The sequence below is a fragment of the Ensifer sp. D2-11 genome, from assembly GCF_054161295.1.
On the sequence record NZ_CP096433.1, the window covers coordinates 648,821 to 758,933 of the forward strand.

Genomic DNA, 110,113 nt, shown 5'->3' on the forward strand with positions numbered 1-110,113 from the left:
TGTCGACCAGGTGGCGGCAAAGCGCTCCGACGACCGTGCCTCGGCCGGTCAGCACGAGGTGACGGCGGTGCTGATGGAGAGCTTCGCCGGCGCCTCGACGGTGGTGCGCGGCAACTGCACCTTCGGCATGTTCTCCAACCATCCGGAGAATGTCGACGAGGCGCTGCGCCAGCGCGCCGGCGCGCGCTGGCTGGTCGACGGGCCGCAGACGGAGGACGACTATATCGACATCTTCGCGCTGCTCGTCGGCAAGAACCACCAGATCCCGCTCGGCGAGCATGATCTCTATGCCGGTCAGGAGATCAAGCGCGCCGTCTCGCAATCCTATGCCGCGCATGCGCAGCCGCAGGAGGAGGGGCTTGCCGCGGTCTGGGAACGCTATCAGAAGGAGAAGGGCAAGATCGCCACGCTCGCCGATGTCGGCGCCTATCTGCACATGATCAAGGAGGCGGAACCCCGCTTCACCGGGCGCGCGATCAGGAACATCACCGATGCCGTCAAGCTGAGGGCCATGGACGTCGAACTGCCCGACGACTGGTTCAAGGACGCCGGCTCGTTCATGCATAGGCCCTACGACGAGAAGAAGGCGATGATCGAGGAACTGCGAGGCCCGATCACCATCGACATGGTGCTGCAGGAAATCAACCGCTATGCCGATAGCGAGTTCCGCTACACCGACAAATCCGACGATGCGGCCGTCGGCGAGATCATCCGCCGCGAGCGCCAGCGCGAGAGGGCGGTCCGGGAGATCGAGACGATGAAGCGCGAGGGCAGGTGGCAGGGATGACGGTTGTGTTCGCGGCATTTGCCCTCCACCTCGGGGCTGCCCCTCACCCTAGCCCTCTCCCCGCGCGCGGGGAGAGGGCTAGGGTGAGGGGCAAGAGGGCGGACCAAAAGAAATGAGAGGAGCGAACGAACGCAAGACAGAACGCGCGAGAGGTCTGCGGCAAAGCGACAACGATGCAGAAGCGCTCCTTTGGTCGGAGCTGAGAGACCGGCGTCTAAACGGCTTCAAGTTCGTCCGGCAGGTCGCCATCGGTCCTTACTTTGCTGATTTCGCCTGCCGTGATGAGAGGCTGGTCGTCGAGGTCGACGGCAGTCAGCATCAGATCGGCAGCGGCGATGCGAGGCGCGACAAGTTCATGGTCATGAATGGATGGAGTGTGCTCCGCTTCTGGAATACGGACATCTTCAATGACCGCGCCGCGGTACTGGAGACGATCGTGGCGGTGCTCGAGAAGCGGTTGGTGCGGGAAGTGAGGAGTGCGGATTTGACGTTCATTCCGGGGGAGAAGAAGAGATGAGTCGGGTGTTGAACTTGGCGTCTCGGTCTGCCCCTCTCTTCAGCCTATTGCCCCTCACCCTAACCCTCTCCCCGCGCGCGGGGAGAGGGGACGCCGTTGTGTTCGACCGCACCCGACAACGCGCCCATGGGATCTCGTCCCCTCTCCCCGCCTGCGGGGAGAGGGTTAGGGTGAGGGGCAAAAGGTGAGGGGCAGAACGCTGAGGAGCATGGCCGCATGAAGCGCCTTTTGGAAGCGGAGCTCATCTATGGACGGCTGCTTGATATTTCCGAGCCGCATCTCGTCGCGCGCTACAACAAGGCTCTCAAAGGCTTCGGGCTGAAACCGACGGCTCTCCAGCGGTTCAGCATCGACATGACCGGCTTCTCACCCGAAATCGCCGAGGAAATCGGCGACCGCGACTATCTGGATCCGAACCGGGTCAACCGGCGCTTCATCATCCTGACGCCGGCGCAGGCGGAGCTGCCGGTCGTGCACACGAGCTTCTCCAACACTGCGGCACTGATGCACGAATTCTTCAACGCCAATGGCCGCGCGATCAACGCGATCACCATCAAGGATGCGCTCTACGGCGAGATCGAGGATTCGGTCTCGGTCGTCGAGGACATTGACGATCTGCTTTCCATCAACGAAGTCCGCTTCCGGGTGCTTTCGGCCGAGGACATGCTCGGCAAGGCGACCGAACTGCGCGAGCTCGTGGACCGGCTGAAAAAGGTGCCGAACGCCTGGGCGGACGACGCGATGCTCGATCGGATGGTCGAACTCGCCAGGACGACCGGCGACATAAGGCAGAACGTGCTCGTGCCGGACGAACTCGTCTTCCGCCATGAGGCCTTCTGGGCCAATCACTTCGGCGGCGTCTACGTCTTCCTCGACGAGAAGACGACGACTGTCATCTGCGACCCCTCGGTGCCCGGTTTCCGCCGGTCGCGGCCCTGGCAGGTGAGCTACATCGCCATAACCGACCACGCCCGCATCTATGACTTTCTGGCGACGACCAACCGGCTGCAATTGCCGCAGGCATCCTGGGTGCAGGAGTCCGGTCTGTTCCAGCATCGCGCGGACATGGTGATCCGCGGGCTCGTCGACGCCGCCGACCCGAATGCGGACCTGATGAATGTCGACCGGATATGGCTGCAGACCTGGATCCACCGCAATGCGGCGCTCGTGGCGCGCGACGGGATTTACCCCTTCCTTCAGGAAATGGCGCGGGCGATCGCCGCGACGGGCACGGTCAGGATGCAGGACGTCGCCCCGGAGAACCGGTTCCTGCTCGTCCGGGCCGCCCCGCAGCATCCGGATCAATGGCTCGTCAACCGCCTGGTTTCCGAACTCGTCCCGCGCGATTTCGTCTCGCGCTTCGTGTTCGACAAGCAAGGCTTCTACAAAGCCTATGAGGGCTACAGCGAAAAGTTCCGCGAATATGTTGTTGCGACACTGACCGGCACATATCTCAAGGACAAGGCCGCCTTCCGTCACAAGCTTTACGGTCTCAAAGAGGAATAAAACATGTTCGATCCGATCGTTGCGTTCTTCCAGCGTGTATTCACCGCGATCGGCCGTGGCATCGGATTGGCGGTGGCGTGGCTTCTCTGGCCGTTCGTCGCGCTCGGCAACTGGTATCGGGGACGAAGCTGGATCATCAAGGGGCCGATCGGCCTGATCCTCCTCTGCCTCGTGCTCTTCTACGCCTACTTTGTCTGGCAGACGCAAGCCTGGACGAATTTCGACCCGGACTATGTCGACCGATACAAGCTCGCCGACCGCAGGACGCCGGCCGGTTCACCCGTCAGCGGTCCGGGGGCAACAACGGGACAGTCAGGCTCGGCGGCTGACGCAAACCAGGCCGCCGCGGTCGCTCCTTCCGGTGCGGACAGTACGACCGAAGCCCTTGCCGTGGCCCAGCTTCCGGCCGGGACGGTCTGCCAGACTTCGGCCATCGTCGACGTGGCGGCCGACCTCATCGACCTCAATGTCAATCAGAATGCCTGGATATCGTCGATGCTCGGCTACAAGCTCGGCTTTTTCGGGATTGACTGGGACGACACGCCCTGGCTCGACAACAAGGCGTCCTTCCAGCGCGGCGTCAACCAGGCGGTGCGCCGCACGTCGGTGGAACTCGTCGATTCGCTTGGGCGCGTCCGTGGCACGTCGGGGGTCAACAACGAGCTCCAGAACGCGCGCGGAAGCATCCAGTTCGACGAGGAAACCTGGTATTTCGGCCTGAACCCCTTCGGCCCCAAAACCCCGACCCCGAGCTTCTACCGCTCGGCTATGCGCGATCTCAGGAAGTTCAACGTCTCGCTCGGCAAGTGCGAAGCGATCTTCGACGGCCGATCCGACAACATGGTCGAGTTCCTCGACCGGGTCGCGAACGATCTCGGCAATACCTCGGCGATCATCCGCGAACGTTCGGAGTTCCACAATGGCGGCTGGTTCGACACGCGGGCGGACGACCGCTTCTGGTTCGCCTTCGGCCAGCTCTACGGCTATTACGGCATTCTCTCGGCCGCCGGCGCCGATTTCGAGAATGTCGTCACCCAACGTGGCCTGGCGCCGATCTATACCGAAACGATGAAGCAGCTTCGCGCGGCACTCAGGATCCAGCCGCTCATCATCTCGAACGGGCGCGAGGACGGCTGGATCATGCCGACGCACCTGGCGACGATGGGCTTCTACATCCTCCGGGTTCGATCGAACCTCGTGGAGATGCGCGATATTCTTGCCCGTTGACGGGCGGCATGTCAGCGTAAGCGATAGGAAACGGAACTTGCGCATTTTCGCGGAGGAGGCGGGATGCGCGAGGCAAACTGGGGGGAAGCCGTGGGAGAGGTAAAGTCCGACATCGAGATCGCGCGCGCCGCGCGCAAGCAGCCGATCATGGAGGTCGGCGCGAAGCTCGGCATTCCGCCGGAGCATCTGCTTCCCTACGGCCATGACAAGGCCAAGGTCAGCGCCGAATTCATCGCGGCGCAAAACGAGAAAAGGAACGGCCGGCTCATTCTGGTGACGGCGATCAACCCGACGCCGGCGGGCGAGGGCAAGACGACGACGACCGTCGGCCTCGGCGACGGCTTGAACCGCATCGGGAAGAAGGCGATCGTCTGCATCCGCGAGGCGTCGCTCGGTCCCTGCTTCGGTATCAAGGGCGGGGCGGCGGGCGGCGGTTACGCCCAGGTTGTGCCGATGGAGGACATCAATCTCCATTTCACCGGCGATTTCCATGCGATCACGTCGGCGCATAATCTGCTCTCCGCCTTGATCGACAACCATATCTATTGGGGCAACGAGCAGGCGATCGACATTCGCCGCATCGCCTGGCGGCGGGTCATGGACATGAACGACCGGGCGCTTCGCCAGATCGTCGGCTCGCTCGGCGGCGTCGCCAACGGCTATCCACGAGAGACCGGCTTCGACATCACCGTCGCCTCGGAAGTCATGGCGATCCTGTGCCTGGCTATGGACATCAAGGATCTCGAAAAGCGGCTCGGCAACATCATTATCGGGTACCGTCGTGACAAGAGCCCGGTCTTCGCCCGGGACATCAAGGCGGATGGGGCAATGGCGGTACTGCTCAAGGACGCGATGCAGCCGAACCTGGTGCAGACGCTCGAGAACAACCCCGCCTTCGTCCATGGCGGCCCCTTCGCCAATATCGCGCATGGCTGCAATTCGGTCGTGGCCACCACGACGGCGTTGAAGCTTGCCGACTATGTGGTAACCGAGGCGGGCTTCGGTGCCGATCTCGGCGCCGAGAAATTCTTCGACATCAAGTGCCGCAAGGCAGGGCTCACGCCCGATGCCGCCGTAATCGTCGCGACTGTCCGCGCGATCAAGATGAACGGCGGCGTGAAGAGGGAAGACCTCGGGAGAGAGAGCGTCGAGGCGGTCAGGAAGGGGTGCACCAATCTCGGCCGCCACATCCAGAACGTCAAGAAGTTCGGCGTACCGGTGCTCGTCGCGATCAACCATTTCACCTCCGATACCGAGGCCGAGGTCCGGGCGATCAAGGATTATGTCAGAACGCTCGGTTCCGAAGCGGTTCTGTGCAAGCACTGGGCCGAGGGGTCGGCGGGCATCGAGGAGCTCGCTTACAAGGTCGTGGACCTCGCCAATGCCGGCCATTCGCAATTTTCGCCGCTCTACCCCGACGAGATGCCGCTCTTCCAGAAGATAGAGACGATCGCAAAGGACATCTATCACGCAAGCGAGGTGATCGCCGACAAGCTGGTGCGCGAACAGCTCCGGACCTGGGAAGACCAGGGCTATGGCGATCTGCCGATCTGCATGGCGAAGACCCAATATTCCTTCTCCACCGACCCGAACCTGCGCGGAGCACCGACGGGCCACGCCGTGCCGATACGCGAGGTTCGGCTGGCCGCCGGGGCCGGCTTCATCGTCGTGATAACCGGCGAGATCATGACGATGCCCGGCCTGCCGAAGGTGCCTTCTTCGGAGCGGATCCGGCTGAACGAGCAGGGGTATATTGAGGGGTTGTTCTGAGGTGATTAGAGCTGGGCTGCTCCTCTCCCAGGCTGCCCCTCACCCTAGCCCTCTCCCCGCAGGCGGGGAGAGGGGACGAAGGAGGCGCCGCTTGTGTCCTTCTCCCCGTGAAAACGGGGAGAAGGTGGCCGGCAGGCCGGATGAGGGGCGGCCGCACCCCCTCAACGGCAATAGCGGTACCCGTTTTTCCGCTCGATGACATCCAGATGCAAGTGGTCTTCATGCGCCGCATCGCTCCCCGGATCGAGCACGGTCGTGAAATAAAGGCAGGCCGACGCCGTGACCGCCCGCTGGAATGCGCCGGTAAGGGTTCCGTCCTCGTCGCGGGGCTGGATCTCGACGGTCTTGCCGTCGCTGAGAGTGAACGAGGCGATATCGACCGCGTTGCCGCGCGCATGTTCGGAGATCTTGCCGGCGTCTGCATTGTTCCTCAGGCGGCAGACATAGGTCGAGGCCTGGTTCAAGGCGGTAATGCGGATCTCGGGGCCGAAGGCGCTGCTCATGGCCGGGGCCGCCGTCTCCTTGGTCCAGCGGGCCAGCGCCAGCGCGGCTTCGCAGCGCATCACTCCCTCGGGCTTCAGGGTCACGCCCGGCAGGATCGCGCGGACCTCGATCGGCTTGTCGATGCCGCACCCCTTGTCGTCATCGATGCGGTCTACTTCGGAAAAGCTGCTCCCGAGCGATTTGAGTTCGGAGAGACAGGACGCATATTCCTGCGGGTTTTCCTTTTCGATCACCAGGACCGGCACGGCGTCGAGGGCGTCGTCCTTCCAGCCCGGGGGTAGATCCCCGTCGGCGCGAGCATCATTCCCCGCCCGACCATTGGACTTTTCCTCTGCATCGGCACCATTCGCCGGCGGCGTGGCGGGCTTGGGCGTCGGCTGATCATCGCCGCTCGAGGGTCGCGCCAAAGGCATCGGACCCCGTTCGGGCAGCGTTGCTCCCGAAACGAAAAACGTGACGATCAAAATTATCCCGGCGTGGCGCATGCAGGTCCTCTCCATCTCTCTGCGGCCCCAGTCGACGAAACGCACGAAGAAACGATCCTGTTTCAAATTGTGCTGAAACTGAGGACGAGGGCGGTTCGCAGGCTATGGAGATGAAGATCGGACCCCTAGATTTATATTGACAATCACACTCATGTTTTCTTATGTGACGAAAATAAGGCGCAAATAGATCGCCTTGCCCAATTCCGCACTGCCCAGCCAGCCCTTGAGTTCGCCGCTCAACAGCAAGCCCGGCCAACACTTTCAAAGGACTGGTCCATGCTCAACCGGCATCATCGCCTGGCGCTTTTGGCTTGCACGGCATTCGTCACCCTAGCCGGGGCAACACTTACTCATGCGCAATCTACTGAAGGGTCAGAGGGAGCCGCCGAAAAGCAGGGGCGCGTGACGGTATTGAAGAAGCTTTCCGTGAAGGGGGGCGGGAAGGAGGGCGTGGCAGATACACCGCTCGCCTCGCACGTCACCGAAGAACAAATCGATGATAACCAGGTGACGAGCTTCGAAGACCTGGGCAGGACGCTTGAGCCAGGTGTGTACTTCAATCGGGCCAACGGTAGCGTCAACATCCGTGGCCTCGACGGCCCACGCGTATTGACGACCATTGATGGCATCGCAATACCGTTTCTCGATGATGGTGCACGGGATGCAGACGGAGGCATCGACAGCTTCGACTTCAATGAGTTGTCGAGCGTAGACATCGTGCGCGGGGCGGATTCGAGTCGTGCCGGTGGTGGCGCACTCGCCGGCGCAGTGGTTTTGCGCACGCTCGATCCGGAAGATCTGATTGGCGAGGGCAAAAGCTGGGGTGGTATCTTCAAGTTCGCCTATGACGGCGACGACGAGAGCCTTGGTGGCTCCGTCGCCGTGGCTGCGCGCTACGACAACACTGCGATTTTAGTCCAGGGAGGCTACAGAAAAGGACACGAGCTCCAGACCAGCGGCAATAATGGAAGCTATGGATCCGCCCGAACGGAGGCTAACCCGGCAGATTTCGACCAAAAGAATCTGCTTATTAAAGTGAAACAGTACACGGACAGCGGCCATAGCTTTACGCTGACCGGCGAACGTTTCGATCGTGACAAAGACATCGATCTTCGGCGCGCGCAGACCGGGTCGTCCTATCGACCAGGCGAGTGGAACGGCACTGAAGTCAACGAGCGCGATCGCATCTCGCTGAACTACGAGTTCGAGGCCACGGATGATGGCGCGCTGTTCGACTCGGCCAATGCCGTATTCTACTGGCAGGATCTCGTGCGTGAGAACGGAACGTACGGCACGCGGTACTCCAGGCCAATCGGTGATTACCGGCGTCTGAGCGAAGTCGAGGATCGTGGCTTTGGAAGTGCTGGCTATGTCGAAAATGGTTTCGATTCCGGTTACTTCCACCACACGATTACGCTGGGCGGGGACTTTTACATCAATACAGTGACGCAATATTCATCCGGTAAGGACAACTGCGGGCCTGGACCCTTCCCGCCGCGCGATTCGTGCAACTTCCTTCATACCAACCAGTCCGACATGCCCGATGTCGACAGCAAGCGTTTCGGCATTTTCGCTCAGGATGAGATAGCATTCGGAGAAACCGGTTTCTCCCTTACGCCTGGTCTTCGATACGACTGGTATGAGCATTCGCCACAGGAAACCGCCGCCTACACACGCAATCCGAACTACAACGGTTTGCCCGATGGACAGGATGCCGATGCCTTGTCACCCAAGCTGCTCGCCAAGTATCAGGCAGCAGATAACATCGAGCTATTTGCGCAATGGGCGATGGCTTTCCGTGAGCCGGAGGCAACCGAGCTGTACCTCGATTACGGTGCACCGGGTACTTACCTCCGGCTCGGCAATCCGAATCTGAAGCCGGAAACGAGCAGTGGTATCGAGGTCGGTGCGAACATCGGCGACTCCGATTTCGGTGGCCGTATCACCGGATTCTACAATCGCTATCGCAATTTCATCGATTCTGTGGATGCACCGGTTCAGGATCCGATCAACTATCCCTTTGGCGTCACGCAGTATATGAACCGCAATCGCGTGCAGATATCCGGCGTCGAACTCGCCGCTCACAAGGTCTTCGACTTCGGCGTGACTCTCCGGGGCTCTGTGACGTATGGGCGGGGAAAAGACCTGGGTACCAACGAGCGCCTCGGTTCCGTAGCGCCTCTTAAAGGTGTCCTTGCGGTTGGCTATGAGGCCGAAACCTGGGGAACGGAACTCGCTATGATCGCAGCGAAGGAAGTATCGTATAAATCAGACGCCAGTTTCAGAGCCCCTGGTTACGGGATATTTGATCTCACCGGCTGGTGGAAGCCGGAAAAGGTCGAAGGGCTGACGATGCGTGCTGGTATCTACAACCTGTTCGACAAAGAATACTATGATGCGATTTCGGTTCGCGACGTGACACCTCCGGCTGCGGGCAAAGCATTCTATTCCGAACCGGGACGCACGTTCAAAGTCTCGTTGACGCAACGCTTCTGATCATTCAGCAAGTTCCGACGGTCTAAAGGCGGCTCGTGTTAGCCGCCTTTTCTCACTCTCTTCCTCTTTTTTCCCGCTTGCGCGCCATCGCAAGCCGCGCTAACACTTCCGCCCATGGCAAACACGCAGAACATTTCGATCTGGTGGTGGGCTCGCTGAGGCGGCCTTGACCAGTCATGCGTGATTGAGAGATGGAGCCGCCCGGAGATTTCGAGGCGGCTTTTTTCGTATTCGGGCCGCGTGGAAAGACCGGGCTTTTACGGAGCGAGACGAATGGCAGCGGTAATTCTGGAAGACGGCGCGGAGAGTTATACCACGAAGGGTGGCATCGTCGTCACCCGCAGGCGGCGCGAGGCATCCTACAGCGACGCGATCGCCGGTTATGTGGACCGGCTGGACGAACGCCGCGGCGCGGTCTTTTCCTCGAACTACGAATATCCCGGCCGCTATACCCGCTGGGACACTGCGGTGGTCGACCCGCCGCTTGCCATCTCCTCCTTCGGTCGCTCGCTCTGGATCGAAGCCTATAACGAACGCGGCGAAGTACTGCTGGCGCTGATCGCCGAGGATCTGAAGTCCGTTGCCGACATCACGCTCGGCTCGCTTGCCGCCCGCCGCCTCGACCTCACCATCAACGAGCCCGATCGTGTCTTCACCGAGGAAGAGCGGTCGAAGATGCCGACGGTCTTTACGGTTCTTCGCGCGGTGACGAACCTCTTCCACTCGGAGGAGGACTCGAACCTCGGCCTCTATGGCGCTTTCGGCTACGACCTCGCCTTCCAGTTCGATGCGATCGAACTGAAGCTTTCGCGTCCGGACGACCAGCGCGACATGGTTCTCTTTCTGCCGGACGAGATCCTTGTGGTCGATCACTATGCGGCCAAGGCCTGGATCGACCGCTACGATTTCGCCAGGGAGAACCTTTCGACCGAGGGCAAGGCAGCGGACATTGCTCCCGAGCCGTTCCGCAGCGTCGACAGCATCCCGCCGCACGGGGATCACCGCCCGGGCGAATATGCCGAGCTCGTCGTCAAGGCGAAGGAAAGCTTCCGTCGCGGCGATCTGTTCGAAGTGGTGCCGGGGCAGAAATTCTACGAGCGCTGCGAAAGCCGCCCGTCCGAGATTTCCAACCGGCTGAAGGCGATCAATCCGTCGCCCTATTCCTTCTTCATCAATCTCGGCAACCAGGAATATCTCGTCGGTGCTTCGCCGGAGATGTTCGTGCGCGTTTCCGGCCGGCGCATCGAGACCTGCCCGATCTCCGGTACGATCAAGCGCGGCGACGATCCGATCGCCGACAGCGAGCAGATCCTGAAGCTCTTGAACTCGAAAAAGGACGAGTCCGAGCTCACCATGTGCTCGGACGTCGACCGCAACGACAAGAGCCGGGTCTGCGTGCCGGGCTCGGTCAAGGTGATCGGCCGGCGTCAGATCGAGATGTATTCGCGGCTGATCCACACGGTCGATCACATCGAGGGGCGCCTGCGCGACGATATGGACGCCTTCGACGGGTTCCTCAGCCACGCCTGGGCGGTGACCGTTACCGGCGCGCCGAAGCTCTGGGCCATGCGCTTCATCGAGAGCCACGAGAAGAGCCCGCGTGCCTGGTATGGCGGCGCGATCGGCATGGTCGGCTTCAACGGCGACATGAATACCGGGCTGACCTTGCGTACCATCCGCATCAAGGACGGGATCGCCGAGGTGAGGGCGGGTGCGACGCTCCTCTATGATTCCAATCCGGAAGAAGAAGAAGCCGAAACCGAACTGAAGGCCTCTGCCATGATTGCAGCCATCCGCGACGCGAAATCCGCAAACAGCGCCAAATCCGCGCGCGATGTCGCCGCCGTCGGCGCCGGAGTCAGCATCCTGCTCGTCGATCACGAGGACAGCTTCGTCCATACCCTGGCGAACTACTTCCGCCAGACCGGCGCGTCCGTCACCACCGTGCGCACGCCGGTGGCCGAGGAAATCTTCGACCGGGTCAAGCCGGACCTCGTCGTGCTTTCGCCCGGTCCCGGCACCCCGAAGGACTTCGACTGCAAGGCGACGATCAAGAAGGCGCGGGCGCGGGACCTGCCGATCTTCGGCGTCTGCCTGGGGCTGCAGGCGCTCGCGGAGGCCTATGGCGGCGACCTTCGTCAACTGGCGATCCCGATGCATGGGAAGCCCTCGCGCATCCGCGTGCTCGAACCCGGCATCGTCTTCTCCGGCCTCGGCAAGGAGGTGACGGTCGGGCGCTATCATTCGATTTTCGCCGATCCGTCCAATCTGCCGCGCGATTTCGTGATCACGGCCGAAAGCGAAGATGGTACGATCATGGGCATCGAACACAGCAAGGAGCCGGTGGCGGCCGTGCAGTTCCATCCGGAATCGATCATGACGCTCGGCGGCGACGCCGGCATGCGGATGATCGAGAACGTGGTTGCCCATCTCGCCAAGCGGGCGAAGACCAAGGCAGCCTGACCTCCTGCGCGTCGGCTGGACCGGCTCGAGGCATTCGACCGTTTGACAAGCGGCCCGTGATCGCCCATATGGCGCCCATGATCCGCCTGCGCGAAAACCCGCGCGGGCGGTTTTGCATTTGAATGGCCTTGCATCTGCAACTCGTTTGCATCTGCAGGAGGAATGAAGATGACCGGAACCGACAATAGAACCATCCTGCGACTCGCCTTCTGGGGCATCCCCCTGTCGCTGGGCGTGATGGGCCTTAAGATGCTCGCCTGGTGGGTGACGGGCTCGGTGGCGCTCCTGTCCGACGGGCTGGAATCTTCCGTCAACGTGGTCGCCGCGGTGATCGCCTATGCGATGATCGGCTATGCGGCAAAGCCGGCCGATGCCGACCACCCCTTCGGGCATCACAAGGCGGAATACTTCTCCGCAGTCATCGAAGGCGTGCTGATCGTCCTGGCGGCGTTGCTGATCATCTGGGAGGCCATTCCCGAAATGATGGCACCGGTGCTTCTGAATGCACCGACGCTCGGCCTCGCCATCAACTTCGCTGCCGGCGTCGTCAATGCGATCTGGGCCTATGTGCTCATCCGCGCGGGCAGCCGCCATCGCTCGCCGGCACTGAGTGCGGACGGCCAACACATTCTCTCGGATGTCGTGACCTCCGTGGGCGTGCTCGTCGGCCTTCTTCTTGCCATCGCCACGGGCTACGCGATCCTCGATCCGCTGCTCGCCGTAATTGTCGCGGGCAATATCCTGTTCCAGGGCTGGAAAGTGATTTCGCGTTCGGTCGACGGGCTGATGGACAAGGCGGTGCCTGCGGACGAGGAGGAGGCGATCAAGGCGGCGATCGCGGCCAATGCCGGCGGCTCTCTCGGGGTCCACGACCTGAAGACGCGTCAGGCGGGCCCGGCGATCTTCGTGGATTTTCACATGGTCGTGCCGGAGGCGATGGCGGTCGGTGACGCGCACGACATCTGCGACCGGATCGAGGATGCGATTCGCGTCGTACATCCGGGCGCGGGGATCGCCATTCACGTCGAACCGGAAGGCGAAAAGGCGCACGGGGTGCGCGTCAAAGTTAGTGGAGCATCACGGAAATGACCAAGACTGACGTATCGGGACTTTCACAACTGGGGGCAAAGGTCGATCTGCCCCAAAGCCCGGAACAGGCGGTGCTCGAAAGAGTGCCGAGCGGGCATGGCGGCACGGATTTCGTCGTCCGCTTTACGGCGCCCGAGTTCACCTCGCTTTGCCCGATGACCGGGCAGCCCGATTTCGCCCACATCGTCATCGACTATGTGCCTGACGGCTGGCTGGTGGAGTCGAAATCGCTCAAGCTGTTCCTGCATTCGTTCCGCAACCACGGCGCTTTCCACGAGGATTGCACGATCGAGATCGCCAAGCGCCTGGTTTCGCTGCTTTCTCCGAAGTGGCTCCGGATCGGCGCCTACTGGTATCCCCGCGGCGGCATCCCGATCGACGTTTTCTGGCAGACGGGAAACCCGCCGGAGGGCGTCTGGCTGCCGGATCAGGGCGTGCCGACCTATCGCGGACGGGGATGATGGCGTCTGCGCATTTGCAATGGCGGGCTTCATGAGCAGGCGCCACGCCGGTGACGAAATTCTGCTTCCGAAACTGCCCACGGGTCGGGAATGGACGCCGGTTCGTCACGGCGAATCCGATGACCGCGTCTATCGTCGCAGCGACGGCGGCGCCTATGCGAAGATTGCGAGCGGCAAGGCCGCAGCACTGCTCGAGGGGGAGCGCGATCGTGTCGCTTGGCTGGCGCCGTTCCGCCTGGGCTCGCCCTCCGTCTGCGAGTGGATCGCGGCAGAGAATGAAGCATGCCTCGTCATCAGCGCGCTGCCGGGTGTGCCGGCAAGCGAGCTCTCCGCGGTCGACCTCAAGAAAGCCTGGCCGTCGATCCTGCGGCAATTGAAGCTGCTGCATGAATTGCCGACGGAAGCCTGCCCTTTCGGGCGGCGGCTCGCGTCGATGTTCGACCGGGCCGCGGATGTCGTCCGGCGCGATGCCGTCAATCCGGATTTCCTGGCCCCGGAGGATCAGAACACTCCCCCGGGCGAACTGCTCGACGCTCTGCGGGCCGAACTGCCGAGGCACCTGATCGACGAGCCTTCCGATCTCGTAATCTGTCATGGCGACGCATGCCTGCCGAACTTCATGGTCGATCCGGATACACACCGCTGCACGGGCGTGATCGACCTGGGCCGGCTCGGAACGGCGGATCGATACGTCGATTTTTCGCTTCTGCTTGGCAATGCTCGCGAAAGCTGGACCGGAGAAGCCGATGCGGAGACCGCGCGGGACTGCCTCTTCGACATTCACGGGATCTCGGCACCGGACGAAGACCGTCTCGTTTTCTATCTTCGGCTGGATCCGCTGACCTGGGGATGAGCCGCCTGCCGCTTCAGACGGATTGACCTATTGATCAAGCCGAAGTGCTTTTGACAGGCCGATCTTTTCCAGTTCGGTCTGGAGTATCGGGTCGAAAGCGACCTTCCTCCAAAGCACTCGGTAGCCGAGATGCTGGTAGAGCTGAAGCGCCCGCTCGTTCCGGGCCGCCACCTGGATTGCGGCTTGCCCGTATCCACGCTCGGCGATTTGCGCTTCAAGCGCCTTTATGAGGCCCGATCCGGCGCCCCGTCCTTCGAAGGCCGGGGCCACCCAGATATCGCTGATGACGTCGTCATCGTGTTCGCGGGCGCCGAGACCGGCAGGTTCTCCGTCGACTTCAGCGACGAGAATGCGAGGCCCCAGTTCCCGCACGAACGGCAGGAACGGGTTCTTCTGTTCGGTGGCCGCCGCAACATGTGCCGGCACAAGCGGCTTTATGCCCTTGCGCCAGGCTGCAAGGCCGATTTGAGCGAGAACGTCCGCCTCCTGCGGCAGCGCGGCGCGAACCAGCATCATCCGACGATCAAGGTTGCGCCGGCTATGGCCATTATTCCGCCGACAATACGAGTGACGACGCCGCGGTCCGCAAGCCGCGCGAGCCCCATGCCGAGACCGATGCCGGCAATGTGCAGGAGAACGGTCGAGATCACGAAGCCTGCTGCAAACGACCAGGTGCCGGCCATTCCCAATTCTCCGCCGTGGGCATGGCCATGGAAGAGCGCGAAGACAGAGACGACGGCTGCAGCCGTTGTGGCGTCGAGCCGGACGGCCACTGCGACGACCAGACCGAGCGCCACGACGGAGGCGAGGATGGCCGGTTCGACAAAGGGCAGGGGAGCGCCCGCCCGGGCGAGGACGAAGCCGAGCACCATCGTTGCGACAAAGGCAGCCGGCACGCTCCACAGCGCCCTGCCGCCGATCTGGGCCGCCCAAAGGCCGACAGCGATCATCGCAAGGATGTGGTCGGCTCCGAACAGCGGATGGGAAAGGCCCGCCATCAGCGACCCGTGTTCGGCTGGATCGAGATGGGCGAAGGCCGGTGCGGAGGAGCCGGCGAAGAGCGCGGCTGCGAGAAGGACGGATTTCTTCATTCTGGGCCCCCATACAGACATTGATGACCCGCTGATCTTATTGGGCTCCCATCGGCTGTCCATACGTCATTTGGCGGGCCCTGTGCTGGTCGGCCTTCTTCTTGCCACCGCCACGGGTTACGCGATCCTCGATCCCTTGGTTGCGGTGATCGTCGCCGGCAATATTCTCCTTCAGGGCTGGAAGGTCATTTCGCTTTCGGTCGACGGGCCGATGGACAAGGCGGTGCAGGCGGACGAGGAGGAGGCGATCAAAGCGGCGATCGCGGCCAATGCCGGCGGGTCGCTCGGGGTCCACGACCTGAAGACGCGGCAGGCGGGCCCGTCGACCTTCGTGGATTTTCACATGGCCGTGCCGGAGGCGATGGCGGTCGGTGACGCGCACGATATTTGCGACCGGATCGAGGACGCGATCCGCGCGGTCCACCCGGACGCGAGGATCGCCATTTTGTCGCGAGGTAGGAACCTTTTGTGATTGCTTGCTGGGCGTCCGCCCATTTTGCACGCCGGACGGTATCTTTGAAGGAGAGGTTTGCGAGAACGCGGGACGATTTCCGACGGCAGACGAACATGGATGGCCATCCCCGCTGCCGTCGTCGTTATGGTCTCGGCCTGACGGTTCTATCAGAACCGCGAGCGTATGCCCGCCATAACGGTCAGCGGCGCCCCGGGACGCGCGCCGGATGGGGAAAAGCCGGCATTATAGGTTTTGTTGAACAGGTTCTGGGCCACCCCGTACAGTTTCATATTCGGGCTCAGATCGATTTCAGCCGAGAGGTCCACCAGTATGCGGCTATCGACCCGATCCGATTCGGCAATCGGACCGCTTCCGGCCATAGCCCGTGCGACATCCACCCAGTTGATCAGCGTATTCAACCGCGCCCGTTCCATTTCCAAGCCGACGCCCACCGTTATCTGGTTCTGCGGGGTATAGGGCAACTCGTCGCCCGCCGTTACTTCGCCCCATAGATCATAGTCGCTCTCGAAACTCGACCGGAACCTGGCGTTCGTGTAGGTGTAGGCAAGCGTTACCGGAACCTCGAAGCCGTTACTATCGATACTGCCAAATGTGCGGCCAACGGTCAATTCGATGCCTTTGACGCTGACCTCGCCGCCCTCGAACTGATCACCAATGGTGCAATTGCCTCCGGTGGATGCGGTGCAGGTTCCAAGCAGGTTCGAATAGCTGTTGATGAAGCCTATGGCACCGGCGCGCCAGCCGTCGGAATCATACTTCACGCCGGATTCGTAGTTCCATGAAGTCTCGGGATCCACGTCCGATCCCGGAGCGGGGCTGGCAAAGCCGCGATGGACACCGGCCACCAGCAGAACCTCGTCGGTGGCGCTCCAGGTTGCCGACAGGCCGGGGATGAACACATCGACATAGGACTGTTTTGCAGTGGTCGGCCCGTTGCGGCCGGGGTCGGCGCTCCCCCAGTTCGTCTGGTCCAGATTGATCGATTCATAGCGCAGGCCGGGAACGAAGGTGAACGGTCCGGCTTCGATCGTGTCGCGCGCGAAGAAAGCCCATGCCTTGGCTTCATTCAGGCGGTTGGACTGGCTGCCCGGCGCGCCCGCGGAGGTCAGGATCATGCGCCCATTGACCATCTGGTAGCGATCGTCCTGCTGGAAGCGGTCTTCCTCGTCCTGATGATAGCGCGCGGACAATTCGAGTTCGTGGCTGAGTTCGCCGGTATCGAAATTCGTGGTCAGCACGCTTTGAATGCCGGTCGCCTGATAGGCGCGGGCGTTGTTGCGCACACGCAATGCCCCCGCTCGGCCGGTATATCCGTCCGCACCGACGATATCGGCCATCTGCGTCGAATACGTATCGGGGTCCGCCAGGATGTTGCTGAGGGATACCCAGCCAGTATCGGAGTCGTTACGGACATCGTTGAGCTTGTACCAGGCCCGCGTGGTATCGGTACGGTAGACGGTCGTCGTCAGGTTGATGTCGGGTGTGATCTCGTAACTGTGGCTGAATTGATAGATATTATGCGCGGCGTCGATCACGTCCTTCTGACTGGCGTTATAGCGCCTGAAAGGCGTGTCCTTGAAATCGTCCAGGGTCAGGCCGAGATAGGTCTCATTGCTGGTTTCATCGTAGTTTTGATACTTGAACTCGAAATTCTGCGTTCCATCGGCCGTGCGAAAGCCCAGCTTGCCGCCCCAATCGGTGAGATCGAATCCGGTGTCGCCGCCGCGATCGATATCCTTGAAGCCATCCGATTTATCGTAAAGCCCTTCGATAAGTCCGCCGATCTCGAACGCGTCGCCCAGCGGCGCCCAACCTCCGGTCCAGGCGTGGACACGTCGGCCGCCATAGCTGCCACCGAGAATGTCCGCCTTTCCGGTCAGCGTTCCGATATCGGAATCGGGAATAGGGGTCGAGAAAAGATTGATCGCGCCGCCAACGGTCATCGGACCGTATTTTATTGCTGCCGGTCCCTTGGCCACCTCTACGCCCGACATGCGCGCCATCTTGGGAAAATAATAGGCCGCAGGCGCCGCATAGGGGGCCGGCGCGATCAGGATGCCGTCTTCCATGACCGTTATGCGGGCATTGCGGTCTGTACCCGAACCACGGATGCCTATGTTGGGCCTAAGGCCGAACCCCTCTTCCTCTTGAAGATAAACACCCGGAATCTGCCGCAATACCCGATTGGGGTCGCTATAGGAAAAGCGCTCCATATCCGTCAGGTCCAGCCGCTGGACCGAACCGCCGATCGCGAATGCGTCGGATTTGTCCGCGGTGACGACAATAGGAGCGAGCAAAGTTCTGTTTTCTTTGGGAGATTCTTGCGCCTGCACAAGTATAGGCATGCTCCAAAGGCCGGCACCAATTACAATTGCCAGACGACTCGCGCTTGATCTCCATAGAATCATTCTAAATGTCCCCTATGCCCCAGAATTGTCAGTTCAAAACTTCTAATATAGAATTATTCTATACCTAATAAGTCAAGATTTTACGTAGATCGTACGAATTATCGCGTGACAAAACCAAAATGATATGCGTTAGTGATTCGAGAAAAGAGGTTATGGCTATATAAGTTTACCATAGTACTGATAAAATTCTAAATAACTACTGTATAATACTATAAACATTACTAAATATTGGAATATAATTTCAAATATAAATTATAATAATTCCATCTAAAGATGCGAATTCCTGGATTCGGGTTGTTGGAGATCAGGCAAGCCGTTGCAACGTATCGTCACGGCGCGGCGGTGGTTCGCATTGTTTTCGCCGTCGAGTCGCATTATCTGGTTGGAAGACATTTCATGAGGAGTCCGAAGAATGCGGAACGACGACGACCAGGAAGAAAAGAAGACCGAATTGCCCTTGGGCAAGGAGACGGAGGCGAACCTTTTCAAGTCGCGTTCGATTTTCATTTACGGGACCATCACCCAGGAACTCGCGCAGAAGGTCTGCTCGCAGCTCGTAGCGCTTGCCGCGGCCAGCGACGACGATATCCGCCTCTTCGTCAACTCGCCGGGCGGCCATGTCGAATCCGGCGACAGCATCCACGACATGATCAAGTTCGTGAAGCCGAAGGTCTGGACGATCGGTACCGGCTGGGTCGCGTCCGCGGGCGCGCTCATCTATGTCGCAGCGCCGAAGGAGCAGCGCCTGTGCCTGCCGAACACCCGCTTCCTGTTGCACCAACCCTCGGGCGGCACGCGCGGCATGGCTTCCGACATCGAGATCCAGGCGCGCGAGATCATCAAGATGAACGAGCGTCTGAACCGGATCTTCTCCGAAGCGACCGGACAGCCGGTCGACAAGATCGCCAAGGACACGGATCGCGATTACTGGCTCGGTGCGGAAGAGGCGAAGGCCTACGGTCTCGTTTCGCGCATCGTCACCTCCATCGCGGAGATTTAGTCCGGGCGGCAAGGGGCGGCCGCTCATCCGCCTGCCGGCACCTTCTCCCCGCAAGGGGGGCGAAGGGAGCGGCGGCGCCGCCTCAGTCCCCTTTCCCCGCGCGGGGAAAGGGGCTAGTCCTCGGTTCAAACCCGAGGAGAGGGCACTCTTGCTCCGCTTTACCAAGCCGTGTATAGGCTTTTCCATGACTCAGGCTGACGCACACAAGATCGCAGCGATCTCTTCCGGACACGATGCCAATCGTGCTCCTGCGCGCGCCACCGCATCCCTTCTTCTTCTCGGCCTTATCCGCGGTTGCCGGGTTCGCTGAGGAGCGCCCGGCGGCCGAAAAGCCTTGCCGGCACCTGCTCCTCGAAATCCAGAAAAGCTGAACCAAATCGCGCGGCCCCCGCGGCATCGCCATCGCAATGTCCCGAATGATCGGCTATTGCATGCGGCAGGCTACGCTCAAGTGACGAAGAGAAGCTGCACATGATTTTGAAATCGCATTCCATCAAGACCGGCATGCCCGAGGCGGCTGTGAAATATCAGCCCTATCCGCAGATCGCGCTGCCGGATCGCACGTGGCCGTCAAAGGCGATCACCGAGGCGCCTATCTGGTGTTCCGTGGATCTGCGCGACGGCAACCAGGCGCTCGTCGATCCGATGGGTCACGACCGGAAGGCGCGCATGTTCCACCTCCTCCTGGACATGGGCTTCAAGGAGATCGAGATCGGCTTCCCGTCCGCGTCGCAGACGGATTTCGATTTCGCCCGCTGGTGCGTCGAGGAAGGCAACGTTTCCGAAGACGTGTCCCTGCAGGTGCTGGTCCAGTGCCGGCCGGAATTGATCGCGCGGACCTTCGAGGCGCTTGAAGGTGCGCACCGGCCGATCGTACATTTCTACAATTCGACGAGCGAGCTGCAGCGCCGCGTCGTCTTCGGCAAGGACGTGGCCGGCATCAAGCAGATCGCGACTGACGCCGCCAAGATGATCACCGACATGGCCGCGAAAGCGGGCGGCGGTTATCGCTTCGAATACTCGCCGGAAAGCTTCACCGGCACCGAACTCGAAGTGGCATTGGAGATTTGCAACGCCGTGATAGAGATCGTCCGGCCGACGGCGGACAACAAGCTCATCATCAACCTGCCCTCGACCGTGGAGATGGCGACGCCGAACATCTATGCCGACCAGATCGAATGGATGTGCCGCAATCTCGACAATCGCGAGAACCTGATCGTCTCGCTGCATCCGCACAACGATCGCGGCACCGGCATTGCCGCCACCGAGCTGGGGCTGATGGCGGGCGCCGACCGTGTCGAGGGGACGCTCTTCGGCAATGGCGAGCGCACCGGCAACGTCGATGTGGTGACGCTGGCGCTCAACATGTTCACGCAGGGCGTCGATCCCAAGCTCGACTGCTCGGACATCGAGCGGATCAAGGAAGTCTACGAATATTCCAACCAGATGGTCATTCCGGAACGCCACCCCTATGTAGGCGAACTGGTCTACACGGCCTTCTCCGGCTCGCATCAGGATGCCATCAACAAGGGCATGAAGGCGATCAAACAGGCGAACAAGCCGACCTGGGAGGTACCCTATCTGCCGATCGATCCGCGCGATGTCGGACGCAGCTACGAAGCGATCATCCGCATCAACTCGCAATCGGGCAAGGGCGGCATCGCCTATATCCTGCAGGAGGACTACGGTATCAATCTGCCGCGCAATCTGCAGATCGAGTTCCGTGAGGAAGTCCAGCGCATTACCGACGAGGAAGGCAAGGAGCTGCCCTCGAAGCGCATCCATCAGCGCTTCATCGAAAGCTATGTCGAGCAGCCGGGCGCGCGCATCAAGTTCGTCGACCATCACACCTACCCGGTAGGCGAGCATAAGGGCCTGCGTGTCGTTGCCGCCGAAATCACTGATGGCGGCGAGACCAGGCAGATCGAGGGCAAGGGCACGGGCCCGATCGACGGCTTCATCAATGCGCTGTCGATCTATCTCGGCGTCGAACTCTCGGTGGCGGATTACTCCGAGCATTCGCTGCAGCATGGTTCGAACGCCGCTGCGATCGCCTATGTCGAGGTCGAGTATCCGGGCGGCAAGCTCTTCGGCGTCGGTATCAACACCAATATCGTGGCCGCCTCACTGGAGGCGATCGTCTCGGCTGCCAACCGCGTGCTGGACGTGGTGGGGAAGTGACGCACTTGTCCTCGTGATGGCCCCTTGCCCTGACCCTCTCTCCGCGTGCGGGGAGAGGGGGAACGCCCATTGAACTTGATTTCTATAGGTGGGCTATCCGTTTCGGTATATAAGGATATCCGCGAAAGGATATCCTTATGGCTCTCTACATCAAAGATCCCACCGTGGACCGAATGGCGGAAAAACTTCAAGAACGCCTAGGTGTCCGCACCAAGACAGATGCTGTCCGCATTGCTCTGCAACACGAACTGGATCGTGTGGAAGACGAAATTCCGCTGCGCGAAAAGCTGGCCGCCTTGCGGCAACAGGCGCGCGACCGGCTAGGCCCGCCTGTTCACGGGATCGATATGAAAAAGCTTATGGATGAGCTTTGGGAGGAGGGCGAGTGAGCTTCGTCGACGCCTCCGTCATCGTTGCGATATTGAACGAGGAACCCGGCTTTGAGGAATTGGAAAAGCGCCTGAGCGACGCGGACGGGAAGCTCTGCGTTTCGCCGCTCGTGCGTTTCGAGGCGGTCGCCGCACTCACGAGACTGCGCATCATCGCCACGAAGGGCAAAGCAGATCGCAGCGATTTGATTGGCGAAGCCCGTGAGCTGGTCGACAGCTTCATTCAGGCACTCAGTGCGAGCGAGGTCACGATCGATTCCCACACGGGCGTTCGCGCCCTCGATGCGATGGCCCGCTACGGGAAAGTCGCGGGCCACCCGGCGGCCCTAAATCTCGGTGATTGTTTCGCCTATGCGGCCGCGAAGGAGTCTGGGCTGACCCTGATCTACAAGGGGAATGATTTCTCGCAAACCGACCTGGGTTAGAGCACTTGCGCCTTTCTCCGAAAAGCGGAAATGCTTCCAACATTGACTCATATGCGATAGCCCTGCCTCCTATGGGCAGAAGGTCGCGGCGGCTCGGGGCAGTTCCTCGGTGTTGATCAGTCTCAAATATTCGCCGCCACCGTTTCGGCAAGGTCCTGCAGAGCGGGATCGGATGACGGTCCGATCATCACGAATGAGACGCCTTCCCGTTCCCAGGAGACCAAGCCGAGGTCGCCGCGGATGGTCTCGCTGAATTCGTCGGATTGCTGTCCATCGCCTTGCTTGAGAAAGCAGATGGTGAAAACTTCTGCCTCGCGGTCACGATAGACGAGCTGGGCGACCGGTCTTCCGTTGGCGGCGAGGAGCCTCGCGCCTTCGAAGGACAATCCCTTGCGGTCGAGGTTGGGGACAGTGAAGCTCACGCCGACGCTTGCGGCAAGCCAGGTCTCGATCTCTGCCGCCTGCGTTCCCGGCACCTCGACCAGATGCTCCTTCTGGCGCGAAAAGATGCGGTGAGATCCGACGATATCGTCGATCCAGGGGCGGTCATCGGCCTGGTTCATCGGCTCGGCGAAATCCGTGGCGCTGCCGAGAATGAAGCCGGCGGCTCCGCCGAGCAGGAAAAGGGCGGTGGAAGCGGCGAGGATGCGCGGCCAGATGCGGGCGCTTCGCCTTGGAAGACTGGCCGTCGTTACCCGCTCCGACTTCGGGTTGATGCCGGGGCCTTGCTTTATCTGGCGTACCAGCGCCAGCGGCACCGGATCATGGAGGAAGTTTTCGAAAGCCCCGTTGCCGAAGGCGCTGCCCGACTTGAGCTTTTCGAGCAATGCCCTTGCCTCGTCGTCGCGTGCGAGAAGAGCGTCAAGTTCGGATTTTTCGCTTTCTGCGAGTTCGCCGTCGATATAGGCGGACAACCGCACCTCGAGCGCTAGCCCCTTCGTTTGCAGCAACGGTCAGGCCCTCCTTTCCGTATTTTCGGACAACATGGCTGCGAGCCTGAGCCGCGCCGTCGACAGTCTGCTCATGACCGTACCGACCGGGATGCCGAGGATCTCCGCCGTTTCCCGATAGCTGTGGCCTTCGACATTGACGAGGAGGAAGACGCTTGCCAGTCCCTCCGGCATGGACAGGATCATCTTCTGCACCTGATTGGCATAGGCGGCCTTTTCGGCCGTTGCTTCGACGTGCGGTTCGTCCCGCTCGAAAACGTCGACCGCACCGGCGCTGCGCACCTTGCGCTTGCGGATTTCGTCCACCCAGAGATTGCGGGTCATCGCATAGACCCAGCTTTCCAGCCGGCCCTCGCCGTTCCAAAGGTGACTGCGCGCGATTGCCCGCTCGCAAACTTCCTGGACAAGATCGTCGGCGTCATTGGCATTGCGGGCCAGCGTGATCGCGAAGCGGCGCAGTTTGGGCAGCAGGCTGACCAAATCCCGTCTGAAATCCTTCATTTCTGCCGCTGGGCGCATTGCTCTTCCAGTGAAACGTGCCGGATCGCGCGTCCATTCGCCATCCGGACGCACCATCAATGATATGGAACATTTGGTCCTAAGTCTGCAAGGGAAGAGCCGGAACGGAAAGAGGTTTTTGCGCCCCGGCAACGGTTTTCCCCACGGCGCCGCGCGTCCTTGAATCGGCCGGGATCGAAAGGCTTCCGGCGCTTCAGAAATACGTCGTTTCGGCGAGCACCACGCCGGTCGCGTCCGGGTTGATCGCGTAGCGCTCCCGGGTCAACCGCCAGTCTCCGGGCTCGCCGTCGACGGAAAAGAGATTATAGGCGGCGACGGGCTTGCTGCCGCCGGGACCCTGCGAGGCGGATGCGATGCCGACGACCGGCACCGGCCCCGTATGCCCCTTGAGCCAGTGGAGCGTATTGAGATGCGTGTGGCCGTGCAGAACCAGCTCGGCCCCGCCCGCGGAGATGGTGGCAGCGAAACGGCGGATGCCGATCATGCGCTTGTGCATCGAGGTCGCGCCGCGGATCGGCGGGTGATGGATCATGACGATGCGGAACAATCCGGCTTCGCCGGCCTGGCGAAGGAGGTTGACCGTCGCGCGAGCCTGTCGCGGCCCGAAATAGCCGCTGGCGGCGAAAGGGGGAGTGGCCACAGCCGTCGAGCAGCCGATCAGCGCCACCTTGCCGCGCACCCGCATATAGGGAAAGCAGGCATGCTTCTTCATCCAGCCGCTGGGGCCGTCATCGCCGCGCATGAAGGGATACCATGCATGCGTGATCTTCTCGTATGCGCCGGGCACATAGGCGTCGTGGTTGCCCGGCACGACCGAGATTTCATTGGGGTCGCCCGCTTCCGCAAGCCATTCGGTAACCGCCTCGATCTCCAGGGAAGAGGCAAGGTTGACGAGATCTCCGGTAATCGCCAGGTGATCCGGATTGCGCACCTCGATGTCCTTCATCAGGCAGTCGAGCGTCCCGGGAAAGAGGTGGCGCACCCTGTTCCTGTGCCAGTTGACGAATCCGGTGATCCGCTTGGAGGCGAGTTCGCGGAGGGAGAGATCGGGCAACGGCCCCAGATGGACATCGGATATATGCGCAAGTTTGAACATTGATCCCGTCTAGCGCATATTCCCCTGAAGGGGAATCAGTAATGGACTATTCCCGGACACCGCGAATGTGAGGAGAAGGCGTATGGACGAGAGCCGCGGGCCGGAGATGCCCTCCTGGCGGCTCCGCTTTCTGACGCGGTTTGCCCATGTTTATTTCGCCCTGGCGCGCGGCATGACGCTCGGCGTGCGGGCTGCCTGTTTCGACGATGAGGGGCGGGTCTTTCTCGTAAGGCATTCCTATCTGCCGGGCTGGCATCTTCCCGGCGGCGGACTCGACCGCAACGAGACGGCGGTGGAGGGCCTTGCCCGCGAGCTCAGGGAGGAGGGCAACCTCGTGCTGACGACGGCACCGCTGCTCTTTCAGGTCTACTACAACCGGCGCACCAGCAAACGCGATCACGTCATCTTCTTCCGCTGCGATAATGTCCGCCAGGAGCGGCCGAAGCGTGCGGATCTCGAAATCGCCGCGGCGGGCTTCTTTCCGCTCGACGACCTTCCGGCGGACACCACCCCTGCAACCCGGCGCCGGCTGGCGGAGCTTGCGGGAGACGTAGTGCCGGACAGGTTCTGGTAACGGCCGCATATCCCCTGACGAGGAATGTCGCCGGCTTCAGTGCAAGCTTGAGCAGGCGGCGGGTGTGGAAACCGCCGGCTGTTGGAGTGACTTCCGGTTTGTAAATGGATTACCGCAGATGCCATCAGCGTTCGGCGTTTGAAAATTCCGACCGGGCAGTGACGGTGATCTTCTCGTCGTGTGGCAATCTTTCCGGCAGGTCCGCGCGATCGGCCACGACGATCCCGTGATCGGTCAGGAGACTGGCAAAGCGATCGTCCTGGCGCCAGTGATGTCTTCGCCGGCGCGGGCAGTGCGGACATGATGGTGTAGAGGCTCTTCGCCGCTCTCCCGCAAGTCGTCGAATGCGGATCGGATGGCCTCACGGCGGCCCGGCTTCATCGCGTCCTCGATCGCGTGCTTCATCAGGGGACTGGACGGGTCGTTCGTGGTTTCGATCGACGCCTCGATCATGCGCGGCATGGTGATGAGGGAAAAATCGATCGCGTGCCCGTAGTGGCGGCCCAACTCGGAAATAAAAGCCTCTTGAGCACGGTCGTTGCCCTCTCTGAATGGATGCACGTCGTTCGGTTCCGAAAGGACCTTTGCGGCCCGCTCGGCAAATTGCTCCGGCGTTGCCTTGCTAAGGGCCGGCGGATCTGCGATCGGCCTCAGCGCCTCGTTCAGACCCATTTCTATGCGTGAGCCGGGCAGGAAGGATGTGCCGCCCTGGAAGAGTCCGCCGACAGGCTCGACCCTCTGGCCGTCGACAACGGGACTCTCGTTGCGCGTATGCCCGGCCCATTCGTAAACGTCCTGAAAAATGTACCTGTGAATCGCCTTCAGGTGGGCCGTGTCGAAATTGCCGCTCGGTCCACTTCCCTGGTTTATCTCGACCAGCCGGATGTTGGTCAGTGCATACTCGGCCGGTCGAAGTTCGGAATGTGCCGTCAGGTTCAGTTTGTTGCGCAAGACGCCCGTGCGATCTGGATCATCGGTAACGGCAGGGTAGGTGTAAGAGCCCTTCGGCTGTCCGCTTGCCATCGATTCCTCATGAAAAAGCCGCCCGGGAATGCAGGCGGCTTGTACAACTCATCGATCGACGATTAGGCGCGCTTGAAGCGCGTCAGCATCTCTTCGCGAAACTCTTCCGTGGTAATGTCGCCGGCGATAAAGCGGGCGTTGGCCGCCTCGAGCACCGGATCGTGAACATAACCCTGCCGGATATTGGCAGCCCGCGCCTGCTCGGTGGCCTTGCGGCGCTTCTCGATGGCTTCCGGAGAACGGTCCGGACGGCGGGAATGAACGTTCATCGGCAAATCTCCAGTTGCATGCTACCTTAACAGGGAAAATGCTGCAAATCCAGCATTTCGCCCCATTTTCCGATGTTTCGAAGGCGGGTTCGACCGTAACGAAACGGCGATGGAAGGCCGTGTCCGAATTCGGTGGGGAGGACGGACGCGTGCTGACCGCGCCGCCTACAGCCGGTCCCGCCCGTGCGGCGCTTCAAGGTCGAGCGCCGGCCCCACCGGCACGATGCCCGTGGGATTGATCGTCGTATGGCTGCGGTAATAATGCGCCTTGATGTGGTGCATATTCACCGTCTCGGCGACGCCCGGCACCTGGTAGAGCTCGCGCAGATAGCCGTATAGGTTCGGATAGTCCGCAATGCGGCGGATGTTGCATTTGAAATGGCCGACATAGACCGGATCGAAACGGACGAGAGTCGTGAACAGCCGCCAATCGGCTTCGGTCAGGCGGTCTCCCGTGAGATAGCGCTTGGACGCGAGGCGGTTCTCCAGTTCGTCCAGCATGGCGAAGAGGGCGGTGACGCTCTCCTCATACGCCGCCTGGCTGGTTGCGAAGCCGGCCTTGTAGACCCCGTTGTTGACCGCGTCGTAGATGCGCGCGTTGAGCGCGTCGATTTCCGGCCGCAGTTCCTGCGGGCAGAAGTCTTCCGTCGAGCCTGTCAGACGATCGAAGGCCGAGTTGAACATGCGGATGATTTCAGCGGACTCGTTCGAGACGATCGTGTTCTTCCGCTTGTCCCAGAGGACCGGCACCGTCACCCGGCCGGAATAGACCGGGTCGGCGCGCAGATAGACTTCCCAGAGCATGCGCGAGCCGAAGAGGTGATCGGCGGTGCCGCCGTTCTCGCCCCCCCGATCCTCTCCCCCACGTTCTTCGCCCTTGAATTCCCAGCCGTTGGCCAGCATCAGCGGGTCGACGACGGAAAGCGAGATGAGGTCTTCGAGCTTCTTGAGCTTGCGGAAGATCAGCGTGCGGTGTGCCCAGGGGCAGGCAAGGGACACATAGAGATGATAGCGGCCCGCTTCGGCCTCGAAGCCGCCTTCGCCGGAAGGGCCGGGCGATCCATCTGCAGTGATCCAGTTGCGGAACTGCGATTCACTGCGCTTGAAGTGACCGTTCGTTGCACGCGTGTCGTACCAGACATCCTGCCAGACGCCATTCACCAGCCTACCCATGGGCCAACTCCTTTCGATCGTTTGCTGACGCCATAATTAGTGCTGAGAACCGCGGCCGATAGATGTGAAATTCCGAACAGTGCGTTTTACCCTTTGACTGGCGGCGTTTTTCTGCTATCGGCGAAAAGGTAGCTCTTTCATCTGGGAAACGATCACCACCATGATCCTGTCGGGAAGCCTGCGACGACGCTGATGCTGCAAACGCCCATTCGGGGCGAGCCATCCTCCATGTCCGTTCGCATGCCGGTTCTCGACACATGAAAAAGCACGATCTCGTCTATCTGACCGAAGACGCATCCCACGACGCAGCCATCGAAATCATCAATGAAGAGGCCTTCGGGCCGGGTCGCTTCACCCGCGCCGCTGCGCGGATTCGCGAGCAGGGACCCCATGACCGGGCGCTCTCCTTCATCTGCGCCGATAATGGCGAAACGATCGCATCGGTCCGGATGACGCCGGTGACCGCCGGCTCGGTGAAAGGACATCTGCTCGGCCCACTTGCCGTCCGGCCCTCGCACAAGAACCAGGGCATCGGCCGGGAACTCGTCCGCATTGCAGTCGAAGCGGCGCGCCGGAAGGGCTCCGAAGCGGTTATCCTCGTCGGCGATCCGCCCTATTACCAGCCGCTCGGCTTCGAGAAGGTGCGCCATGGCGCGCTCCAATTCCCGGGTCCCGTCGATCCGGCGAGGGTTCTCGTCGTGCCGGTCGCGCCGGACGTTCACGCGCGGCTTGAAGGCATGATCGCCTGGCGGGATGACGGCGCCACCTGCCTCACCGCGCGCGCGGAGGCGCAAGGGGCGGCTGCCTGATACCTCGCCGGCGTTTACCGGCCCTCGCGATACCAGGTAGCCGAGATGAGGAAGAGCAGTGCCGCCAGGCCGAAGAGCCCCGCGAAAAGCGAAAGAGAATCGATGCCTTTCAGCACCGTCTCGTCGGTCATGCGCAGCGACAGGCGTTGATCGTCGGCGACGCGGACGGCGCCGCGAACCGGGAGGATAGACGGGAGGTCGACCGGTCCGTCGGCGCTCGCCAGACGGCGGACCAGGCCCTTCGTCTTCTCCGCCCAGGGTTCGATCTTCTCTTCCGTGGAAATCGCCGCCTTGAATTCGGGCGCATCGACGTTGCCGACATGGACGAGCGTCGTCAGTTCGTCGTTGGCAACTTCGAAGAGGCCGATTTCATTGGTCTCGACCTCAGCCTTGTAGAGCCCCGGCTCGCCTTCCGTGAGCGTGACTTCCTGGGTCCGGCCGGAAGGATAGGTGAGGGTTGCCTGGCCGGGATCTCCTTCGATCGTCTGGCGCGTGATCTCGAGCGTCCGGCCCATCGCGCGGGCGGTAAGCGCCTCCTCTTCGAGCGCCGGTTCCTGCATCAGCCAATGCGCCGTGCGGCGATAGAGCGAGACATGCGGCCCACCCCCTTCGAAGCCGCGCGCCCACAGCCAACCCTGGTCGGAGAGCAGCATGGCGACACGCCCCTTGCCGACGCGGTTGAGGACCAGCAGCGGCTTGCCGTCTGCCGCTTCCATCACCGTCTGGCCGAGCGGCCTGTCCACATCGACGGTACGGAACCAGCGGCCCCAGGCCGGCGGTTCGTCCGCTGCCCCTTCGAGCCCGCGGGTGACCGGATGCTTCTTTCCTTCCTCCGAGAGCCGGGGGAAGAACGCCTTCTCGTTCATGACGCCGGTCGGCGTTGCCGGCAGCACCGCCGCAAGCGGGGTCGCAGCGATCGAATCGTCGCCGGCGTGCTCCGGCCCGGCGGCGATCAGCAACGCTCCACCGTTCTGCACGTATTGAGCGATGTTGTCGTAATAGAGGATCGGCAGCACGCCACGATGCTGGTAGCGATCGAAGATGATGAGGTCGAATTCGCTGATCTTGTCGACGAAAAGCTCCCGCGTCGGGAAGGCGATGAGCGAGAGTTCGTTGATCGGCGTGCCGTCCTGTTTCTCCGGCGGCCGCAGAATGGTGAAATGGACGAGATCGACCGCGGCATCGGATTTCAGGAGGTTGCGCCAGGCGCGCTCGCCCGCATGCGGCTCTCCGGAAACGAGGAGCACGCGAAGATTTTCGCGGATGCCGTCGAGCACATGGACGGCGCGATTGTTCGTCTCCGTCACTTCGCCGGCAACCGGATTGACGGCGAATTCGAGGATGTTGTTGCCGCCGCGCGGTACGGTAAAGGTGAACGGAACGTCCGTGCCGGGCTCCGCCTGCTCCGTGGCGATCTCGTTGCCGTTCAGGCGGATCGTCACCTCGGCGCTGCCGCCGGGAGCCGCGCCGTCGTCCACGACCCGAAAGGTCATTCTCTGCTGTTCGCCGACGATGCCGAAGCGGGGGGCGCTGACGATTTCGATGCGCCGGTCGAACTCGTCCGGCTTGCCGCTGATCAGGGCGTGGACGGGCGCATCGAAGCCGAGCTTCTGGTTGACATCCGGCACGTCGTGGATCTGACCGTCGGTAATGAAGATGGCGCCGCCGACACGGGCGGGCGGCACGTCTGCAAGCGCCGTTGTCAGGGCGCCGAAGAGCCTGGTCGAGGGCGCCTCGGTTTCCTCGCCGTCGGCGGCTTCGACGATGCGCGCCTCGATCTGGGGGAAACGGGAAAGGCGCTCCTTGAGACCTTCGAGCGCCTGGTCGGTCTGCGCGCGGCGGTCACCGTTCTCCTGGCTCTGGCTGCGGTCGACAACGACGGCGACAATGGTGGAGAGGGGTTCGCGCTCCTCCTGGAAGAGGACGGGATTTGCAAGCGCAAGGCAGAATGCAGCAAGCGCCGCCGCCCTGATCCAGGCTCCCCGAACGCCGCGCCAGATGCCGAGTGCCGCCAGAACGACTGCGACAAGCGTCAGTGCCGCGAGATAGGGCCAGGCGAGAAGCGGCGAGAAATCGATTGTCATCGCCGGGTCCTCATTGTCCGAGCCGCTCGAGCAGGGCGGGCACGTGCACCTGGTCGGCCTTGTAGTTGCCGGTCAGCATGTACATCATGATGTTGACACCGGAGCGAAAGGCGTATTCGCGCTGCATTTCGTCCGGCGGCACGGTCGGCAGCAGTGCGACTCCATTCGAATCCACTGCCCATGCACCGGCAAAGTCGTTGCCGGTGATGATGATCGGCGTCACCCCGTCGCCCGGTCGCGCCGGCCGGTTGCTCGGTTCCTCGCGACTATCGAGCTGGGATTCGATCCAGAGGGGGCTGCCGGTATACCGGCCGGGAAAATTCGTCAGCAGATAGAAGGCCTTGGTCAGGACATGGTCGGCCGGAACCGGCTCCAGCGGTGGTATGTCCAGGTTGCCGAGGATCGCCTGGAGACGTTCGGTGTTCGCGCTCGTTCCGTTCGATGAAGAGCCGAGCGAAGAAAACTGATCGCGCGTGTCGAACAGCACCGTGCCGCCCGCCCGCATATAGGCATCGATTCGGCTGACGGCTTGCGGGCTCGGCATGGGCGCGCTGGCGGAAATCGGCCAATAGATGATGGGGTAAAGGCTCAATTCGTCCTTGGAGATGTCGAGGCCGACGGGTGCGCCGGGCTCGAGCGTGGTGCGATAGGTCAGGAAGTCGGTGAGGCCTCTCAGCCCGTCTTCGGAAAGGCGGTCCACTTCTTCCTCGCCGGTGACCACATAGGCGAGGTGCGTGGTGTCCAGCCGCTCGAGGATGCGCTGATCGTCCGGGCGCGCGTCGTCGGCAAAGGCCTGCGGCGGGGCGAGGAAGAAGGTTCCGGCGAGGACCATGATGATTGCCGAAGTGGCCCTTGCCATCCGAGCGCGTGAAAAGACGCCACCCATGAAGAGAACGATCAGGGCGTCCGCGAGCAGCAGCAGGAGGGCGAGCGTCATCAGCGCCGGCTTCAGCGACCAGCTTTCCGCACCGGCCAGCCGCTCGGAGGTATGGGGGCCGGCGGTGGTCATGTCGATCCGCTTGAGCTCGGCGTCGCGCGGTAAGAGATTGAGCGCCGTGAAGCCGTCCTCGGAGCCGTAGAGCCCCGGAGGATTGTCGGCTGTCGCGACCGGTGCCTTGCCGGGCACGATGTCGAGGGGACGGGCATTGCCCGTTTCGGCGACGAGCACGCCATCGGCGTTCAGAAGCCGGTAGGGCGGCAAGGTCTGCGCCTTCACGGCCTTGCCGTCGCTGGCGATACCGCCGCCGCGCGAAAGCTGGACGCTGCGGCGGAGCATCTCGACGAAATGGCCCGAGATCGGCAGGTTCGACCATGTGGCCTCGGCGCTGACGTGAAAGAGCACGATACGGCCCGCCCCGCGTGTCGCAGTCGTGACCAGCGGTGTGCCGTCGGCGAGGTTTGCCCATGTGCGCTCCGCCAGATCGGCTGTCGGTTCGGCCAGAACCTGCCGCTTGACGAGAATGTCAGTGGGGCGGGCCATGCCGGCGAAGGGGCTGTTGCCGGGATAATCGGCGAGCGGCTGCGGTTCGGACCAGGAGAGCGCGCCGCCGAGCGCCCGTTCGCCCTGGCGAAGGGTGACCGGGACGAGCGGATCGTCGGCAGGTGCGGCTGCCAGCCGGGGGCCGGCGAAGCGGATCAGCGTGCCGCCATTGTCGATCCATTTCGCAAGCAGGGGGTAGGTCTCTTCCGGCAGCCGGCCGATGTCGGCCATGATCAGAACCGAGGGACGCTGCTCCAGAAGCTCCGGAATCGCAACGGCAAGATCGCTCTGGCGGGGCTCGACGAGATCGGCATAGGGGGCGAGCGCCCGATTGATATAGTAGAGCGGCGAGAGCAGCGGCTGCGACAGGTCGCGTGCCTCGCCGCTCAACAGAGCCACGCGACGGCGGCGGAAGCCGTCGTCGAGGAGATGCTGGGCGCCGGCAGTGGCGGCTCCTTCGATGCCGATGCGGGCGAAGTCGTTGCGCAGTTCGAACGGGGCCTCGATCATCCCCTTGGCGGTCGCTGCGCCGGGTGCGAAATCGATCGTACCACTGGCGATCGCACGGCCGCGGGTATCGAAGGCAACGATGGGCAAGGAACGGCCGTCGTCGGTCTTCAGCCGGCTCGCCGTCACCGACATGCCGCCGGACTCGTTGCTCGTCGCGGTGAGTGCCACGGCCTCGCTGCCGTCCGCTTCGATCACCTTGAGGCCGGCCGCGCCGATCCCGGCCAGTGCCTCCATCGTCTTGCCGTCGCCCCCTTCGATGCCGTCGGTGAGGAAGGCGACCGTTCCGGGAGGAGCGTCTTCGAAGGCCGCCTGCAAGGCCGCGATTGCGGAACCGCGGTCGGCAGGCAGCGGTTCGGGTCTCGCCGCCGCCAGCCGGTTGCGCGCAGTGCTCGCCGATCCGGGCGTCGCGTCGTGCTGGCGCTCTCCGGTGAAGACGATAGAAACCGCAACATCCTTCGCCTCGGCATCGTCGATCAGCGCCGAGGCGGCTTCGACACGCCGCTCCCAGTCGGGCGCCGTTGCCCAACTGTTGTCGATCAGCAGCGCCAGCGGCCCGGAGGTCGCGAGCGTATTGCTGCGCGGGTTGAAGACGGGGTCGGCGATCGCGAAGATGACGGCGGCGGCCATCAGCATCCTGAGAAGGGTCAGCCACCAGGGGCTTTTCGAGGGTGTCTCCTCGCGCTTCATCACCGAGGCCAGGATGCGCAGCGGCGGGAAGATTTCGGCCGCAGGTCTCGGGGGCGTCATGCGCAGCAGCCACCAGATCACCGGCAGTGCCACGAGTGCTGCCAGAATGGCGGGGTTGGCAAAAATGAAGGAGAGGCCGCCGATCATGAGAGCCCCCCATGGGCGGCTCGGCCCGGCATGCCTGAAAGATGCATATGCACCGCGACCAGAGCTTCCGACGCCGCCCGATCGGTTCTGTGCGGAATGAAGGTCCAGCCGAGATGGCGCAGGCTCGTGCCGAGGCTGTCGCGGCGGGCGCGATAGGCACGCTGGTAATCCTCACGCAGGATCTCGGCGCGCCCCGCGGTCAGCTTCTCGCCGGTTTCGGGGTCGGTGAACTCGGTTCTGCCGGCATAGGGGAAGACTTCCTCCGCCGGATCGGCGATCTCCACGACATGGCCTCGCAGGCCCCGGCGGGCGAGTGGTCCAAGTCGTTCCATCACCCGGTCGGCCGGGTCGAGAAAATCGCCGATCAGAACCAGGTCGCTGGCGCCGCGTATCATCCCGGTATCGGGCAGGCCCTCCGAAAGCGGACTATGCATGATTGCGGTTGCCAGCCGCTCGGCGGCATTGCGTGCCGAAACCGGCTCCATCACGCCGGGGCAGCCGATCCGCTCGCCGGAACGGGCGAGAATTTCGGCAAGCGCCAGCATCAGCACCAGAGCGCGGCTTTCCTTCGAAACGGCGCCGAGCGTCGATTTGTACATCATCGAGGGCGAGAGATCGGCCCAGAGCCAGATCGTGTGCGCTGCCTCCCATTCGCGGTCGCGAACATAGGTGTGGTCGTCCTTGGCGGAGCGGCGCCAGTCGATGCGCGAAAGGCTCTCGCCGTCGCTGTAAGGGCGGAACTGCCAGAAGTTCTCGCCGATGCCGCGCTTGCGCCGGCCGTGCCAGCCGGTGATTACCGTGTTGGCGATCCTGCGCGCTTCGACGAGACAGTCGGGCACGAGCATAGCGCGCTGCTGCGCGCGCGACAGGACCTCACCGGACGGGGTACGCGCGACAATGTGCCCGATCGAGGCCATGCGTCAGCCCTTGGCCCGCTTCACCAGGTCGGCGATGACGTCGCGCACCGACATGCCCTCGGCGCGGGCGGCGAAGGTCAGCGCCATGCGGTGCTGGAGAATCGGCTCGGCGAGCGCAAGGACGTCGTCGATCGAAGGGGCAAGCCGCCCGTCGTAGAGCGCGCGGGCGCGGGCGCAGAGCATGAGCGCCTGTCCGGCGCGCGGACCCGGTCCCCAGGCAACATTCTTGTCGGTGTCGGCATTGCCGTTGCCGGGGCGTGCGGAACGTACCAGCGCCAGAATGGCGTCGACCACCTTCTCGCCGACAGGCATCTGACGGATCAGCCCCTGGACCTGCTGCAGGCGGCCTGCGTCGATCACCGGCCGCGCCTCGGTTTCTGCGAGGCCGGTCGTCTCCAGCAGGATCTGTCTTTCGGCAGCAAGCTCGGGGTAGCCGACATCGACCTGCATCAGGAAACGGTCGAGCTGGGCTTCGGGCAGCGGATAGGTGCCCTCCTGCTCCAGCGGGTTCTGGGTTGCGAGCACGTGGAACGGCTGTGGCAGGTCCTTGCGGTCGCCCGCGATGGTGATGTGATACTCCTGCATCGCCTGCAGCAGGGCCGACTGCGTGCGCGGCGAGGCGCGGTTGATCTCGTCGGCCATCAGGAGCTGCGTGAAGATCGGGCCAGGAATGAAGCGGAAGGAGCGATGACCGGCCGCGTCCTGGTCCATCACCTCCGAACCCAGGATATCGGAAGGCATAAGGTCGGGCGTGAACTGAATGCGGCTGTTGTCGAGCCCGAGAACGGTGCCGAGCGTGGCGACGAGCTTGGTCTTGGCGAGCCCCGGAACGCCGACAAGCAGCGCGTGTCCGCCGGAAAGTACCGCGAGCAGCGTCTGTTCCACGACGCTTTCTTGACCGAAAATGACCTTGCCGATCTCGGCGCGGACCAGCGCGATCTCTCCGAGCGCCGCCTCGGCTGCGGCGACGATCGCCTTTTCGTCGGCCAGTTCGGTCGCGCCTCTCATTACACTCATTGCAAGTCTCCCGGTCGTCCGCTTCTGGATCGATCGCCGATGCCGGCTGTCCAGTTCCTGTTTTTCAATTTAGACCCCGCGGGGCGGCTGACAAGCCGCCGCCGTCGCACTATCTCGTGAGCTTGACACCAAAGCCTGAAGCATTGCGTTCCAGGCGCGAATGCGGACATATGCGCCGAAGCGAGCTTGTGGTGCATACCCGACGCTACAGCGCCGCGTCTTATCAGACGCGCAAGGCTTGCTGTAGCACTTTTAACTGCTGCATGCTTTGTCCTCGATCGGCTGTGATCAAGGGAACATGCAGCAGGCAACGGCGTCATGCTTCGGACGCAAGATCGAGACCAAACGGGACGGAACGATGGCAGAAGCCAAGATTCAGCAAACGGGCGATGCGGCCGGCCTGGCGGCGCTGATCGCACGCGCTGCCGGGCAGACGGGCGGCGAGGCGAGAGGGTTGCCGCCGGTCGACCGCTGGAATCCGCCGTTCTGCGGCGACATCGACATGGAAATCCGGGGCGATGGAACCTGGTTCTACATGGGCACGCCGATCGGCCGCCAGCTGCTGGTGAGGCTGTTCTCGACCGTGCTTCGCAAGGACGACGACGGCAAGACCTACCTCGTCACGCCTGTGGAAAAGGTCGGCATCCGGGTCGCCGACGCGCCGTTCATCGCCGTCGAGATGAGCGTGACCGAGAAGGACGGCGACAGGGTGCTGACCTTCCGCACGAATGTCGGCGACGTGGTGGAGGCGGGGCCGGAGCATCCCTTGCGCTTCGTCATCCACGGCGACAATCGCGAACTCAAACCCTATCTCCATGTGCGCGGGCGGCTGGAAGCGCTCGTCTCGCGACCGGTGATGTACGACATCGTCGAGCTCGGCGAGACCATCGCGGTGGAAGGGGTGGAGATGTTCTGCGTCAGATCGGCCGGAGCGATCTTCCCGATCATGCCCGCGGCCGAGCTGGAAGCTTTGTCCCGATGAGCAGTCATCCATACTCCGCCGACGAATTCCGTCGCCGCGCGCTGCAGCAGGCGGGGGGGCCGATCGAGACTTCCTGGCGCGATCACGGCGACTTCCTGCTGAACCCGGGCATCGTATCCTATCTCGAGTCCCTGCATCTGAAGGACGCCGCAGTCCTCGTCCCCGTCGTCGACGACGGCGAAGACGCCAGCGTCATCTTCACCCAGCGCACCTCGAATTTGCGCAAGCATTCCGGTCAGGTCGCCTTTCCGGGCGGTGCGGTGGATCCGGAAGACCACTCCATCGAAGTCGCCGCACTCCGCGAGGCCGAGGAGGAGATCGGGCTCGATCCGCGTTTCGTCGAGACGGTCGCGCGGCTGCCGCATTACATGGCCATGTCCGGCTTCCGCATCACGCCGGTGCTTGCGGTGGTTCAGCCCGGCTTCGTGCTCGAGCCCAATCCGGAGGAAGTGGAGAGCGTGTTCGAGGTGCCGTTGTCGTTCCTGATGAATCCGCGAAATCATGGACGAGGAAGCAGTCACTGGCAGGGCGCTGAGCGCCATTTCTATCGCATGCCCTATGGCGAAAGGAACATCTGGGGGATCACCGCGGGGATCGTCCGCATGCTCTATGAAAGGCTCTATGCATGACTTCCATTGTCGCCGAGCGCTGGTTTCAGGCTCCTCATCTGCGCCGCATCTTCGACCTGTTGAACGCCGATGGCGCCGAGGTTCGGGTCGTCGGAGGCGCGATCCGCAACAGCCTCATGGGTTTACCGGCCGGTGATGTCGACCTGGCAACCACCTGGCGTCCCGAGGAGGTGACCGAGCGGGCGGGGGGCGCCGGCATCAAGGCGGTGCCGACGGGAATCGACCATGGCACCGTGACGCTCGTCATCGAAGGTGTTCCCTATGAGATAACGACCCTGCGCCGCGACGTCGCGACCGACGGGCGTCGCGCCGAAGTGGCCTTCGGGACCGACTGGAAAGCGGATGCGGAACGCCGCGACTTCACCATCAACGCACTCTATGCCGGTGTGGACGGCGAGATCATCGACCATGTCGGGGGCCTCGGGGACATCGAGACGCGGACGGTGCGTTTCATCGGCAGCGCGGCCGAACGCGTGGCGGAGGATTATCTCCGTATTCTTCGCTTCTTCCGTTTCTTTGCGCATTACGGCAGCGGCCGTCCGGACGCCGAGGGCCTGAGGGCCTGCGCCCAGGCCCGCGCGAAGCTCGCCACGCTTTCCGCCGAACGCGTGTGGACGGAGACGAAGAAGCTGCTTTCGGCCGACGACCCGGGTCGCGCGCTCCTGTGGATGCGGCAGGCGGGTGTCCTGAGCGAGATCCTGCCCGAGACCGAGAAATGGGGCATCGACGCTATCCCGGCGCTGATCGCGGCGGAGAAGAGTTTCTCCTGGAAGGCGGACCCGCTCCTGAGGCTTGCGGCGATCGTCCCGCCGGACGCCGCCCGGCTCGAGGCCATGACCAAACGTCTGCGGCTGTCGAAGGCGGAGAGCGCTTACCTCGACCGGTTCGCCGAAGCGCCGGAAATCGCCGCTACTCTTGCGGATGCGGCGCTCGACCGCCAGCTCTATCGCCATGGCACCGAAGGCATCGTCGTCCGGCTGAGGCTTGCACTTGCCTCGGCGCGCCGCAAGGCCGAAACCGATCCGGCATTCCTTGCCGACAGCGCGTCCTTTCATCGGCTCCTTGCACGGGCGGAGAAATGGCAGCGGCCCGTCTTCCCGTTGAACGGTGCCGATGTCCTCCAACTGGGGATTCCCGCCGGTCCTAAGGTGGGGGAGGTGCTGGCAGAGCTCGAAGCCTTCTGGGTCGAGCGCAACTTCAGCGTCGAGCGGGCGACCCTCGTCGCCCGGCTCGAGTCGATGGTGCGGTCGGGTTGAAACCGGTTCGGGCGGTCAGGCGACCTTGGTTTCGTCGACGATGCGGGCCTTGATGTTGTCGACCATGTTTTCGCGGATGATCGTCTCGCCATGAGTCTCGCGCATGTGCTCGACGACCCGGCGCACGATTTCCGCATCATTGTCAGCGCGGGTGTGCCAAGCGCAACCCGGGACGAGCGAACCGCATTCGAATAGGCGCATGGTGTTCCTCCTTCCTACAATCGGCAAAGCCTCCCCTAGAAAAGCCTAGCATCAACCCGCGCTCTCGCCAAATTGTTCCGGCCCGGACCCGGAGCGAAGAAAATCCTGTAAACGGGCACTTTGTTGGTGCTATGCCTGTGACAATAGAGGATCCAGCAAAGGCCGCATTCACACATGACCGCTGTTCAATCGGAACTGATTTCCGCTATCAGAAGCATTCCGGACTATCCGAAGCCCGGCGTCATGTTCCGCGACATCACGACCCTGCTCGGCAACCCGCGGGCATTCCGCCGGGCGATAGACGAGCTCGTCCATCCCTATGCCGGTACCAAGGTCGACAAGATCGCCGGCATCGAGGCGCGCGGCTTTATCCTGGGCGGCGCGATTGCGCACCAGCTTTCGGCCGGCTTCATACCCATTCGCAAGAAGGGAAAGTTGCCGCACGACACGGTGCGGATCGCCTACAGTCTGGAATACGGCGTGGACGAGATGGAAATGCACAGGGACGCGGTCGCTCCCGGCGACAAGGTGATCCTCGTCGACGACCTGATCGCCACCGGCGGCACCGCCGAAGGCGCCGCCAAGCTCCTGAAGCAGATGGGTGCGGACATCGTCGCAGCCTGCTTCATCATCGATCTGCCTGAGCTCGGCGGACGCAAGAAGCTCGAAGCGCTCGGCGTCAATGTGCGCACGCTCATCGAATTCGAGGGGCATTGAGCCCACCGGTTCATAGGCTAGGACCAAACAGCTGGCCCCGGCCCTTCAAGCGAATTCGATGACCTTGCTCTCGAAGCGGATGACCGGCTCGCCGTGCTGGTTCTCGCCCTCGCAGAGGATCGTGTTGATCCGCCAGCCGGGTCGCGAGGCGACGATCCGGGCCTCCAGTAGAGTGACCGCATAGGTGATCGTGTCGCCGGCATAGACCGGCTTCAACCACCTGAGTTCCTTGAACCCGGGCGAGGGGCCGAGCTTCGGCGCGTGCAATCCCTCGGCTGCAAGGCGGCGGATCTCCTCCTTCCAGAACCGCAGGAAGCACTGCATCCAGCCGGCGCTGGTATGCCAGCCGGAGGCGCAAAGGCCGCCGAAAAGCGACTGTCTCGCCTGCTCCTCATCGACGTGGAAGGGTTGCGGGTCGAAATCGCGGGCGAAGCGGACGATGTCCTCCGCGGTGAATGTCAGGCTGCCGGTGACGACCTTGCGCCCGGCCTGGTAGAGCTCCTCCAGCGTCATCATGCGCGCGCCTCCCCATTGCGGCGCCTGAACATGACAGAGCATTCCGAAACCGCCACGGCTTCGCCGCTCTGGTTCTCGATCTCGTTGCGAAACTTGACGAGGCCGATCGCGGGCTTGGTTTTTGACGGGCGCGCCTCCAGGACCAGGCTGAAGCCTGAAAGGATATCTCCGGCAAGGACCGGCTTCTTCCACTCCATGAAGTCGATGCCCGGTGAACCTTGCGAGGATGAATTGCCGAGAAAAGCCTCGATCATCATCCGCATGCCGACCGCGCTCGTGTGCCAACCGGAAGCGGCGAGGCCGCCGAGAATGCTGCTCTTGCCGACCTCTTCGTCCAGATGCATAGGCTGCGGATCGAACTCACTGGCGAAGGCGATCATGTCGTTGGCCTGCATCAGGACCGGGCTGTAGTCGAAACGCCGGCCCTGAGTGAAATCCTCGAAATACAGCATGCCTCATTCTCTCCTTCACGCCGCCGCGCGTCCTGACATCCTAACAAAGGCCGCCCTTACGTGGCTTCAGCCTGGCCGATTTTCCAGGTTGCGCATGTCGATTGTTCATTGGATCACCTCACTGAAAGTCGTGCGTGGCAACTTTTCCGGCAAGGATCCGCCCGTGACAGATTTGAACAAGGCCCTGGCGGCAGCCGCCGAAAAGGGACTCATATCAGCCGATCGTGTCAATGATCATGATGCTTTTATTTCGGCGCGGGAGTGATTGCCGGATCGGCAAAGGCCGTAGCAAGGCGGCCATGACGAGACACTTTGGGCATGCCGTCCGGCGTTCGCCGCCCATGCAGGTTCTGCAGCTGGATCACGATGATTTTAGGCCGGGCCGACCTGGAATCATGAACGTGATCGGTTCTGACAAGTTGAGACGCGGGACGCGAGAGGAAAACCGCACACAGGTTTTCCTCATCCGCTCTATGTATTGAACCGGAAATGGATGACGTCGCCGTCCTGGACGACGTATTCCTTGCCTTCGTCGCGAGCCTTGCCGGCCTCCTTCGCGCCGTTTTCGCCGCCATAGCCGATATAGTCGTCATAGGCGATCGTGTTGGCGCGGATGAAGCCGCGTTCGAAATCCGAGTGGATGACGCCGGCGGCCTGCGGCGCCTTGGTGCCGCGCGGGATCGTCCAGGCGCGCGTTTCCTTCGGTCCGACCGTGAAATAGGTGATGAGATCGAGGAGCTTGTAGCCGGCGCGGATCAGCCGGTCGAGGCCGGCTTCCTCGAGACCGAGCGCCGCGAGGAATTCCTTCGCTTCTTCTTCCGGCAGCTGCGCCACTTCGGACTCGATCGCCGCCGAAATGACGACGGTTTCGGCGCCCTGCTCCCTGGCCATCTTCTCGACGGCGCGCGTATGCTCGTTGCCGGTCGCGGCGTCGCTTTCGGCGACGTTGCAGACGTAGAGAACCGGGTGCGAGGTGAGCAGGTTGAGGCTCTGGAGAATGCGCAGCTCATCGGCGTCGAGCTTGGAAAGCAGGGTGCGCACGGGCTTGCCTTCCTGCAGCAGCTTCAACGATGCTTCCATGATGGGAAGCTGCGCCATCGACTCCTTGTCTTTGCCGGTCGCACGCTTGCGCGTCTGTTCGGCACGCCGTTCGAGGCTGTCGAGATCCGCGAGCATCAGCTCGGTCTCGATGGTGTCGGCGTCTTCGACCGGATGGATACGGCCTTCGACATGGGTGATGTCGTCATCCTCGAAACAGCGCAACACGTGCACGACGGCATCCACCTCGCGGATGTTGGCGAGGAACTGGTTGCCGAGGCCCTCGCCCTTGGACGCGCCGCGCACCAGCCCGGCGATGTCTACGAAGGAGATGCGCGTCGGGATGATCTCCTTCGACTTGGCGATGTCGGCGAGCTTGCGCATGCGCGGATCGGGCACGGCGACTTCGCCGGTGTTGGGCTCGATCGTGCAGAACGGATAGTTCGCCGCCTGCGCCGCCGCCGTCTTTGTCAGTGCGTTGAAGAGTGTGGACTTGCCGACATTCGGCAGCCCGACGATACCGCATTTGAAGCCCATGGCTGAAACCCGTCGTTCCTGATTGCTTGGCCGTGGCTATGGGATAAAGGAGAGGGACGGTCAAGCTTTTCGCGCATTTCCGATTGCCTCCGGAGGCGAGTTTCACTTGAATGCGCGGGATCGGAGGGCGATATTGGCAATACTCGACGCGGAAAACGCAGCGCGGTTTGCCACCCCGCAGCCGGCGCGGCCGCCAACGCTTTTCTCATGTCATCGACGGCGGATTATCGATGAGCGACAATGATGTAGCCGCAAAGCGCCTGACCAAGCCGAAGCTCGAGCGGCCGAAGCTCTACAAGGTCCTGCTCGTCAATGACGACTTCACGCCGCGGGAATTCGTGGTCATGGTGCTCAAGGCCGTTTTCCGCATGAGCGAGGAGGCGGGCTACCGCGTGATGATGACGGCCCACAAGATGGGCACTTCGGTCGTGGTGGTGTGCGCGAAGGATGTCGCGGAGACCAAGGCCAAGGAGGCAACCGACCTCGGCAAGGAGGCGGGCTTTCCGCTGTTGTTCACGGCAGAGCCGGAGGAGTGAGGCAGCGGCCTGCGCGGTTGGAGCGGGTGCGGGCGGAAAACCGCTCCCACTTTTCCTAATCCCCTTTCGGCCCGAACATCTTCTTCAGCATGTCGGCCATAGGGCCCGTCACCGGCAGCTTTTTCGGCTGGGCCGTGGTACGTGCCTGATGGATATGGGATTGCGCCGCCTGCTTCTTCACAGCGACGGGCTTTTCCGTCTCGGGCTTGCCTCCCGTTGCCAGTGCGATCTTGTTCATGAGCTGCGAATCCTCGCCCTTCACCAGCATCGCGGCATTGTCGGCGATGGCCTCGAGCAGGAGCGAAAGCCAGGCCTGGTCGGCCTTGGCGAAATCGCCGAGCACATGCGCGTGGACCAGATCCTTGACCCCCGGATGGCCGATGCCGAGCCGCAAACGGCGGTATTCCTTGCCGCAATGGGCGTCGATGGACTTGATGCCGTTGTGCCCGCCGTGGCCGCCGCCGGTCTTGATCCGGGCCTTGCCGGCGGGAAGGTCCAGTTCGTCATAGATGACGACAATGTCCCTCGGCGCGAGCTTGTAGAAGCGCATCGCGTCGCCGAGGGCTTCGCCGGAGAGGTTCATGAAGGTCTGCGGCTTCATCAGCAGGACGCGTTCGCCGTCGATCTCTCCTTCGGAGATCTCCGACTTGAATTTCCTCGACCAGGCGGAAAAGCCTTGGCGCCGCTGAATGGCGTCGACGGCCATGAAGCCGATATTGTGGCGGTTGCCGGCATATTTCGGGCCGGGATTGCCAAGTCCCGCGATGATCAGCATGCGGCCAAACTCCTGATGCTCCGCCTCTGGGCAGTGGCGATGCAGAGCGGTTGCGGGCACGCCTGCCCCTCATCCCGCTGCCGCGACCTTCTCCCCGTTCTGACGGGGAGAAGGGGTATGCCGCGCCCTCTCAGGTCCCCTCTCCCCGCAGGCGGGGAGAGGGTTAGGGTGAGGGGCGAACCTTGCCCCGTCAAGTCATGCAGCCACCCCAAATCACCGACATCGAGGCGAGTCAATGCCAATCTCGCCGCCAGCTGAGGGTGCACCGTTTCAAAAGAAAACCCGCCCCACGAAAATGGGACGGGTTTCTTTCACTCGGGGGGCGGCACGGCCCGGATCGGGCGACCGCTTGAAGCAGAGATCAAGCCTCTTCTTCGCCGCCCTCGGCTTCTTCAGTCGGTTCGGCTTCCTGCGTGCGGCCGGTGATCGTGGCGACCGTGAAGTCGCGATCGGCGATGACCGGGGTCGCGCCTGCGGGGAGCTTGACGTTCGAAATGTGGACGGTGTCGCCGATCTTAAGGCCGGTGAGGTCGACCGTCAGGGATTCCGGAATGTTGTCCGCGGAAACGTTCAGCTCGACTTCGTGACGAACGATATTCAGTGCGCCGCCCTGCTTGAGGCCCGGGGACTTCTCTTCGTTTTCGAAGTGAACCGGAACCTGAACGGAGACCTGGCTGCCCTTCGAAACGCGAAGGAAATCGACGTGCATGGTGAAGTCGCGAACCGGATCGAGCTGATAGTCCTTCGGCAGGACGCGGATCTTCTCGCCGTTGACGTCGATCGTCGCAACGGTGGTCATGAAACCGCCGGCATGGATCTTCATCGTCACGTCCTTGGTGGACAGTGCGATGGAAAGCGGGGGCTGCTTGTCACCATAGATGACAGCCGGAATAAGACCGTTGCGGCGAAGTTCACGGGAGGACCCCTTACCAACCCGATCGCGCGTCTCGGCCTTGAGCTCGTAAGTTTCGCTCATAGGTAGACCTTTCTGTGTTATTTGGAGAGTTCGTCCGTCAAAGGCGGAAAAACCTGAAGCCGCCGGGCGGCTTCATCCGCGTTGCCTCCAAGGGTGTCTGCGCGGACGCGGGGTCCATAGCCGAGAACGGGCTTAAATGCAAGGCGCGGCGTTAGGCCGAGCACGCATCACCCCTTACCCTTGGCGAAGCGCGCCAGAGCCAACATCAGGCCGCCCGCGACAAGGCCCCAAAAAGCCCCGGACACGCCGGCGAAGCCCACGCCCGAGGCAGTGACGAGAAAAGTGATGGCGGCCGCCTCTCGCGTTTCGGCATTCGTGAAGGCGGCAACTGCGGAGCTCGAGAAGGCGCCGATCAGCGCGAGGCCGGCAACCGCCTCGATCAGCACCGATGGCGCGAGGCTGACGAAGGTCGTGACGGCTCCGGCCAGGAGGCCGAAGACGACGTAGGCGATGCCGGCATTGATCGCCGACCAGTAGCGGCGGGCGCGGTCGGGATGGGAATCGGAGCCGGCGCACATCGCCGCGGTGATCGCCGCAAGATTGACCGCATGTCCGCCGAAAGGTGCGCTCAGCAGCGTGAAGAGCCCGGTCGTGGCGAAGAGGGGACCCGGATCGGGGTGGTAGTCATTCACCTTCAGGACCGCGATGCCGGGAATGTTCTGCGAGGCCATCGTGACGATGAAAAGCGGAAGAGCGATGCTGATCAGGGCGGAGGTGCTGAAGGAAGGCGAAACGAACTCGGCCTGCGGAACGAGCGCGGCGGAGAGCCCGGCCAAGGCGCCCTCCGGCATGTCTATCCCAAGCGCGACGACAAGAACGAAGGCGATGAGCGCGGCCGGAACGGCATAGAGCCTGCTGACGCTGCCGACGACCGCCCAGGCAAGAACGATCGGCAGGCCGAAGAGGGGATTGAAGGCGATCGCCTTCACCGGCGCGAAGCAGAGACTGAGGAGCACGCCCGCAAGCATCGCATTCGCCAGCGCCGGCGGAATGGCGGACACGATCCTGCCGAGCGGCTTCCACAGGCCGGCGATGATGATCAGCAATCCGCAGACGAGAAAGGCGCCCACGGCGGCGTTGAATCCGCCCTCCACCACGCCGGAACTCGCGAGCAGGGCCGCGCCCGGCGTCGACCAGGCGATGCTGACGGGAAGCCGCGTGACGGTGCTGACGAGGATGGCGCAGACACCCATCGAGATCGACAAGGCCATCAGGCCTGAGGCCGCCTGCGCCTCGTTCGCGCCGACGCCGGTAAGGCCGTGCAGAACGACCGCAAAGGAGCTGGCAAAGCCCACGAATGCAATCAGCACGCCCATGAACAGGCTTTGGACGGAGAAATCACGAAGCATGGCTGACAACCGGATGTTGCGACGAGTCGGGAATATCGTTTCGAGTAGCACATCATCCGGCCTGTCGATACCGCCTGTCGGTACAGCCCTGCCGAGTGCCCTCGGTGCGGGGAGAAAGACTTTAGTCAGGGTGGACCTGCCGCTGGATCGATGTCTATAGTTAGAAAGGGGGAATATGCCGTTGCAGAGTTCGGCGCCCGTTTGCGCCGCAGAACGCTGTCCAGGCGGAGGAGGAAGCGTGGATTCTTTCCGCGCGCTTCGCTTGTGAGCGTCGATCAGCCACGGGTCGGTTGGCCCGGTCGCCGCGATCCAGGGAGGGAGCGAATGCCTTCAATCAGGGACCACTCCGAGCGGGTCTACCGCATCGCACATCAGTCTTCCGCTGCGGTGACTTCGCCGGTCGCTGCATCGTGGCGCCGTTGCATGACGCTGCACGGCCTGGCGCCGGAGGAAGCGCGTTCGCCCTGGCGTCTTTCGGAGATCGAGTTCCGGCAGGCGCGCGAAAGCTCCGGCGCCCTCATCGCAGAGGCGGCCGGCGAGCTCGACCGGCTGTTCGCCACTGTCGGCAAGGCCGGGTGCTGCCTGCTGCTTACCGACGGAAAGGGCGTTGCACTGGAACGACGCGGGGCCGGCGGCGACGATGCGGACTTTCGCGGGATCGGGTTGTGGTCGGGAACCGTGTGGAGCGAGGCGAGCGTCGGGACCAATGGCATCGGTACGGCGATCGCGGACGAGCGTCCGGTCCTCATCCAGCGCGACCAGCACTTCCTCAGCCGCAATATCGGCCTGAGCTGCGCCACGGCGCCGATCCGTGACGAGAGCGGCAAGCTCGCCGCGGCGATAGACATCTCCACCTGCCGTGACGACGCATCCGAGGCGACGCTTTCGATCCTCTCGCAGGCGGTGCGCGATGCCGCGGCGCGAATCGAGGCCAATCTTTTCCGCCGCGCTTTCGTCGGCGCCCGCATCGTTCTCGTACCCGTCGACCGGGCGGGACCTCCATTGCTTGCGGTCGACCGTGACGATCTCGTTCTCGGCGCGACGCGGGCTGCCCGGCTGTGGCTCGGGCTCGACGACGAGCGTATCGCCGCCGGCGTCCCGGCTTCCGACCTGCTTCAAGAAGACCTCCCGGGCGAGGGCGGCGAATTGCCGGACGCGGAACGTGCGGCGCTGCGCCGCGCGCTCTCCCGGGCGAAGGGCAACGTATCCATGGCGGCCGATCTCCTCGGCATCAGCCGCGCGACCCTCTACCGCAAGATGAAGCGATTGGCCCTGAACTGACAGCATCGCGATGGGCGAGGGGACTTCGCGGGGTGCGGCTTGTCCCTTCGCCCCGCTTGCGGGAAGAAGGTGCCGGCAGGCGGATGAGGGGCAGGTCCCAGCGGACGATGCTGCGACGCAGCAGCGCAGCAGGCGCCCACCTGTCGCAATTCTGAAACAGTCGATGCCATCAACCGCGGCGCCGCCCTACCGGAAATGCGCATTCGGCCTCACTCTTCCTTCCACAGCAACCGCACCGCTGTCTATTCCAAGGGAGGAAGTCCATGCTGCATCAGAAGATCGTCGAGAACCCCTACAAGCAGAAATACGGGAACTTCATCGGCGGCGAATGGCGCGAACCCGTTGCAGGCCGCTATTTCGACAACACGACGCCGATCACCGGCGGCACGCTTTGCGAGGTCGCGCGTTCGGACGCCGCCGACATCGAGATCGCCCTCGACGCGGCGCACGCCGCAAGGGAGAAATGGGGCCGGACCTCGACGACGGAGCGGTCGAACATTCTGATGAAGATCGCCGCCCGCATGGAGGACAATCTGGAGCTTCTGGCACGGGCGGAAACCTGGGACAACGGCAAGCCGATCCGCGAGACGATGGCCGCCGACATTCCGCTGGCGATCGATCATTTCCGCTATTTCGCGGCCTGCATCCGTGCACAGGAAGGCTCGATCGGCGAGATCGACCACGACACCGTCGCCTACCATTTCCACGAGCCGCTCGGCGTCGTCGGCCAGATCATTCCCTGGAACTTCCCGATCCTGATGGCCGCCTGGAAGCTTGCGCCGGCGCTTGCCGCCGGAAACTGCGTCGTGCTGAAGCCGGCCGAGCAGACACCGGGCTCGATCCTCGTCTGGGCGGAACTCATCGGTGACCTCCTGCCGCCGGGTGTCCTCAACATCGTCAACGGCTTCGGCCTCGAAGCGGGCAAGCCGCTCGCCACCAGCCCGCGCATCGCCAAGATCGCTTTTACCGGCGAGACGACGACCGGACGGCTGATCATGCAATATGCCAGCCAGAACCTCATCCCGGTCACGCTGGAGCTCGGCGGAAAGTCGCCGAACATCTTCTTCGCGGACGTCGCCAGCGAGGACGACGACTTCTTCGACAAGGCGCTGGAAGGCTTCGCCATGTTCGCGCTGAACCAGGGCGAGGTCTGCACCTGCCCGAGCCGGGCACTGGTACAGGAGAGCATCTACGACCGCTTCATGGAGCGGGCGGTAAAGAGGGTCGAGGCGATCCGGCAGGGCAATCCGCTCGATGAAGCAACCATGATCGGCGCCCAGGCTTCGAGCGAACAGCTCGAGAAAATCCTCGCCTATATCGAAATCGGCAAGGAGGAAGGTGCCGAGGTGCTGACCGGCGGCGGGCGCAACGTGCTCGAAGGCGATCTTTCCGGCGGCTACTACGTCAAGCCGACCGTATTCCACGGCCACAACAGGATGCGCATCTTTCAGGAGGAGATTTTCGGGCCGGTCGTGTCGGTCACGACCTTCAAGACGGAAGCCGAGGCGCTGGAAATCGCCAACGACACGCTCTACGGGCTTGGCGCCGGCGTGTGGAGCCGCGATGCCAACCGCTGCTACCGCTTCGGCCGCGCGATCGAAGCCGGCCGGGTCTGGACCAATTGCTACCACGCCTATCCGGCGCACGCCGCCTTCGGCGGTTACAAGCAGTCCGGCATCGGGCGCGAGACGCACAAGATGATGCTGGATCACTATCAGCAGACGAAGAACATGCTGGTCAGCTACAGCCCGAAGGCTCTCGGCTTCTTCTGATCCGGCCGCTGTATCTTCCCTGGATGCGGGCGGGGCCGTGCAATCGTCCTCGTCCCGCTTCAGCGTGATCCCTCCCGGCCGGCTCCCGATGCTTCATCGGGGGCCTTCCGGCTTCTGCGAATGAGGAGATGCAAATTGAGCGACGGTGCAACGGAGCCGCGCGTGCTTGCGACGGATGCGGCGATCGACCTCATCCGCGAAATCCGGCGCGATCATCCGGATATACTCTTTCATCAGTCGGGCGGCTGCTGCGACGGCTCGTCGCCCATGTGCTACCCGGCGGACGATTACATCGTCGGCGACAACGACGTGAAGCTCGGCGAGATCGACGGCGTGCCCGTCTATATCAGCTCGAGCCAGTACGAGGTCTGGAAACACACGCAGCTGATCATCGACGTCGTGCCCGGCAGGGGCGGCATGTTTTCGCTGGATAACGGCCGGGAGAAGCGCTTCCTCACCCGCTCGCGCCTGTTCGGTGGCGGCGAGGTTTGCCTGGTGCAGCCCCGCGGTTGACCACGGGAAATTTGTTCGCTTTTTGTTCGGTTCGTGCTATCGCTGGTCATCTTCAAACGGCGGATGACGGGGCATGGAAAAGCAGCAAGACAAGCATCTGAAATTCCGCGCCTTGCACGATCGCGAGGGCGCTTTCGTAATTCCCAATCCCTGGGATGCAGGTTCTGCGCGCATTCTCGCGGCGGTCGGCTTCGAGGCGCTGGCGACGACGAGCGCCGGGCTTGCCTTTGCCATCGGCCGGAGGGATTCGGCGGCGGCTCTCTCGCGCGACGTCATATTGCAGAATGCCCGCGATATCGTCGAGGCGACCGAATTGCCTGTATCCGCGGATCTGGAGGACGGCTTCGGCAAGGATCCCCTGTGCTGCGCCGAAACGATTTCGCTGGCGGCAGGCGTCGGGCTCGTCGGTGGCTCGATCGAAGACGCAACCGGTGATGCCGCCGATCCGGTTTTCGAGTTCGGCCTGGCCGTGGAACGTGTTGCCGCCGCCGCGGAGGAAGCCCGCAAGCACCCCTTTATCCTGACCGCGCGGGCCGAGAACTTCCTGTGCGGACGGTCTGACCTCGACGATACGATCCGGCGCCTCGTCGCATTCGAGGAGGCCGGTGCGGATGTCCTCTATGCGCCGGGGCTTCCTGACATCGAAGCGATTCGCACGGTCTGCTCTGCCGTCAAACGCCCGGTCAATGTGGTCATGGGGCTCGCCGGGCAGGTCTACACAGTGGAACAGCTGCAGGAGGCGGGCGTGAAGCGCATCAGTGTCGGCGGCTCTTTTGCACGGGCGGCCCTTGCGGCACTCATGAGCGCGGCACGAGAGGTCAAGGAGCACGGCACTTTCACCTATGCGAAAAGTGCCATGCCCGCCCGTGAGGCAGCATCATATATGCTGGACGTCAAAAGGTGATGCCGGCCGCGTCTTGACGAGACGCTCGGCGTCGTAAACGTCAATCGAACAGGCTCGATACCGATTCTTCCTGGCTCGTGCGGCTGATCGCCTCGCCGAGCAGTGCGGCGGTCGAGATCACACGGATATTGTGCGCCGACTGCACTGCCGTCGTCGGCTGGATCGAATCGGTGATCACCAGTTCTTTCAGCATCGAGGACGTGACGCGCGCGACGGCGCCGCCGGAGAGGACGCCGTGGGTGATATAGGCGGTGACGCTGGTCGCACCGTTCTTCAGCAGTGCCTCGGCGGCGTTGCAGAGCGTACCGCCGGAATCGACGATATCGTCGATGAGGAGGCAGTCCTTGCCGTTGACTTCGCCGATGACGTTCATGACTTCCGATTCACCGGGGCGGTCGCGACGCTTGTCGACGATCGCCAGCAGACAGTCCAGCCGCTTGGCGAGGGCCCGGGCACGCACGACGCCGCCGACATCCGGCGAAACGACCATGACGTTCTTGAGATTGTAGTTCTCCTTGACGTCTCGCGCCAGGATCGGAATGGCGTAGAGGTTGTCGGTCGGGATATCGAAGAAGCCCTGGATCTGGCCGGCGTGCAGGTCGAGGGTCAGAACGCGGTCGGCACCGGCTTCGGTAATGAGATTGGCGACCAGCTTGGCGGAGATCGGCGTGCGAGGACCGGGTTTTCGGTCCTGCCGGGCATAGCCGAAATAGGGGAGCACGGCGGTTATGCGGCGAGCTGAGGAGCGACGAACCGCGTCGATCATGATGAGAAGTTCCATCAGATGATCGTTCGTGGGGAAGGATGTCGACTGGACGATGAAGACGTCCTCGCCGCGCACGTTCTCGCCGATCTCGACGAAGATTTCCTGATCGGCGAAGCGCCTTACTGTGGCTTTGCCGAGCGGCAGGTTGAGATAGTTGCAGATCGCTTCGGCCAGCAGCCGGTTCGAATTGCCTGCGAAAACCTTCATTGACGGTCCGCCTTGAGCTGGCGCGGCCACGTCCGGTCGTCCGGGGGGTGGGTTCTCCGCGCAGATTCCGTGAGCCATTCCGATTGCGGGCAATCACTGCGGACGGCCGCTGTCAGAGCTGATCGGCCGCTTTTTAGCGTCCTTGAAGGTGAATGCAAGGGGATTGCTGCGGCGCAGCGCTCAATATCCGAAAAACTTTGCGTCAGCCGGCCAGGATGACGGCGATTCCGGGCCGGTTGGCCGAAAATCGGAGAACGCGGGCAAGCGGAGCCCGAGCGGAGGCGCTATCCCGCGGTCGACCGACGCCATTCGACATAGGCGTCGATCGTCTGGCTGGCGATCGCCTCCATCGTTTCTGCCGGGACGGCGCTCCAGGGGTCGGCCGCGGTCTTTCCAACGGAGTCCTGTCCCTGGATGCGGTGCAGGCGATTGCCGCTGCCGTCGAGTATGTCCCAGACATAGACGACCGTCGTCTTGCCGCCGTCGTTGAGCGCTGAAAAATATCCCTTGAGGATATGGTCGCTGGTTTTGTCGGTGGAGCTTTTGATCGCGAGCCCCTGGCTGCGCGCCGAGGCGCCGAGCTGCTTCGAGAGCGGCGTGACTGCCTGGACCGGCGCGCCGATGATCGGCAGAAAACGGATTCCGCCCGAGCCCGTCGTAGCTGCTGCAGGCGATGCGGCGGCTTGCTGCGTTTGCGCGGGCGCCTGCGTTGTTTCGACCGGTGTGGGCTGCTCGCCGCCATTCTCTTGCGTCGCTTCTTCCACAGGCGGTGCCTCATGCCGAGCGATCTGGGTCGGCGCCGCCTGAGGCTGCATCGTCTGTACCGGTGCTTCACCGCCGGCGAGACGGTTAGCCTGGCCTTCCAGCGTGCCGGCCGGGTCGGTGTAGTCGCTATAGCCGACATTGCCGGCTGCGTGCTGCGGTGGCGGGCCTGAAATGTTCGGCTGCGCCGCGAAGGCGGCCGAGCGGCCCGGCGGCACGCTTTCCACCGGCATCACCGCGGTCTGCGCCGACATGGCGTCGAGATCCGACTGGGTCACCGGAGGGGAGCGGAAACTGCCTTCGCCCACGTCCACCTGCGGGATCAGGGCGTCTGTCGTGTTGCAGCCGGCCAAGGCTGCGGCAAGGCCAAGGCTTGCGATCGGATTGATCTGCTTGCGCATCGTTCCCACCGTCTCCGCTCGAACATCCCGGCGCCGGATGCGGCGGCTGCAGCGCCGGCGCGCCCTATTGGACGCGCAAAGGTCGCTGCAGCAGGATCAGCCGCCGGCGCGTTCTTCACTTCCGACGGAAATCATAGGGCGATTTCCTTACGCAGATATGAAGTCCAGGCCGTAGCGCGAGAGCGGGCGGGGGGTGTCGGCCGTGGTGAGATAGGTCTGGCCGAGCGTCATGGCGGTGCCGCTGTCCGAGTCCATGATGATCATGTGGACGAAGAGGGACATGTCCGGCTCGATCTCCTGCGGATTGCCGATATGGAACATCTGGTGCTCCATCCAGGAGGGCGAGAAGCGTGCGCCGAGCGAATAGCCGCAGGCGTTCAGACGGTGCCGGGCAAGGCCGCGCTCGTCCATGATCTTGGCATGCACGTCGAAGACGGTCCCGAACGTATTGCCGGGTCGAAGCACCATTTCGATAGCCTGGATCGTTTCCCGGCAGGCGCTGTAGAGCTCGCGGTGACGGTTGGTGGGCTCGCCGATCACGACCGTGCGCATCATCGCCGCATGGTAATGGGCGCTGACACCGGCCCATTCGAGCGTGAGCTGATCATTGGCGTCGAGGTTGCGCCGGCCCGCCTTGTAGCGGCAGAGCAGTGCGTCGGCCCCGGAACCGATGATGAACTCATTGGCCGGATAGTCGCCGCCGCCGGCGAAAACGGCGCCCTGCATGGCCGCGAGGATATCCGCCTCGCTGCCGCCCGGGCGGATGAGTGGCAGCGCCGCGTCGAGCGCGTCGTCGGCAAGGCTCGCCGCCTTCTCGACATGAGCGATCTCCGCCGGGCTCTTGATCAGACGCAGGCGGCTGACGAGCAGCGACGCGTCGACCAGTTCCCCGAAAGTGGAGAGCTGGTGGTCGACGAGGCGCGCCGTTCTTCCGGTCATGCCGTGCGTGTCGTATTCGACGCCGATGCGGCGGCCGAGGAGATCGAGTTCGCTGAGCAGGTTCTTGAGGTCCATGGCCGGATCGGCATTGACCCGATCCACCCATATCTCGATGCGCTCGATGTTCGACGTATGACGCGCCTGGCGCAGGTCGGCCGAACGGGTGAGCAGGACCATCGAACCATCCCGCTTGACCACGAGCGACTGGAAGAAGCAATAGCCGAAGGTGTCGTAGCCGGTCAGCCAGTACATGCTCTCCTGCGCGAAGAGCAGTATCGCGTCGAGCTTTTCTTCCTGCATCCTGGCCGTGAGCCGCGCCAGGCGGGCCGCATATTCTTCTTCGGCGAAATGAAGCGCCATCTCAAACCTCCCGTATGGAAATCGCTGATATCTGCCGCCCGTAATCAGGCTCCTGCCTGTGCGTCGTTCGGCGATAGGAGAAGAAGCGGTCTTCGTCCGCATAGGTGCAGATGCCGAGGTTTTCCGCAGTCACGCCGGCCTCGGCCAGCCGCCGGACCGTCAATCCGGGAAGGTCGAACATGGCATGGCCGTCGCGGCCCGACGGCGTGAAAAACGACGCATAGCTTGCCTCAGTGGCGACGAAGCGGGCTACGAATTCGGGGCCAACCTCGTAGTGGCTCCGGCTGATCGACGGGCCGAGGCAGGCGATGATGCGCTCGCGGCGGGCACCGAGCGAGATCATAGCCTCGATGGTGCTTTCGAGCACGCCGCCGAGCGCGCCCTTCCATCCGGCATGGGCGGCACCGATCACGCCTGCTTCCGGATCGGCGAAAAGGACCGGGCCGCAATCGGCGGAGAGAACGCCGAGGACGATGCCGGGCGTTGCCGTCACCAGCGCATCGGCATCCGGCCGCGCGCCGTCGTAACCGGCGTCGACGATGATCGCGTCCGGCGAATGCACCTGGTGCACCGTGGCAAGCCGTCGTGGCTCCGCGCCGAACCAGCGGGCGACCCGGGCTCGGTTCTCGCCGACCCGTTCCCGCTCGTCGTTCGAGCCGAGACCGACATTCAAACCGCGGTAGATGCCCTCGGAGACCCCTCCCTGGCGCGTGAAATAACCATGTGCGATTGCCGGGCCTGCCTTTGCGCCGAAGAGCGGGCTCTGCACAGGGGATAGCGAGGCATCATCCTGCATTCGGTGTTTTCGCCCTCGTGTTTTCTAAGCTTCGTTGGAATTGAGGGCGCGTTGCGGCCCGTCGACTTGCAGCTGATTTGCCGGCGCGATGTTGACCCGGCAGGCGGGGACTGTCAATCGCCCTGCCGGGGCGAGGGACCCGAGGCGGCGCACGGCCGGCGCTAAGACGCCTTCTTCCGGAAGGGCGCCAAGGCGACTTCCGGACTGCTTACCACCAGCACCTTGAACAGCTCTCCCATCTTTCCCGCGCCGGAGCCCGCAAGCCGCTCGACATCGTCGCGGATGCTTTCCTGAGTCGTCTCGTCCTTGTCCCGGCCGAGGGTCGAGGCGCGTTCCAGGAGGCCGAGGCCGACCAGGAAATCACCCTGACGGGCAAGTCCGTTGATCTGCACGCCCTCCGCTTTCGCACGGCTCGCCAATTGCTCGAAATCGACGTGGCTGGTCAGGTCGGCGAGACCGGGATTGGCAAGCGGCGGATCATATTCGTGATTGCGGACGGCCTGCAGCGTGTCGCCGTAGCCGGTTGCCAGATGGCCGTAGTCGATAATGATCGCCGTGCCGCCGCCGGCGCGGAGGCGCTCGCAGAGCGCGGCCATCACCGCGTCGCGGGCGGGGGAGATCTCGAAGATCGTGCCTTCCGCGATGGCTGGCGCGGGAGAGGGCAGCAATGCGGGATCAATGCCGGCAATGCCTGCAGCAAAGGTCAATCGGCCCTCCGCATCGAGGCCGACCATGCGCTCACGAAACCCTTGTGCGGTCCGCACGAACTGACGGATCGGAATTGCGTCGAAAAGTTCGTTCGCAGCCAGGAGCAGGAATCCGGAGGGGAGGCTGTCGAAGCTCTCATGCCAGCGGACCTTGCCTTCGTGTTCGGCCAAGGTCTCGGCCTGCAGCCTGCGAAGCCGGTCGCTGGTTTCGACGAGATGAACGGTCGCTGTCCGGTACAGTGCCGGCGCCAGCCGCCGGATGACGCGGAGCATGTCGGACATCATCGTGCCGCGGCCCGGACCGATCTCGGCGATAATCGCGTCCTCAGGCGTGCCGTGCTGCTGCCATGCATGCACGAGGAATATGCCGATCATCTCCCCGAAGAGCTGGCTGATCTCCGGCGCGGTGGTGAAGTCGCCCGCCCGTCCGAACGGTTCGCGGACGCGATAATAGCCGTGCTGCGGATCGGCAAGGCAGAGGGAGAAATAGTCGGTCACGCTGATCGGCCCGTTGGTCCGGATCAGCGCCTCGATCTTGTCGGCGAGAGGATTCGTCATGACTTGTCCAGTCAAGCGGCGGCAGCCGCGCTGCGCGCCCGCGCAATGGCCCAGATACCGACCAGTGCCATCGGCAGTGAAAGCACCATGCCCATGGTAAGCCAGTCTCCGGCAAGATAGCCGATCTGTGCGTCCGGTTCGCGGAAGAACTCCACGAAAATGCGGCTCGCGGCATAGCCGCAGACGAAGATGCCGGTGACGAGGCCGGGCATTTTCAAGGCTCTGCGGCGATAGACGAACCAGGCGAGCACGACGAGAAGCACAATGCCCTCCAGGGCCGCCTCGTAAAGCTGACTCGGATGACGGGCGAAGGGGCCTCCCGTCGGGAAGACGACCGCCCAGGGCATCGAGGACAGGCGGCCCCAGAGTTCTCCATTGATGAAATTGGCGATGCGCCCGAAGAAGAGCCCGATCGGCACCACTGCTGCCACGACGTCGAACAGGCTCCAGAGGGGGATCGCGTTCCTTCGCGCAAAGATGATTATCGCCAGGGTCGTGCCGAGAAGGCCCCCATGGAAGGACATGCCGCCGTTCCAGATCTGGATCGCGCGGACGGGATTCTCGAGGATGGAGCCGAGATCGTAGAAGAGGATGTAGCCGATGCGCCCGCCAAGCACGATGCCGCCGGCCGCCCAGAGCAGGAAGTCGTCGAGCTGTGCCAGGTTGAAGGGGGCGGTGCCGTTGCGCCAGAGCGAAGCGTTCTGGATTATGCGGCGCGCATAGAGCCATCCGAGCAGTATACCCGCGACATAGGCCAGCCCGTACCAGCGCACGGCGAGCGGCCCTATCGTGAAGATGACGGGGTCGATTTCGGGGAAGGGTAGGATGGCGAGGCGGGTCGCGATTGTTTCCAAGGTCTTCTCTCGTGCCGGACCGATGATTTCGGCGGAACATGACGAGCGAATCCGGCGCGGTCAAGCACCCGCTGCCGCCACGCAACGACGCTCCAGCCTCTTTCGAACGTAGAAAGGTAGCCGCAGCGCGCTATACTGCCCCATTGCCTCATCGCGAATTCAAGGGTCCTGGAGAACGATGAGCGGCGTCGCGGACGTCATTTTCCTTGCATCCTCACTCCGGGGACCCTACCTGAAATCATGAGCTCCGCCGCATGTGGCGGGATGGAAATGGAGACCGGAAAGATGAGCACAGGCGCCAACCGTATTCTCGATGATCTCGCCCGGCTGATGACGGATGCGGCGGGCGCGGCCCAAGGGGTGCGGCGCGAGGTCGAGGCGGCATTCCGGGCGCAAACCGAAAACTGGCTGAATTCGCTCGATGTCGTGAAGCGCGAGGAGTTCGAAGCGGTCAAGGAGATGGCCGCACGGGCACGGGACGAAAACGACGCTCTCCTTGCTCGCATCGAAGCGCTGGAAGCACGTTTGGCCGCGACCGGTCCGGCGGCCGCCGACATCACGACGGGCAAGTAAAAGAACCTGCCTCACGCCGGCCTTCGATCGTCGTCGACCATCGAACCGCGTGCCTTTGCGGTTCTCACGGAGGCGGATGCGGCGCGGGGCCAATCGGTCACCCCGCCGTCGCCCGACGCATTTCACTTCGCTGGCGTCACGGTTAACAAAAACTGAAAAGTTTTCCACCTGTGGACACTGGCAAAAAACCTTTATCGCAGAGTCGTTTAAGCAGCCGCGCTGAATCAGAATCATAGCGCGGGGCGCTATTCTTCCCGGCAATTTTTAGGCTCAGGGGCTGGCACGCTGACTCTGCCGTTATACACTGATTTTAAATGATGATTCGACACGGACCATGCAAGCTCCGGGCAGGGTAAGTAAGCCAGGATAGTCGCAGGTCCAGCAATCATAGTGTGTTCGTATCCGGTACTGGGTTTGCAGTGTTGCGTCCTGTAAGCGTGACTTTGCGCGCCTTAGCCGCGCCTTTAGGGTGATGCATGAGCCTTTTGGAAATGGAAGCCGAGCGCCAGTCCAACCCGGTCGATATGATCGAGTTCGTTGCCGCGAACAATGACTGGTCCTTCGAGCGATCCGGCGAAGACGAGATCGCCATGACCGTCGAAGGCAGGTGGGCGGACTACCATGTTTCCTTTTCCTGGATGGAGGAGTTCGAGGCGCTGCATCTGGCGTGCGCCTTCGACATCAAGGTGCCGGACAGCCGCGCAAACGAGGTGATCCGGCTTCTGTCCCACATCAACGGTCAGGTGCTGATGGGTCATTTCGATCTTTGGCGCCAAGAAGAAGTCATCATCTTCCGGCAATCTCTGTTGCTCGCCGGTGGAGCGGAACCGACGAACCAGCAGGTCGAGGTGCTCCTTTCGAACGCGCTCGACGCCTGCGAGTCCTATTTCCAGGCGTTCCAGTTCGTCGTTTGGTCGGGCATGGATGCGCAGCGCGCGGTCGACGCGGTATTGTTCGAGACCGTTGGGGAGGCATGAAGTGAGCATTGCCGTTTCGGGTCCGATCGTGCTCGTCGGCGCCGGCAATATGGGCGGCGCCATGCTCGCGGGCTGGCTGAAAAGCGGAGTGCGTAGCAGCGACGTTCTCGTCATCGATCCGGGCCCGTCACCGGCGATGGCAAAGCTCCTGGCGGATAGCGGTGTGCAACATGCGACCTCCGCTCCGGCGGGCGGTAAGGCGGGCGCGATCTTCCTCGCGGTCAAGCCGCAGGTGATGGAAACGGTGCTGCCACCCCTGAAAGGGCTCGTCGGTCCGCAAACCGTGATCGTTTCAGTGGCCGCCGGCAAGACGCTGGGTTTCATCGAGCGGCACCTGGGTGAGGCGGCGACGGTGCGCGCCATGCCGAATACGCCGGCCATGATCGGACGCGGTGTGACCGGCGCCTTCGCGAATGCTCGCGTCAGCGAGGCCCAGCGGGCGCTGGTGCATGATCTGCTGAAGGTCAGCGGCCCGGTCGAATGGGTCGGGAGCGAAGCGGATATCGATGCCGTGACCGCCGTCTCCGGCAGCGGCCCGGCCTATGTCTTCTATCTCGTCGAGTGCATGGCGGAGGCCGGGCGCAAGGCCGGACTCGAGGCGGACCTAGCCATGCGTCTTGCTCGGGAAACCGTCGCGGGGGCTGGTGAACTCCTCCATCAGTCCCCCGACGATGCAGCGCGCCTGCGGCAGAACGTCACTTCGCCCGGCGGTACCACGGCGGCTGCGCTGGCGGTATTGATGGCGGATGACGGCATGCAGCCGCTCTTCGACCGGGCCGTTGCGGCGGCGCGCAAGCGCGCGGAAGAGCTGGCCGGGTAATTCCTGGCGAGACAGCGTGTCCCGCAATTCACTCTGAAGTTGTCGCAATCGTTCACGCTTTTGGTCGTATGTCGAATCGGCCCATCGACGTGATCCGGGGAACATTCATGACCGAAATCATTTCCTATGCCGATTTCGAGCGCGTCGACATTCGTGTCGGTACAATCGTAGAGGCGGAGCCCTTTCCCGAGGCACGCAAGCCGGCAATCAAGCTCAAGATCGATTTCGGCCCTGACATCGGCATCAAGAAATCCTCCGCGCAAATCACGGTGCACTACAGGCCCGAGGAACTCGTCGGCAGGCAGGTTCTGGGTGTCGTCAATTTTCCGCCGCGCCAGATCGGCCCCGTTCGTTCCGAGGTGCTCACGCTCGGCTTCGAAGACGAGGCCGGCGCGATCGTGCTCGCATCCACCGACAAGCCGGTGCCGAACGGCAAGAAGTTGATGTGATCTTCCCCGTATTTACGTCGGCACACGCACCGTCGCTCGCAGGCCGCCGAGGGGGCTGTCTGCGAGCGTGACATTGCCGCCATGGCTGCGGGCGATGTCGCGGGCAACGGCGAGGCCGAGGCCGGTGCCGGAACTGTCGAGATTGCGGGCCTCGTCCAGGCGGAAGAACGGTTTGAACACGTCTTCGCGTGACCGTTCGGGAATGCCCGGTCCGTCGTCATCGACGGTGATGGTCAACCATTTCGCGCTCTGGCGCGCCTCGATGTGCACGGTGTTCGCATAGCGATAGGCGTTGGACGCGAGGTTGGAGACGAGCCGCGTGAAGGCGTTCGGCCTCACGTGAATTTCGTTCTCGCCCTGGATCGCGGTTGTCAGCGTCTTGCCATACAGCTCCGCCTCCGCCGCAAGCCTGGCCATCAGATCGCTGAGTTTCAGCCGGCCGACATCCTCTTCCGCGTCTCCTCGGGCGAAGGCGAGATAGCCTTCCAGCATGTTCTGCATGTCCTCAACGTCCTGGTTGAGGCTCTCGAGGTCCGGATTGTTGCCCACAAGTGCCAGCTGCAGCTTGAACCGGGTCAGGATCGTCCTCAAGTCGTGGCTGACGCCGGTCAGCATCGCGGTGCGCTGTTCGATCTGGCGCTCGATCCGCTCGCGCATCAGGATGAAGGCGAGACCGGCGCGCCGGATTTCATTGGCACCCCGCGGTGCGAAATCGTCGATCTTCTGTCCCTTGCCGAAGCTCTCCGCTGCGCTTGCCAGCGCCAGGATCGGCCTGATCTGCCCGCGCAGGAAGAGAATGGCGATCGTCAGCAAGACGAGCGATGCGCCGACCATCCAGACGAGGAAGATGTGTGTGTTCGATGCATAGGCCTGATTGCGGCGGGCATAGACCCTGAGAATGCGGTCGTCTTCAAGCTTGATCCGGATTTCCACGATCTTCGAATTGCCGACGGTATCGATCCAGAAGGGACGCCGGATCTGGTCCGAAATCTCCTCGCTGAGGATCTGGTCGAGGATTTCGAAGAAGGGCTTGGGACGCGGCGGCGGCAGCTCTCCGCCCGGCTCGACGGTTATGTTGAGGTCGAGCTGATCGCGGGCGATGCGGACGATCTGGTCGATATCGCCCTCCCGCGGGAAGGTCGTGATCAGGTCGACGATGGCGGCGATGTCGTTGGTCACCGCCGAGGAGAGGCGCTGGGTGACGAGTTGCCAGTGCCGCTCCATGAACACGAAGGCGACCACGGACTGTAGCAGCACCATCGGGATGACGACGATCAGAATCGAGCGCGCGTAAAGACCCATCGGCAGCCGGCGCCGCAGCCAGCGGACCACGCGCTTCCAGCCGCCGTCCGCGGGTGTCGTTCCTTCGCGCTTCAAACCGTCAAAGCTTGCCATGGCCCTTGATCCGGCCCTCGTTTCTGGCCCATCGTCAGTCAACGCTCAGCCGGTAACCGATGCCGCGAACGGTCTGCAGCCATACGGGGTTGGAAGGATCGTCCTCGATTTTACGCCTTAGCCGGTTTATCTGCACGTCGATCGTGCGCTCGCCGACCTCCGCGTCGTCGCCGATCAGCTCGTGGCGCGGAATGGTTTCGCCGGCGCGCTGCGAAAACAGCGTCATGATCTCCTGCTCACGGTCGGTGAGGCGAATATGGTCGGCCCCGCGGCGCAGTTCCTTGCGCACTACCGAGAAGGTGTAGGGCCCGAAAATAACCTGATCGACCTTGTGTGTCTGTGTCGGCTGGTTGCGGCGCAGAATGTTGTTGATGCGGAGCACGAGTTCGCGCGGCTCGAAAGGCTTCGGCAGGTAGTCGTCGGCGCCCGCCTCCAGCCCTTCGATACGCGAATTCGCCTCCGCCAGGGCCGTCAGCATGATGATCGGCACGGACTTGATCTGCCTGAGACTTTGCGTCAGAGCGATGCCGCTTTCCCCCGGCATCATCACGTCGACGACCAGAAGATCGAAATCGATGCCTATCAGCTTTCGCCGGGCCTCGTCGGCATCGGCTGCCGTCGTTACGCGAAATCCCTGTTCGACCAGATAGCGGTTGAGCAGGTCGCGGATGCGCCGGTCATCGTCGACGACCAGAAGATGCGCCGCATCGTCGGAGACTGTCGCCTTTGCTATCATCATTCGGTACCCTCATTGCCGGTCAAGCCGGAAAGGCTGCGCCAAAAATGCCGGAGACCGTGCAGCACATGCGCCGCGGTCACCCATTCTCATTCAAGGGGCTACCCGTTTTGCCACGAACGACGAGCCGACGTCCAATCAGACGCGCACAGGTCGCGTAACATTTTGAATCGTTGTGTGACTCTCGGGCGCCTTCCCTGCAGTGCCGCACGTCCGGCGGACGCGCAATGGCCGCTGTAGCACTTAAGCCGCTGCATGTTTTTCTCCTTCAATGGGCGAGGATCAAACGAAACATGCAGTGGATCAGCCCGCAACGTCATTCATCATATTGGCGAGAAACCGCTTCACGGTTTCCCGCGCACCCGGTCCGGCCTTTGCCAATGCATCGGCTATGCGGCGGGACTGTGGCTCGGCAAGCGCCCGCGCCAGGGCCTGGCCGTCCGGTGTCGTGTAGAGCATGCGCTGCCGCCGGTCTTCGGGACCGGTCACCTGCCGGATATAGCCGGAATCGATCAACTGCTTGAGGACGCGGGCAAGGCTCTGCTTGGTGATCTTCAGCGTTTCAAGAAGATCCGCGACCGTCATGCCGGGTTCGCGGTTGACGAAATGCACGACGCGATGATGCGCGCGGCCGAATCCGCTCTTCTCGAGAATGGCGTCCGGGTCGCCGGTGAAGTCGCGATAGGCAAAGAAAAGCAGCTCGATGATCTCGAAATCTATCGTGTCCACATCTTCGCCAGCGCTGTCGCTTATGCTCTTGTCCCTGATCTGGCCGACCACGCGGTCATATCCTTTCAATCGAAATGCCGTTCGAAACATACCGCAATATATGTCAGTTTGGTTGACATATTTCCATCGAGTCGCAGGCATCCAGATCGAAGACGTGCAAATTTACGCATATCGCGCCTCGGCGATACGCAGAAAAGGCGGCCGCAGCCGCCTTTTGCCTTGCGATGGATATCGCCTGAAGGCTCACGCCTGCTTGCCGACGAACTGCCCGACAATGCCGTTGAGAACGCCGCCGCCGATGAGGGCGCCGATGGCCTGCATGGCCAGACCGGTCGCGGCGGCCTCTCCACCAAGCATCTGGATCAGGAACCCGCCGCCGAGGCCGCCGATGGCTCCGACGATCGTGCGTGCCACGACTCCGAATGCCTGCTGCTTCAGCATGGCGCTGGCCGCGTTTCCGCCAGCTGCCCCCGCAATCAACTGGGTAATGATAGGCACTAATGCTTCCATCGATCCCTCCGTCCTGCGACCCCTCATCCAGAGCCGCGACATACCGGACAACCCGGCACGGGAAGGTTGAAGCTGAAGGGGAGATTTGTCAATTTTGCCACCACTGGTGTCGGCCACAGGTGACGATCCGGAAGCGGGGCTGGGGGATAGTCGTTTGAGTTGTTTCGGGAATTCGTTTCGGGGCGCGCGAGAGGGCACGAGGAGCCGCGAAGCCGCACCACTCGTGCCCTCTACTCTCGGCGCGTTTTGGACGGGTGATTCGCCGTGACGCAGCGTTCTGCAATTGACGCTGCGCCACCATGCCTTTTCCCTTTTCGCTGACGCTCAGCGATAGACGTAGACGACCCTTCTTGTGCCCGGATCGACAAGGACGGGCTGGCCATTGATGGTCACGTACTGATACTCGTAATCAGGAATGGGCTGGACGGCCACCGTGTTCGGCAGCGTGGCGCCGACCACGGCTTCGCCCTCTACATAGACGGTGTCGACCGGATTCTCGGTGATATAGGTGCGCACCGTGGGAGGCGGAGTCACCGCTTCGACCTCCTCGACCGGACCCACCAGTTCGAGCGGTTCGGACGGCGCCACCACGGTCTCGCCCTCATAGGCGACCGTAGGGACCGAGAGTTCCGTGCGGCGCTCCTGGATAATGGCGGTCGTGCCGCCCATGTCCGTCGCCAGGTAACGGGCGTAAGCCCAGCCGCGCAGGCCGTTGACATCTATGCGGCACCAGTTGCTTCCCTCCATGCAGCCATCGAGCACGGCAGCGCTGCCGCGTGTGGCGACGCCGACCGCAGGGTATTGGGGGCCCGGTCCGGCACGCACATTAAGGTCCGTCAGCGTCGTTGCGCTCATTTCGGCATAGGCTGCGGGAATGGCGGCGAGCATCGCACCGGCTGCCAAAGCCGCTCTGAGCGGGGCCGCTTTGAACAGAGTCGGAGAGAGAGTCTTCATCATCTTGCTCCTCTTTCATTTGCAGGCCAGAACGCGCCGCGGCTCAGGGATGTTCCCCCCGTGACATCACGAAATGTGAGGATGAAACATATTGCCGTCGCCAAGCGTTGCCAGGGCTGACGGAAGCTGACGAAGTCTTCCCTATATTGTTCGCGGGCAATGCGCGGCCGATTTATCGATTTCTGCCCGACACAGGCTGGCTTCCAGCCGGGAGTGACGAGATGCAAGGTGAGTTATCGGAAGATGCCAAGCTTGCTGCCAAGCGGTTGCGTCCGCTGGTGGTGGTCGTCGTGACAGCGAAGCTCGTGGTTTCGGTGCTGCTGCTCGCGACGGTGCAATATTCGCCGCCGGCTTCGGAAATCGTGGCACTGCGCTGATTTGCGCTGTCATACCGCTCGCTTATCGCTATAGCTGGGAAAACGGCCTGGATCGGGAAGGGCTTCTCACTTCCAGGCCACCTCACGAGCAAGAGCGAGGCATGGTCCGATGTTACAGGCAGGCATTATCCCGGTAACGCATTTCGAGCAGAACTGTACGGTCCTGTTCGATAGCGAGACCAAGGAAGGCGTGGTCGTCGATCCCGGCGGCGACGTCGACATCATCCTGCAGACGATCCGCGAAAACGGCATCGCGTTGAAGGCTATCTGGCTCACACACGGCCATATCGATCACGCCGGCGGCGCCAAGGAATTGAAAGAAGCACTGGGGCTCGACATTGTCGGACCCCACAAGGACGACCTGCCGCTGCTCGAACGGCTGGAGGATCAGGCGGAGCGCTTCGGCCTCGCGATGAAGGTTCAGAACGTCGTGCCGGACCGCTGGCTTGAAGAGGGCGATACCGTCTCCTTCGGCGACCACGTTTTCGAGGTCTTGCATTGCCCCGGCCATGCGCCCGGTCATGTGGTCTATTTCAACCGGGCACAAAATTTCGCCCATGTCGGCGACGTGCTTTTTCACGGCTCAATCGGCCGTACCGACCTGCCGGGCGGCAATCATCAGCAGCTTCTGGATTCGATCCGGGACAAGATACTGCCACTCGGGGACAATGTGGGCTTCATCTGCGGCCACGGCCCGGGCGGGCAGATCGGCGAAGAGCGGCGCACCAATCCGTTTCTGCGCGGTCTTTGACCGGTGCGAAAATGAAAAGGGCGCATGACTTCTCCAGTCATGCGCCCTTTCGGTTCGTACGCGGCGGCTTTCAGCCGGCGTTGCAGAAATGGCTGCGGCCGTCATAGCCGACGAAGGTTCCGCTGTCCGGATTGAACGAGCGATAGCGCTGCGAACAATAGCGATACCAAGCCGGTGTCCAGGGCTCGAGGCCGTAGGTCTCGACCGCCACCGGACGATAGACGGGCCGATAAACCGGGCGCGGACGATAGACGGGGCGGGGCTCGTAATAGTCGGGCTCCGGATCGATATAGACCCGCTCGCCGTAATAGCGCGGCGGCGGCGGCGAGGCGATCGCGCTGCCGATGAGCGCGCCCGCGGCCAAGCCAACTGCGCCCGCTACCCATGCATCGTCGTTATTGCGATGGCGGTGCCCTGCCTGGGCGGTGCCGAAGGTCGGGATAACGATGGCGGCCGCGGCGACCGACAGGACGGCTGCTTTGATGAATTTGTTCATGGGCTTCAATCCTATGCATGCGACCGGATGGTTTCCGGATTTCATGATGAACAAAGTCTATATAAGCCAAACTGAACGGAGCCTGAACGAAAAAACCCGGCAAAACTGCCGGGCTCGAACTTAACTTTCAGCAGAGAACAGCGTTAGCCGACGATCTGCAGGTTGACCGCCTTCGGTCCCTTGCCGCGGCGATCCGGCTCGGTGTCGAAGGACACCTTCTGGTTTTCCGTGAGACCGCTCAGGCCCGAGGCCTGCACGGCAGAAATATGAACGAAGATGTCCGCGCCACCGTTTTCAGGCTTGATGAAGCCAAAGCCCTTGTCTGTGTTGAAGAATTTTACAGTGCCAGTCTCGGCCATGCGTCAGGTCCTTTTCTCTCCACCCGCGTTGCGGGCAGCATTGCAGTTTTGCCCGATATGGGCGTGGGGGCAGTTCTCGACAATTGAGGAAAGGGTCCTGGTTATCGCGACCAGCCGCAGGAAGGAATAACAGCCTCCCCCCGTTGGCCGCCCGGAGTGGGTTGCGTCTCCGGCCCGCTTTTATTCAAGATCTTCCCGTGTTCGCAGATTGCCCGAACACAGTAAGAGTGATGGGTTTATTTTGAATTGGCAAGCAAAACTTTTCTGACGAGGTATTGCGTCTTCTCATTGCTCAAAAAGAGGTCAGTTGGTCGTTTTGACTCGCGTATTCAAAAAGCATTGCAAGCTGTTGAATTCAAAGCTTTTCGACAAAAGATTGGGGCGCGGCAGGATCATTTGCGCCAAATTCCGTCGCTCATGGGTATGCCGCAACTTTGTGCAGCCTGGTTTCCCGGTCCAAGCGCCTGATATCGCTTGTCGTTCACGCAGCGCACGGGTCCGAGGGACCATCGCCTTCATGCCTACAGAAAAACTGCAGGATATATTGCCGGCTCAAGCGAAATTCGCCGTTCCAAGCAAAATTGAGGGGTTTCGGAGAGTATTAGTAGTATTAAGCCGGACGCCAAGCGCGCGGAGAAATTGCACGGAACGGGCATCAGAAGCCGCAGTTCAGACAGCAGCTTGCGCGGCCTCGCGACGTTTCTTCGTCAGTTCCGGCACGAGCTCGACCGCAAGCATCGCCAGGAAGATGACGGCGCAGCCGACGTAGCCGACCGGAGTGATGGTCTCGCCGAGCAGCAGCACCCCGAACAGGGCGGCGAAGAGCGCTTCGCTCGAGAGGAAGATGGCAGCCTGCGGCGCCGTCGTATAGCGTTGGCCTACGACCTGGCAGATGAAAGCGATGCCGCTTGAAAAAATGCCGGCGTAGAGAATCTGCGGGAGGGCGCCGTTGATCGCATCGAGGCTCAGCGGCTCGAACAGGCCGGCCAGTACGCAGCCTGCAACGGCGCAGACGGCGAACTGCGTCATCGACAGGAGCATCGGCCGGCCCGTGGCCGGAGCGAATAAGCCGACCAACATCAGCTGAACCGCCCAGAACAGGGCGCAGACGATCGTCAGCATGTCTCCGCCGGTCAGCGCCGAGAGCGCGCCGCCGCTCAGGAGAAAGATGCCGAAAGCCGCGAGCAGGGCGGCCGGCCAGATGACCCAGTGCGGCCGGCGGCGCAGGAACACGACAGTCAGTACCGGCACGAATACCACGTAGAGCCCGGTCAGGAAGCCGGAATTGGTGACGGTGGTGGTGAGCAGGCCGTATTGTTGCGTGACGGCTCCGCCGAAAAGCGCCAGTCCGACGAAGACGAAGTTGCGCATGGCGTTTCGCGGCAAGGGCGTAGCGGCCTGCTTCTTTTCAAGGAGCGCCAAGGGCAGTGCCACGAGTGTCGCGATCGCAAAGCGCAGGCCGATGAACCAGAGCGGTCCGATCGCGTCCATCGCCGTCGACTGCGCTACGAAGCCCGCACCCCAGATTGCACCGGAGAACAAGAGGAAGAGATTGGCTTGAATGCGAGTCACCGCTTGGCTCCGGGGTCGTGGTCCTGCTCACGGGAGGCGCGCGATCTTCGCGCCATATTCCGCGACTTTCGAGAATCACCCCGAAGCCATGCTGCTCAGGTGATTGCGACCTCGCTCTATCAGTTGCGATTTTTGCGGGCAAGCCGCTCCGTGTTGCCGTCAGGCCCGACAGCCGTTCCCCAGCGGGCTCATTGCGTCGGAGCTTTGGAGACCCTGAGCACTGCGCCGTCCTCCTCGTCGGTGACCATGATCAGAGCCCCGTCGGAAGCGACGATGACGTCGCGGATGCGGCCGAATTCTCCGTCGAACAACCGTTCCTCGTTGGTGACGGCGCCGGTCTCGTCGCGGTCCAGGCGGGCAAGCAACTGGTACTTCAGTGCAGCGACCAAAAGGTCGCCGTTCCACTCCGGAAACATGCTGCCGCGGTATACGGCGATCGCGCCGGGCGCAATCGATGGGTCCCAATAGAAGAGCGGCTGCTCAAGACCTTCCTTCGCGGTGCCTTCGCCGATCTCGACTCCGGAGTAATCCTTGCCGAAGGTGATCACCGGCCAGCCGTAATTTCTGCCCGGCTGCGGGTTGTTCACCTCGTCGCCGCCGCGCGCGCCGTGCTCAACGGTCAAGAGCTTGCCGCCTTCGGGGTCGAAGGTGATTCCTTGGGGGTTGCGGTGCCCTATGGACCAGATTTCCGCCAGCCCGCCGGTACCGCCGCGATAGGGATTGGAGGCGGGAATGCTGCCGTCGGCGTTGATGTGGAGGATCGAGCCGGCATGGTCGCGGGAGTCCTGGGCGCGTTCGCCTTCGCCGCGATCGCCGATGCCGAAGAACAGGCTGCCGTCCTTGTCGATGGCGATGCGCGAGCCGAAGTGCTGCCCCTTCCGGGTGAACTTGTTCATCCGGAAGATCTCCTTCACTTCCGTCAGGCTCTGCTCGTCCTGCGAAAGAGCCGCCCGCACGAGGACGGTGCCGTAGCCGCCATCACCGCGGACGGAGAGAGTGAGATAGAGTGTCCTGTTCGTTGCGAATTGCCGATCGAGGGCGACGTCCAGAAGGCCGCCCTGGCCGTGTGCGGCCGCTGTGGGCACCCCCTTGATCGCAGCCGACAGCTTGCCGTCGCGCAGGATGCGCAGCCGGCCCGGTCGTTCGGTGACGATCAGCGCCCCGTCGGGCATGGCTTCGACCGCCCAGGGATGCTCCAGTCCGGAGGCAAGCGTCTCGACGAGGACGGTTCCTGTCTGCGTCGGAAATTCCCGTGTCTCCTGCGCGGCGGCAGGGGACGAGGCGAAGGCTGGAAAGAGCGAGACTGCAGCCGCCACCGAGAATGCAAATACTCTTGCTATGTCCCTTGAGCCGCCAGCATTCCAGCGCGTGTGCCGCATTGCATTCCTCCGGTCCGTCCGTCTGCGCAAATGCATCGTGCCGTCTCGGAGGTCCGAACGCGCGAGCAACGCACAAACTGGAGCGGCACGCACCGGCCTTCAAGTCAAATCGGATCAAAACGGCTTTATCGCACCGACCCTGTGGTGAGCGGTCCCGGCGCTTCTCGGATCGCCTCGAGGCGCGTCGGCTGGGGTTCGCGTTCCGTCGCGGGAGGGTGTCGTGCTTCGTTTCTCTGGAGCAGGTACTGCGCGACCTCGTCCTTGGCCTTCATGTAGAAGCCTTTACCGACGAGCATCAGGCCGGCAAGGGCGAAAAGGGCGACAATCGCCACGACGACCGTCTGGATCGCCGACAGTCGTGCGAAGAGGTCGGCGCTCGGCTGCGACCCGTTATCGTTGTCAGCCATGACGCCCGGCCTCGGACTGGACGTGAGCCGTCGCGGGCTGCTGCCCGATGTCGGCTTGCGTAGTCACCTGCGTCATCAATCCGAGGACCATCACGATGCAGGCCGCAAGTGCGGCGAGCGCGATATAGAACCCCCAGCGTGCCTCGTTGCGGCGGGTGCGCGAGGCGGCGACTTCATCATCGAGAAACATAGCATACCCCCAAGATGCCGATGCATCCGCATCGCGAAATGGCGCTTGGAAATCGGCTCTTGCGGGACGGAATTGCGGCGCGCTGAGACAGTTGTTGTGGCGAAAAAAAGGCACGCCTCGGCCGCGAAAAAAGCGCCGGAGTGTCCGGGCGGGGGCGCGTCGACCGGTGTGCGTCGGCAGCCGCTCGGCGGCATGAGGTCATCCGGTTTCGATCGATTGCTTTGATCGCACCTATGAAACTTTGTCATGGTGACGCATTTTGCGCTGCCTTGCCGCCGTTTTTCGCCTGAAGCGCTTGCAAGACCGGGCGTCTTTCGACATAGACCTAACCGCTATGGAACCCCGGTTTTCCGTTCCGTAGCGCCTCACGCCGTCTCGAAACGATCAGGAAACACACCATGGCCTTCCTTGCCGATGCCCTTTCCCGTGTAAAGCCTTCCGCCACCATCGCTGTTTCGCAGAAAGCCCGCGAGTTGAAAGCGAAAGGCCGCGATGTCATCGGCCTCGGCGCAGGGGAGCCGGACTTCGACACGCCTGACAACATCAAGAAGGCCGCGATCGACGCGATCGATCGGGGCGAGACGAAGTACACGCCGGTCTCCGGCATTCCGGAACTGCGCGAAGCCATCGCGAAGAAATTCAAGCGCGAGAACAATCTCGACTACACCGCGGCGCAGACGATCGTCGGCACCGGCGGAAAGCAGATTCTCTTCAACGCCTTCATGGCGACGCTCAACCCGGGCGACGAAGTGGTGATTCCGGCACCGTACTGGGTCTCCTATCCGGAAATGGTGGCGCTGTGCGGCGGCACACCCGTCTTCGTCCCGACCAAGCAGGAGAACAATTTCAAGCTCAAGGCCGAGGATCTCGACCGCGCGATCACGCCGAAGACCAAGTGGTTCGTCTTCAACTCGCCGTCCAACCCCTCGGGTGCGGCCTATTCGCATGAGGAGCTCAAGGCGCTCACGGACGTTCTCATGAAACATCCGCATGTCTGGGTCCTGACGGACGACATGTACGAGCACCTGACCTATGGCGACTTCAGGTTCGCGACCCCGGTCGAAGTGGAGCCCGGCCTCTACGAGCGCACGCTGACGATGAACGGCGTCTCCAAGGCCTATGCGATGACCGGCTGGCGCATCGGCTACGCGGCCGGGCCGCTTCATCTCATCAAGGCGATGGACATGATCCAGGGCCAGCAGACTTCGGGCGCCGCCTCGATCGCGCAGTGGGCGGCCGTCGAGGCGCTCAACGGTCCGCAGGACTTCATCGGGCGCAACAAGGAGATCTTCCAGGGCCGCCGCGATCTCGTCGTCTCGATGCTGAACCAGGCCAAGGGCATTTCCTGCCCGACGCCGGAAGGCGCCTTCTACGTCTATCCGTCCTGCGCCGGCCTGATCGGCAAGACCGCGCCTTCGGGCAAGGTCATCGAAACGGATGAGGATTTCGTCTCCGAGCTTTTGGAGACCGAAGGCGTGGCTGTGGTCCACGGCTCCGCCTTCGGCCTCGGCCCGAACTTCCGCATCTCCTACGCGACTTCCGAGGCGCTGCTGGAGGAGGCTTGCCGCCGCATCCAGCGCTTCTGCGCCGCCTGCAGATAATTCTCCTGCAGACCGACATGAAGAAGCCCGCCGTCACCGGCGGGCTTCTTCATGTTCAGAGCTTGATTCAGCGATCTGCCAGTCCGATTCAAGCAGCAGTCCTACCCCATTGAAACAGAATCATTTTCGCTTCCGGATCACTTCGACGACGGCGGAGATGTCGTCGCCGTGGCCGCCACTGTCGACGCGGTCGCCCGCCAGCCGTAACATGGGTCGCATAAAATCGGGAGCGACGCCCTGTTCTTCGCTTGCCCTAACGATGTTCTCGAGCGCGATCTTCTGCATGGCGATGTTGGAGACGACATCGCGACCGTGCATGCCGCTGTCGATCTTGCCGGCGAGGTCGGGCAGGGTACCGCTCATCGCCTCGATCCAGGGCAGGAGCAGCGGCAGGAAGTCGACGGCCTTGCCTCCGGCGCTGGTCACCAGCGCGCTCGCATGCAGGAAGCCCGAGAAGAGCCCGTACATGCCTGATAGCAGCGCTATGTCGTAGAGCGAAGCCAAACCCTCGTCCTCACCAAGGTGACGGCTTTCGGCAAGGGCTTCGAGAGTTGAACTGTGCCGATTGAATAGCGCACGCGAGCCGCTGTAAAGGATCAGGGCGCCGGCCCCGCCGATCATCGGCGGTATCGCCATGATCCCCCCGTCGAGATAGATCGCTCCCCTTGCCGCCAGCCACGTGCCGAGTTCCCTGGCGTCACCCGGCGTGCCGTTCGTCAGGTTGAGGAGGTCACGGCCGGCAAGCGCCTCCTGCGCCTGTTCCAGGACCGCACGTGCGGCGGGGTAATCGACGAGGCAGAGGATGGTGAGCTCGCTCGCCGCAATTGCTTCGGCCGGGCTTTCCGCGATCTTCGCACCGGCGCCGGCAAGCGGCTCGGCGCGCGATCGCGTCCGGTTCCAGACTGTGACGGTATGGCCGTTCTTGAGAAGCGTTCGTGCAAGTGCCGTACCCATGGCGCCCAAGCCGAGAATTGAAATGCTGCTCATTGATTGTACCTTTCTCGAAATCATTCAGGCGGCGGTCGAGAGCTTCTGGCCGAGACCGCCGTCCACGGCGAGTTTCGCCCCGGTCGTGAAGGTCGCCTCGAAGGCGAGGAAGAGCACGGCGCGCGCCACTTCATCCGCGGTGCCGTTGCGCTTCATCGGCGTGATGTTGTCGCCGAGCGTCTTGAACTCGGCGCGCTCGGCTTCGGTGATGCCGGCGACGCCCTTGGTCGGCGTATCGATGAAGCCGGGGCTGACGCTGTTGACCCGGATACCGCGCGGCAGAAGCTCGGCGGCGAGCACGGATGCGAAGGAGACGAGTGCCGCCTTGCTTGCGCTGTAGACGCTCATGCCCGGATGGCCGCCCTCGTCGGCGACGGAGGAGGTGAAGACGATCGATCCGCCTTCGCGGATCAGAGGCGTCAGCCGCTGCACGGTGAAGAAGGCGCCCTTGGTGTTGACGGCAAACTGGCGGTCATAGGAAGCCTCGCTCACCTGATCGAAGGGCTCCAGTTCCGAGACGCCGGCATTGATGTGCAGGAGATCGATCGCTCCGAGCGTCTGACCGGCGGCCGCACCGAGCACGGCGATTTCGTTGAGATCGGCGATGTCCGAGCGCAGTGCATGCACGCGCGGGCCGAACTCCTCCCTGATGCGGGCGATGTTGCTCTCGTTGCGGCCCGTGAGCAGTACCTCGGCGCCGCCCTCTACAAGCCGTCTCACGGTCGCCAGGCCCATGCCGTGGGTCCCGCCGATGACGATCGCCTTCTTTCCCTGATAGTTGCCCATGTCCGTTTCCTTTCGGTTCAACAATGATGATGAATAGATGCACTTGTGGACGAACTTGTGCTAGATGGCTCTGTGTGGACCTATCGTCCATGTTTGTGGATGATGGAAAGCCATGGCCAATCTCAACGACTTCACGTTCTTCGTTCACGTCGTGGACCACGGGGGGTTCGTGCCCGCCGCGCGCGCGTTGAACCTGCCGAAATCGACGCTCAGCAAGCGCGTGGCCGAACTCGAAAAGGATCTCGGCGTGCGGTTGATCAACCGCACGTCGCGTCATTTCGCGGTGACCGAATCCGGCAAGGATTTTTACCGCCACGCGGCGGCGATGATGATCGAGGCGGAAGCGGCGGAGAATGTCGTCAGGGGCAGACTTGCCGAACCGAGCGGCACGGTGAGGATCACGGCTTCGGTGCCGACCGCGCAGCTGTCGCTGGCGCCGCTCTTGCCGCAGCTCGCACTTGCCTATCCGAAGCTGCGCGTGACGCTGCATGCGACGGACCGCTTCGTCGATGTCATCCAGGAAGGCTTCGATCTTGCCGTGCGAGACCATTTCGCACCGCTGCCGGATTCCGGCCTCGTCCAGCGCCGCATCGGATTCCAGGCTAAGCTGATCGTCGCCTCACCGCTCTATTTGCAAGGGAACGGCACTCCCGAACGCCCGGAGGATCTCGATCATCATGATGGGCTGCTCACGTCGCTGGCGTCCGAAGGCTGGGTGATGGAGCGCGCCGATGGGTCGACCGTGTCGGTCTCGCCGAGGCCGCGTTTCGTGGCCGACGAATCCCGCGTCCTGCGAGAAGCAGCTCTCGCGGGTCTCGGCATCACCACCTTGCCCGGCAAGCTTTGTCAGCAGGAGATCGAAAGCGGCACGCTTGTCCGCATTCTTCCCGAGTGGACCGCCGGCAAGGTGATGACGACGATCTTGATGCCGCACCGGCGCGGGCAGCTTCCCTCCGTGCGGGCAACGGTCGATTTCATCGCCGAGCGTCTCGTCGACGGCTGATGCAGGAAGGCCCGCACGAGGCGGGCCTTCAGAACAACTCAGCGCTCGGCGAGTGCCGGTTCGCCTTTCTTCTCGCGAATGAGATTCAGGAAGCGGCGGAAGAGATAATGGCTGTCCTGCGGGCCTGGCGATGCTTCCGGGTGATGCTGGACGGAGAAGACCGGTCTGCCGTCGACGCGCAAGCCGCAATTGGTGCCGTCGAAGAGCGAGATGTGAGTCTGTTCAACACCTTGCGGAAGCGAGTTCGCATCGACCGCGAAGCCGTGGTTCATCGAAACGATCTCGACCTTGCCGGTGGTGTGGTCCTTGACCGGGTGGTTGGCGCCGTGGTGTCCCTGGTGCATCTTCTCGGTCCTGGCACCGAGCGCCAGTGCCAGCATCTGGTGGCCGAGGCATATGCCGAAGACCGGGATATCCGTCTTGAGAAGGTCCTGGATGACCGGCACGGCATATTCGCCCGTCGCGGCCGGGTCGCCCGGGCCGTTCGACAGGAAGATGCCGTCCGGCTTGAGCGCCAGGACTTCCTCGGCGCTCGTCTGAGCCGGGACGACGGTGACACGGCAGTTCAGGCCGGCGAAGAGGCGGAGGATGTTGCGCTTGACGCCGTAGTCGAGAGCCACGACGTGATAAGCGGCGTCGGTCTCGCCCAGCGTCGAGTAGCCCTCGTTCCAGACCCAGGGCTTCTCGTTCCAGCGGTAGGACTGGCCGGAAGTGGCGACCTTGGCGAGATCGAGGCCCTCGAGGCCGCTCCAGGCCTTTGCCTCGGCTTTCAGCGCCTCGACGTCGAAGACGCCTGCCGGGTCGTGGGCGATGACGGCGTTAGGCATGCCGTTTTCGCGGATCCAGGCCGTCAGCGCCCGGGTGTCGATGCCGCAGAGCCCGATGATGCCGCGCGCCTTCAGCCAGGCGTCGAGGTGCTTGGCTGCGCGGTAGTTGGAAGGCTCGGTGATGTCGGCCTTGAAGATGACGCCGACGGCACCGTGGCGGGCGGCAGGCGTCAGATCCTCGATGTCCTCGTCATTGGCGCCGATATTGCCGATATGCGGAAAGGTGAACGTGACGATCTGCCCGAGATAGGAGGGGTCGGTCAGGATTTCCTGGTAACCGGTCAACGCCGTGTTGAAACAGACCTCGGCCTGAACCTTCCCGGTCGCGCCGATGCCCTTGCCTTCGATCACCGTGCCGTCGGCCAGAACGAGCAGGGCAGTGGGTTTCTGGATTGTCCATGCGGGTGTCGCGGTCATCGTCTCTATCCCGTTGTGGCCGAAAGCGAGGCTTGAAAGCCGGTCGGTTCAGGGCCATTTCAGATCGCATGCGGCATGGCGCGCGGAAACCCCGCGGGAGAAAGTTCATGCCGATGTACGTGCAGGTGCCGGAAAATAGCCAAAGGCTCTGGCAAGGTCAACCAGCCGCTGTGAATTGTATGGAAATAAAATGCCTTATAATTCAATCGGTTGCCAAAGACGTTTGATTGTACCTGCCGCACTGGTTTAAGACGATGACAAAAGAACGCATCGAACCGGCCCCGCAGATAAAGCCCTGGGGTCGGTTTCGACATGGAGTTAAGACATGCGCGAGCATTTCGCCAATGCACTGAAAGAAGCCCTCAAGGCCAAGGATACCCGGCGCGTCTCGACCGTCCGGCTCATCCAGGCCGCGATCAAGGACCGCGACATCGCCAATCGCGGCCACGGCAAGGACCCGGTCGGCGACGACGAGATCCTGCAGATCCTTGCGAAGATGATCAAGCAGCGCGAGGAATCGGCCCGCGTCTATGACGAGGGCGGGCGGCCGGAGCTTGCCGAGCAGGAGCGGCAGGAAATCGCCATCATCAACCAGTTCCTGCCGGAGCAGCTTTCCGAGGAAAAGGTCAAGGAAGTCTGCGCCAAGACCGTCGCGGAAATCGGTGCGCACGGGCTGCGCGACATGGGCAAGTGCATGAACGCCCTGAAAGAGCGCTATCCGGGCAAGATGGACTTCGGCAAGGCCTCCGGGGTGGTCAAAGACCTCCTGAAGTAAGCCGCAGCGCCCGCTTCGGCGGGCGCGCCTTCCCTGGGCGGCTGACGGCAAACGACCCGCGCCGCGCCGGCCGACAAGCGTTACCCCTTGGCTTTAGCGCATGCCTGTGAATAGCGGGCAAGGCGCAGGCTGCCTGTGGCTTCCTTCGGCCATGCCGCTTATATGGAGGTTTGCGTGCATGTCGTTGCCCGAAGCCGCTGCACGGGCTCGGGCGACATGCAGTAGAGGTAACCATGCGCTTTTCACCGTCCTTTCTCGACGAGATACGCGACCGCGTCCCCATTTCGGACGTGATCGGCAAGCGCGTCACCTGGGACCGACGCAAGACCAATGTTTCGCGCGGCGATTATTGGGCCTGCTGCCCGTTCCACGGCGAGAAATCGCCGAGCTTCCACTGCGAGGATCGCAAGGGCCGCTATCATTGCTTCGGCTGCGGCGTTTCCGGCGATCATTTCCGCTTCCTGACCGAGCTCGAGGGCCTGAGTTTTCCGGAGGCCGTGCAGCAGATCGCCGATCTGGCGGGCGTCCCGATGCCGCAGCCGGACCCGCAGGCCGAGCAGCGCGAGCGGGAACGTACGAGCCTGCTCGACGTCATGGAACTGGCGACGCAGTTTTTTCAGGATCAGCTTCAGACGGCGAACGGGGCAAAGGCGCGCGCCTATCTGCGCGAGCGCGGACTGACCGGCCGCACGGTCGAGACGTTCCGTCTCGGTTTTGCACCCGACAGCCGCAATGCGCTGAAGGAGTTTCTGGCCGGCAAGGGGATCGGCAAGGAGCAGATCGAAGCCTGCGGCCTCGTCGTGCACGGCGACGGCATTCCGGTCTCCTACGACCGCTTCCGCGACAGGATCATGTTCCCGATCCCGTCCGCGCGAGAAAAGGTGATCGCCTTCGGCGGGCGCGCCATGTCGCCGGACGCCCCGGCCAAATATCTGAACTCCAACGAGACCGAGCTCTTTCACAAGGGCAATGTGCTCTTCAATTTCGCCCGCGCCCGGCGGGCCTCGCAGGGTGCCGATGGCGCAGGCACGATCATTGCCGTCGAAGGCTATATGGACGTGATCGCGCTTCATCAGGTGGGGATAGAAAATGCCGTTGCGCCGCTCGGTACGGCGCTTACCGAAAATCAGCTCGATCTCTTATGGAAGATGACGACCCAGCCGGTGCTCTGCTTCGACGGCGACGGCGCCGGTGTCCGCGCCGCCCATCGGGCCGTCGATCTCGCGCTGCCCCATTTGAAGCCGGGTCGGTCCGTGCGCTTTGCCCTGTTGCCGGAGGGCAAGGACCCGGACGATGTGGTGCGCCATGACGGACGCGAGCCCTTCGACAAGGTGCTCGCCAATGCCCGCTCGCTGGCCGACATGGTCTGGCAGCGCGAGGTGCAGGGCGGGGATTTCGACACGCCGGAAAAGCGCGCCGAACTCGAAGCGCGGCTGCGGCAGGTGACCTCGGTAATCGCCGACGAGAGCGTGCGCCGCCACTATGGGCAGGACATGCGCGACCGCCTGAATGCGTTTCTCCAGGGGAGCGCGCCGTTCAGAGGCGAAAGGCGGCCGTTCGAGCGGGGCGGGAGGCAGGCGGGCAGGCAGGGCGGCAGGGGCTGGTCGCCGGCTACCAATCCGGTCATGGGCGCGGCCGTGGAGGCTGGGACCGCCGGTAGTTCCAAACTCAATCAGATGCTGAAGGCCGGCGGCTCGCTTCGCCCGCCGGTACTTCGCGAGAGCGTGCTTGCATTGACGATCGTCAATCATCCGCAATTGCTGTTCGACGAGTATGACGAGATCGCCACGATCGAGTTCGACCACCGTGATCTGCAGCGCTGCTGGGCTGCGGTTCTGAACGCCGCGGCGGCCAACGGATTGCGGCTGACGCGGGAAACCCTGATGGAGCAGCTCGAGGCGGAGGGTTTCTCGGCGCTGATCGGCGCCCTGGACCAGCAGGTGCGCTATGCGCGGCTCTGGACGGCAACGGCGGCGGCGGCTCCGGAGGATGCGCGCGAAGGTTATCTCCAGGCCCTGACGCTTCATCGGCGGACGAAGGCGCTGCTCTGGCAGAAGCGGGAGCTCGAGCGGGAGATCGCGGAAGCCACGGCCTCCGAAGACGTGGAGCAGGGTCAGCGGCTCCTGCGCGCCATGGAGGAGGTGCAGCTCGAGCTGCACCGGATGGACAAGCTCGAAGCGATCATCGAAGGCTTCGGCGTGCTTTCCGGCCGCGTCAAGGGGCCGGCGGCTCGGTAGCCGATACTCTCACGACGGGCAGGTTGAGCAGCGGCCCGAGCGGGTTTGCCTTCGATCAGCCTCGACTCCATACTGCGTGCTCCCGATGAAAGCGATTCCATGCCCGAAAGCCACAACACCGGCCGCCTGTTCGAAACGGAAGGCGTCAGCAATCCCCTCGATCTCCTGAAGCGTATCTACGGTTATTCCACCTTCCGCGGCCAGCAGCAGGCGGTCGTCGACCATGTGGTTGCCGGTGGCGATGCCGTCGTGCTCTTTCCGACGGGGGCGGGAAAATCGCTCTGCTTCCAGATCCCGGCGCTCTGCCGCCGGGGCGTCGGCATCGTCGTTTCGCCGCTGATCGCCCTGATGCGCGATCAGGTGGAAGCGCTGAAGCAGCTCGGCATCCGGGCCGCGGCACTCAACTCTTCATTGACGCGGGACGAGGCGATTGCGGTCCGCCGCGCACTTTCGAGAGACGAACTCGATCTCCTCTACGTGACGCCGGAGCGCGCCGTCACCGATGGCTTCGCCGAAATGATCGCCGATGCCGATATCGCCCTTTTCGCGATCGACGAGGCCCATTGCGTATCGCAATGGGGACATGACTTCCGCCCGGAATATCGCGGCCTCGGCTGCCTCGCCGAGCGCTTTCCCGGTGTGCCGCGCATCGCGCTTACCGCCACCGCGGATCCCCACACGCGCGACGATATGATCGAGCGGCTGGGACTCGGCGGGGCGCGCGTTTTCGCCTCCAGCTTCGACCGCCCGAATATCGCCTATGAGATCGTGGAACGCGATCAGCCTCGCCAGCAATTGCTGCGTTTCCTGTCGCGCTTCAAGGATGCAAGCGGCATCGTCTATTGCCTGTCGCGCGCGAAGGTCGAGGACACGGCGGAATGGCTCGATGCACAGGGCATCCGTGCGCTTCCCTATCATGCCGGCATGGAGCGGGCGGCGCGCGACGCGCATCAGGATGCATTCCTCAAGGAGGAAAACCTGTGCCTCGTCGCAACCGTCGCTTTCGGCATGGGAATCGACAAGCCGGATGTGCGCTACGTCGCCCATCTCGATCTCCCGGGCTCGGTCGAGGCCTACTACCAGGAGACGGGGAGGGCGGGTCGCGATGGTCTGCCTTCTGAAGTGTGGATGGCCTATGGCATGGCGGATGTCATTCAGCGCCGGCGGATGATCGACGAGGGCGGAGCGCCCGAGGAAATCAAACGCATCGAGCGGGCGAAACTCAATTCGCTGCTTGCCATTTGCGAGACGGCAGGCTGCCGGCGCCAGGCCATCCTCGCGCATTTCGGGGAGGCTCATCCGGGCGGCTGCGGTCATTGCGACACCTGCCTGAAGCCGGTCGAGACCTGGGACGGCACGGAAGCGGCGATCAAGGCCCTTGCCGCCGTCTACCGCACCGGAGAGCGCTTCGGAACCGGCCATCTGATCGATGTGCTTACCGGCAGCGTCAACGAGAAGACGGAGCGCTTCGGCCATGTCGACATGCCGGTCTTCGGGGCCGGCAAGGACCTGCCGGCGCGCACCTGGCAGTCGATCTTCCGGCAATTGCTCGCCGCAGGGCTGATCTCCGTGGACCACGCCGCCTTCGGAGCGTTGAAGCTCGAGCCTGAGGCCCGCAGCGTCTTTCGCCGCGAACGGCAGGTGCTCTTCCGCAAGGACCGTCCGAGTTCCGGCAAGGCCAAAACCGCACGCGGGTCGAAGCCGGCCAGCGAACGATCGGACCTCGCGGGATCCGATCTCGAACTGTTCGAGCGGCTCCGGTCCGAGCGCCTGTCTCTCGCCCGCGAGATGGACGTGCCGCCTTATGTCGTCTTTCCGGATACGACCCTGATTGCGCTTGCCAAGCGGCGTCCGCGCGATTTCGAGGAGCTGCTCGACGTTCCCGGCATCGGCGAGAGCAAGCGGGAGAGATATGGCGAAGCGTTTCTCGCTGTGATCGAGGCGTTCGAGGGCTAATGTCGAATGATCATCCGCCCCTCATCCGCCTGCCGGCACCTTCTCCCCGCAAGCGGGGCGAAGGGGACTCGCGGCAGCGGCATACTCGTTCCCTCGCCCCGCTTGCGGGGAGAGGGTTGGGGTGAGGGGCAAACCACGTGGCGTCGAAACAAATTCCATGAGCGGTGCCATCGTGTTAGTCCTCTACAGCGCCGCGCGTCTTATCAGGCGCGCAAAGGTCGCTGTAGCACTTTGATCTGCTGTGTCCTTTAATCGGATACGATTAAAGGAAACATGCAGTAGACGGTGATGTCCTTTGATCGCGAGCACCCAGCCATGACCACGGCCTTCCTCTCCCATCTCCGTTCGGAACTCGAAGACCTCAAGCAGGCCGGGCTCTACAAGTCCGAGCGTGTCATCACCTCCAAGCAGTCGGGCGAGATCGAAGTCGCTTCCGGCGGGCGTGTCCTGAATTTCTGCGCCAACAACTATCTCGGCCTCGCCGACAGCGAGGAGCTTGCGCAAGCCGCGAAGAGCGCGCTCGACCGTTACGGCTACGGCATGGCCTCGGTGCGTTTCATCTGCGGCACGCAGGAGGAGCACAAGGAGCTCGAAGCGCGCATATCCTCCTTCCTCGGCATGGAGGACACGATTCTCTATTCCTCCTGTTTCGACGCGAATGGCGGTTTGTTCGAGACGCTGCTGGGCGAGGACGACGCGATCATCTCCGACGCGCTGAACCATGCCTCGATCATCGATGGCGTGCGCCTCTCCAAGGCCAGGCGCTTCCGTTATGCCAACAACGACATGGCAGCACTGGAAGAAGAGCTGAAGAAGGCGGAAGGCAGCCGTTTCAAGATGATCGCCACCGACGGCGTCTTCTCGATGGACGGCATCATCGCCAATCTCCAGGGCGTTTGCGATCTCGCCGAGAAATACGGCGCAATGGTCATGGTGGACGACAGCCATGCGGTCGGCTTCGTCGGCAAGCATGGGCGCGGCTCCGCCGAACATTGCGGCGTCGAAGGACGGGTCGATATCATTACCGGCACGCTCGGCAAGGCGCTTGGCGGCGCTTCGGGCGGGTATACGTCGGCGAAGGCCGATGTCGTCGAGTGGTTGCGCCAGCGCTCGCGGCCCTATCTGTTTTCCAATACGCTCGCGCCCGTCATCGCCGCCGCTTCTCTCAAGGTTTTCGAGCTGATCGAAAACGGCGACGCTCTGCGCAACCGCCTTTACGCAAACGCGGCGCTCTTCCGGAGCGAGATGTCCGGCCTCGGCTTCACGCTTGCCGGCGAGGGCCATCCGATCATTCCGGTCATGCTTGGGGATGCGGCGCTCGCACAGGAGATGGCGGCGCGCATGCTGAAGAAGGGCGTCTACGTCGTCGGCTTCTCCTTCCCGGTGGTGCCGAAAGGGCAGGCCCGCATCCGCACGCAGATGTCCGCCGCGCACAGCGAAGCGGATGTCCGCCGTGCCATCGCGGTCTTCGAGGAGGTGGGCCGCGAACTGGGCGTGATCTAATTGGCACAGGCGAGGATCGAGCGATGACCAACATGATGAAGGCACTGGTCAAGACGAAGCCGGAGGTCGGGCTCTGGATGGAGCGCGTGCCGGTGCCGGAAATCGGGCCGAACGACGTCCTGATCCGCGTCAGGAAATCGGCGATCTGCGGCACCGACGTCCACATCTGGAACTGGGATCAATGGGCGGAGAAGACGATCCCGGTGCCGATGGTCGTCGGACACGAATTCATGGGCGAGGTCGTCGAGGTCGGGCCAGCCGTCAGCAAGCATCATGTCGGCGAGCGGGTTTCCGGAGAAGGTCACATCGTCTGCGGCAAATGCCGCAATTGCCGCGCGGGCAGGGGGCATCTCTGCCGCAACACGCTCGGCGTCGGCGTCAACCGCCCCGGATCCTTCGCCGAGTTCGTCTGCCTTCCCGAATATAATGTCGTGTCGATCCCCGACGACGTGCCGGACGAGATCGCCGCAATCTTCGATCCCTTCGGCAACGCCGTGCATACGGCGCTCTCCTTCGATCTCGTCGGCGAGGACGTTCTGGTCACCGGTGCCGGGCCGATCGGCATCATGGGGGCGATGGTGGCCAAGCGTTGCGGTGCCCGCAAGGTGGTGATCACCGACATCAATCCCGTTCGTCTCGATCTCGCGCGCAAGCTCGGCATCGACCACGTCGTCGACGCGTCGAAGGAAAATCTTGCCGACGTCATGCGGGTGATCGGCATGACCGAGGGCTTCGATGTGGGGCTGGAAATGTCGGGCGCGGCGCCCGCTTTCCGCGACATGATCGACAAGATGAACAATGGCGGCAAGATTGCGATCCTCGGCATTGCGCCGGCGGGCTTCGAGATCGACTGGAACAAGGTCATCTTCAAGATGCTCAACCTCAAGGGCATCTATGGCCGCGAAATGTTCGAGACCTGGTACAAGATGATCGCCTTCGTCCAGGGCGGGCTCGACCTCTCGCCGATAATCACCCACCGTACCGGCATCGACGATTTTCGCGACGGCTTCGAGGCGATGCGCTCGGGCAATTCCGGCAAGGTGGTGATGGACTGGTAGACGGAGCCGCAGTCGGATCGATTGCCAGGGCATTCTTCCGGAAAAACCGTGCAACCCTTGTCTTTCTTTGGGGCGCTCCTACATGTTGAGCGAAAGCTGATAAACAGCGCAAAAACCCGTCCATGAGCGTTTTTTGCCGATTTAGGCGGTTTTTCGCCGGAAACGCTTGACGGGATGAAAAATTCTGGGAATCACCATTTCAAGCAGAAATGGCGACATGGTACGGCGGATAGGAAATCATGCCAGGGACGTTTCAGTGGCAGGACTGTCGAAGCTTGCCCGTTCATCGCTGTCGTGGTTAATCAGGAATTAAATATCATCCCGTTACGTCAGGGGAAATAATCGGTGGCGGGTACGCGGCGTGCCCGGACCTCCGAGTGGCATTGATTACCGGGCGCCGGCCGGTTGCGACAAGGAAAGCGACGAATAAATGGCAACAAAAGTCAAAGAAAACGAAGAAGCCGACGTTGAACGTGAAGGTGCACCGGACGGTCCGCTTCTCGATCTTTCCGACGATGCTGTCAAGAAGATGATCAAGGCCGCCAAGAAGCGCGGCTATGTGACCATGGACGAGCTCAACTCCGTTCTGCCCTCCGAAGAAGTGACTTCCGAGCAGATCGAAGACACGATGTCCATGCTTTCCGACATGGGCATCAACGTCATCGAGGACGAGGAAGCCGAGGAGGCTGCCGCCAGCGACGACGATGACGGCGCCGACGAGGGCGAAAGCGAAGGCGGCGAACTCGCGCCTGCTAGCGGCACCGCACTTGCAGCCAGCAAGAAGAAGGAGCCGACCGATCGCACCGACGATCCGGTGCGCATGTATCTGCGCGAGATGGGCTCCGTGGAGCTTCTCTCGCGCGAAGGCGAAATCGCCATCGCCAAGCGTATCGAGGCCGGCCGCGAAACGATGATTGCCGGGCTCTGTGAGAGCCCGCTTACCTTCCAGGCGTTGATCATCTGGCGCGACGAGCTGAACGAGGGCCAGACGCTGCTGCGCGAGATCATCGATCTCGAGACGACCTATTCCGGCCCCGAGGCAAAGGCTGCACCGCAGTTCCAGAGCCCGGAAAAGATCGAAGCCGACCGCAAGGCGGCGGAAGAGAAGGAAAAGGTCCGCAGGACCCGCACTGCGGCGAACGACGACGACATCACCAATGTCGGCGGCGAAGGCCAGGCACCCGAGGAAGAGGAGGAGGACGACGACGAGTCGAACCTCTCGCTCGCGGCGATGGAAGCGGAACTGCGTCCGCAGGTGATGGAGACGCTGGACGTCATAGCCGAAACCTACAAGAAGCTCCGCAAGCTGCAGGACCAGCAGGTGGAAGCGCGCCTTGCCGCGACCGGCACTCTGTCGCCGGCGCAGGAGCGCCGCTACAAGGAGCTGAAGGACGAGCTAATCAAGGCCGTGAAGTCGCTGTCGCTCAACCAGAACCGCATCGACGCCCTGGTCGAGCAGCTCTACGACATCTCCAAGCGCCTGACGCAGAACGAGGGCCGCCTCCTGCGCCTGGCCGAATCCTATGGCGTCAAGCGTGAGGCGTTCCTGGAGCAGTATTCCGGCGCCGAGCTCGATCCGAACTGGATGAAGTCGATCAGCAATCTCGCCGGCAAGGGCTGGAAGGAGTTTGCCAGGGCCGAGAACCAGACGATCCGCGACATCCGCCAGGAGATCCAGAACCTTGCGACGGAGACCGGCATTTCCATCGCCGAGTTCCGCCGCATCGTATCCATGGTGCAGAAGGGCGAACGTGAAGCGCGTATCGCCAAGAAGGAGATGGTCGAAGCCAACCTTCGTCTGGTGATCTCGATCGCCAAGAAGTACACGAACCGCGGTCTGCAGTTCCTCGATCTGATCCAGGAAGGCAACATCGGTCTCATGAAGGCGGTCGACAAGTTCGAGTATCGCCGCGGCTACAAGTTCTCGACCTATGCCACATGGTGGATCCGGCAGGCGATCACCCGTTCGATCGCCGACCAGGCCCGCACGATCCGCATTCCGGTGCACATGATCGAGACGATCAACAAGATCGTCCGCACCTCGCGCCAGATGCTGCACGAGATCGGCCGCGAGCCGACGCCCGAGGAACTGGCGGAAAAGCTCGCCATGCCGCTCGAGAAGGTGCGCAAGGTCCTGAAGATCGCCAAGGAGCCGATCTCGCTCGAAACGCCGGTCGGCGACGAGGAAGATTCGCATCTCGGCGATTTCATCGAGGACAAGAATGCGTTGTTGCCGATCGATGCGGCCATTCAGGCGAATCTGCGCGAGACGACCACGCGCGTGCTCGCCTCGCTCACGCCCCGCGAGGAGCGCGTGCTGCGCATGCGTTTCGGCATCGGCATGAACACCGACCATACGCTGGAAGAAGTCGGCCAGCAGTTCTCGGTTACCCGCGAACGCATCCGGCAGATCGAAGCGAAGGCGCTGCGCAAGCTCAAGCATCCGAGCCGTTCGCGCAAGTTGCGCTCGTTCCTGGACAGCTGATCCCTAGACCTTTTCATCGATGACAAAGCCGGGCCCAGTGCCCGGCTTTGTTATTTCGGCTCTACTCCCGGCGCAAAACCGTACGTCATTTTCCTCGAATTGCTTTATACTTTGCGTCCCGAGGCCGCACATGAATGCGCGAATGCGCGCCGGCCTTTTTCAGATACAGGGCATCTTGAGCGCCTTCGGCCGAAGGCGGGATGCTTTGCGGGAGGTGTGAGATGACGACTTACGTTCTGCTTCTCAATTGGACTGAGCTCGGTATCAGAAATGTGCGCGAGTCCCCGAAGCGGCTCGACGCGGCAAGGAGGCAGCTCGAGGAGATGGGCGGTTCCTTCAAGGACTTCTACCTGACGATGGGCGAACACGACATGGTTGCGATCTGCGAAGCGCCTGACGACGCAGTCGCCGCGCGGTTCGCTATCACGCTCGGCATGAACGGCAATGTGCGTACGCGTACGCTGAAGGCCTTCCCAGAGGCCGCTTACCGCGAACTGATCGGCACGCTCTGAGAGAGCGCTTCCGGATCGCCCCTCATCCGCCTGCCGCAAATATTCTCCCCACAAGGGAGGAGAATATTTGCGGCGAGCTCTCGCTTGGAGCAGATCCGCATATGCCCTAGCCCGCAAGCGAGCTCGAGGGTTATTCCTCGGGTTAAAGGGGTGAGGGGCAGACCACCTTCGCCTACGCGTAAAAACCGATCCTTAAGATTTACGTCTTATCAACCTCTCGCAAACGAGAGGTTCCGCGATGCGTTGGGTTTTTGTCGTCGTCCTCCTGTTGTTGGCCGGCTGCGGAACGGTGCCGAGAGAGACCCGGAACGCCTGTGCGGTTTTCGAGCAGCGAGATGGTCTTTTCAACAATTGGCGCCGGGCTGCTTACGCGGCAGAGCGCGAATATGGCGTGCCCGTCCCGGTGCTGATGGCGACGATCTATGCGGAGTCCGGCTTCCGCCATAATGCCAGGCCGCCGCGGACGAAGCTCCTCGGCTTCATCCCGTGGACAAGGGTCTCTTCAGCCTACGGCTATTCGCAGGCGCTTGACGGCACCTGGGCGCGCTACCAGGCCGAGACGGGCCGATGGACGGCGCGCCGGTCGGATTTCGGCGACGCGATCCGCTTCATCGCCTGGTATCACAATCAGAGCCACCAGCGGAACGGCATCGCCCTGAACGACACCTACAGGCTCTATATCGCCTATTATCACGGCCACAGCGGCTATGCCCGCGGCAACTGGAGCGATACGGCAAAGGCCGGCGCCAAGAGAGCATCCGGCATGGCCGCGAACTACGCGCGCCAGCTGCGCGGCTGCGGCTCGTGACGCGAGCGGGTGACGGCAGCCATCAAAATGTCGTTCCCCTGTCGGAACCTGTGCTCTTCGATCGTCCTGGTGATGTCTTTCAACACGTGGAGGAGACGAAAATGGCGTATGTGGACGGTTTTCTCGTTGCAGTACCGACGGCCAACATAGAGGCCTACAAGAAGCTGGCGAGCGCGGCGGGCGCGGTGTGGAAGGAGCATGGCGCGCTCAATTACGTCGAATGCCTCGCAGACGACGTGCCCTATGGCGAACTCACATCATTCCCGCGCGCGGTTCAGGCAAAGGACGACGAGACCGTCGTCTTCTCGTGGATCGTCTACCGGTCGCGTCAGGACCGGGACGCGATCGTCGCCAAGGTGATGGCGGATCCGAGACTCCAGGGCGACGAATGGAAGTCCATCTTCGATGGAAAACGCATGATCTATGGCGGGTTCGAGCCCTTTCTCGAATTATAGGATCGGCGTTGCCGGCTGCTGTACGATCCGCCCATCATGGAGCGAACCGGATGCCGGGCGGGCCCCGTACGTCTCTGGACAAGCGGGGCCACCACAAAGCAGGCGGAGGGGGAATGGCGCAGACCGTCATAACCATATCTACGAAAGGGCAGGGGCTCTACGAGTTCACCGCCGAGGCTGCCCAATTCGTGCGCGCGTCCGGCGTGGCCGAGGGATTGCTCACGGTGTTCGTCCGTCATACTTCCGCTTCGCTGATCATCCAGGAGAACGCCGATGTGGACGTGAAGCGTGATCTCCATGCCTTCTTCCACCGGCTGGTGCCGCCGTCCTCCGATCCCTCGATGAGCTGGGTCGTCCACACCATGGAGGGCCCGGATGACATGCCGGCCCATATCAAGGCGGCACTCACGCAGGTTTCGCTCGGCATTCCCGTCATGCAGGGGCGCCTGGCGCTCGGAACCTGGCAGGGGCTTTATCTCTTCGAACACCGCGACCGGCCGCACCGCCGCGAGATCGTCCTGCATCTCGGCAGCTGACGAGGCGCAAGCGCGGCAGTAACCGTCCGGGCGGGCGCTGCCATTTTCTCTTTCCGCGCCGCCCGCGCTCTGCGGTAGAGTGAAGCGGAGGCCAATTCGGAGGAGAGAATGACAGACGCCCAGACGATAGCCAGCCATTTCATCGAAGCTCTGAACGACCGCGACTTCGACACGTTTTCGCGCCTCGTCGGCGAGGACGTTGCGTTCGACTCGCTGACCGGGGAGCGAACCCTCGGCGCCGGCGCGCTCAGGAGCTGGGTGATGAATTATTTCCGCCATTTCGACGAGAGCTTCGGCGACGTCGTGTTGATGCGAGACGCCGCCGGTGAGCGCGTGGCGGCGGATACGACCGCGCGCGGCACCTATCGCGAGACGATGGCCGGCTTTCCCGAAGCCTCCGGTCAGGCCTACTCCATTGCGAGCGTTTTCGTCTTCGAGATCGAGGACGGCCTCATTGCGCGCCTCAGCCACTACCGCAATAGCCGCCTCTTCGAGCGGGAGCTCGCGGGTTGAGCCCGATCTAGCCGTTTGACCCAACGCACTTCCGGACGGAAAACCGTTACAAATTTTTCCTGGAAGTACTCTTTCCTGCCGGATCAATAACTTAGCCTGCCGGAAAGCGCCGGGGGACGAAGCGATTCGTCGCGCGTCAGGGGCGTGATCAACCTGAATACTGCATGAACGGAGGGTTCCGGTGCCGTTCAGTTTGGCCGGCCTATGTTTGCCTCAATCGTCAACCAGAACCGCTTCGTCACACCGGAGAAAAGCAATGAAAAAGTTCCTCGTTAACGCCGCCGTCGCTGCCGTGATCGGATTGACCGGTCTGGTTTCCACGGCCTCGGCTCAGTCGCTCACCCTGGAATTGGGTCCGGGCGGCGGCGTCCACTACCGCGACCACGACCGCCACGACGACTGGCGCGATCGCCGGCACTACGACCGCCGCGACCGTCGCGGTCGCTGTGCACCCGGCCTCGCGGTCGACAAGGCACGCGACCGTGGCCTTCGCCGCGCCTATGTTGCGGATGTGACGGGTCGCCGCGTCGTCGTCGAAGGCCGCCGTCACGGCCACCGCCAGGCGATCGTTTTCGCCAACGCCCGCGGATGCCCGATCATCGGCCGCTGGTAAATCCACGGATTTCCGTCCCGTCTCCCCCGGCCGACGGAAATGGAGCCCTCACGCCCTGGCGTGGGGGCTCTTTGCTTTGCGACCGCGCTACTGATTGACGGCGAAGGTCACGTTGACGGTGACGTTGTAAGCATTCTCGCCGGTCGCCATCGGAACCGAATCGGCGGCGGCAAATTCCTTGGCCATGCTGCGGACCACGGGGATCGGCTCGGGCCGGGAGGGCTGCTCCGCGATCTCGATCACGCGTCCGAGCGAGACCCCCGCCGCCTCGGCCAGAACCTTGGCCTTGTTGATGGCGTCAGCGACCGCGGCCTTGCGGGCTTCCGTGATCACGGCATCCGGCTTGTCGTTGGTGAACTCGATACCGCCGCCCTGATTGACGCCGAGGGTCACGGACTTGTCGAGGATTTCGCCGAGCTGTCCCAGATCCCGCACGCGCACGCCGACGCCGTTGACGACCTGATAGCCCACCAGTTCTGGCGGCCGGTTGCCGCCGTCATTGTTCGGCGGGTAGTGATACTGGGGATTGATCGAGAAGCCGCTCGTCTGCAGATCGCGCTCGGCGATCCCGGCCTGCTTCAATGCCGAGAGCACTTCTGCCATCGCCTTGTTGTTGGCATCGAGCGCTTCGCGCGCGGTCTTGGCGTCCTTGACGACGCTGAGCTGCAGGATCGCCATGTCCGGAGCGGTCGTCGAGCGGCCCTCGCCGGAGACCTTGATCACCGCCTGACGGCCCCTGACGCCGTCCGGACGCCCCTTGCCATCCCCCTTGCCGGCGGTGTTCTCCTGCGCCGCCGCTGCGGCTGCAAAGGCACCGGCAAAGGCGGCTGCGACTGCGGCGACATGAACGGTACGGGCAATGCGTGTAGAAAACATGGACGTTTCTCTCCGGTTGTTTATCCTCGATTCCATGCTTACCGATTGTGTAGCTATTGCGGCAATGGCTTGTCGGCAAAAAGGTTTTACGCTAGAGCCTGCACAGCGGACTGCCATTGGTCCGCAACCGCCGACGAAGACGGCAGGGCCTGTAGCTCAATGGTTAGAGCCGGCGGCTCATAACCGCTTGGTTGGGGGTTCGAGTCCCTCCGGGCCCACCATTTATTTTCAACGACTTAGGTGAAAGATCGCTCGAAATGTTGCCCCTGCGCTTTGGCTGGGGCAACGCAGGGGGCAACATTGGGCGCATTTCGATCACTGCCCGAGGGGCCAGCCTCGTGCGCGGTCGAAAAGGGTCCGCGCCTCTCTCAACTTTCTCTCAACCGCATAGACGCCAGCGGACACCGCCTTGAGATCGTCATCGAGATCCATGCCTTCGATCGCGTTGAAGAGCAGGCGTGAGAAATCGATGCATTCACTGACCTGATCCTGGGCTTGCAGGAAGAGTTCAAGGGCCCCTTTGGGCATACCTTCGGCGGTGGCCGCGACGCGCTTGTTCGGCAATTTCTTACTCCATGTCTGTTCTGAGCAGTCCGTCAATGAACTGATAACTTGTTATCACTAGACAGAAACTGATAGCAAGTGCATCACTGATAAAAAAATATCACAAGGGATAACCTATGAAGACCTTAGTCAAAGCGGGCAGAGATCTGCTGGGAATGACTCAGGCGGAGCTCAGCCGGAAAACCGGCATTCCCCTCATAACGCTACGCCGGATTGAGGGACGGCCCGATCATGCAGGGCTGGTCTCGCAAGAAACGGTCGAAAAAGTGGTTGCTGCTTTGGAGGCGGAGGGGGTGCAATTCTTGGACAATGGACAAGTCTCGGCCGGGCCCGGTGTTGCATTAAAGAGGGGCTCTGAATGAGCGCCGTTCCGGTGTGGATTCAAACGCTACAAGCGTTGTTGGCGCCTACGATTGCGATCGCCGTGGGCGCCATTGGCTATCTTCAATGGAGGACCGCCCACCAAAAGGTTGTTCTGGACCTATTTGAGCGGCGCTATCGAACTGTGCAGGAAATTGAGGAGATCGTAAGGTTCAGCCAGACCAATCCCCACGATTTCAGCGAGTTCGACTATCGAATGCAAACAGCGGTGAATCAGGCTCGATTCTTATTTGGTGATGATGTGGTGAGCTTTCTGAGGAAGCGGCAGGAGGTGATCTACGATGGAATGTGGAGCGCCGAGGCCTTGCATGGTGGTCACCTCACCGACGTTGAAAGGACGAAAGCTAAATTGGAACTGAAAGCCAAACGAAAAGCCACTTCCACGTTTCGTCGGGATCTTTACGCCGCGTGCGACGACTACATGCGAATGAATGAAAAGAGAATCCGCACGCCCTCCGAGTGGTTCCGATATCGCAATCGGGTCCGTCTCAGCTACGCTGACGAGCATCAGCGCTAGTCTTGACTCGTGCGTGTCTTCGGTCAAATCTCCCGCTTAAGGAGAGCGGGGAGATATGCATGAACGGCAAAAACTTGCTGGCGATCATGGTCGGCACATCGCTGATCGGGTGCGGGCCTGCGTTCGCTATCGATCTCGAATGCCGAGAATTCCGGTCATTGGTTATCTCAGACGAGATCAAGAGGCCCAAGCCACCCTACTGCGCGACCAGCGCCATCTCGTTCTTCGACGAATACCAGTTTCAATCCTGTCGCTCAGAAATGCTGGATTATCAGGCGAAGATGGAGCGCTACGGGAAGTGCCTACAGCGGGAAAATTCGGAAGCGGTCGCCGAATTCAACGAGACGGTGGAGAACTTCAACCAGCTCGCTTCCCGGTAGCGTGGGGTAGTACCTTCCACCCGAGCCGATCCACAGACTGTGATCCAAAAGGGACGATCCCCAAGCAAATGACCGACGAGCCGAAATCATCTCCTACAGATCTCGTTAAGCAGCTTTCCGGCATGCAGGACCAAATTCGGAAAGCGACAGAGGGAATCAATTTTTCAGATATCTCCCGACGCTTGGCCGCTGCCACGTCGGGTTTCAACGATCTAGGTGATCTCTCGCATCGGCTAAGCGAGCAAAATCGGCGGCTAGCCGAGATGCGGGACGTGCTTCCGACTCTGCAATCGCCGCGGCTGCCTGAGATGCCCCGGAGTCCGGCCCACGAAACAAATGAGCGCCTTGGTCGGATCGAGGATCAGTTCGACGAAATGCAAAAAGTGCTGATCGAGGCAGCTCAGATTGCAACGACGATACAAGCGCATGCAGCCCAGTTTCTCGTATCCTTTGAACAGGCCTCACAGCAGACCGACCGCTCAGCGTCACGCGCCATCTCGGTTGGCGTAATCGCTATCGTAATTGCGGTCGCGACACCCTTCCTGCAGGCGGGAGTTGACCGTTACGTCTTCCCCGACAACTCGGCTACAGAGCTGAAGGCCGAATTATCGAAGGTGGGGAGTGCTCAAGTTGCCGGTTCTCAGGCGTTAGCTCAGCGCATGGACGAGAACGGCGCTGCTGAAGCGGCGATCCTGCGCGACATCAGAAGAAGCCTGGAAAATCAGGCGTTGACGGAAGGCGCGCAAATCGAGGCCTTGCAGAGGATAGGTAAGATCCTTCAGGAAAGCGCCGTGAAGTGATCGTTCGTCCCTCAATCCCAATTTTCTCGTCCATCTAAACCAAATGGCGAGGCTATTGCCTCCGTTTGATTGAGGCCATATCGCCGATCGAGCCACGCCTTCACGGCCGGCCAATATCGTCGGTTGGCGAACAGAGGATCCGGAGAGGGGAAGCCAGCTTTCGAAGCGCCTAGCAATGCCAGTTTGAATTGATCAAGCGAAAGGCCCAGGCGTTCTGCGCACTGGCCTTCTGTGACGAACAGGCCTGTTGCCTTGCTCATACTCGAAGGTCCTGAATGAACGTGGTGATGAGGAGGCCGTTATGCCCGAAAGCACGGATCTGACAACTGCAATCGCGGTCGAGGTGGCAAAGCAGATACCTGTGAAGGAAGCGTACAATGACGCTGTGAGCCCCGGCGCCAAACAAGCGGGGTTAATCGTCCAGGATATCGCCAAGACCCTTCACTTAGCGTTGGCTCCTTTGCAGCTCACAGCAGCTCTTCAAGACCGGTACCGGGAATTCCTAGATCGTGCAATCAGGCGGGTGCCGAAGCAACGCCGCATAGCACCGGCGCCTCAAATTCTCGGCCCGGTGATCGAAGGCATCAAGTACGAAGATGACGAGACCCCCATTTGCGAAATGTTCTCCCAGTTGCTGAGTCGCAGCATGGATCGCGACAGGGTGAACGAAGCTCACCCTGCGTTTCCAATTCTAATTGGACAGCTTTCACCGGACGAGGCGTTCATACTGCGGCAGATTACAGAAGCTCGGCGCCGCGGGAAAACCTATAAGAAGCAGTTCCGTCACACCTTCCGAAATGGCATGTCCAACGTGGAGGCGGTGGAGCTAGACGATTTTCCAGCTGACCAGCTTCACTTTCCAAGCAACATCGACTTTTACATGAATCATTTGTGGTCTTTGGGTCTCGCCGGGATATTCGAATGGAAGCCTCAGGAGCCCACTTACAATGGCGGTAAGCAAACGGGTAGCCGCGAGTTTCGCGAATATCGCCTGACTGATCTCGGCAGGTTGTTAGCGTCCGCGGCATTGGAGTAGGGCCATCCCGGACCTGACGGGGCCCGGGGTCTCACAAGCTTTCGACGGCTGGCTTCGCCCGCTGCTGGTAGTTGCGCGGCGCACGGGGCAACGTGACGAGGACAATATCAAGGCGGAGCCCACCGAGCCACAGCGGCAGGGTATCCGGTCCGGCTCCGCGGCCGTAGTCAGGTCGCTCCCAGTTCTCGAGCTTAATGGTGTACCCCTCCTGCATACCGGATCGGGCATCGAGCTCGATTGCAGTCATCTTGAGGTTTTCGCGATGCTTCTTCAGCGCGTTGACGAGCTCACCGTAATCTGAAATCACGCCCGAAACGACTTCCACGCCATGCACAGCATCGGGCACATCGGGGTCTATGCCTTCGCGCTTCAGTTCCCAGCGGAAAACATCCGACTCTCGGTAATAGTGGCGGGGGTTGATGAAGATAGGCTTCGGAAAACCTATCTTCTCGCGCTCATGCCAGCGGCGGAGGGTGAAGCGCGAGATACCTAAACGTTGCATTACCTCCTGCGTCGCCAGGTACCGATCGCCCTTCGGGGCGCGCAGCTTATTCGGCGTCATCGGACGACTCCTGAAGGCCGGAGAAGACGCGATCGAGTGCGCGCAGCTTATGATTTTTGTTGCCCGAAAGCGCGCGCCTTTCAGCTTCCACCCAGGATGTACTCATCGGACGGACGCTCTGCCATACGATTTGCCCCAGCCTGTTCGAAGCATTCGATTTTGGCCGAAGTCCGCACAGGGTTGACGACAGATAGTGGCTGAGCCGGTCATCAAGATTCGGTCCACTCATCTTCGGCTCATCAGACGGTTGATCATGTCGCCTAAGGAAGTCGCGAGCGCCTATTCCGACCCGATACAGCTGCCCCGATTGAGCGTGAACGGACTGCAGCAACCGGACGAGTTCACTGGCGGTCTTCTCCGTTTCTGTGAGCAGGTCTAAGTAGGTCTGCTCAGCCGTTGTCAGTGCCTCCTGCTGCCGCCGCACCTCTTCGCGTTGTGCGGCGCGTTGGAGCCGAGCTTCTTCAGCCGCTTCCCGTCGTTCCGCTCGCGCGATCGCCTTATCCAGCGCCGCCAATCGCTCGTTGACGATGAGTATCTCGTTGTTGTGCTGGAAGTCGCGGCCTTCCTCGATGGCGTCGACCTGATCTTGTCTCAGTGTCTCGAGGCGGGCTTCAGCCTCCTCTTGCTGCTTTCTTGCGGAAGACTCCGAAGGCTTCGATAGCGGAAGCAGGAGCGGCAAACGCCGCTCCGTTGTTGAGTAGTACCTTATTGATGACATCGATCTGCGCAGGAATTTGCGGATAAACGCGCCAAGCCAGTGACGGGCTCGTGACGCGGCACGTTACTTCCGAACTTCGGCGAGCCACTCGCCAGGATGCTGATTTCGCGGAAATCGGCAATGCAAAGGATGGGCTGTGCCAACTTCATTGACGATCATGGCTTGGCCTGACTTCTCATATTGGCCCGAGCGCCAGGGAGATTTCCGTTAAGGATAATTCGGTGCGGAGTTGTGGAAATCGAAGCCTCCAAACGCCTCCCGGATCTCCGGAACGTCGCTTGTCGACAGTATGAAGCGCCCTTGAAGCCGGTTTAAACGCTCCGCCATGGCCGCAAACTGATCACGGCCGAAGAGGGCTTTGCCGTAATCGTCCTCGCTGCCGAAGTAGGGCGGGTCGAGGTAGAAGAGCGTGCCGGGGCGGTCGTAGCGGTCGATGAAGTCCGACCAGTCCAGGTTCCTCCAGCACCACGCCGGCGAGGCGCTCGTGGACGTCTTCCAGCATTGGCGCCACACGCGTCGGATTGAAGCGCGACGACTCCCCATGGCTGATACCGAAGTTCTGTCCCCTTACCTTGCCGCCAAAGGTCAGCTTCTGCAGGTAGAGAAAGCGCGGCGCGTTCCAGGTCGGTTAGCGTCGACAGATCGCAAGCCTTCAGGCGCTCGAATTCGCGGCGGCTGGTGATTTGGAATTTGAGCGTGTCCATGAACTGCGGATAGTGCCGCTGCAGGATCCGGAAGAGATTGACCACCTCGCCGTTGCGGTCGTTGATGACGTCCCATTCCGGCGCGGCCGTGCGCCGGAAAAGACGCGGCCCATTCCGACGAAAGGTTCGGCATAGGTGACGTGCGGGATGGCCGAGATCATCGCGACCGGAAGCGATCGCCGAATGGAACGAGACTGTGGAAAGTTTCCACTGGCTCGCCTCCCAATAGGTGTCGGACTCCCAGTTTTCAGCGCCGTCCAGACCAGGTGGTGCGATTACTCCATCGTCTTGGCCTAGACCATATCGGCGATCGAGCTAGGCCCTCACTGCCGGCCAGTAGCGGCGGTTGGCGAACAGCGGGTCTGGCGATGGGATTCCTTGCCGGGTCACTTCTGGTAGAATCCCCTTCAGTTCATCGGCGCGATCCCCAACCGATCGGCAATTTGCGCTACAATCAGAAAGAGAGTATCGGATTTCGCCATGTGGATGCACACTGTTAGTGTTTTCGACTCAATTTGACCCTACATCGTTAGCTGATGGCCAACAGAAGCGAAAAAAATGTTGTGGCCGCGTTCACGGAGGAACAGGCCGAGCGATTAACCGGAATCAGTGTGCGCCAGCTGCGCCATTGGGACCGGACGGGTTTTTTCGTCCCTAGCTTAGCTTATGAAGATCGCAGCAAGCCATTCAGTCGCCTGTATTCATTCCGCGATCTCGTGTCTCTGAAGGTCCTAAATGCTTTGCGGAACGACGCCAAGGTTTCACTACCGCATCTTCGAACCGTGAAGGAGAAACTTGCGCACCTCGGCGACGACGTTTGGGCGAAGACTACGCTTTACGTCCTAAACAAGAAGGTCGTTTTCGAGAATCCGCTTTCACGCACAAAAGAGGAAATAGTGACTGGCCAGGGTGTCCTTCAAATTCCCCTGCGTGTCGTAACAGGAAACATGAATGAGGCGGTCAATGCGATGCGTCAGCGGGAAGCGGGCGCCGTCGGTAAGATCGAGAAAAAGCGCGGTTTCGGAGGGCACGCGGTTATCGCCGGCACCCGAATCCCGGTTCAAGCGGTAAAGGCTTTCGCGGCAGAGGGCTACACTCCAGAGCAAATTCAGCAGGAGTACCCGACTCTGACGAAAGCCGACATCGCTGCGGCCATAGCTTATGAAGAGGCGGCTTGACTAACCAGTCCTCGCCTCTTCGCTTTTTCCTGGATGCCAGCGTTCCCGACTCAGTAGGGAGGGAAATCGCCGACGCTGGCCATCAGGTCATATACCACCGCGAAGCTCTATCGGACGGCGCCAAGGATCCTGTAGTGTGTGAGACTGCAATGGCGAACGACGCGATTCTTGTGGCGGTCGACGCAGATATGAAGCATTTGTCGAAGCGGTTCGGGAAGAGCGATGACCGCTTTAAGAAACTCGATCTTCTGATGTGTTCCTGCAATGCTGCCATGGCTTCTAAAAGGGTTGTACAGGCCCTTTCGCTCATTGAGCATGAATGGCACGTCAGCCAGACCAAAACGTCCAGACGCCTGTGGGTCGAAATAACGAACCACCACATACTCACGTATCGCTGAAGACCGTCGCGCTCGCCTCAGTAGACCGATCCTTGCTTTGCGCGGCCGGCGCGGCAGCTCGACAAGGACGATCCCCACCGCACACTGCCCAGCCAAAGAGGAAGCGTGTCCGGACTGAGGCCGCGACCGTGGGGGCGTTCCCTGTTTTCGGGCTTGGTGACGTATCCTTCCTGCAGACCGGACCTCATCTCGCGCTCTAAGTTGCTTATGTTGAGTGCCGCGCGGCGAGCGGCCATCGCCTTGACGAACTCAGCATAGTCGACGATCACTCCTGACACCGTCTTGAGCCCAGAAAACGACTCGGGAACCTCCAGATCAACACCGGCACGCCTCATCTCTGCAGATACTGGATCGGCAGCGAAGCAAGCCAGCACTCTCGGATCAGGTTCTGGCTCTTGGCGACTTCGCCAGACAGACCGGAGTTGTATTTGGGTTCATTTCGCAGGTAGATCGGTCGTTTGACCCGCAAAGCAAGCGCTTGCCGGACATTCGGGACATTCGTCTTCCAAATCTCGTTGATTTGCGGCTCTTCAACAAAGCCTGCTTCCTACACAATGGTGAGGCCCAGCTTCAAGACGTTGCCTAATGCGCTCAACTGCCGCGATGTCCTGGAAGTGTCGCGGCAGTCGGTCCGGCAGTGACGGGTGTTGGCGCGATGCCTAAACAGAGCTTGCATGAACGTGGCTTTACACACCGGTTGCCGCCTGCAAATCACAGGATTTCGATTTTACGCCAGCCGTTTTCAGCAATACGCTTCACCGACGAAATGCTGGAGAATCGCCATGAACCGCGCGCTTGCATTCACAGTAACCTTCCTGGCCTGCTCTTCGCTATCGGCGCAGGCCCAGGACACCTCCATGAGCTTCTTCGTCACCAGCGCAAATCCGGGCAGGGGTGGCGACCTCGGAGGCCTGGCCGGAGCCGACGCATACTGCAATTCTTTGGCGACGGCGAGTGGTTCGACGGGCAAGACCTGGAGAGCCTATCTATCCACCGACACCGAGAACGCCAGGGATCGGATCGGAAATGGTCCCTGGTACAACGCCAAGGGCGAGAAGATCGCTGACAATGTCGCCTCGCTTCACAGCGACAACAACAACTTGACCAAGCAGTCGGCTCTCAACGAGAAAGGCGAAGTCATTCCCGGCCGTGGCGACAGCCCGAACCGCCACGACATCCTGACCGGCTCGAAGCCCGATGGAACCGCCGCACCGGAAACCTGCGGAAATTGGACAATGGGCGGTGCGGAAGGCGCGGCGATCGTCGGCCACAGCGACCGCACGGGCCTGGACGATTCCGATGCGGCGAAATCCTGGAACTCGTCGCATTCGACAAGAGGCGGCTGCTCGAACGAGGCATTCAAGGGAACCGGCGGAGACGGTCTCTTCTACTGCTTCGCAAGCAATTGACGATAACAGGACTGCGCAACGGCTGCCGGTCCATCGTTGACTATGTCGCGCGGACGACCCAAAGCTGCTCACGGCCATAATGAGGCGGCGACCTAGCATTAATTCATCCGCGCCGACGAGGGCGTTTTGGGATGCTCGCAACCAAAGTTCACGCACTTGCACCATGAGGCAATTCAGGCTTGAAATTCGTCAGGATTCCCTTGTCTCTGAAACAGCCATGCCAAAATTCGACTCCTACGTGATCTGCACTTCTCCGCGCAGCGGCAGTACGCTTTTGTGCAAGCTGCTGGCGGCGACGGGCATCTCCGGGAACCCCGGGTCCTACTTTCATCGCCCCTCGATTGCCGAATGGCTGGCCTACTTCGAACTGGCCGCAGACGCCTCAAAGCCCGAGGCCGATATTCTGGCTACGATATTTCGAGCGGCAATCCCAAAGGAAGCCGCGATACAGGCATGTTCGGCCTGCGGCTCCAAAGACATAGCTTTGATTTCTTCGTCCAGAAACTGGCAGTCCTGCACCCGGAACGCTCCAGTGATTTGCAACGAATTGAAGCGGCCTTCGGACGGACACTTTTTCTGCATCTCACTCGGCTCGACAAGGTTGAGCAGGCTGTCTCGCTGGTAAAGGCCGAGCAAACCGGGCTGTGGCATGCAGCTCCGGATGGAACCGAGCTGGAACGGACCGCGCCGCCAAGTGCACCTGTTTACAACTCCGATGAAATCCGAACCTGGTACGAGAGATTTGCAGCCTATGATCGGGCCTGGAACGACTGGTTCGAAATGCAAGGAATTGAGCCTTTTCGGATCGCATATGAGGCGCTTTCAGCCAATCCCCTGGGGAGCCTGCGCAAAGTACTGAGCCGACTGGGATTGAAGTGCGAGGCCGCAAGCGGCATCACACCCGGTGTCGAAAAGCTAGCCGACGCCACCAATCATGAATGGGCAACGCGTTTCCGTTTGGCGCACAATATCGCTTGAATGGTTGACCCGAAGGAGTTCAGGTCAGAAAGGGCATGATATCTACGCCGTCTCCTGGAAAGACTGTGATATGCGGGTGGTCCTGGAACAGCCGCGCCGCGGCCTCGATGCTTTCCGCCTCGACGACAAGGTAGCCGCAAAAGGGGTTCACGGCAGCGGCGACACCGTCCTTGGTCACGCGCGTCGTCTTGCCCACCATGCCACCACGATCGAGGATGGATGCGGCATTTCTGTCCTCCCACGCTGCCCACTGTTCCAGGCCGACGGCATCGACCGCGTCCTGCTCGGCCTTGGGCAGGCTGCGGAAAGAGGCGAGGTCTTCGGGCTTCATGGTGTACACGGCTAGAAAACGGGGCATCGGCGCTCTCTTCGTGGTGGTAGATGGGTACAAACTTACACTCTGTGCGGCCGAAGTCACCCGCTTGCCGCCACTAATCGTGGGTCAGGAGATAGGCAGCTTCCGGCCCGAAGCGGTCATCAAACTTTTGCTTTCATAGCACAGTCATTGCAAGGCAATATGCGGGTAAGTGAGTGTCTATCCTTGAGGGCTATAATGCAGCGCCTGCCTCGTGTCCCTAAAGCCATCCTATTCGACATGGACGGCTTGATTTTCGATACTGAAGCTTTGTATCGAGATGCGACGATAGCGGCCGCGCAGAATGCAGGGTTCGAATTGCCGTTGTCGGTCTATCTCGAAACCGTTGGTTTGCCAGCCTCCAGTGTCCGCGAAGTTTTGTTGGCCCAGTTCGGTAACGATGCTCCTATGGAGAATTTCTGGAGGCGGGCATCGGACTTATTCACGCAAATGGCTCGAACGGACTTGCGAACGAAGCCCGGGTTGCGGGGAATTCTATCCTTCCTCGAAGCGGAACGGATACCTTCAGCTATCGTAACCTCATCAAATCGGAAAACCGTCGAGGAGCACCTTGCGACTACCTGCTTGCAAGGTCGTTTTCAAACCATTGTCGCCTATGGCGATTACGCCGCAGGAAAACCGCAGCCCGATCCATACCTACTGGCCGCCGAGCGGCTCGGCTTGCCCATCACCGAATGTGTTGCCCTCGAAGACTCTCGAAATGGGGTTCTCTCGGGTTCGAGCGCAGGAGCGATGACGGTGATGGTACCTGATCTCGTTCAGCCAACTCCGGACGTCCTTAGTCGCTGCGAGTGCATAATGGCCGACCTTCACGCCGTGCAGGACCTTCTAGCAAATACACTTAACCGCATCGAGCCAAAGCCACGTATTGCACTATCCTGATGTCCGCTGATGGCGCTTCAGCGACATGGAGGCAGTCGGCCCGAAGCTGTCATTGGCCCTCGCAGGATTCAGGAATCGCGCGTGCTTTCTGATACTGCAGCGCTCTGTGGCTCACCCACCTCTATCACATGCCTGTCTGGATCATAGAACCGGAAGACGCGTTGCCCCACGTCCTCATGCTCGAAATATAGAAGCAGGTTGCCACAACCATAGGGTTCATTCGTATCGAATGCTTTGCCCCACACAGTTTTCTCTATCGCCGTCCCCTCGTGGATCGAGAAGCCGGTCTCGAAAAGAACAAAGCTCCCAAAATCCTCTAACACCTTGAGCGCAATTACATCTCGATAGAACGCTTTCGAGCGTTGAATGTCACGGACGAACGGTATTGGATTAACGAACCGCATGAGTTTTACTCGCTAAGGTAACCAACCCTCAAGATCAGCCCGCTCCCAATCAGCTACAACGTCTTCGCAGGGTCGGGCATGAGTGCATCCGTCGGCGTGGTGCAGGCAGATGCTAGCCGATCCCGGATTGCATGTCTCCTATTGGCGCAATCCGACCGATGTACTCGTCAGCTGTCGGCCCAAGGACGACCTTAGCTCCGCTGCTCTCAACGGCAGTAGCGGGTGGAGAACGGACGCTAAGGCCTTTGGTCAAACGGGATAAAGCGCCAATCCTCGTACACCTGGAGGTGATCCGAGTGAACCGGATCGGCCAGTTCCCGCGCCTTCATATAAGCAAGTGCGAAACACGGGGGGCCGCCTTCGATTGGCTCTACCTCTATCGCAGCGCGAAAGTTTCCGGGTTCGCCCACAGACTCCAGTCCATCAAGCTTCTCAACAGTTTTGTCGTCCACCTCGTATAGTTCACCCATCACTTGGCATCCCATACCAGGTTCGTTGAACATCATTGGGGCGAACCAAGGTCCGGCAATGAGTAAGGGGTAGCGTCTCCGCGTCCTGTAGACTCCCAGAAACGTCGCAACTGAAAGTCCCTGGTCGTGAAGCGGGAAGCCTCTCTTTAGAGTCCCGAAGACGAATACCTTTTGAGCCACGAGTGCCGCTCCCACGAACGGATGCGCCGCGAGTTTCATCGTTTTGAAGGTGCACGACCTCCGGAAGTTCTGCAACGGGTCGCCTCGCGACCTTGGATGCGCGCAGCACAAGCGTCCGCTGTTGGCGCATTTCGGCCGAGGTGCTCGTCAGCTGTCGGCCCATTTCAGTCATTCCCCTGTCACACGACGCGAATAGGCGACGTCCGGAACTCTGGGAGATTGCGATGATTGGCATACTTGGCTTGCACGGTTCCTCGCAGCACCCGGAGTTCATTAGCGAGTTTACCAATCGGCTTGCGCCACAGCAGCCACGTTGCAACCCGCGAGGAACATTCGTGGATGCTGATGGCTTCACCTTCTTCAAAAGGCGATCGGATCGCTCCATACCTCACGAAGAACTTATAGCTCTTGCTAGGGAAAGCATATCTGCCAACGGTTTCGTGTTCGCTTGCGGACTGAAAGAAATGCTCGTTGTCGGGTATTCCAGCGGAGCAATTTTCGGAACCGCGCTTCTTGCGCTCGCACCGGAAAGTTTCGTTGGAGCTATATTGCTGCGGCCACAGCCAATCTCAGACGATTTTACTTTTCCAGAGTTGTCAGGCAAGCCGGTGCTTATCATTTCGGGTCTGCATGACAACAGGAGAGAGCCACGGCACGCCTCCCAAGTCGCAGAACAGCTTATCGCCGCGAACGCAGTGGTTACCCACCACGCGCTTGATGCGGGCCATGGATGGGCCCCAAACGACGATGATCTTGTGCTTGCTCGTTCGTGGATGGATGAGAACTTCCCACCTGAGCTTCCCCGTAACGATGACGCTTTCGGCCCTTAGCGTACTTCACTTCATGGCGGTAATAGCCACCCACTCCGTTGCCTTCCGGTCGTAAGCGCCGCCCAACCACGCCTCCGTTCTAATCTCCCGCCAAGGTGCCGCTGCTCGCCAGAGCCCCATCAACTCGTCTTGCGACAGATAGTTATAATGGCGACCAAGTGCGTCCGAACCCTCCTCGGCTCCTGCTTTGAAGCTCGCCCAAACGACCCCGTTTTCGATCATCGCCCGGTAAACTTTCTCGATCACACCGCGAAGGTCGGATCGAGGTACATGGGTCAGTGAAGCGCAAGCATATACGCCGTCATAAAATCCGACGGCATCCAACTCATTGAAGAGCATTGTCTTGACTGGCTGTCCGATGCGGCGCGACGCAATAGCGGCGAGTTCGGAGGAGCCGTCGGTGGCGTCAAGATCAAAGCCTCTTCCGATGATAGCGGCAGCATCGACACCGCCGCCGGTCCCCAGTTCCAAGACTTTACCTTTTGGCCTGCAACGGTCGAGGAAGGTAAACAATCTCGGATTGGGAGCACCCAAGTCGGCAGCATATTCCTCAGCATTCGTGTCGTAGAAGCCCAGTGTTACGTCGGTCATCGGAAAGTCGCTCGCCCCAATTCGTGCCGGTTATCATTCACGGCATTCATAAAGAAGGAATGACCGCTATTGGCGCAACCGGTCGGTTACCGATTATCGAAGAAGTCCATCGCGTCCGAACTCCTCCCACCCGGCCAGGTTGGAGGCGGCGTCTCCGTGTTCGGTTTTGGAATTCGGCCCGCCCTTGGTGGTGTTTCTCAACGTCCGCGTCAACTTCGCCTTGTACGCAGCCCGTCTGCGATTTTCGGCGGCAGCCGCCGCGTCTTCCTCGCGCCAATCTTCGACGACGCCCCGATCGAGAATGTCTCCGACAATCCTCGGGTCGAAGACGTGAAATGTTATCTTCCTGGCGCGCCCGCGCAGCTTGACCGTTCGCGTTCCGGCGCTTGGCAAGCGACCGTCGGCCAGCCAGCGATGTCTTTCGCTCGTCTTGATCGTAAGGATGTCCTCGATCTCGCGCGGAATCACCGGAAGGGTCTCGATGTCTACCAACGCCTTGACGACGACAGCCGATGCGGCATGGAATTCAGCCTTCTCGCTTGCGGGCATCATAAGCGTGAGCTCGCGACCATCGAGATTGAGCGACTTCTTCGTGGCATGCGGAAGCCGCGCGCGAATTTCCAGAAGGATGCCCTTCATGCGGACAGATGAACCCAATGTTGCCGCTGGCGGCAGCACCCATGTCTTGAGCAGCTCGATGTGGTTCTTGTCGTGTTTCGGCATGACGCCTAGATGGGTCGCTTCCTTTAGATCGTCAATGACGTCATGCTGTTGGAGACAGAGCGTCCTCTAGGGTCAAGCCGAAAAATGTGGTAAGCGCCAGCCAACCAGCAATAACAGGAGTGTAATGGTGAGCGAACCGACCGTCGCGGATGCAACAAACCGCATTTATGAATCGCTCCAAGCGGACAATGCCGACCTCGACGCGCATATCGCGACCCTCAAGGCAGCGTTGGCGCGGGAGGGGTTGAAAGAGGCCGTCTTTGACCCGGCTAGGCTCGCGCAGAACAACCGTTCTGGCAGGAAGCTGATGCAGGCCTACTTTCGGCAGCGCGGCGTAACGGTCAAATACTCGGCTTCGTGAAGCCGTCCCATGTCGTCAGACAGGCCGTAGTAGACGGTTGACCTGATCACCCAGCTTTGGCCTTCGAACGCGAATTGCTGACCGATCAGCAAGCAAGGCTTCATGACCATCATGTCCCAACCACAGCGGCAGCTTTACGCCATCTCTGACCTTCGTGATCAGCCTGCCTTCTGCGCAACGGTCGCGGACCGGATTTGGAGGGCCTGGTGGCAAGGAGCAGGCCATCCACTGGAACACGTGACAGACCACATGCAGGAAATGCTGAACGATAACGCGCTGCCCTTCGGTCTCGTGGCCCATGATGGGGGGCGATATCTCGGATCGACGCTCATTATCTCCTGCGACCTGGACGAGCGCCCGCAATACGCTCCTTGGGTGGCTGCCGTGTGGGTCGAGGCCGAACATCGGGGTAGGGGAATAGGCAGAGCTCTCGTCGGACGCGCAGCCGAGGCGGCGTTCGATCTGGGCCACGACATCGCCTATCTCTGCGCGTTGCCGGAAAGGCGTTCCTTCTACGAAGGATTCGGATGGCGTCGCCTCGAAGAAAACGTCGGTCCGCATGGACTGACGGTTCTTACGCGTTCCAGCCGCGAGTAAGCTCCAATTTCGACCCGTTGGAGACGTTCCCCCAAGCAGCTTATCGCTGCGAACGCGGCGGTTACCCACCACGCGCTCGATGCAGGCCATGGATGGGCCCAAACGACGATGATCTTGTGCTCGCTCGTTCGCGGATGGATGAGAACTTCCTAACCTAAGCTTCCCCGTAACCTTCGGGAGCGATGACGCTGTTGGCTCTATTGCGGTCATTGTTTAGGGAACTGGCTTAGATGTTCGTGAATGATCTTCCAGACATTCGCTTCTCTACGAAGGATAGTTGTTCCTCGCCCACCGTCTTCCAGAGCGCTACCATTTAAAACTGCCCTCCACCGGAAGTGCTGCGGGGAGCGCAGCCTGCCGATTGGCGTGCTGCATCGCATTCTTCGCACCCTGCCTCTATCGGATGCAGGAAGACGAGTGGATCGCGGGCCAGTCGATCCGAGGCTATCCTCACGATGTCGCGGGAGCGGATCAGGCGGGCTTGGGCATGGCCGACCGGGCCTTCCCGCTGCAAGCCCTCTCGCCTCAGCCAGGCGTCGGCGAGGTTAAAGTTCTGGCAGCAGTGATCGTTCTCGCGATAGTCGACGCGGATCGGCTTGCCGTTATCGAGGACCGTACAGTGTCTCGGCACCCCATAGGGAACTTTCGCGATCAGCTCGGCGAGATGCAGCGTGGTGTCCGAATCGTGTTCGACACCGAGGAGGAGCACTTGTCCATCGAGTTCATGGATACGCCCTATCGGACTTGCGGGAGCGTGCGGGGGCAGGGGCAAGCTGTCTGATGTGATGCGTGCGGCAAGCGGGCCCGTTGCCGCAAACGCGAACGGATGGTCGCTGCGCGTCACATTCTCCAGACGCCAGAAGGTGTCGGCGACTATTCCAAGGTCGGGTGTGGCAGGTGTCGCCGCCGGGTCGAACGGCTCGTCGTCGAGACCCGACCATGATGGCATGACGAGCGTGCCCTCCGGACCAATGGCGGCGCGCAGAGCGGCAATCACGCCAGGCGGCCCGCCTTCGACAGGCCGGACGCTGCGAAAGGAACAGTGAACGAGCAGGACGCCTCCAGGCTTCACCCCGAGCGCAATGAGTTGGTCAACGATTTCCGAAGTCCGCGATTCATTTTGTTGCGTCATGGATTGCCTATTGGTAACCGCGTGGGTTGGCATTCGACAGCAAAAAGCGCGCTTGTTTGGGCCAAGCGCGCTCCGGCGAACGATCTGCAGCGGGGTTACGGCACCCTCGATCGATCCCGTTGATCATAGCATCAAAACGGCCGGCGAACAACGATGCGGAAGCTCCGCGGACGCCGCTCGGGTTGCGCCCTTTGCAGATATAGGCGGCCATGAGTTGCCATGTTCCGGCTTTTCGAGCATCTTCGCATTCGGGCTGCATGCGTTGCCGCATCGGGCTGGGAAGTGAACAATGGGACGGTATGGCTCCGGGCGTCGCAGCCGCACATCCGGAGGTATGAACCGTGCCAATCGGTGGCGGATGCCTGCAGAGATCGCGGGCATGCTCGGCGTCCTCTTTCCATTCTCCAGCGATGAGCCGTGGGGCGGCGATTGGTTGCAGCGTGCGCTTTGATGTTCGTGCCGAAGGGGCAGGAGAGGGTTGGGTGAACGAGATGTCGACGGTCTCGCCGGTCGCCGGCGGCGCTTCCACTATTCGAGCCATTTGAGGTTTTCGTGGCGGGGCCGCATTATCGTCTGCAGACATTCGGGGAATTGCGGCTGGTCGATTCCGGCGGCGTGGCTGTGGCGTGTCCCGAGCGGGGGGCGCTGATACTCGCCTATCTCTGCGTGTCCGGGGAGAAAACGGCTTCCCGTGAAAAGCTCGCAATGCTGATCTGGCCCGAGCGGGAAAAGAGCGTCGCCTTCAAGAACCTGCGGTCGACCTTGTGGCGCATGCGCCACCTTGCTGCGGATTTGGGACCGCTCATTACGGCAACGGAAGCCGAGGTTACGCTGGGGGAGATTGCCTGCGACGTCGACGGTTTCCAGGCGCTGGAACGTTCGGAGGAGGCGTTCCGCACCGGGCTTCGGTTATGGCGCGATGGGTTTCTCGCAAGCGCGGATGTGCCGCCGGGCCGCTATGCGGATTGGGTGGGAGAACAGCGGCGCCTGTTCACGCAGTTGCTGCGCGCGGCGCTTATCGGCGGCGAAGAGCGGTTTGCCGACAGGGCGCTGCTGCGGACCGCGTGCATGCACTTCCTCGAACTCGATCCGACGGATACGGCCGTGCGTCCGATCCTGGAGCGGATGACCGGCGGGGGTCTGGTCGTCGGGAGCGGTCAACCGGACAGGGCCCGGCTGCAGCAGGGTGCCTTTGCCGGAGAGCCCGCAAGGGAGACGAGTGCTCCACCGGTTGCGCCGGCACCCCGTGTCGCGCTGCTTCCGCCGGCGGCCTTCGGCAGCGATCCGATGCTTCACGCGGTCAGCGTGGCCGTGGTCGAGGACATCACGATCGGGCTATGTGCGCAACGATCGATGTCCGTCGTTGCTCCCTACACGGCGGAGCGCATACGGGATGCCGCGGACAAGGCTGCGTTCCTGGAAAAGCATGGCGTTACCTATGCGCTCGACTGCCGCATGTCGGACCAGGGGCTCTTCACGCAGCTCATTTTTCTGCCGTCCGACGCGATCGTCTGGGCGGAGCGGTTTGCGATATCTCCGGTCGGTCTCCTGCAGCAACGCCAGGAAATCGCCTTCCATGTCGCCCGGGCGGTGACGGAGCAGGTCGAGACAGGCCGTGCCGCGCGTATCGACTATCTGGCCCATCCGGAGGCCTATTACGCCTATCTCGCCGGCCTGCGAAACCTCTCCAGCGTGGGTCTTCCCGAAATCCGCAGGGCACGCGGCGATTTCAGGGCCGCGCTCAAGCACAAGCCGGATTTTGCTCCGGCGCTGAGCGGGATGGCGCGCACCTATGCAATCGAGTGGATCCTGACTGCCCGCGGCGACCGGGAACTTCTTTCGGTGGCGGAGCATCACGCCAAGGGGGCGATCGAAAGCAATGAGGACCTGCCCGGAGCACACCGCGAGTTCGGTGTCGTCAAGCTCTATCAGGGTGATCTCGACGAGAGCCTTGCGGCGCTGGATCTCGCCGAAAACCTGAGCCCGCATTATGCCGACGTGCTTTACAGCCACGCCGACACGCTCGTTCATGTCTCCCGTCCGCACGAGGCGCTCGACAAGCTCGGCAAGGCGCTTTCGCTCAATCCGCTGGCGCCCGACACCTATTTCTGGAGCGCTGCCGGTGCCAGCTATTTCCTCGAAAGCTATGAGGACGCGATCGGCTACGTTCAGAGAATGAAGGACAAGTCGCCCGGCGACAGGCTGCTTGCGGCAAGCTGGGCGATGCTCGGCGACCAGAAGAAAGCACGGGCGTACCGGATGCGGGCGTTGAAGAGCAATCCGACGTTCGACGTCGATAAGTGGCTTGCCGTCGTTCCGATGAAGGAACAATGGCAGAAGGACCTCTATCGTGAGGGGCTGAAAAAAGCGGGGTTTTGAGGATGAGGGATAGCGATATGGCGAAAGTTGTTGTGATAGGCATTCCCGGCGAGCCGGGTCTGTGGCTGGCGGATCTGGGGAACGGAACCGTCAGGCCGCTCGATCAGGTGACGGGCGACTTGGCCACGGCGAACAAGCTCCGTGCACAAGGGGGGACGATCGTCAAGAATGTCGACCTCGCAGTGGCTGTGTCCTCCGCCGACAAGGTGTTTTCGGGTCACTTCGACGGGTGACCGGTCCCGACATCGGGGGTGGGGCCGACTTGCGCAATGAATATTCCGATCGTGTGCTGAGCCCGGAAGAGACCTTCGAACGTGTAAGGCCTCTGCTTTCCGGTTTCGGCATAACCCGCATCGCGAGGCACACGGGACTCGACAGGACCGGAATCCCGGTCTGGTGCGCCTACACGCCGAATGCACGATCCATCGTGGTTGCACAGGGCAAAGGGCTGACGGATGCGGAGGCGAAGGTTTCTGCCGTCATGGAGGCGCTGGAGCGCGCTGTTGCCGGCGAACCCGCGGTCGAAACCATAATGGCCACAACCCGGGCCCTGCGGGCGTCCGGACGGACCGCGGACCCGCTTCCGGGGCTGATTGCGGCCGGGCAGGAGGAAATCGGTCCGGAGGAGGAATTGCCATGGGCCGCCGGCTCCGATCTGATCTCCGGCCGCGAGGTGCTCGTACCGCTCGCAGCGGCGCTGCTGGACCGTACCCGGCCTTCGCGTTTCTGGATGTCGTCGGATGGGCTCGCATCGGGAAATTCCATCCAGGAAGCGACATTGCACGGGCTGCTGGAGCGCATCGAGCGTGACGCCCATGTCCTGTGGGGCGTGTCTGGGCCGGAGAGCCGTTACCGGCAATGCGTTGCTCCCGAGGGGTTCGGCGATGCAGCGCTGAATAGTCTCGTCGAGCGCATAAGAGCCGCGGGTCTCGATCTCCGGCTTTTCGACATTACCAGCGACATCGGTATTCCCTGCTTTCTGGCATTGCTCGGCCCCTCCGACATCGCCATCAGGGACGATGGTCGTTTCGTCGATGTGACAAGCGGCTGCGGGGCGCATGTCTTTGCCGTTCGCGCGGCGATCAGAGCGGTGACCGAAGCGGCGCAGTCGCGGCTCACCTTCATGAGCGGCGCTCGGGACGATGTCTTTCCCGAAACCTTCAGCCGGCCTTTGCCGGACTCGACCCGCCAGGCCTTCCTCGCGGGGCCGTGCCGGCATGCGCCGGCGGCGCCGCCTGCGGGCGGCGATCTGGACGCGCTCATGCGCCACACCATCGATCATCTAAAGGATGCCGGTGTGCAATCTGCAATTGTGGTCCGCCTGTCAGCCGAAGCTCTGCCGTTCGCGGTCATCAAGATCTTCGTCCCCGATCTTGAGAACCCCGACGGTGAAAGAGCACGCCGTTTCGGTCCGCGCGCGCTATCCAAAGCGCTCGCATTTTGAAGGAGCAGACCCGCAAGGCGCCTGGCGAGATCCGGCGCGGAACTCTACCGATGCGTGTGCAACGCTCGTGCAACGCGCGGAAATTCCGAAGTCGTTTATAGTCGATGTCAGGGAAGCGCACGGAATGGGGGTTCAAATGGGTAATCATCCTTCGTCCTTGACGGACACCGAAACGGAACTTGCGAGCATCGCCAGAATGCTGAGCCACATTCGCGATAGCGCCCGCGCATTGGACGCTCAGGCCGTCGAATATTGCGTCGAGATGGCTCTGCAGGCCGTTGCCAACGAGTTGCGGGATCGCAGCGAGCTCGTCATCGCGGCCGCGGGCTTCAACGCCAGAACGCACTCGTTGCAATAGCAGCGGTCGCGGGCTCGCCTCGCAAAGCGCGGTGCGGACAATGTTGCCGAGCGCGTCGATCAGCGCGGGGAGGACTGCAATCTCTTCCTCATCTCTGTGCTTGTCACAGAGATGAGGGCAGCGCCGCGTCTGCGGCGCGGGGAAGAGTTCTTTCAGCCCAACGACTTGGGCTGGCTGGATTCCTGTGACGAGCACAGGAATGAGGAGATCAAAAAAGCCGCGGCGGGTATCCCGAATCTCAACACGCCTTGGAGCGGAGGCGATCTATGGTCGGGCGGGGGAAAAAGCGCGCTGCGGGAAGACCCGCGGCGCGTTGCTCACATCTAGCGATCCAGCTCCGGGTAGACCCTGTCGAGAAAACCAGGCCGCAGCTTCTCGCCTATCATGCAATCTGCCGCAGCTTCGCCGGCCGCCAAACGGAGCGCCGGCTCGGGTGTCAGGCCGCTTACTTCCAGGATAAGCTTCTGGCGGATTGCGATCGCGAAATCCTCGGGTTCATGGACGGGCAGGACGAAGGAGCCGGGGCCGCCGATGACGCATTCGGCGTAATACTGGTCGAGCGGCCCGGTCGAGACCGACGGGCGGATGAGGATCGCAAGCCCATTGATGATGATCCCGCGCGATACGGCATCGTTGCGGGCAGGCGTGACCGGCGGCCCGGTATTGTTGGGCCCGTCACCGGAGACGTCGATGACCCGTCGCGCGCCCGAAAAGGCGTTCGAATCGATGAGGCCCGTGCCGAAAAGAATCGCATTGGAGATCGAGGTACCGCGCCGCGTCCCGATCGGCCGCGCCTCCAGCTTGGCGGCGAAGGCTTCGGCGTCGGCAGCATTTTCGATCACCTGCCAGTTTACGACGGAGGCCTCGTTTACGAGCCCTGCCCATTCGAAATAGCCGATGGCGATCCGCCCGAGGAGCCCGCCCTGGACCGCATTGATGAAATCGGGGTGCCGCAGCGCCTGCAGATAGCCGG

The 110,113-nt window shown here is 62.0% G+C and carries 115 protein-coding genes, 1 tRNA gene and 5 pseudogenes (2 of these 121 cut by a window edge); 67 read left to right on the top strand and 54 right to left on the bottom strand.

Annotated elements, in window-relative coordinates:
- The 5 genes from M1D34_RS03075 to M1D34_RS03095 form a co-directional block, all read left to right on the top strand.
- Positions 1-787: the 3' portion of an AAA family ATPase gene (locus tag M1D34_RS03075; RefSeq protein ID WP_498780602.1), read on the top strand. The gene continues 1,130 nt to the left of window position 1, outside the view; 787 of the gene's 1,917 nt are visible here — the last part of the coding sequence; the start codon falls outside the window, past its left edge; it ends in the stop codon at positions 785-787.
- A 112-nt stretch (positions 788-899) separates the two neighbouring features.
- Positions 900-1,304: an endonuclease domain-containing protein gene (locus M1D34_RS03080; RefSeq protein ID WP_028010484.1), complete on the top strand. Its 405-nt coding sequence runs from the start codon at positions 900-902 to the stop codon at positions 1,302-1,304.
- Between the two features lie 216 nt (positions 1,305-1,520).
- Positions 1,521-2,810 (top strand): DUF6638 family protein, encoded by a 1,290-nt coding sequence (locus tag M1D34_RS03085; protein ID WP_498780604.1) that lies wholly within the window; start codon positions 1,521-1,523, stop codon positions 2,808-2,810.
- Between the two features lie 3 nt (positions 2,811-2,813).
- Positions 2,814-4,037 carry a DUF2333 family protein gene (locus tag M1D34_RS03090; protein ID WP_010969904.1) on the top strand — a complete coding sequence of 408 codons (1,224 nt, stop codon included), beginning with the start codon at positions 2,814-2,816 and terminating at the stop codon, positions 4,035-4,037.
- Positions 4,038-4,100: 63 nt separating this feature from the next.
- Positions 4,101-5,807, top strand: a complete 1,707-nt coding sequence (locus M1D34_RS03095; protein WP_498780607.1) for a formate--tetrahydrofolate ligase — start codon at positions 4,101-4,103, stop codon at positions 5,805-5,807.
- A gap of 161 nt (positions 5,808-5,968) precedes the next feature.
- Here the strand turns inward: M1D34_RS03095 and M1D34_RS03100 are convergent, their stop codons facing one another.
- Complete coding sequence (locus M1D34_RS03100) at positions 5,969-6,862, bottom strand: extensin-like domain-containing protein (protein WP_498780609.1); 894 nt, start codon at positions 6,860-6,862, stop codon at positions 5,969-5,971.
- A 210-nt stretch (positions 6,863-7,072) separates the two neighbouring features.
- Between M1D34_RS03100 and M1D34_RS03105 the strand changes: the two genes are divergently transcribed.
- From M1D34_RS03105 to M1D34_RS03130, 6 genes are all read left to right on the top strand, one after another.
- The gene (locus tag M1D34_RS03105; RefSeq protein ID WP_498780611.1) at positions 7,073-9,292 is read left to right on the top strand and encodes a TonB-dependent hemoglobin/transferrin/lactoferrin family receptor; all 2,220 of its coding nucleotides are present in this window, start codon (positions 7,073-7,075) and stop codon (positions 9,290-9,292) included.
- 114 nt (positions 9,293-9,406) lie between these two features.
- Positions 9,407-9,451, top strand: a complete 45-nt coding sequence (trpLE, locus tag M1D34_RS03110; RefSeq protein ID WP_178385068.1) for a trpE operon leader peptide TrpLE — start codon at positions 9,407-9,409, stop codon at positions 9,449-9,451.
- Between the two features lie 114 nt (positions 9,452-9,565).
- Entirely contained in the window at positions 9,566-11,755 is a 2,190-nt protein-coding gene (locus M1D34_RS03115) for an anthranilate synthase (protein ID WP_027992919.1), read from the top strand.
- A gap of 168 nt (positions 11,756-11,923) precedes the next feature.
- The gene (locus M1D34_RS03120; RefSeq protein ID WP_027992918.1) at positions 11,924-12,844 is read left to right on the top strand and encodes a cation diffusion facilitator family transporter; all 921 of its coding nucleotides are present in this window, start codon (positions 11,924-11,926) and stop codon (positions 12,842-12,844) included.
- A complete protein-coding gene (gene queF, locus M1D34_RS03125; RefSeq protein WP_027992917.1) occupies positions 12,841-13,305 on the top strand; it encodes a preQ(1) synthase in 465 nt (154 codons plus the stop codon). Before M1D34_RS03120 ends, queF begins: the two co-directional genes overlap by 4 nt.
- Before the next feature lie 31 nt (positions 13,306-13,336).
- Positions 13,337-14,158 carry an APH(3'') family aminoglycoside O-phosphotransferase gene (locus M1D34_RS03130; RefSeq protein ID WP_027992916.1) on the top strand — a complete coding sequence of 274 codons (822 nt, stop codon included), beginning with the start codon at positions 13,337-13,339 and terminating at the stop codon, positions 14,156-14,158.
- A 27-nt stretch (positions 14,159-14,185) separates the two neighbouring features.
- Here the strand turns inward: M1D34_RS03130 and M1D34_RS03135 are convergent, their stop codons facing one another.
- Together M1D34_RS03135 and M1D34_RS03140 are read right to left on the bottom strand one after the other, a co-directional pair.
- Positions 14,186-14,674 (bottom strand): GNAT family N-acetyltransferase, encoded by a 489-nt coding sequence (locus tag M1D34_RS03135; RefSeq protein ID WP_027992915.1) that lies wholly within the window; start codon positions 14,672-14,674, stop codon positions 14,186-14,188.
- A complete protein-coding gene (locus M1D34_RS03140; RefSeq protein ID WP_027992914.1) occupies positions 14,671-15,249 on the bottom strand; it encodes a HupE/UreJ family protein in 579 nt (192 codons plus the stop codon). The genes M1D34_RS03135 and M1D34_RS03140 overlap by 4 nt, the downstream gene beginning before the upstream one ends.
- Positions 15,250-15,328: 79 nt before the next feature.
- Here M1D34_RS03140 and M1D34_RS03145 point away from each other — a divergent pair.
- Positions 15,329-15,721, top strand: a pseudogene (locus M1D34_RS03145) (cation diffusion facilitator family transporter); the annotation flags it as partial.
- 149 nt (positions 15,722-15,870) lie between these two features.
- On the opposite strand, the gene M1D34_RS03150 reads toward M1D34_RS03145, so the two are convergent.
- Positions 15,871-18,132, bottom strand: a complete 2,262-nt coding sequence (locus tag M1D34_RS03150) for a TonB-dependent receptor family protein (protein ID WP_498780615.1) — start codon at positions 18,130-18,132, stop codon at positions 15,871-15,873.
- 412 nt (positions 18,133-18,544) lie between these two features.
- Between M1D34_RS03150 and M1D34_RS03155 the strand changes: the two genes are divergently transcribed.
- The 4 genes from M1D34_RS03155 (at position 18,545) to M1D34_RS03170 (ending at position 22,127) form a co-directional block, all read left to right on the top strand.
- Positions 18,545-19,132: an ATP-dependent Clp protease proteolytic subunit gene (locus M1D34_RS03155; RefSeq protein ID WP_003534438.1), complete on the top strand. Its 588-nt coding sequence runs from the start codon at positions 18,545-18,547 to the stop codon at positions 19,130-19,132.
- 471 nt (positions 19,133-19,603) lie between these two features.
- Positions 19,604-21,313 (top strand): 2-isopropylmalate synthase, encoded by a 1,710-nt coding sequence (gene leuA / locus M1D34_RS03160; protein WP_498780618.1) that lies wholly within the window; start codon positions 19,604-19,606, stop codon positions 21,311-21,313.
- A 137-nt stretch (positions 21,314-21,450) separates the two neighbouring features.
- Positions 21,451-21,702: a type II toxin-antitoxin system VapB family antitoxin gene (locus M1D34_RS03165; protein ID WP_010969893.1), complete on the top strand. Its 252-nt coding sequence runs from the start codon at positions 21,451-21,453 to the stop codon at positions 21,700-21,702.
- On the top strand, positions 21,699-22,127 hold the full coding sequence (locus M1D34_RS03170) for a type II toxin-antitoxin system VapC family toxin (protein ID WP_003534446.1): 429 nt from the start codon (positions 21,699-21,701) through the stop codon (positions 22,125-22,127). Before M1D34_RS03165 ends, M1D34_RS03170 begins: the two co-directional genes overlap by 4 nt.
- Before the next feature lie 122 nt (positions 22,128-22,249).
- On the opposite strand, the gene M1D34_RS03175 is transcribed toward M1D34_RS03170, so the two are convergent.
- The 3 genes from M1D34_RS03175 to M1D34_RS03185 form a co-directional block, all read right to left on the bottom strand.
- Positions 22,250-23,077: an anti-sigma factor family protein gene (locus tag M1D34_RS03175; RefSeq protein ID WP_003534449.1), complete on the bottom strand. Its 828-nt coding sequence runs from the start codon at positions 23,075-23,077 to the stop codon at positions 22,250-22,252.
- A 3-nt stretch (positions 23,078-23,080) separates the two neighbouring features.
- Positions 23,081-23,596, bottom strand: coding sequence for an RNA polymerase sigma factor (locus M1D34_RS03180; protein ID WP_028010473.1), 516 nt, complete (start codon positions 23,594-23,596; stop codon positions 23,081-23,083).
- A gap of 193 nt (positions 23,597-23,789) precedes the next feature.
- Positions 23,790-24,692 carry a metallophosphoesterase family protein gene (locus tag M1D34_RS03185; RefSeq protein ID WP_003534453.1) on the bottom strand — a complete coding sequence of 301 codons (903 nt, stop codon included), beginning with the start codon at positions 24,690-24,692 and terminating at the stop codon, positions 23,790-23,792.
- An 82-nt stretch (positions 24,693-24,774) separates the two neighbouring features.
- On the opposite strand from M1D34_RS03185, the gene M1D34_RS03190 reads away from it, so the two are divergent.
- Complete coding sequence (locus tag M1D34_RS03190) at positions 24,775-25,266, top strand: NUDIX domain-containing protein (protein WP_003534456.1); 492 nt, start codon at positions 24,775-24,777, stop codon at positions 25,264-25,266.
- Positions 25,267-25,390: 124 nt separating this feature from the next.
- Here M1D34_RS03190 and M1D34_RS03195 read toward each other — a convergent pair.
- The 3 genes and pseudogenes from M1D34_RS03195 to M1D34_RS03205 form a co-directional block, all read right to left on the bottom strand.
- Positions 25,391-26,289: pseudogene (locus tag M1D34_RS03195) on the bottom strand (Fic/DOC family protein).
- A gap of 62 nt (positions 26,290-26,351) precedes the next feature.
- On the bottom strand, positions 26,352-26,558 hold the full coding sequence (locus tag M1D34_RS03200; RefSeq protein ID WP_003534459.1) for an antitoxin VbhA family protein: 207 nt from the start codon (positions 26,556-26,558) through the stop codon (positions 26,352-26,354).
- Between the two features lie 165 nt (positions 26,559-26,723).
- Positions 26,724-27,731, bottom strand: coding sequence for a glutathione S-transferase family protein (locus M1D34_RS03205; protein ID WP_003534460.1), 1,008 nt, complete (start codon positions 27,729-27,731; stop codon positions 26,724-26,726).
- A gap of 257 nt (positions 27,732-27,988) precedes the next feature.
- Between M1D34_RS03205 and M1D34_RS03210 the strand changes: the two genes are divergently transcribed.
- Positions 27,989-28,540: a GNAT family N-acetyltransferase gene (locus tag M1D34_RS03210; protein ID WP_027992906.1), complete on the top strand. Its 552-nt coding sequence runs from the start codon at positions 27,989-27,991 to the stop codon at positions 28,538-28,540.
- Between the two features lie 14 nt (positions 28,541-28,554).
- Here M1D34_RS03210 and M1D34_RS03215 read toward each other — a convergent pair whose 3' ends face one another.
- The 4 genes from M1D34_RS03215 to M1D34_RS03230 are packed head-to-tail and all read right to left on the bottom strand — an operon-like array spanning position 28,555 to position 35,382.
- A complete protein-coding gene (locus M1D34_RS03215; RefSeq protein WP_107608204.1) occupies positions 28,555-30,624 on the bottom strand; it encodes a hypothetical protein in 2,070 nt (689 codons plus the stop codon).
- Positions 30,625-30,634: 10 nt separating this feature from the next.
- On the bottom strand, positions 30,635-33,448 hold the full coding sequence (locus M1D34_RS03220; protein WP_498780623.1) for a DUF4159 domain-containing protein: 2,814 nt from the start codon (positions 33,446-33,448) through the stop codon (positions 30,635-30,637).
- The gene (locus M1D34_RS03225) at positions 33,445-34,365 is read right to left on the bottom strand and encodes a DUF58 domain-containing protein (RefSeq protein WP_010969883.1); all 921 of its coding nucleotides are present in this window, start codon (positions 34,363-34,365) and stop codon (positions 33,445-33,447) included. Before M1D34_RS03225 ends, M1D34_RS03220 begins: the two co-directional genes overlap by 4 nt.
- 3 nt (positions 34,366-34,368) lie before the next feature.
- Positions 34,369-35,382: an AAA family ATPase gene (locus tag M1D34_RS03230; RefSeq protein ID WP_498780626.1), complete on the bottom strand. Its 1,014-nt coding sequence runs from the start codon at positions 35,380-35,382 to the stop codon at positions 34,369-34,371.
- Between the two features lie 358 nt (positions 35,383-35,740).
- On the opposite strand from M1D34_RS03230, the gene M1D34_RS03235 reads away from it, so the two are divergent.
- The 3 genes from M1D34_RS03235 to M1D34_RS03245 are packed head-to-tail and all read left to right on the top strand — an operon-like array spanning position 35,741 to position 38,249.
- On the top strand, positions 35,741-36,364 hold the full coding sequence (locus tag M1D34_RS03235) for a DUF1285 domain-containing protein (RefSeq protein WP_498780628.1): 624 nt from the start codon (positions 35,741-35,743) through the stop codon (positions 36,362-36,364).
- Positions 36,361-36,993, top strand: a complete 633-nt coding sequence (locus tag M1D34_RS03240; RefSeq protein ID WP_010969880.1) for a CoA pyrophosphatase — start codon at positions 36,361-36,363, stop codon at positions 36,991-36,993. The genes M1D34_RS03235 and M1D34_RS03240 overlap by 4 nt, the downstream gene beginning before the upstream one ends.
- Positions 36,990-38,249, top strand: a complete 1,260-nt coding sequence (locus M1D34_RS03245; RefSeq protein WP_498780630.1) for a CCA tRNA nucleotidyltransferase — start codon at positions 36,990-36,992, stop codon at positions 38,247-38,249. The genes M1D34_RS03240 and M1D34_RS03245 overlap by 4 nt, the downstream gene beginning before the upstream one ends.
- Positions 38,250-38,264: 15 nt before the next feature.
- On the opposite strand, the gene M1D34_RS03250 is transcribed toward M1D34_RS03245, so the two are convergent.
- On the bottom strand, positions 38,265-38,450 hold the full coding sequence (locus M1D34_RS03250) for a DUF1059 domain-containing protein (RefSeq protein WP_003534500.1): 186 nt from the start codon (positions 38,448-38,450) through the stop codon (positions 38,265-38,267).
- A gap of 174 nt (positions 38,451-38,624) precedes the next feature.
- Between M1D34_RS03250 and M1D34_RS03255 the strand changes: the two genes are divergently transcribed.
- Positions 38,625-39,167, top strand: coding sequence for an adenine phosphoribosyltransferase (locus tag M1D34_RS03255; protein WP_028010466.1), 543 nt, complete (start codon positions 38,625-38,627; stop codon positions 39,165-39,167).
- Positions 39,168-39,212: 45 nt separating this feature from the next.
- Here the strand turns inward: M1D34_RS03255 and M1D34_RS03260 are convergent, their stop codons facing one another.
- Positions 39,213-39,683, bottom strand: coding sequence for a MaoC family dehydratase (locus M1D34_RS03260; protein WP_010969877.1), 471 nt, complete (start codon positions 39,681-39,683; stop codon positions 39,213-39,215).
- Positions 39,680-40,135 (bottom strand): MaoC family dehydratase, encoded by a 456-nt coding sequence (locus M1D34_RS03265; RefSeq protein WP_003534506.1) that lies wholly within the window; start codon positions 40,133-40,135, stop codon positions 39,680-39,682. Before M1D34_RS03265 ends, M1D34_RS03260 begins: the two co-directional genes overlap by 4 nt.
- Before the next feature lie 94 nt (positions 40,136-40,229).
- On the opposite strand from M1D34_RS03265, the gene M1D34_RS03270 reads away from it, so the two are divergent.
- Positions 40,230-40,400: a hypothetical protein gene (locus M1D34_RS03270; RefSeq protein ID WP_318880858.1), complete on the top strand. Its 171-nt coding sequence runs from the start codon at positions 40,230-40,232 to the stop codon at positions 40,398-40,400.
- A 206-nt stretch (positions 40,401-40,606) separates the two neighbouring features.
- On the opposite strand, the gene ychF is transcribed toward M1D34_RS03270, so the two are convergent.
- On the bottom strand, positions 40,607-41,710 hold the full coding sequence (gene ychF, locus M1D34_RS03275; protein ID WP_010969876.1) for a redox-regulated ATPase YchF: 1,104 nt from the start codon (positions 41,708-41,710) through the stop codon (positions 40,607-40,609).
- Positions 41,711-41,940: 230 nt separating this feature from the next.
- On the opposite strand from ychF, the gene clpS reads away from it, so the two are divergent.
- Positions 41,941-42,246, top strand: coding sequence for an ATP-dependent Clp protease adapter ClpS (clpS, locus tag M1D34_RS03280; RefSeq protein ID WP_003534512.1), 306 nt, complete (start codon positions 41,941-41,943; stop codon positions 42,244-42,246).
- Positions 42,247-42,301: 55 nt separating this feature from the next.
- Here clpS and pth read toward each other — a convergent pair whose 3' ends face one another.
- The 3 genes from pth to M1D34_RS03295 form a co-directional block, all read right to left on the bottom strand.
- Positions 42,302-43,021, bottom strand: coding sequence for an aminoacyl-tRNA hydrolase (gene pth / locus M1D34_RS03285; protein WP_498780635.1), 720 nt, complete (start codon positions 43,019-43,021; stop codon positions 42,302-42,304).
- Between the two features lie 361 nt (positions 43,022-43,382).
- Complete coding sequence (locus M1D34_RS03290) at positions 43,383-43,997, bottom strand: 50S ribosomal protein L25/general stress protein Ctc (RefSeq protein WP_003532863.1); 615 nt, start codon at positions 43,995-43,997, stop codon at positions 43,383-43,385.
- 167 nt (positions 43,998-44,164) lie between these two features.
- The gene (locus M1D34_RS03295) at positions 44,165-45,346 is read right to left on the bottom strand and encodes a benzoate/H(+) symporter BenE family transporter (protein WP_498780637.1); all 1,182 of its coding nucleotides are present in this window, start codon (positions 45,344-45,346) and stop codon (positions 44,165-44,167) included.
- 324 nt (positions 45,347-45,670) lie between these two features.
- On the opposite strand from M1D34_RS03295, the gene M1D34_RS03300 reads away from it, so the two are divergent.
- The 4 genes from M1D34_RS03300 to M1D34_RS03315 all read left to right on the top strand — a co-directional run bounded on the left by M1D34_RS03300 (position 45,671) and on the right by M1D34_RS03315 (position 49,816).
- Positions 45,671-46,627 carry a helix-turn-helix domain-containing protein gene (locus tag M1D34_RS03300; protein WP_498780639.1) on the top strand — a complete coding sequence of 319 codons (957 nt, stop codon included), beginning with the start codon at positions 45,671-45,673 and terminating at the stop codon, positions 46,625-46,627.
- A 263-nt stretch (positions 46,628-46,890) separates the two neighbouring features.
- Positions 46,891-48,399, top strand: coding sequence for an aldehyde dehydrogenase (gene adh, locus M1D34_RS03305; RefSeq protein ID WP_010969871.1), 1,509 nt, complete (start codon positions 46,891-46,893; stop codon positions 48,397-48,399).
- Between the two features lie 135 nt (positions 48,400-48,534).
- Positions 48,535-48,912, top strand: a complete 378-nt coding sequence (locus tag M1D34_RS03310; RefSeq protein ID WP_003532871.1) for a DUF779 domain-containing protein — start codon at positions 48,535-48,537, stop codon at positions 48,910-48,912.
- 73 nt (positions 48,913-48,985) lie between these two features.
- The gene (locus tag M1D34_RS03315; RefSeq protein ID WP_498780642.1) at positions 48,986-49,816 is read left to right on the top strand and encodes an isocitrate lyase/PEP mutase family protein; all 831 of its coding nucleotides are present in this window, start codon (positions 48,986-48,988) and stop codon (positions 49,814-49,816) included.
- 40 nt (positions 49,817-49,856) lie between these two features.
- Here M1D34_RS03315 and M1D34_RS03320 read toward each other — a convergent pair whose 3' ends face one another.
- The 6 genes from M1D34_RS03320 to lgt all read right to left on the bottom strand — a co-directional run bounded on the left by M1D34_RS03320 (position 49,857) and on the right by lgt (position 56,166).
- Positions 49,857-50,789, bottom strand: a complete 933-nt coding sequence (locus M1D34_RS03320; protein ID WP_003532875.1) for a ribose-phosphate pyrophosphokinase — start codon at positions 50,787-50,789, stop codon at positions 49,857-49,859.
- A gap of 284 nt (positions 50,790-51,073) precedes the next feature.
- On the bottom strand, positions 51,074-51,952 hold the full coding sequence (locus tag M1D34_RS03325) for a hypothetical protein (RefSeq protein ID WP_498780644.1): 879 nt from the start codon (positions 51,950-51,952) through the stop codon (positions 51,074-51,076).
- A gap of 147 nt (positions 51,953-52,099) precedes the next feature.
- The gene (locus M1D34_RS03330) at positions 52,100-53,251 is read right to left on the bottom strand and encodes a M24 family metallopeptidase (protein ID WP_498780646.1); all 1,152 of its coding nucleotides are present in this window, start codon (positions 53,249-53,251) and stop codon (positions 52,100-52,102) included.
- A gap of 1 nt (position 53,252) precedes the next feature.
- Complete coding sequence (pgeF, locus tag M1D34_RS03335; protein WP_010969870.1) at positions 53,253-54,047, bottom strand: peptidoglycan editing factor PgeF; 795 nt, start codon at positions 54,045-54,047, stop codon at positions 53,253-53,255.
- A gap of 161 nt (positions 54,048-54,208) precedes the next feature.
- The gene (locus tag M1D34_RS03340) at positions 54,209-55,312 is read right to left on the bottom strand and encodes a class I SAM-dependent methyltransferase (RefSeq protein WP_498780648.1); all 1,104 of its coding nucleotides are present in this window, start codon (positions 55,310-55,312) and stop codon (positions 54,209-54,211) included.
- Between the two features lie 11 nt (positions 55,313-55,323).
- Entirely contained in the window at positions 55,324-56,166 is an 843-nt protein-coding gene (gene lgt / locus M1D34_RS03345) for a prolipoprotein diacylglyceryl transferase (RefSeq protein WP_010969868.1), read from the bottom strand.
- A gap of 285 nt (positions 56,167-56,451) precedes the next feature.
- Here lgt and M1D34_RS03350 point away from each other — a divergent pair, with 285 nt between their 5' ends.
- The 4 genes from M1D34_RS03350 to M1D34_RS03365 all read left to right on the top strand — a co-directional run bounded on the left by M1D34_RS03350 (position 56,452) and on the right by M1D34_RS03365 (position 58,985).
- The gene (locus M1D34_RS03350) at positions 56,452-56,739 is read left to right on the top strand and encodes an accessory factor UbiK family protein (RefSeq protein ID WP_010969867.1); all 288 of its coding nucleotides are present in this window, start codon (positions 56,452-56,454) and stop codon (positions 56,737-56,739) included.
- A gap of 476 nt (positions 56,740-57,215) precedes the next feature.
- A complete protein-coding gene (locus M1D34_RS03355; protein ID WP_003532890.1) occupies positions 57,216-57,716 on the top strand; it encodes a type III secretion system chaperone family protein in 501 nt (166 codons plus the stop codon).
- Between the two features lies 1 nt (position 57,717).
- Entirely contained in the window at positions 57,718-58,536 is an 819-nt protein-coding gene (gene proC / locus M1D34_RS03360; RefSeq protein WP_318853459.1) for a pyrroline-5-carboxylate reductase, read from the top strand.
- Positions 58,537-58,643: 107 nt separating this feature from the next.
- Entirely contained in the window at positions 58,644-58,985 is a 342-nt protein-coding gene (locus tag M1D34_RS03365) for a tRNA-binding protein (protein WP_010969865.1), read from the top strand.
- A gap of 12 nt (positions 58,986-58,997) precedes the next feature.
- Here the strand turns inward: M1D34_RS03365 and M1D34_RS03370 are convergent, their stop codons facing one another.
- The 5 genes from M1D34_RS03370 to M1D34_RS03390 all read right to left on the bottom strand — a co-directional run bounded on the left by M1D34_RS03370 (position 58,998) and on the right by M1D34_RS03390 (position 63,309).
- Positions 58,998-60,380, bottom strand: coding sequence for an ATP-binding protein (locus tag M1D34_RS03370; RefSeq protein WP_003532899.1), 1,383 nt, complete (start codon positions 60,378-60,380; stop codon positions 58,998-59,000).
- A gap of 34 nt (positions 60,381-60,414) precedes the next feature.
- Positions 60,415-61,119 carry a response regulator gene (locus M1D34_RS03375; RefSeq protein ID WP_003532900.1) on the bottom strand — a complete coding sequence of 235 codons (705 nt, stop codon included), beginning with the start codon at positions 61,117-61,119 and terminating at the stop codon, positions 60,415-60,417.
- A gap of 300 nt (positions 61,120-61,419) precedes the next feature.
- Positions 61,420-61,935, bottom strand: a complete 516-nt coding sequence (locus tag M1D34_RS03380) for a MarR family winged helix-turn-helix transcriptional regulator (protein WP_017263267.1) — start codon at positions 61,933-61,935, stop codon at positions 61,420-61,422.
- A 153-nt stretch (positions 61,936-62,088) separates the two neighbouring features.
- Positions 62,089-62,355 (bottom strand): hypothetical protein, encoded by a 267-nt coding sequence (locus M1D34_RS03385; protein ID WP_010969864.1) that lies wholly within the window; start codon positions 62,353-62,355, stop codon positions 62,089-62,091.
- Positions 62,356-62,679: 324 nt separating this feature from the next.
- Positions 62,680-63,309 (bottom strand): DUF1236 domain-containing protein, encoded by a 630-nt coding sequence (locus M1D34_RS03390; protein WP_164819143.1) that lies wholly within the window; start codon positions 63,307-63,309, stop codon positions 62,680-62,682.
- A gap of 221 nt (positions 63,310-63,530) precedes the next feature.
- Here M1D34_RS03390 and M1D34_RS03395 point away from each other — a divergent pair, with 221 nt between their 5' ends.
- Together M1D34_RS03395 and M1D34_RS03400 are read left to right on the top strand one after the other, a co-directional pair.
- The gene (locus M1D34_RS03395; RefSeq protein ID WP_127541316.1) at positions 63,531-63,686 is read left to right on the top strand and encodes a hypothetical protein; all 156 of its coding nucleotides are present in this window, start codon (positions 63,531-63,533) and stop codon (positions 63,684-63,686) included.
- 109 nt (positions 63,687-63,795) lie between these two features.
- Positions 63,796-64,437 carry an MBL fold metallo-hydrolase gene (locus tag M1D34_RS03400; RefSeq protein ID WP_003532905.1) on the top strand — a complete coding sequence of 214 codons (642 nt, stop codon included), beginning with the start codon at positions 63,796-63,798 and terminating at the stop codon, positions 64,435-64,437.
- Positions 64,438-64,507: 70 nt separating this feature from the next.
- On the opposite strand, the gene M1D34_RS03405 is transcribed toward M1D34_RS03400, so the two are convergent.
- The 6 genes from M1D34_RS03405 to M1D34_RS03430 all read right to left on the bottom strand — a co-directional run bounded on the left by M1D34_RS03405 (position 64,508) and on the right by M1D34_RS03430 (position 68,840).
- Positions 64,508-64,933 (bottom strand): BA14K family protein, encoded by a 426-nt coding sequence (locus tag M1D34_RS03405; protein WP_003532907.1) that lies wholly within the window; start codon positions 64,931-64,933, stop codon positions 64,508-64,510.
- Positions 64,934-65,076: 143 nt separating this feature from the next.
- Entirely contained in the window at positions 65,077-65,292 is a 216-nt protein-coding gene (locus M1D34_RS03410) for a cold-shock protein (protein ID WP_003532915.1), read from the bottom strand.
- A gap of 669 nt (positions 65,293-65,961) precedes the next feature.
- Positions 65,962-66,864 carry a DMT family transporter gene (locus M1D34_RS03415; protein WP_010969863.1) on the bottom strand — a complete coding sequence of 301 codons (903 nt, stop codon included), beginning with the start codon at positions 66,862-66,864 and terminating at the stop codon, positions 65,962-65,964.
- A 188-nt stretch (positions 66,865-67,052) separates the two neighbouring features.
- Positions 67,053-68,243 carry a PQQ-dependent sugar dehydrogenase gene (locus M1D34_RS03420; RefSeq protein WP_498780657.1) on the bottom strand — a complete coding sequence of 397 codons (1,191 nt, stop codon included), beginning with the start codon at positions 68,241-68,243 and terminating at the stop codon, positions 67,053-67,055.
- Between the two features lie 125 nt (positions 68,244-68,368).
- Positions 68,369-68,650 carry a hypothetical protein gene (locus M1D34_RS03425; RefSeq protein ID WP_003532922.1) on the bottom strand — a complete coding sequence of 94 codons (282 nt, stop codon included), beginning with the start codon at positions 68,648-68,650 and terminating at the stop codon, positions 68,369-68,371.
- Positions 68,643-68,840, bottom strand: a complete 198-nt coding sequence (locus tag M1D34_RS03430; RefSeq protein ID WP_003532924.1) for a hypothetical protein — start codon at positions 68,838-68,840, stop codon at positions 68,643-68,645. The genes M1D34_RS03425 and M1D34_RS03430 overlap by 8 nt, the downstream gene beginning before the upstream one ends.
- Before the next feature lie 398 nt (positions 68,841-69,238).
- Here M1D34_RS03430 and M1D34_RS03435 point away from each other — a divergent pair, with 398 nt between their 5' ends.
- Complete coding sequence (locus M1D34_RS03435) at positions 69,239-70,441, top strand: pyridoxal phosphate-dependent aminotransferase (RefSeq protein WP_028003796.1); 1,203 nt, start codon at positions 69,239-69,241, stop codon at positions 70,439-70,441.
- A gap of 120 nt (positions 70,442-70,561) precedes the next feature.
- On the opposite strand, the gene M1D34_RS03440 is transcribed toward M1D34_RS03435, so the two are convergent.
- Together M1D34_RS03440 and M1D34_RS03445 are read right to left on the bottom strand one after the other, a co-directional pair.
- A complete protein-coding gene (locus tag M1D34_RS03440; RefSeq protein WP_498780660.1) occupies positions 70,562-71,428 on the bottom strand; it encodes an NAD(P)-dependent oxidoreductase in 867 nt (288 codons plus the stop codon).
- Positions 71,429-71,452: 24 nt separating this feature from the next.
- Complete coding sequence (locus M1D34_RS03445; protein WP_003532931.1) at positions 71,453-72,214, bottom strand: SDR family oxidoreductase; 762 nt, start codon at positions 72,212-72,214, stop codon at positions 71,453-71,455.
- Positions 72,215-72,326: 112 nt separating this feature from the next.
- On the opposite strand from M1D34_RS03445, the gene M1D34_RS03450 reads away from it, so the two are divergent.
- Positions 72,327-73,217 carry a LysR substrate-binding domain-containing protein gene (locus M1D34_RS03450; RefSeq protein ID WP_498780662.1) on the top strand — a complete coding sequence of 297 codons (891 nt, stop codon included), beginning with the start codon at positions 72,327-72,329 and terminating at the stop codon, positions 73,215-73,217.
- A 38-nt stretch (positions 73,218-73,255) separates the two neighbouring features.
- On the opposite strand, the gene carA is transcribed toward M1D34_RS03450, so the two are convergent.
- Positions 73,256-74,461 carry a glutamine-hydrolyzing carbamoyl-phosphate synthase small subunit gene (carA, locus tag M1D34_RS03455; protein ID WP_027992889.1) on the bottom strand — a complete coding sequence of 402 codons (1,206 nt, stop codon included), beginning with the start codon at positions 74,459-74,461 and terminating at the stop codon, positions 73,256-73,258.
- Between the two features lie 325 nt (positions 74,462-74,786).
- On the opposite strand from carA, the gene M1D34_RS03460 reads away from it, so the two are divergent.
- The 12 genes from M1D34_RS03460 to M1D34_RS03515 all read left to right on the top strand — a co-directional run bounded on the left by M1D34_RS03460 (position 74,787) and on the right by M1D34_RS03515 (position 87,912).
- Complete coding sequence (locus M1D34_RS03460; protein WP_003532937.1) at positions 74,787-75,236, top strand: GatB/YqeY domain-containing protein; 450 nt, start codon at positions 74,787-74,789, stop codon at positions 75,234-75,236.
- A gap of 233 nt (positions 75,237-75,469) precedes the next feature.
- Positions 75,470-77,473, top strand: a complete 2,004-nt coding sequence (dnaG, locus tag M1D34_RS03465; protein ID WP_498780665.1) for a DNA primase — start codon at positions 75,470-75,472, stop codon at positions 77,471-77,473.
- A gap of 45 nt (positions 77,474-77,518) precedes the next feature.
- Positions 77,519-79,429, top strand: a complete 1,911-nt coding sequence (gene recQ, locus M1D34_RS03470) for a DNA helicase RecQ (protein WP_010969854.1) — start codon at positions 77,519-77,521, stop codon at positions 79,427-79,429.
- A gap of 315 nt (positions 79,430-79,744) precedes the next feature.
- Positions 79,745-80,932: a glycine C-acetyltransferase gene (locus M1D34_RS03475; RefSeq protein WP_010969853.1), complete on the top strand. Its 1,188-nt coding sequence runs from the start codon at positions 79,745-79,747 to the stop codon at positions 80,930-80,932.
- Between the two features lie 23 nt (positions 80,933-80,955).
- Positions 80,956-81,990, top strand: coding sequence for an L-threonine 3-dehydrogenase (tdh, locus tag M1D34_RS03480; RefSeq protein ID WP_498780668.1), 1,035 nt, complete (start codon positions 80,956-80,958; stop codon positions 81,988-81,990).
- A gap of 430 nt (positions 81,991-82,420) precedes the next feature.
- Positions 82,421-84,475 carry an RNA polymerase sigma factor RpoD gene (gene rpoD / locus M1D34_RS03485; RefSeq protein ID WP_003532953.1) on the top strand — a complete coding sequence of 685 codons (2,055 nt, stop codon included), beginning with the start codon at positions 82,421-82,423 and terminating at the stop codon, positions 84,473-84,475.
- A gap of 221 nt (positions 84,476-84,696) precedes the next feature.
- Positions 84,697-84,987: a GYD domain-containing protein gene (locus tag M1D34_RS03490; RefSeq protein WP_003532955.1), complete on the top strand. Its 291-nt coding sequence runs from the start codon at positions 84,697-84,699 to the stop codon at positions 84,985-84,987.
- A gap of 238 nt (positions 84,988-85,225) precedes the next feature.
- Positions 85,226-85,795 (top strand): transglycosylase SLT domain-containing protein, encoded by a 570-nt coding sequence (locus M1D34_RS03495; RefSeq protein WP_003537532.1) that lies wholly within the window; start codon positions 85,226-85,228, stop codon positions 85,793-85,795.
- A 101-nt stretch (positions 85,796-85,896) separates the two neighbouring features.
- Positions 85,897-86,250, top strand: coding sequence for a DUF1428 domain-containing protein (locus M1D34_RS03500; RefSeq protein ID WP_003537534.1), 354 nt, complete (start codon positions 85,897-85,899; stop codon positions 86,248-86,250).
- Positions 86,251-86,363: 113 nt separating this feature from the next.
- Positions 86,364-86,786, top strand: coding sequence for a secondary thiamine-phosphate synthase enzyme YjbQ (locus M1D34_RS03505; protein ID WP_498780672.1), 423 nt, complete (start codon positions 86,364-86,366; stop codon positions 86,784-86,786).
- A 108-nt stretch (positions 86,787-86,894) separates the two neighbouring features.
- A complete protein-coding gene (locus tag M1D34_RS03510; protein ID WP_498780674.1) occupies positions 86,895-87,299 on the top strand; it encodes a nuclear transport factor 2 family protein in 405 nt (134 codons plus the stop codon).
- Positions 87,300-87,555: 256 nt separating this feature from the next.
- Entirely contained in the window at positions 87,556-87,912 is a 357-nt protein-coding gene (locus M1D34_RS03515) for a hypothetical protein (RefSeq protein ID WP_003537549.1), read from the top strand.
- Positions 87,913-87,999: 87 nt separating this feature from the next.
- Here the strand turns inward: M1D34_RS03515 and M1D34_RS03520 are convergent, their stop codons facing one another.
- Complete coding sequence (locus M1D34_RS03520) at positions 88,000-88,788, bottom strand: SIMPL domain-containing protein (RefSeq protein WP_498780676.1); 789 nt, start codon at positions 88,786-88,788, stop codon at positions 88,000-88,002.
- 145 nt (positions 88,789-88,933) lie between these two features.
- On the opposite strand from M1D34_RS03520, the gene M1D34_RS03525 reads away from it, so the two are divergent.
- A tRNA-Ile gene (locus M1D34_RS03525) sits at positions 88,934-89,009 on the top strand.
- A gap of 94 nt (positions 89,010-89,103) precedes the next feature.
- On the opposite strand, the gene M1D34_RS03530 is transcribed toward M1D34_RS03525, so the two are convergent.
- Positions 89,104-89,352, bottom strand: coding sequence for a hypothetical protein (locus tag M1D34_RS03530; protein ID WP_498780678.1), 249 nt, complete (start codon positions 89,350-89,352; stop codon positions 89,104-89,106).
- A gap of 116 nt (positions 89,353-89,468) precedes the next feature.
- Between M1D34_RS03530 and M1D34_RS03535 the strand changes: the two genes are divergently transcribed.
- The 4 genes from M1D34_RS03535 (at position 89,469) to M1D34_RS03550 (ending at position 91,430) form a co-directional block, all read left to right on the top strand.
- Positions 89,469-89,714 (top strand): helix-turn-helix domain-containing protein, encoded by a 246-nt coding sequence (locus M1D34_RS03535; protein WP_498780680.1) that lies wholly within the window; start codon positions 89,469-89,471, stop codon positions 89,712-89,714.
- Complete coding sequence (locus M1D34_RS03540) at positions 89,711-90,250, top strand: hypothetical protein (protein ID WP_498780682.1); 540 nt, start codon at positions 89,711-89,713, stop codon at positions 90,248-90,250. The genes M1D34_RS03535 and M1D34_RS03540 overlap by 4 nt, the downstream gene beginning before the upstream one ends.
- Before the next feature lie 59 nt (positions 90,251-90,309).
- Positions 90,310-90,630 carry a hypothetical protein gene (locus tag M1D34_RS03545; RefSeq protein ID WP_498780684.1) on the top strand — a complete coding sequence of 107 codons (321 nt, stop codon included), beginning with the start codon at positions 90,310-90,312 and terminating at the stop codon, positions 90,628-90,630.
- 68 nt (positions 90,631-90,698) lie between these two features.
- Entirely contained in the window at positions 90,699-91,430 is a 732-nt protein-coding gene (locus M1D34_RS03550; protein WP_498780686.1) for a hypothetical protein, read from the top strand.
- A gap of 11 nt (positions 91,431-91,441) precedes the next feature.
- On the opposite strand, the gene M1D34_RS03555 is transcribed toward M1D34_RS03550, so the two are convergent.
- Positions 91,442-91,690 (bottom strand): SMI1/KNR4 family protein, encoded by a 249-nt coding sequence (locus M1D34_RS03555; RefSeq protein WP_498780688.1) that lies wholly within the window; start codon positions 91,688-91,690, stop codon positions 91,442-91,444.
- 41 nt (positions 91,691-91,731) lie between these two features.
- Between M1D34_RS03555 and M1D34_RS03560 the strand changes: the two genes are divergently transcribed.
- Positions 91,732-92,466 (top strand): Abi-alpha family protein, encoded by a 735-nt coding sequence (locus tag M1D34_RS03560; protein ID WP_498780690.1) that lies wholly within the window; start codon positions 91,732-91,734, stop codon positions 92,464-92,466.
- A gap of 31 nt (positions 92,467-92,497) precedes the next feature.
- On the opposite strand, the gene M1D34_RS03565 is transcribed toward M1D34_RS03560, so the two are convergent.
- The 3 genes and pseudogenes from M1D34_RS03565 to M1D34_RS03575 all read right to left on the bottom strand — a co-directional run bounded on the left by M1D34_RS03565 (position 92,498) and on the right by M1D34_RS03575 (position 94,563).
- Positions 92,498-93,028, bottom strand: coding sequence for a helix-turn-helix transcriptional regulator (locus tag M1D34_RS03565; protein WP_498780692.1), 531 nt, complete (start codon positions 93,026-93,028; stop codon positions 92,498-92,500).
- Positions 93,015-93,707, bottom strand: a complete 693-nt coding sequence (locus M1D34_RS03570) for a hypothetical protein (RefSeq protein WP_498780694.1) — start codon at positions 93,705-93,707, stop codon at positions 93,015-93,017. Before M1D34_RS03570 ends, M1D34_RS03565 begins: the two co-directional genes overlap by 14 nt.
- A gap of 246 nt (positions 93,708-93,953) precedes the next feature.
- Positions 93,954-94,563: pseudogene (locus tag M1D34_RS03575) on the bottom strand (DNA adenine methylase).
- A gap of 423 nt (positions 94,564-94,986) precedes the next feature.
- On the opposite strand from M1D34_RS03575, the gene M1D34_RS03580 reads away from it, so the two are divergent.
- The 5 genes and pseudogenes from M1D34_RS03580 to M1D34_RS03600 all read left to right on the top strand — a co-directional run bounded on the left by M1D34_RS03580 (position 94,987) and on the right by M1D34_RS03600 (position 98,413).
- Positions 94,987-95,628, top strand: a complete 642-nt coding sequence (locus M1D34_RS03580) for a DUF433 domain-containing protein (protein WP_498780696.1) — start codon at positions 94,987-94,989, stop codon at positions 95,626-95,628.
- Positions 95,625-96,026, top strand: coding sequence for a DUF5615 family PIN-like protein (locus M1D34_RS03585; RefSeq protein WP_498780698.1), 402 nt, complete (start codon positions 95,625-95,627; stop codon positions 96,024-96,026). The genes M1D34_RS03580 and M1D34_RS03585 overlap by 4 nt, the downstream gene beginning before the upstream one ends.
- A gap of 337 nt (positions 96,027-96,363) precedes the next feature.
- A pseudogene (locus tag M1D34_RS03590) lies at positions 96,364-96,612 on the top strand (DNA helicase); the annotation flags it as partial.
- A 196-nt stretch (positions 96,613-96,808) separates the two neighbouring features.
- Positions 96,809-97,435, top strand: coding sequence for a hypothetical protein (locus M1D34_RS03595; RefSeq protein WP_498780700.1), 627 nt, complete (start codon positions 96,809-96,811; stop codon positions 97,433-97,435).
- 217 nt (positions 97,436-97,652) lie between these two features.
- A pseudogene (locus M1D34_RS03600) lies at positions 97,653-98,413 on the top strand (Stf0 family sulfotransferase).
- Positions 98,414-98,432: 19 nt separating this feature from the next.
- Here M1D34_RS03600 and M1D34_RS03605 read toward each other — a convergent pair.
- Positions 98,433-98,771: a hypothetical protein gene (locus tag M1D34_RS03605; RefSeq protein WP_014526947.1), complete on the bottom strand. Its 339-nt coding sequence runs from the start codon at positions 98,769-98,771 to the stop codon at positions 98,433-98,435.
- 195 nt (positions 98,772-98,966) lie between these two features.
- On the opposite strand from M1D34_RS03605, the gene M1D34_RS03610 reads away from it, so the two are divergent.
- The gene (locus tag M1D34_RS03610) at positions 98,967-99,671 is read left to right on the top strand and encodes an HAD family hydrolase (RefSeq protein ID WP_498780703.1); all 705 of its coding nucleotides are present in this window, start codon (positions 98,967-98,969) and stop codon (positions 99,669-99,671) included.
- Positions 99,672-99,739: 68 nt separating this feature from the next.
- On the opposite strand, the gene M1D34_RS03615 is transcribed toward M1D34_RS03610, so the two are convergent.
- Positions 99,740-100,075: a VOC family protein gene (locus M1D34_RS03615; protein ID WP_498780705.1), complete on the bottom strand. Its 336-nt coding sequence runs from the start codon at positions 100,073-100,075 to the stop codon at positions 99,740-99,742.
- A gap of 236 nt (positions 100,076-100,311) precedes the next feature.
- Positions 100,312-100,800 (bottom strand): gamma-glutamylcyclotransferase family protein, encoded by a 489-nt coding sequence (locus M1D34_RS03620; RefSeq protein WP_498780707.1) that lies wholly within the window; start codon positions 100,798-100,800, stop codon positions 100,312-100,314.
- A gap of 149 nt (positions 100,801-100,949) precedes the next feature.
- Between M1D34_RS03620 and M1D34_RS03625 the strand changes: the two genes are divergently transcribed.
- Positions 100,950-101,555, top strand: coding sequence for an alpha/beta hydrolase (locus tag M1D34_RS03625; RefSeq protein ID WP_498780709.1), 606 nt, complete (start codon positions 100,950-100,952; stop codon positions 101,553-101,555).
- Positions 101,556-101,561: 6 nt separating this feature from the next.
- On the opposite strand, the gene M1D34_RS03630 is transcribed toward M1D34_RS03625, so the two are convergent.
- Entirely contained in the window at positions 101,562-102,146 is a 585-nt protein-coding gene (locus M1D34_RS03630; protein WP_498780711.1) for a class I SAM-dependent methyltransferase, read from the bottom strand.
- Between the two features lie 93 nt (positions 102,147-102,239).
- Positions 102,240-102,869 (bottom strand): hypothetical protein, encoded by a 630-nt coding sequence (locus M1D34_RS03635; RefSeq protein WP_498780713.1) that lies wholly within the window; start codon positions 102,867-102,869, stop codon positions 102,240-102,242.
- Between the two features lie 124 nt (positions 102,870-102,993).
- Here M1D34_RS03635 and M1D34_RS03640 point away from each other — a divergent pair, with 124 nt between their 5' ends.
- Together M1D34_RS03640 and M1D34_RS03645 are read left to right on the top strand one after the other, a co-directional pair.
- Positions 102,994-103,230, top strand: coding sequence for a hypothetical protein (locus M1D34_RS03640; protein ID WP_003534173.1), 237 nt, complete (start codon positions 102,994-102,996; stop codon positions 103,228-103,230).
- A 102-nt stretch (positions 103,231-103,332) separates the two neighbouring features.
- A complete protein-coding gene (locus M1D34_RS03645) occupies positions 103,333-103,827 on the top strand; it encodes a GNAT family N-acetyltransferase (RefSeq protein WP_127541860.1) in 495 nt (164 codons plus the stop codon).
- Between the two features lie 313 nt (positions 103,828-104,140).
- On the opposite strand, the gene aac(3)-IV is transcribed toward M1D34_RS03645, so the two are convergent.
- Positions 104,141-104,959: an AAC(3)-IV family aminoglycoside N-acetyltransferase gene (gene aac(3)-IV / locus M1D34_RS03650; protein ID WP_498780716.1), complete on the bottom strand. Its 819-nt coding sequence runs from the start codon at positions 104,957-104,959 to the stop codon at positions 104,141-104,143.
- Positions 104,960-105,511: 552 nt separating this feature from the next.
- Between aac(3)-IV and M1D34_RS03655 the strand changes: the two genes are divergently transcribed.
- The 4 genes from M1D34_RS03655 (at position 105,512) to M1D34_RS03670 (ending at position 109,140) form a co-directional block, all read left to right on the top strand.
- On the top strand, positions 105,512-107,338 hold the full coding sequence (locus tag M1D34_RS03655; protein WP_498780718.1) for an adenylate cyclase: 1,827 nt from the start codon (positions 105,512-105,514) through the stop codon (positions 107,336-107,338).
- Between the two features lie 17 nt (positions 107,339-107,355).
- Positions 107,356-107,571 carry a hypothetical protein gene (locus M1D34_RS03660; protein WP_010969830.1) on the top strand — a complete coding sequence of 72 codons (216 nt, stop codon included), beginning with the start codon at positions 107,356-107,358 and terminating at the stop codon, positions 107,569-107,571.
- The gene (locus M1D34_RS03665) at positions 107,568-108,782 is read left to right on the top strand and encodes a YcaO-like family protein (RefSeq protein WP_498780720.1); all 1,215 of its coding nucleotides are present in this window, start codon (positions 107,568-107,570) and stop codon (positions 108,780-108,782) included. The genes M1D34_RS03660 and M1D34_RS03665 overlap by 4 nt, the downstream gene beginning before the upstream one ends.
- A gap of 124 nt (positions 108,783-108,906) precedes the next feature.
- Positions 108,907-109,140, top strand: a complete 234-nt coding sequence (locus tag M1D34_RS03670) for a hypothetical protein (RefSeq protein ID WP_013844665.1) — start codon at positions 108,907-108,909, stop codon at positions 109,138-109,140.
- Between the two features lie 323 nt (positions 109,141-109,463).
- Here M1D34_RS03670 and M1D34_RS03675 read toward each other — a convergent pair whose 3' ends face one another.
- Positions 109,464-110,113, bottom strand: partial view of a DUF1194 domain-containing protein gene (locus tag M1D34_RS03675; RefSeq protein WP_013844664.1) — the 3' portion only. It continues 145 nt past the right edge of the window; only the last 650 of its 795 coding nucleotides appear in the window; its start codon lies off the right edge, out of view; it ends in the stop codon at positions 109,464-109,466.

Excerpts from the sequence above, each read along its gene's own strand:
- M1D34_RS03080 (WP_028010484.1), top strand. The coding sequence starts at position 900 with ATGAGAGGAGCGAACGAACGCAAGACAGAACGCGCGAGAGGTCTGCGG.
- M1D34_RS03085 (WP_498780604.1), top strand. The coding sequence starts at position 1,521 with ATGAAGCGCCTTTTGGAAGCGGAGCTCATCTATGGACGGCTGCTTGAT.
- M1D34_RS03090 (WP_010969904.1), top strand. The coding sequence starts at position 2,814 with ATGTTCGATCCGATCGTTGCGTTCTTCCAGCGTGTATTCACCGCGATC.
- M1D34_RS03095 (WP_498780607.1), top strand. The coding sequence starts at position 4,101 with ATGCGCGAGGCAAACTGGGGGGAAGCCGTGGGAGAGGTAAAGTCCGAC.
- M1D34_RS03105 (WP_498780611.1), top strand. The coding sequence starts at position 7,073 with ATGCTCAACCGGCATCATCGCCTGGCGCTTTTGGCTTGCACGGCATTC.
- M1D34_RS03115 (WP_027992919.1), top strand. The coding sequence starts at position 9,566 with ATGGCAGCGGTAATTCTGGAAGACGGCGCGGAGAGTTATACCACGAAG.
- M1D34_RS03120 (WP_027992918.1), top strand. The coding sequence starts at position 11,924 with ATGACCGGAACCGACAATAGAACCATCCTGCGACTCGCCTTCTGGGGC.
- queF (WP_027992917.1), top strand. The coding sequence starts at position 12,841 with ATGACCAAGACTGACGTATCGGGACTTTCACAACTGGGGGCAAAGGTC.
- M1D34_RS03130 (WP_027992916.1), top strand. The coding sequence starts at position 13,337 with ATGAGCAGGCGCCACGCCGGTGACGAAATTCTGCTTCCGAAACTGCCC.
- M1D34_RS03135 (WP_027992915.1), bottom strand. The coding sequence starts at position 14,674 with ATGATGCTGGTTCGCGCCGCGCTGCCGCAGGAGGCGGACGTTCTCGCT.
- M1D34_RS03140 (WP_027992914.1), bottom strand. The coding sequence starts at position 15,249 with ATGAAGAAATCCGTCCTTCTCGCAGCCGCGCTCTTCGCCGGCTCCTCC.
- M1D34_RS03150 (WP_498780615.1), bottom strand. The coding sequence starts at position 18,132 with ATGATTCTATGGAGATCAAGCGCGAGTCGTCTGGCAATTGTAATTGGT.
- M1D34_RS03155 (WP_003534438.1), top strand. The coding sequence starts at position 18,545 with ATGCGGAACGACGACGACCAGGAAGAAAAGAAGACCGAATTGCCCTTG.
- leuA (WP_498780618.1), top strand. The coding sequence starts at position 19,604 with ATGATTTTGAAATCGCATTCCATCAAGACCGGCATGCCCGAGGCGGCT.
- M1D34_RS03165 (WP_010969893.1), top strand. The coding sequence starts at position 21,451 with ATGGCTCTCTACATCAAAGATCCCACCGTGGACCGAATGGCGGAAAAA.
- M1D34_RS03180 (WP_028010473.1), bottom strand. The coding sequence starts at position 23,596 with ATGCGCCCAGCGGCAGAAATGAAGGATTTCAGACGGGATTTGGTCAGC.
- M1D34_RS03185 (WP_003534453.1), bottom strand. The coding sequence starts at position 24,692 with ATGTTCAAACTTGCGCATATATCCGATGTCCATCTGGGGCCGTTGCCC.
- M1D34_RS03190 (WP_003534456.1), top strand. The coding sequence starts at position 24,775 with ATGGACGAGAGCCGCGGGCCGGAGATGCCCTCCTGGCGGCTCCGCTTT.
- M1D34_RS03200 (WP_003534459.1), bottom strand. The coding sequence starts at position 26,558 with ATGAACGTTCATTCCCGCCGTCCGGACCGTTCTCCGGAAGCCATCGAG.
- M1D34_RS03205 (WP_003534460.1), bottom strand. The coding sequence starts at position 27,731 with ATGGGTAGGCTGGTGAATGGCGTCTGGCAGGATGTCTGGTACGACACG.
- M1D34_RS03210 (WP_027992906.1), top strand. The coding sequence starts at position 27,989 with ATGAAAAAGCACGATCTCGTCTATCTGACCGAAGACGCATCCCACGAC.
- M1D34_RS03215 (WP_107608204.1), bottom strand. The coding sequence starts at position 30,624 with ATGACAATCGATTTCTCGCCGCTTCTCGCCTGGCCCTATCTCGCGGCA.
- M1D34_RS03220 (WP_498780623.1), bottom strand. The coding sequence starts at position 33,448 with ATGATCGGCGGCCTCTCCTTCATTTTTGCCAACCCCGCCATTCTGGCA.
- M1D34_RS03225 (WP_010969883.1), bottom strand. The coding sequence starts at position 34,365 with ATGGCCTCGATCGGGCACATTGTCGCGCGTACCCCGTCCGGTGAGGTC.
- M1D34_RS03230 (WP_498780626.1), bottom strand. The coding sequence starts at position 35,382 with ATGAGTGTAATGAGAGGCGCGACCGAACTGGCCGACGAAAAGGCGATC.
- M1D34_RS03235 (WP_498780628.1), top strand. The coding sequence starts at position 35,741 with ATGGCAGAAGCCAAGATTCAGCAAACGGGCGATGCGGCCGGCCTGGCG.
- M1D34_RS03240 (WP_010969880.1), top strand. The coding sequence starts at position 36,361 with ATGAGCAGTCATCCATACTCCGCCGACGAATTCCGTCGCCGCGCGCTG.
- M1D34_RS03245 (WP_498780630.1), top strand. The coding sequence starts at position 36,990 with ATGACTTCCATTGTCGCCGAGCGCTGGTTTCAGGCTCCTCATCTGCGC.
- M1D34_RS03250 (WP_003534500.1), bottom strand. The coding sequence starts at position 38,450 with ATGCGCCTATTCGAATGCGGTTCGCTCGTCCCGGGTTGCGCTTGGCAC.
- M1D34_RS03255 (WP_028010466.1), top strand. The coding sequence starts at position 38,625 with ATGACCGCTGTTCAATCGGAACTGATTTCCGCTATCAGAAGCATTCCG.
- M1D34_RS03260 (WP_010969877.1), bottom strand. The coding sequence starts at position 39,683 with ATGATGACGCTGGAGGAGCTCTACCAGGCCGGGCGCAAGGTCGTCACC.
- M1D34_RS03265 (WP_003534506.1), bottom strand. The coding sequence starts at position 40,135 with ATGCTGTATTTCGAGGATTTCACTCAGGGCCGGCGTTTCGACTACAGC.
- M1D34_RS03270 (WP_318880858.1), top strand. The coding sequence starts at position 40,230 with ATGTCGATTGTTCATTGGATCACCTCACTGAAAGTCGTGCGTGGCAAC.
- ychF (WP_010969876.1), bottom strand. The coding sequence starts at position 41,710 with ATGGGCTTCAAATGCGGTATCGTCGGGCTGCCGAATGTCGGCAAGTCC.
- clpS (WP_003534512.1), top strand. The coding sequence starts at position 41,941 with ATGAGCGACAATGATGTAGCCGCAAAGCGCCTGACCAAGCCGAAGCTC.
- pth (WP_498780635.1), bottom strand. The coding sequence starts at position 43,021 with ATGCTGATCATCGCGGGACTTGGCAATCCCGGCCCGAAATATGCCGGC.
- M1D34_RS03290 (WP_003532863.1), bottom strand. The coding sequence starts at position 43,997 with ATGAGCGAAACTTACGAGCTCAAGGCCGAGACGCGCGATCGGGTTGGT.
- M1D34_RS03295 (WP_498780637.1), bottom strand. The coding sequence starts at position 45,346 with ATGCTTCGTGATTTCTCCGTCCAAAGCCTGTTCATGGGCGTGCTGATT.
- M1D34_RS03300 (WP_498780639.1), top strand. The coding sequence starts at position 45,671 with ATGCCTTCAATCAGGGACCACTCCGAGCGGGTCTACCGCATCGCACAT.
- adh (WP_010969871.1), top strand. The coding sequence starts at position 46,891 with ATGCTGCATCAGAAGATCGTCGAGAACCCCTACAAGCAGAAATACGGG.
- M1D34_RS03315 (WP_498780642.1), top strand. The coding sequence starts at position 48,986 with ATGGAAAAGCAGCAAGACAAGCATCTGAAATTCCGCGCCTTGCACGAT.
- M1D34_RS03320 (WP_003532875.1), bottom strand. The coding sequence starts at position 50,789 with ATGAAGGTTTTCGCAGGCAATTCGAACCGGCTGCTGGCCGAAGCGATC.
- M1D34_RS03325 (WP_498780644.1), bottom strand. The coding sequence starts at position 51,952 with ATGCGCAAGCAGATCAATCCGATCGCAAGCCTTGGCCTTGCCGCAGCC.
- M1D34_RS03330 (WP_498780646.1), bottom strand. The coding sequence starts at position 53,251 with ATGGCGCTTCATTTCGCCGAAGAAGAATATGCGGCCCGCCTGGCGCGG.
- pgeF (WP_010969870.1), bottom strand. The coding sequence starts at position 54,047 with ATGCAGGATGATGCCTCGCTATCCCCTGTGCAGAGCCCGCTCTTCGGC.
- M1D34_RS03340 (WP_498780648.1), bottom strand. The coding sequence starts at position 55,312 with ATGACGAATCCTCTCGCCGACAAGATCGAGGCGCTGATCCGGACCAAC.
- M1D34_RS03350 (WP_010969867.1), top strand. The coding sequence starts at position 56,452 with ATGAGCACAGGCGCCAACCGTATTCTCGATGATCTCGCCCGGCTGATG.
- M1D34_RS03355 (WP_003532890.1), top strand. The coding sequence starts at position 57,216 with ATGAGCCTTTTGGAAATGGAAGCCGAGCGCCAGTCCAACCCGGTCGAT.
- M1D34_RS03365 (WP_010969865.1), top strand. The coding sequence starts at position 58,644 with ATGACCGAAATCATTTCCTATGCCGATTTCGAGCGCGTCGACATTCGT.
- M1D34_RS03370 (WP_003532899.1), bottom strand. The coding sequence starts at position 60,380 with ATGGCAAGCTTTGACGGTTTGAAGCGCGAAGGAACGACACCCGCGGAC.
- M1D34_RS03375 (WP_003532900.1), bottom strand. The coding sequence starts at position 61,119 with ATGATGATAGCAAAGGCGACAGTCTCCGACGATGCGGCGCATCTTCTG.
- M1D34_RS03380 (WP_017263267.1), bottom strand. The coding sequence starts at position 61,935 with ATGTTTCGAACGGCATTTCGATTGAAAGGATATGACCGCGTGGTCGGC.
- M1D34_RS03385 (WP_010969864.1), bottom strand. The coding sequence starts at position 62,355 with ATGGAAGCATTAGTGCCTATCATTACCCAGTTGATTGCGGGGGCAGCT.
- M1D34_RS03390 (WP_164819143.1), bottom strand. The coding sequence starts at position 63,309 with ATGAAGACTCTCTCTCCGACTCTGTTCAAAGCGGCCCCGCTCAGAGCG.
- M1D34_RS03395 (WP_127541316.1), top strand. The coding sequence starts at position 63,531 with ATGCAAGGTGAGTTATCGGAAGATGCCAAGCTTGCTGCCAAGCGGTTG.
- M1D34_RS03400 (WP_003532905.1), top strand. The coding sequence starts at position 63,796 with ATGTTACAGGCAGGCATTATCCCGGTAACGCATTTCGAGCAGAACTGT.
- M1D34_RS03405 (WP_003532907.1), bottom strand. The coding sequence starts at position 64,933 with ATGAACAAATTCATCAAAGCAGCCGTCCTGTCGGTCGCCGCGGCCGCC.
- M1D34_RS03410 (WP_003532915.1), bottom strand. The coding sequence starts at position 65,292 with ATGGCCGAGACTGGCACTGTAAAATTCTTCAACACAGACAAGGGCTTT.
- M1D34_RS03420 (WP_498780657.1), bottom strand. The coding sequence starts at position 68,243 with ATGCGGCACACGCGCTGGAATGCTGGCGGCTCAAGGGACATAGCAAGA.
- M1D34_RS03425 (WP_003532922.1), bottom strand. The coding sequence starts at position 68,650 with ATGGCTGACAACGATAACGGGTCGCAGCCGAGCGCCGACCTCTTCGCA.
- M1D34_RS03430 (WP_003532924.1), bottom strand. The coding sequence starts at position 68,840 with ATGTTTCTCGATGATGAAGTCGCCGCCTCGCGCACCCGCCGCAACGAG.
- M1D34_RS03435 (WP_028003796.1), top strand. The coding sequence starts at position 69,239 with ATGGCCTTCCTTGCCGATGCCCTTTCCCGTGTAAAGCCTTCCGCCACC.
- M1D34_RS03440 (WP_498780660.1), bottom strand. The coding sequence starts at position 71,428 with ATGAGCAGCATTTCAATTCTCGGCTTGGGCGCCATGGGTACGGCACTT.
- M1D34_RS03445 (WP_003532931.1), bottom strand. The coding sequence starts at position 72,214 with ATGGGCAACTATCAGGGAAAGAAGGCGATCGTCATCGGCGGGACCCAC.
- M1D34_RS03450 (WP_498780662.1), top strand. The coding sequence starts at position 72,327 with ATGGCCAATCTCAACGACTTCACGTTCTTCGTTCACGTCGTGGACCAC.
- carA (WP_027992889.1), bottom strand. The coding sequence starts at position 74,461 with ATGACCGCGACACCCGCATGGACAATCCAGAAACCCACTGCCCTGCTC.
- M1D34_RS03460 (WP_003532937.1), top strand. The coding sequence starts at position 74,787 with ATGCGCGAGCATTTCGCCAATGCACTGAAAGAAGCCCTCAAGGCCAAG.
- dnaG (WP_498780665.1), top strand. The coding sequence starts at position 75,470 with ATGCGCTTTTCACCGTCCTTTCTCGACGAGATACGCGACCGCGTCCCC.
- M1D34_RS03475 (WP_010969853.1), top strand. The coding sequence starts at position 79,745 with ATGACCACGGCCTTCCTCTCCCATCTCCGTTCGGAACTCGAAGACCTC.
- tdh (WP_498780668.1), top strand. The coding sequence starts at position 80,956 with ATGACCAACATGATGAAGGCACTGGTCAAGACGAAGCCGGAGGTCGGG.
- rpoD (WP_003532953.1), top strand. The coding sequence starts at position 82,421 with ATGGCAACAAAAGTCAAAGAAAACGAAGAAGCCGACGTTGAACGTGAA.
- M1D34_RS03490 (WP_003532955.1), top strand. The coding sequence starts at position 84,697 with ATGACGACTTACGTTCTGCTTCTCAATTGGACTGAGCTCGGTATCAGA.
- M1D34_RS03495 (WP_003537532.1), top strand. The coding sequence starts at position 85,226 with ATGCGTTGGGTTTTTGTCGTCGTCCTCCTGTTGTTGGCCGGCTGCGGA.
- M1D34_RS03500 (WP_003537534.1), top strand. The coding sequence starts at position 85,897 with ATGGCGTATGTGGACGGTTTTCTCGTTGCAGTACCGACGGCCAACATA.
- M1D34_RS03505 (WP_498780672.1), top strand. The coding sequence starts at position 86,364 with ATGGCGCAGACCGTCATAACCATATCTACGAAAGGGCAGGGGCTCTAC.
- M1D34_RS03510 (WP_498780674.1), top strand. The coding sequence starts at position 86,895 with ATGACAGACGCCCAGACGATAGCCAGCCATTTCATCGAAGCTCTGAAC.
- M1D34_RS03515 (WP_003537549.1), top strand. The coding sequence starts at position 87,556 with ATGAAAAAGTTCCTCGTTAACGCCGCCGTCGCTGCCGTGATCGGATTG.
- M1D34_RS03520 (WP_498780676.1), bottom strand. The coding sequence starts at position 88,788 with ATGTTTTCTACACGCATTGCCCGTACCGTTCATGTCGCCGCAGTCGCA.
- M1D34_RS03535 (WP_498780680.1), top strand. The coding sequence starts at position 89,469 with ATGAAGACCTTAGTCAAAGCGGGCAGAGATCTGCTGGGAATGACTCAG.
- M1D34_RS03540 (WP_498780682.1), top strand. The coding sequence starts at position 89,711 with ATGAGCGCCGTTCCGGTGTGGATTCAAACGCTACAAGCGTTGTTGGCG.
- M1D34_RS03545 (WP_498780684.1), top strand. The coding sequence starts at position 90,310 with ATGAACGGCAAAAACTTGCTGGCGATCATGGTCGGCACATCGCTGATC.
- M1D34_RS03550 (WP_498780686.1), top strand. The coding sequence starts at position 90,699 with ATGACCGACGAGCCGAAATCATCTCCTACAGATCTCGTTAAGCAGCTT.
- M1D34_RS03555 (WP_498780688.1), bottom strand. The coding sequence starts at position 91,690 with ATGAGCAAGGCAACAGGCCTGTTCGTCACAGAAGGCCAGTGCGCAGAA.
- M1D34_RS03560 (WP_498780690.1), top strand. The coding sequence starts at position 91,732 with ATGCCCGAAAGCACGGATCTGACAACTGCAATCGCGGTCGAGGTGGCA.
- M1D34_RS03565 (WP_498780692.1), bottom strand. The coding sequence starts at position 93,028 with ATGACGCCGAATAAGCTGCGCGCCCCGAAGGGCGATCGGTACCTGGCG.
- M1D34_RS03580 (WP_498780696.1), top strand. The coding sequence starts at position 94,987 with ATGGCCAACAGAAGCGAAAAAAATGTTGTGGCCGCGTTCACGGAGGAA.
- M1D34_RS03595 (WP_498780700.1), top strand. The coding sequence starts at position 96,809 with ATGAACCGCGCGCTTGCATTCACAGTAACCTTCCTGGCCTGCTCTTCG.
- M1D34_RS03605 (WP_014526947.1), bottom strand. The coding sequence starts at position 98,771 with ATGCCCCGTTTTCTAGCCGTGTACACCATGAAGCCCGAAGACCTCGCC.
- M1D34_RS03610 (WP_498780703.1), top strand. The coding sequence starts at position 98,967 with ATGCAGCGCCTGCCTCGTGTCCCTAAAGCCATCCTATTCGACATGGAC.
- M1D34_RS03615 (WP_498780705.1), bottom strand. The coding sequence starts at position 100,075 with ATGCGGTTCGTTAATCCAATACCGTTCGTCCGTGACATTCAACGCTCG.
- M1D34_RS03625 (WP_498780709.1), top strand. The coding sequence starts at position 100,950 with ATGATTGGCATACTTGGCTTGCACGGTTCCTCGCAGCACCCGGAGTTC.
- M1D34_RS03630 (WP_498780711.1), bottom strand. The coding sequence starts at position 102,146 with ATGACCGACGTAACACTGGGCTTCTACGACACGAATGCTGAGGAATAT.
- M1D34_RS03635 (WP_498780713.1), bottom strand. The coding sequence starts at position 102,869 with ATGCCGAAACACGACAAGAACCACATCGAGCTGCTCAAGACATGGGTG.
- M1D34_RS03640 (WP_003534173.1), top strand. The coding sequence starts at position 102,994 with ATGGTGAGCGAACCGACCGTCGCGGATGCAACAAACCGCATTTATGAA.
- M1D34_RS03645 (WP_127541860.1), top strand. The coding sequence starts at position 103,333 with ATGACCATCATGTCCCAACCACAGCGGCAGCTTTACGCCATCTCTGAC.
- M1D34_RS03660 (WP_010969830.1), top strand. The coding sequence starts at position 107,356 with ATGGCGAAAGTTGTTGTGATAGGCATTCCCGGCGAGCCGGGTCTGTGG.
- M1D34_RS03670 (WP_013844665.1), top strand. The coding sequence starts at position 108,907 with ATGGGGGTTCAAATGGGTAATCATCCTTCGTCCTTGACGGACACCGAA.